103 protein-coding genes and 1 pseudogene (2 of these 104 only partly in view) are annotated in these 113488 nt (G+C 71.8%); 62 read left to right on the top strand and 42 right to left on the bottom strand.

Features of this window, described 5'->3' with window-relative positions; all coding sequences use genetic code 11:
- The 19 genes from ACVMYR_RS02400 to ACVMYR_RS02310 all read left to right on the top strand — a co-directional run.
- A protein-coding gene (locus tag ACVMYR_RS02400; protein WP_396727478.1) for a demethylmenaquinone methyltransferase crosses the window boundary here: on the top strand, positions 1-666 show its 3' portion. It extends 48 nt beyond the left edge of the window; 666 of the gene's 714 nt are visible here — the last part of the coding sequence; its start codon lies beyond the left edge, outside the window; its stop codon occupies positions 664-666.
- A gap of 65 nt (positions 667-731) precedes the next feature.
- Positions 732-983: a hypothetical protein gene (locus ACVMYR_RS02395; protein ID WP_077935667.1), complete on the top strand. Its 252-nt coding sequence runs from the start codon at positions 732-734 to the stop codon at positions 981-983.
- A 133-nt stretch (positions 984-1116) separates the two neighbouring features.
- Positions 1117-2391, top strand: a complete 1275-nt coding sequence (locus ACVMYR_RS02390; protein ID WP_077935668.1) for a geranylgeranyl reductase family protein — start codon at positions 1117-1119, stop codon at positions 2389-2391.
- Positions 2392-2526: 135 nt separating this feature from the next.
- Complete coding sequence (locus ACVMYR_RS02385) at positions 2527-2892, top strand: NADH-quinone oxidoreductase subunit A (RefSeq protein ID WP_043961418.1); 366 nt, start codon at positions 2527-2529, stop codon at positions 2890-2892.
- Between the two features lie 14 nt (positions 2893-2906).
- Positions 2907-3584, top strand: a complete 678-nt coding sequence (locus ACVMYR_RS02380) for a NuoB/complex I 20 kDa subunit family protein (protein ID WP_007074124.1) — start codon at positions 2907-2909, stop codon at positions 3582-3584.
- Positions 3581-4318: an NADH-quinone oxidoreductase subunit C gene (locus tag ACVMYR_RS02375; RefSeq protein ID WP_077935669.1), complete on the top strand. Its 738-nt coding sequence runs from the start codon at positions 3581-3583 to the stop codon at positions 4316-4318. The genes ACVMYR_RS02380 and ACVMYR_RS02375 overlap by 4 nt, the downstream gene beginning before the upstream one ends.
- Positions 4315-5640, top strand: a complete 1326-nt coding sequence (locus tag ACVMYR_RS02370) for an NADH-quinone oxidoreductase subunit D (RefSeq protein WP_091279494.1) — start codon at positions 4315-4317, stop codon at positions 5638-5640. The genes ACVMYR_RS02375 and ACVMYR_RS02370 overlap by 4 nt, the downstream gene beginning before the upstream one ends.
- Positions 5637-6635, top strand: coding sequence for an NADH-quinone oxidoreductase subunit NuoE (nuoE, locus tag ACVMYR_RS02365; protein ID WP_353899861.1), 999 nt, complete (start codon positions 5637-5639; stop codon positions 6633-6635). The genes ACVMYR_RS02370 and nuoE overlap by 4 nt, the downstream gene beginning before the upstream one ends.
- A complete protein-coding gene (gene nuoF / locus ACVMYR_RS02360; protein WP_043961427.1) occupies positions 6632-7948 on the top strand; it encodes an NADH-quinone oxidoreductase subunit NuoF in 1317 nt (438 codons plus the stop codon). The genes nuoE and nuoF overlap by 4 nt, the downstream gene beginning before the upstream one ends.
- Positions 7948-10464: an NADH-quinone oxidoreductase subunit G gene (locus ACVMYR_RS02355; RefSeq protein WP_457121006.1), complete on the top strand. Its 2517-nt coding sequence runs from the start codon at positions 7948-7950 to the stop codon at positions 10462-10464. Before nuoF ends, ACVMYR_RS02355 begins: the two co-directional genes overlap by 1 nt.
- Positions 10461-11813: an NADH-quinone oxidoreductase subunit NuoH gene (gene nuoH, locus ACVMYR_RS02350; protein WP_077935673.1), complete on the top strand. Its 1353-nt coding sequence runs from the start codon at positions 10461-10463 to the stop codon at positions 11811-11813. The genes ACVMYR_RS02355 and nuoH overlap by 4 nt, the downstream gene beginning before the upstream one ends.
- A gap of 1 nt (position 11814) precedes the next feature.
- Positions 11815-12456 carry an NADH-quinone oxidoreductase subunit NuoI gene (gene nuoI / locus ACVMYR_RS02345; RefSeq protein ID WP_074475428.1) on the top strand — a complete coding sequence of 214 codons (642 nt, stop codon included), beginning with the start codon at positions 11815-11817 and terminating at the stop codon, positions 12454-12456.
- Positions 12453-13223, top strand: a complete 771-nt coding sequence (locus ACVMYR_RS02340; RefSeq protein WP_077935674.1) for an NADH-quinone oxidoreductase subunit J — start codon at positions 12453-12455, stop codon at positions 13221-13223. Before nuoI ends, ACVMYR_RS02340 begins: the two co-directional genes overlap by 4 nt.
- Entirely contained in the window at positions 13220-13519 is a 300-nt protein-coding gene (nuoK, locus tag ACVMYR_RS02335; RefSeq protein ID WP_007074133.1) for an NADH-quinone oxidoreductase subunit NuoK, read from the top strand. Before ACVMYR_RS02340 ends, nuoK begins: the two co-directional genes overlap by 4 nt.
- Positions 13520-13545: 26 nt before the next feature.
- Positions 13546-15489, top strand: coding sequence for an NADH-quinone oxidoreductase subunit L (gene nuoL, locus ACVMYR_RS02330; protein WP_077935675.1), 1944 nt, complete (start codon positions 13546-13548; stop codon positions 15487-15489).
- 64 nt (positions 15490-15553) lie between these two features.
- Positions 15554-17089 carry an NADH-quinone oxidoreductase subunit M gene (locus tag ACVMYR_RS02325; protein ID WP_043961437.1) on the top strand — a complete coding sequence of 512 codons (1536 nt, stop codon included), beginning with the start codon at positions 15554-15556 and terminating at the stop codon, positions 17087-17089.
- Positions 17086-18639, top strand: a complete 1554-nt coding sequence (nuoN, locus tag ACVMYR_RS02320) for an NADH-quinone oxidoreductase subunit NuoN (RefSeq protein ID WP_457121005.1) — start codon at positions 17086-17088, stop codon at positions 18637-18639. The genes ACVMYR_RS02325 and nuoN overlap by 4 nt, the downstream gene beginning before the upstream one ends.
- A gap of 90 nt (positions 18640-18729) precedes the next feature.
- Entirely contained in the window at positions 18730-19812 is a 1083-nt protein-coding gene (locus ACVMYR_RS02315) for a polyprenyl synthetase family protein (RefSeq protein ID WP_457121004.1), read from the top strand.
- Between the two features lie 176 nt (positions 19813-19988).
- Complete coding sequence (locus tag ACVMYR_RS02310) at positions 19989-20771, top strand: IclR family transcriptional regulator (protein ID WP_074475423.1); 783 nt, start codon at positions 19989-19991, stop codon at positions 20769-20771.
- Between the two features lie 132 nt (positions 20772-20903).
- On the opposite strand, the gene ACVMYR_RS02305 is transcribed toward ACVMYR_RS02310, so the two are convergent.
- The gene (locus ACVMYR_RS02305; RefSeq protein WP_431891589.1) at positions 20904-23030 is read right to left on the bottom strand and encodes a PhoX family protein; all 2127 of its coding nucleotides are present in this window, start codon (positions 23028-23030) and stop codon (positions 20904-20906) included.
- A 151-nt stretch (positions 23031-23181) separates the two neighbouring features.
- Between ACVMYR_RS02305 and ACVMYR_RS02300 the strand changes: the two genes are divergently transcribed.
- Both ACVMYR_RS02300 and ACVMYR_RS02295 read left to right on the top strand, forming a co-directional pair.
- Positions 23182-23799: a sigma-70 family RNA polymerase sigma factor gene (locus ACVMYR_RS02300; protein WP_255700226.1), complete on the top strand. Its 618-nt coding sequence runs from the start codon at positions 23182-23184 to the stop codon at positions 23797-23799.
- The gene (locus tag ACVMYR_RS02295; protein WP_077935679.1) at positions 23796-24494 is read left to right on the top strand and encodes an anti-sigma factor family protein; all 699 of its coding nucleotides are present in this window, start codon (positions 23796-23798) and stop codon (positions 24492-24494) included. The genes ACVMYR_RS02300 and ACVMYR_RS02295 overlap by 4 nt, the downstream gene beginning before the upstream one ends.
- Positions 24495-24869: 375 nt before the next feature.
- Here the strand turns inward: ACVMYR_RS02295 and rarD are convergent, their stop codons facing one another.
- The 4 genes from rarD to eccE all read right to left on the bottom strand — a co-directional run bounded on the left by rarD (position 24870) and on the right by eccE (position 28638).
- Positions 24870-25820 (bottom strand): EamA family transporter RarD, encoded by a 951-nt coding sequence (gene rarD / locus ACVMYR_RS02290; protein ID WP_077935680.1) that lies wholly within the window; start codon positions 25818-25820, stop codon positions 24870-24872.
- Positions 25817-26257, bottom strand: a complete 441-nt coding sequence (locus tag ACVMYR_RS02285; protein ID WP_077935681.1) for a GNAT family N-acetyltransferase — start codon at positions 26255-26257, stop codon at positions 25817-25819. The genes rarD and ACVMYR_RS02285 overlap by 4 nt, the downstream gene beginning before the upstream one ends.
- An 82-nt stretch (positions 26258-26339) precedes the next feature.
- Positions 26340-26726, bottom strand: coding sequence for a phage holin family protein (locus tag ACVMYR_RS02280; RefSeq protein ID WP_043961446.1), 387 nt, complete (start codon positions 26724-26726; stop codon positions 26340-26342).
- 79 nt (positions 26727-26805) lie between these two features.
- Positions 26806-28638 (bottom strand): type VII secretion protein EccE, encoded by a 1833-nt coding sequence (gene eccE / locus ACVMYR_RS02275; protein WP_457121003.1) that lies wholly within the window; start codon positions 28636-28638, stop codon positions 26806-26808.
- 282 nt (positions 28639-28920) lie between these two features.
- On the opposite strand from eccE, the gene ACVMYR_RS02270 reads away from it, so the two are divergent.
- Together ACVMYR_RS02270 and ACVMYR_RS02265 are read left to right on the top strand one after the other, a co-directional pair.
- On the top strand, positions 28921-29238 hold the full coding sequence (locus ACVMYR_RS02270; protein ID WP_043963744.1) for a WXG100 family type VII secretion target: 318 nt from the start codon (positions 28921-28923) through the stop codon (positions 29236-29238).
- Between the two features lie 25 nt (positions 29239-29263).
- On the top strand, positions 29264-29557 hold the full coding sequence (locus tag ACVMYR_RS02265) for a WXG100 family type VII secretion target (protein ID WP_043961448.1): 294 nt from the start codon (positions 29264-29266) through the stop codon (positions 29555-29557).
- Between the two features lie 76 nt (positions 29558-29633).
- Here the strand turns inward: ACVMYR_RS02265 and mycP are convergent, their stop codons facing one another.
- A complete protein-coding gene (gene mycP, locus ACVMYR_RS02260) occupies positions 29634-30851 on the bottom strand; it encodes a type VII secretion-associated serine protease mycosin (protein WP_431891597.1) in 1218 nt (405 codons plus the stop codon).
- A 150-nt stretch (positions 30852-31001) separates the two neighbouring features.
- On the opposite strand from mycP, the gene ACVMYR_RS02255 reads away from it, so the two are divergent.
- On the top strand, positions 31002-34265 hold the full coding sequence (locus ACVMYR_RS02255; protein WP_457121002.1) for an SseB family protein: 3264 nt from the start codon (positions 31002-31004) through the stop codon (positions 34263-34265).
- Positions 34262-34627, top strand: coding sequence for a hypothetical protein (locus ACVMYR_RS02250; RefSeq protein ID WP_043961450.1), 366 nt, complete (start codon positions 34262-34264; stop codon positions 34625-34627). Before ACVMYR_RS02255 ends, ACVMYR_RS02250 begins: the two co-directional genes overlap by 4 nt.
- A gap of 34 nt (positions 34628-34661) precedes the next feature.
- On the opposite strand, the gene ACVMYR_RS02245 is transcribed toward ACVMYR_RS02250, so the two are convergent.
- From ACVMYR_RS02245 to acs, 4 genes are all read right to left on the bottom strand, one after another.
- Complete coding sequence (locus ACVMYR_RS02245; RefSeq protein WP_043961451.1) at positions 34662-35594, bottom strand: alpha/beta fold hydrolase; 933 nt, start codon at positions 35592-35594, stop codon at positions 34662-34664.
- A 132-nt stretch (positions 35595-35726) separates the two neighbouring features.
- Complete coding sequence (locus tag ACVMYR_RS02240) at positions 35727-38159, bottom strand: immune inhibitor A domain-containing protein (RefSeq protein WP_077935686.1); 2433 nt, start codon at positions 38157-38159, stop codon at positions 35727-35729.
- A 333-nt stretch (positions 38160-38492) separates the two neighbouring features.
- Positions 38493-41285, bottom strand: coding sequence for an immune inhibitor A domain-containing protein (locus ACVMYR_RS02235; RefSeq protein ID WP_228986485.1), 2793 nt, complete (start codon positions 41283-41285; stop codon positions 38493-38495).
- 254 nt (positions 41286-41539) lie between these two features.
- Positions 41540-43504, bottom strand: a complete 1965-nt coding sequence (acs, locus tag ACVMYR_RS02230; RefSeq protein ID WP_457121001.1) for an acetate--CoA ligase — start codon at positions 43502-43504, stop codon at positions 41540-41542.
- A 213-nt stretch (positions 43505-43717) separates the two neighbouring features.
- Here acs and ACVMYR_RS02225 point away from each other — a divergent pair, with 213 nt between their 5' ends.
- Positions 43718-44464, top strand: a complete 747-nt coding sequence (locus ACVMYR_RS02225) for an oxidoreductase (protein ID WP_457121000.1) — start codon at positions 43718-43720, stop codon at positions 44462-44464.
- 60 nt (positions 44465-44524) lie between these two features.
- Here ACVMYR_RS02225 and ACVMYR_RS02220 read toward each other — a convergent pair whose 3' ends face one another.
- From ACVMYR_RS02220 to ACVMYR_RS02155, 14 genes are all read right to left on the bottom strand, one after another.
- Complete coding sequence (locus ACVMYR_RS02220) at positions 44525-45328, bottom strand: HAD family hydrolase (protein WP_077935689.1); 804 nt, start codon at positions 45326-45328, stop codon at positions 44525-44527.
- 356 nt (positions 45329-45684) lie between these two features.
- Positions 45685-46956: a tyrosine-type recombinase/integrase gene (locus ACVMYR_RS02215; protein ID WP_457120999.1), complete on the bottom strand. Its 1272-nt coding sequence runs from the start codon at positions 46954-46956 to the stop codon at positions 45685-45687.
- Positions 46956-47231, bottom strand: a complete 276-nt coding sequence (locus ACVMYR_RS02210) for a helix-turn-helix domain-containing protein (RefSeq protein WP_457120998.1) — start codon at positions 47229-47231, stop codon at positions 46956-46958. The genes ACVMYR_RS02215 and ACVMYR_RS02210 overlap by 1 nt, the downstream gene beginning before the upstream one ends.
- Positions 47228-49054 carry a replication initiator gene (locus ACVMYR_RS02205; protein WP_457120997.1) on the bottom strand — a complete coding sequence of 609 codons (1827 nt, stop codon included), beginning with the start codon at positions 49052-49054 and terminating at the stop codon, positions 47228-47230. Before ACVMYR_RS02205 ends, ACVMYR_RS02210 begins: the two co-directional genes overlap by 4 nt.
- Positions 49054-49320, bottom strand: a complete 267-nt coding sequence (locus ACVMYR_RS02200; protein WP_457120996.1) for a hypothetical protein — start codon at positions 49318-49320, stop codon at positions 49054-49056. Before ACVMYR_RS02200 ends, ACVMYR_RS02205 begins: the two co-directional genes overlap by 1 nt.
- Positions 49317-50057 carry a hypothetical protein gene (locus ACVMYR_RS02195; protein WP_457120995.1) on the bottom strand — a complete coding sequence of 247 codons (741 nt, stop codon included), beginning with the start codon at positions 50055-50057 and terminating at the stop codon, positions 49317-49319. The genes ACVMYR_RS02200 and ACVMYR_RS02195 overlap by 4 nt, the downstream gene beginning before the upstream one ends.
- Before the next feature lie 2 nt (positions 50058-50059).
- Positions 50060-50404 (bottom strand): RRQRL motif-containing zinc-binding protein, encoded by a 345-nt coding sequence (locus ACVMYR_RS02190; RefSeq protein WP_457120994.1) that lies wholly within the window; start codon positions 50402-50404, stop codon positions 50060-50062.
- Complete coding sequence (locus ACVMYR_RS02185) at positions 50404-50700, bottom strand: hypothetical protein (RefSeq protein WP_457120993.1); 297 nt, start codon at positions 50698-50700, stop codon at positions 50404-50406. The genes ACVMYR_RS02190 and ACVMYR_RS02185 overlap by 1 nt, the downstream gene beginning before the upstream one ends.
- Positions 50697-51143, bottom strand: coding sequence for a DUF6197 family protein (locus ACVMYR_RS02180; protein ID WP_457120992.1), 447 nt, complete (start codon positions 51141-51143; stop codon positions 50697-50699). Before ACVMYR_RS02180 ends, ACVMYR_RS02185 begins: the two co-directional genes overlap by 4 nt.
- An 82-nt stretch (positions 51144-51225) precedes the next feature.
- On the bottom strand, positions 51226-51438 hold the full coding sequence (locus tag ACVMYR_RS02175; RefSeq protein ID WP_457120991.1) for a hypothetical protein: 213 nt from the start codon (positions 51436-51438) through the stop codon (positions 51226-51228).
- Positions 51435-52301, bottom strand: a complete 867-nt coding sequence (locus ACVMYR_RS02170) for an FtsK/SpoIIIE domain-containing protein (RefSeq protein ID WP_457120990.1) — start codon at positions 52299-52301, stop codon at positions 51435-51437. Before ACVMYR_RS02170 ends, ACVMYR_RS02175 begins: the two co-directional genes overlap by 4 nt.
- Positions 52302-52385: 84 nt before the next feature.
- Entirely contained in the window at positions 52386-53321 is a 936-nt protein-coding gene (locus tag ACVMYR_RS02165) for a hypothetical protein (RefSeq protein WP_457120989.1), read from the bottom strand.
- 117 nt (positions 53322-53438) lie between these two features.
- Complete coding sequence (locus tag ACVMYR_RS02160; RefSeq protein ID WP_457120988.1) at positions 53439-53873, bottom strand: DUF3307 domain-containing protein; 435 nt, start codon at positions 53871-53873, stop codon at positions 53439-53441.
- Positions 53874-54104: 231 nt separating this feature from the next.
- Complete coding sequence (locus ACVMYR_RS02155; RefSeq protein WP_088998260.1) at positions 54105-54422, bottom strand: hypothetical protein; 318 nt, start codon at positions 54420-54422, stop codon at positions 54105-54107.
- 179 nt (positions 54423-54601) lie between these two features.
- Between ACVMYR_RS02155 and ACVMYR_RS02150 the strand changes: the two genes are divergently transcribed.
- Together ACVMYR_RS02150 and ACVMYR_RS02145 are read left to right on the top strand one after the other, a co-directional pair.
- A complete protein-coding gene (locus ACVMYR_RS02150; protein WP_457120987.1) occupies positions 54602-55360 on the top strand; it encodes an XRE family transcriptional regulator in 759 nt (252 codons plus the stop codon).
- A gap of 4 nt (positions 55361-55364) precedes the next feature.
- Positions 55365-55835 carry an NUDIX hydrolase gene (locus tag ACVMYR_RS02145; protein WP_457120986.1) on the top strand — a complete coding sequence of 157 codons (471 nt, stop codon included), beginning with the start codon at positions 55365-55367 and terminating at the stop codon, positions 55833-55835.
- Here the strand turns inward: ACVMYR_RS02145 and ACVMYR_RS02140 are convergent.
- The 3 genes from ACVMYR_RS02140 to ACVMYR_RS02130 form a co-directional block, all read right to left on the bottom strand.
- Positions 55823-56389: an HD domain-containing protein gene (locus ACVMYR_RS02140; RefSeq protein WP_457120985.1), complete on the bottom strand. Its 567-nt coding sequence runs from the start codon at positions 56387-56389 to the stop codon at positions 55823-55825. The two genes, ACVMYR_RS02145 and ACVMYR_RS02140, sit on opposite strands and share 13 nt — an antisense overlap.
- A 1354-nt stretch (positions 56390-57743) precedes the next feature.
- Complete coding sequence (locus ACVMYR_RS02135) at positions 57744-58787, bottom strand: helix-turn-helix domain-containing protein (protein ID WP_457120984.1); 1044 nt, start codon at positions 58785-58787, stop codon at positions 57744-57746.
- Complete coding sequence (locus tag ACVMYR_RS02130; protein WP_457120983.1) at positions 58787-59419, bottom strand: hypothetical protein; 633 nt, start codon at positions 59417-59419, stop codon at positions 58787-58789. The genes ACVMYR_RS02135 and ACVMYR_RS02130 overlap by 1 nt, the downstream gene beginning before the upstream one ends.
- 598 nt (positions 59420-60017) lie before the next feature.
- On the opposite strand from ACVMYR_RS02130, the gene ACVMYR_RS02125 reads away from it, so the two are divergent.
- Complete coding sequence (locus ACVMYR_RS02125) at positions 60018-60671, top strand: hypothetical protein (protein ID WP_457120982.1); 654 nt, start codon at positions 60018-60020, stop codon at positions 60669-60671.
- 248 nt (positions 60672-60919) lie between these two features.
- Here the strand turns inward: ACVMYR_RS02125 and ACVMYR_RS02120 are convergent, their stop codons facing one another.
- From ACVMYR_RS02120 to ACVMYR_RS02110, 3 genes are all read right to left on the bottom strand, one after another.
- Positions 60920-61591: a hypothetical protein gene (locus ACVMYR_RS02120; protein ID WP_457120981.1), complete on the bottom strand. Its 672-nt coding sequence runs from the start codon at positions 61589-61591 to the stop codon at positions 60920-60922.
- Between the two features lie 492 nt (positions 61592-62083).
- Entirely contained in the window at positions 62084-62350 is a 267-nt protein-coding gene (locus ACVMYR_RS02115; RefSeq protein WP_457120980.1) for a hypothetical protein, read from the bottom strand.
- Positions 62343-62624 (bottom strand): hypothetical protein, encoded by a 282-nt coding sequence (locus ACVMYR_RS02110; protein WP_457120979.1) that lies wholly within the window; start codon positions 62622-62624, stop codon positions 62343-62345. The genes ACVMYR_RS02115 and ACVMYR_RS02110 overlap by 8 nt, the downstream gene beginning before the upstream one ends.
- A gap of 307 nt (positions 62625-62931) precedes the next feature.
- Between ACVMYR_RS02110 and ACVMYR_RS02105 the strand changes: the two genes are divergently transcribed.
- Both ACVMYR_RS02105 and ACVMYR_RS02100 read left to right on the top strand, forming a co-directional pair.
- A complete protein-coding gene (locus tag ACVMYR_RS02105; RefSeq protein ID WP_457120978.1) occupies positions 62932-64155 on the top strand; it encodes a helix-turn-helix domain-containing protein in 1224 nt (407 codons plus the stop codon).
- A gap of 24 nt (positions 64156-64179) precedes the next feature.
- Positions 64180-64677, top strand: coding sequence for an NUDIX domain-containing protein (locus ACVMYR_RS02100; protein ID WP_457120977.1), 498 nt, complete (start codon positions 64180-64182; stop codon positions 64675-64677).
- 471 nt (positions 64678-65148) lie between these two features.
- Here ACVMYR_RS02100 and ACVMYR_RS02095 read toward each other — a convergent pair whose 3' ends face one another.
- The 5 genes from ACVMYR_RS02095 to ACVMYR_RS02075 form a co-directional block, all read right to left on the bottom strand.
- Positions 65149-66525, bottom strand: a complete 1377-nt coding sequence (locus tag ACVMYR_RS02095) for a DUF6414 family protein (protein ID WP_457120976.1) — start codon at positions 66523-66525, stop codon at positions 65149-65151.
- Positions 66522-67754, bottom strand: a complete 1233-nt coding sequence (locus ACVMYR_RS02090; RefSeq protein ID WP_457120975.1) for an ATP-binding protein — start codon at positions 67752-67754, stop codon at positions 66522-66524. The genes ACVMYR_RS02095 and ACVMYR_RS02090 overlap by 4 nt, the downstream gene beginning before the upstream one ends.
- Before the next feature lie 261 nt (positions 67755-68015).
- On the bottom strand, positions 68016-68828 hold the full coding sequence (locus tag ACVMYR_RS02085) for an ETEC_3214 domain-containing protein (RefSeq protein WP_457121284.1): 813 nt from the start codon (positions 68826-68828) through the stop codon (positions 68016-68018).
- A gap of 1019 nt (positions 68829-69847) precedes the next feature.
- Positions 69848-70048: a hypothetical protein gene (locus ACVMYR_RS02080; RefSeq protein ID WP_457120974.1), complete on the bottom strand. Its 201-nt coding sequence runs from the start codon at positions 70046-70048 to the stop codon at positions 69848-69850.
- A 110-nt stretch (positions 70049-70158) separates the two neighbouring features.
- Positions 70159-70686, bottom strand: a complete 528-nt coding sequence (locus ACVMYR_RS02075; protein WP_457120973.1) for a winged helix-turn-helix transcriptional regulator — start codon at positions 70684-70686, stop codon at positions 70159-70161.
- Between the two features lie 73 nt (positions 70687-70759).
- Between ACVMYR_RS02075 and ACVMYR_RS02070 the strand changes: the two genes are divergently transcribed.
- From ACVMYR_RS02070 to ACVMYR_RS02030, 9 genes are all read left to right on the top strand, one after another.
- A complete protein-coding gene (locus ACVMYR_RS02070; RefSeq protein WP_457120972.1) occupies positions 70760-71404 on the top strand; it encodes a dihydrofolate reductase family protein in 645 nt (214 codons plus the stop codon).
- A 250-nt stretch (positions 71405-71654) separates the two neighbouring features.
- Positions 71655-72350, top strand: coding sequence for an HAD family hydrolase (locus ACVMYR_RS02065; protein ID WP_457120971.1), 696 nt, complete (start codon positions 71655-71657; stop codon positions 72348-72350).
- 227 nt (positions 72351-72577) lie between these two features.
- Positions 72578-73684, top strand: coding sequence for an endonuclease domain-containing protein (locus ACVMYR_RS02060; RefSeq protein ID WP_457120970.1), 1107 nt, complete (start codon positions 72578-72580; stop codon positions 73682-73684).
- Complete coding sequence (locus ACVMYR_RS02055; RefSeq protein ID WP_457120969.1) at positions 73671-74324, top strand: hypothetical protein; 654 nt, start codon at positions 73671-73673, stop codon at positions 74322-74324. The genes ACVMYR_RS02060 and ACVMYR_RS02055 overlap by 14 nt, the downstream gene beginning before the upstream one ends.
- A complete protein-coding gene (locus ACVMYR_RS02050) occupies positions 74324-77548 on the top strand; it encodes a helicase HerA domain-containing protein (RefSeq protein ID WP_457120968.1) in 3225 nt (1074 codons plus the stop codon). Before ACVMYR_RS02055 ends, ACVMYR_RS02050 begins: the two co-directional genes overlap by 1 nt.
- 205 nt (positions 77549-77753) lie before the next feature.
- Positions 77754-78047, top strand: a complete 294-nt coding sequence (locus ACVMYR_RS02045; RefSeq protein ID WP_396788730.1) for a hypothetical protein — start codon at positions 77754-77756, stop codon at positions 78045-78047.
- Entirely contained in the window at positions 78044-78667 is a 624-nt protein-coding gene (locus tag ACVMYR_RS02040) for an RNA polymerase sigma factor (protein WP_353899826.1), read from the top strand. Before ACVMYR_RS02045 ends, ACVMYR_RS02040 begins: the two co-directional genes overlap by 4 nt.
- Entirely contained in the window at positions 78654-80555 is a 1902-nt protein-coding gene (locus ACVMYR_RS02035) for an EAL domain-containing protein (RefSeq protein WP_457120967.1), read from the top strand. Before ACVMYR_RS02040 ends, ACVMYR_RS02035 begins: the two co-directional genes overlap by 14 nt.
- Positions 80556-80884: 329 nt before the next feature.
- On the top strand, positions 80885-82342 hold the full coding sequence (locus ACVMYR_RS02030) for an endo-1,4-beta-xylanase (protein WP_198956419.1): 1458 nt from the start codon (positions 80885-80887) through the stop codon (positions 82340-82342).
- Between the two features lie 56 nt (positions 82343-82398).
- Here ACVMYR_RS02030 and ACVMYR_RS02025 read toward each other — a convergent pair whose 3' ends face one another.
- A complete protein-coding gene (locus tag ACVMYR_RS02025; protein WP_077935698.1) occupies positions 82399-83283 on the bottom strand; it encodes a VHL beta domain-containing protein in 885 nt (294 codons plus the stop codon).
- Positions 83284-83687: 404 nt separating this feature from the next.
- Here ACVMYR_RS02025 and ssd point away from each other — a divergent pair, with 404 nt between their 5' ends.
- The 8 genes and pseudogenes from ssd to ACVMYR_RS01985 all read left to right on the top strand — a co-directional run bounded on the left by ssd (position 83688) and on the right by ACVMYR_RS01985 (position 90545).
- Positions 83688-84743, top strand: a complete 1056-nt coding sequence (gene ssd / locus ACVMYR_RS02020; protein WP_198956422.1) for a septum site-determining protein Ssd — start codon at positions 83688-83690, stop codon at positions 84741-84743.
- A complete protein-coding gene (locus ACVMYR_RS02015; RefSeq protein ID WP_077935700.1) occupies positions 84740-85990 on the top strand; it encodes a TadA family conjugal transfer-associated ATPase in 1251 nt (416 codons plus the stop codon). The genes ssd and ACVMYR_RS02015 overlap by 4 nt, the downstream gene beginning before the upstream one ends.
- 235 nt (positions 85991-86225) lie before the next feature.
- Positions 86226-87135, top strand: a pseudogene (locus ACVMYR_RS02010) (type II secretion system F family protein); the annotation flags it as partial.
- Complete coding sequence (locus ACVMYR_RS02005) at positions 87135-87872, top strand: type II secretion system F family protein (RefSeq protein WP_077935701.1); 738 nt, start codon at positions 87135-87137, stop codon at positions 87870-87872. The pseudogene ACVMYR_RS02010 and the gene ACVMYR_RS02005, both read left to right, overlap by 1 nt.
- 50 nt (positions 87873-87922) lie before the next feature.
- Positions 87923-88090, top strand: a complete 168-nt coding sequence (locus ACVMYR_RS02000; protein WP_077935702.1) for a DUF4244 domain-containing protein — start codon at positions 87923-87925, stop codon at positions 88088-88090.
- Positions 88091-88218: 128 nt separating this feature from the next.
- Positions 88219-88536: a TadE family type IV pilus minor pilin gene (locus ACVMYR_RS01995; RefSeq protein ID WP_077935703.1), complete on the top strand. Its 318-nt coding sequence runs from the start codon at positions 88219-88221 to the stop codon at positions 88534-88536.
- Positions 88537-88628: 92 nt separating this feature from the next.
- Positions 88629-88988, top strand: coding sequence for an Rv3654c family TadE-like protein (locus tag ACVMYR_RS01990; RefSeq protein ID WP_228986490.1), 360 nt, complete (start codon positions 88629-88631; stop codon positions 88986-88988).
- 186 nt (positions 88989-89174) lie between these two features.
- On the top strand, positions 89175-90545 hold the full coding sequence (locus ACVMYR_RS01985; RefSeq protein ID WP_077935704.1) for an eCIS core domain-containing protein: 1371 nt from the start codon (positions 89175-89177) through the stop codon (positions 90543-90545).
- A 398-nt stretch (positions 90546-90943) separates the two neighbouring features.
- Here the strand turns inward: ACVMYR_RS01985 and ACVMYR_RS01980 are convergent, their stop codons facing one another.
- The 3 genes from ACVMYR_RS01980 to ACVMYR_RS01970 form a co-directional block, all read right to left on the bottom strand.
- Entirely contained in the window at positions 90944-91522 is a 579-nt protein-coding gene (locus ACVMYR_RS01980) for an LURP-one-related/scramblase family protein (protein WP_077935705.1), read from the bottom strand.
- Positions 91523-91665: 143 nt separating this feature from the next.
- Positions 91666-91872, bottom strand: a complete 207-nt coding sequence (locus tag ACVMYR_RS01975; protein ID WP_043961488.1) for a hypothetical protein — start codon at positions 91870-91872, stop codon at positions 91666-91668.
- A gap of 140 nt (positions 91873-92012) precedes the next feature.
- A complete protein-coding gene (locus ACVMYR_RS01970; protein ID WP_077935706.1) occupies positions 92013-94430 on the bottom strand; it encodes a DEAD/DEAH box helicase in 2418 nt (805 codons plus the stop codon).
- A gap of 141 nt (positions 94431-94571) precedes the next feature.
- On the opposite strand from ACVMYR_RS01970, the gene ACVMYR_RS01965 reads away from it, so the two are divergent.
- The 7 genes from ACVMYR_RS01965 (at position 94572) to ACVMYR_RS01935 (ending at position 103677) form a co-directional block, all read left to right on the top strand.
- Complete coding sequence (locus ACVMYR_RS01965) at positions 94572-94928, top strand: STAS domain-containing protein (protein WP_043961490.1); 357 nt, start codon at positions 94572-94574, stop codon at positions 94926-94928.
- Entirely contained in the window at positions 94928-95362 is a 435-nt protein-coding gene (locus ACVMYR_RS01960; protein WP_043961491.1) for an ATP-binding protein, read from the top strand. Before ACVMYR_RS01965 ends, ACVMYR_RS01960 begins: the two co-directional genes overlap by 1 nt.
- Positions 95363-95738: 376 nt before the next feature.
- The gene (locus ACVMYR_RS01955; protein WP_077935707.1) at positions 95739-98123 is read left to right on the top strand and encodes a sodium-translocating pyrophosphatase; all 2385 of its coding nucleotides are present in this window, start codon (positions 95739-95741) and stop codon (positions 98121-98123) included.
- 125 nt (positions 98124-98248) lie between these two features.
- On the top strand, positions 98249-98791 hold the full coding sequence (locus ACVMYR_RS01950; protein WP_077935708.1) for a hypothetical protein: 543 nt from the start codon (positions 98249-98251) through the stop codon (positions 98789-98791).
- Complete coding sequence (locus tag ACVMYR_RS01945) at positions 98782-99405, top strand: hypothetical protein (protein WP_077935709.1); 624 nt, start codon at positions 98782-98784, stop codon at positions 99403-99405. The genes ACVMYR_RS01950 and ACVMYR_RS01945 overlap by 10 nt, the downstream gene beginning before the upstream one ends.
- Before the next feature lie 362 nt (positions 99406-99767).
- On the top strand, positions 99768-102614 hold the full coding sequence (gene topA, locus ACVMYR_RS01940) for a type I DNA topoisomerase (protein ID WP_457120966.1): 2847 nt from the start codon (positions 99768-99770) through the stop codon (positions 102612-102614).
- Between the two features lie 649 nt (positions 102615-103263).
- Entirely contained in the window at positions 103264-103677 is a 414-nt protein-coding gene (locus tag ACVMYR_RS01935) for an endonuclease domain-containing protein (protein ID WP_457120965.1), read from the top strand.
- Between the two features lie 86 nt (positions 103678-103763).
- Here ACVMYR_RS01935 and ACVMYR_RS01930 read toward each other — a convergent pair whose 3' ends face one another.
- Positions 103764-105080, bottom strand: a complete 1317-nt coding sequence (locus ACVMYR_RS01930) for a D-arabinono-1,4-lactone oxidase (protein ID WP_457120964.1) — start codon at positions 105078-105080, stop codon at positions 103764-103766.
- Positions 105081-105227: 147 nt separating this feature from the next.
- Between ACVMYR_RS01930 and ACVMYR_RS01925 the strand changes: the two genes are divergently transcribed.
- Complete coding sequence (locus ACVMYR_RS01925; protein ID WP_386969731.1) at positions 105228-105902, top strand: TetR family transcriptional regulator; 675 nt, start codon at positions 105228-105230, stop codon at positions 105900-105902.
- A 16-nt stretch (positions 105903-105918) separates the two neighbouring features.
- Here ACVMYR_RS01925 and ACVMYR_RS01920 read toward each other — a convergent pair whose 3' ends face one another.
- Entirely contained in the window at positions 105919-107127 is a 1209-nt protein-coding gene (locus ACVMYR_RS01920; protein ID WP_457120963.1) for an amino acid deaminase/aldolase, read from the bottom strand.
- A gap of 179 nt (positions 107128-107306) precedes the next feature.
- Here ACVMYR_RS01920 and tmk point away from each other — a divergent pair, with 179 nt between their 5' ends.
- The 6 genes from tmk to ACVMYR_RS01890 all read left to right on the top strand — a co-directional run bounded on the left by tmk (position 107307) and on the right by ACVMYR_RS01890 (position 113198).
- Positions 107307-109592: a dTMP kinase gene (gene tmk, locus ACVMYR_RS01915; protein ID WP_255378716.1), complete on the top strand. Its 2286-nt coding sequence runs from the start codon at positions 107307-107309 to the stop codon at positions 109590-109592.
- The gene (locus ACVMYR_RS01910; protein ID WP_457120962.1) at positions 109592-110866 is read left to right on the top strand and encodes a DNA polymerase III subunit delta'; all 1275 of its coding nucleotides are present in this window, start codon (positions 109592-109594) and stop codon (positions 110864-110866) included. Before tmk ends, ACVMYR_RS01910 begins: the two co-directional genes overlap by 1 nt.
- A 123-nt stretch (positions 110867-110989) precedes the next feature.
- Complete coding sequence (locus ACVMYR_RS01905; protein ID WP_043961499.1) at positions 110990-111319, top strand: YbaB/EbfC family nucleoid-associated protein; 330 nt, start codon at positions 110990-110992, stop codon at positions 111317-111319.
- A gap of 1 nt (position 111320) precedes the next feature.
- On the top strand, positions 111321-111626 hold the full coding sequence (locus ACVMYR_RS01900; protein ID WP_043961500.1) for a hypothetical protein: 306 nt from the start codon (positions 111321-111323) through the stop codon (positions 111624-111626).
- Positions 111626-112303: a hypothetical protein gene (locus ACVMYR_RS01895; RefSeq protein WP_043961501.1), complete on the top strand. Its 678-nt coding sequence runs from the start codon at positions 111626-111628 to the stop codon at positions 112301-112303. Before ACVMYR_RS01900 ends, ACVMYR_RS01895 begins: the two co-directional genes overlap by 1 nt.
- Positions 112304-112358: 55 nt before the next feature.
- The gene (locus ACVMYR_RS01890; RefSeq protein WP_077935724.1) at positions 112359-113198 is read left to right on the top strand and encodes a PSP1 domain-containing protein; all 840 of its coding nucleotides are present in this window, start codon (positions 112359-112361) and stop codon (positions 113196-113198) included.
- A gap of 6 nt (positions 113199-113204) precedes the next feature.
- Here ACVMYR_RS01890 and ACVMYR_RS01885 read toward each other — a convergent pair whose 3' ends face one another.
- A protein-coding gene (locus tag ACVMYR_RS01885; RefSeq protein ID WP_457120961.1) for a metallophosphoesterase family protein crosses the window boundary here: on the bottom strand, positions 113205-113488 show its end. 1471 nt of this gene lie beyond the right edge of the window; 284 of the gene's 1755 nt are visible here — the last part of the coding sequence; the start codon falls outside the window, past its right edge; its stop codon occupies positions 113205-113207.

Here is a 113488-nt window from a genome sequence, read left to right as displayed (position 1 = left end):
CACGAGGTCGCCGCGATGTTCGACGGGGTGGCGGCCCGCTACGACCTGACCAACACGGTCCTCTCCTTCGGGCAGGACCGCTCGTGGCGGCGGGCCACCCGGGCGGCCCTGGGGCTCGGCCCCGGCGACCGGGTGCTGGACGTGGGCGCGGGCACCGGCGTCTCCACGGAGGAGCTGTCCCAGTCCGGCGCGTACGCGGTCGGCGCCGACCTCTCCCTCGGCATGCTGCACGCCGGCAAGCGGTCCCGCCCGACGGTGCCGCTGCTGGCCGGGGACGCGCTGCGGCTGCCCTTCGCCGACGCCAGCTTCGACGCGGTGACCATCTCCTTCGCGCTGCGCAACGTGTCGGACACCGACGCAGCCCTGCGGGAGCTGGCCCGGGTCACCCGCCCCGGCGGCCGGCTGGTGGTCTGCGAGTTCAGCACCCCGGTCAACCCCGCGTTCCGGACGGTCTACCTGTCGTACCTGATGCGGTCGCTGCCGGCGGTGGCCCGCACGGTGTCGAGCAACCCGGAGGCGTACGTCTACCTGGCCGAGTCGATCCGGGCGTGGCCGGACCAGCCGGCCCTGGCCGGGCGGATCGGCGCGACCGGCTGGGAGCGGGTGGCGTGGCGCAACCTCACGGGCGGCGTCGTGGCGCTGCACCGCGCGACCCGCCGCGCCTGACCCGAGTCGCCCACACCTTTCCCAATTGTGGGGAAATAGTCCACTTTGCCGCTTAGGCTCGCGGCATGACCGGAGCGGATCAGGCGGGCGACGCGCCGCCGGACGACGACGCGGCGGAGTTGGTCGCCCAGCTCCGGGACCTGGCCGGTGCCGATCCCGCCGACGTGCGCCGCGTGGTGGCCGAGGTGCTGGCCGCGCTCGACCGGGTGGCCGGCGGCGCGCTGCGCGACCACCTGCCCGAGTCGATCCGGGCCGACGCCGGACTGGACGACGCGGCCGACACCCGGCTGGACGACACGGTCCCCGCCCCGCGCTGACGACCGAAGTGGACCTTTGTGGCCCTCACCTCGGCAAGTTAGGGCCACCTAACCGGGCGCGCGTGTTACGCCGGTCATAGACTCCACCCGACTGGCTTGTGAAGCATTTCACGAGCATGGGGAGGAGGCGCAGATGACCGCGGTGGAGAACGACGCCGACGTGATCGTCGTGGGCGCCGGTCCCGGCGGCTCGGCGACGGCATATCACCTGGCGCGGCACGGCGTGCGGGTGCTGCTGCTGGAGAAGACCGAGTTCCCCCGGGAGAAGGTCTGCGGCGACGGGCTGACCCCGCGCGCGGTCCGGCAGCTCATCCGGATGGGCGTGGACACCTCGACCGAGGCGGGCTGGCTGCACAACCGGGGCCTGCGCGTGATCGGCGGCGGCGTCCGACTGGAGCTGGACTGGCCCGACCTGGCCAGCTTCCCCAACTACGGCCTGGTCCGCACCCGGCTCGACTTCGACGACCTGCTCGCCCAGCGCGCCGTCTCGGCCGGGGCGAAGCTGCGCACCAGCGTGAACGTGACCGGCCCGGTGCTCGACGCCGACGACCGGGTGATCGGCGTGGTGGCCGAGGTCGGCCCGGAGAAGGAGCCCGCCACCTTCCGCGCGCCGCTGGTGGTCGCCGCCGACGGCGTCTCCGGCCGCTTCCCGCTCGCCCTCGGGCTGGCCAAGCGCGAGGACCGGCCGATCGGCGTGGCCGTCCGGCGCTACTACCGCTCGCCCGCCAAGCACGACGACGACTATCTGGAGTCGTGGCTGGAGCTGCGGGGCAAGGGCAACGGCGAGCTGCTGCCCGGCTACGGCTGGATCTTCGGCCTCGGCGACGGGCGGGTCAACGCCGGCCTGGGCATCCTCAACTCCTCCACCGCCTTCGGCAAGACCAACTACCGGCGGCTGCTGACCGACTGGCTGGCCAACACCCCCGAGGAGTGGGGGCTGACCGACGAGACGAACGCCGAGGGGCCGATCCTCGGCGCGGCGCTGCCGATGGGCTTCAACCGGGTGCCGCACTACACCCGGGGCGTCCTGCTGGTCGGTGACTCCGGCGGCATGGTCAACCCGTTCAACGGCGAGGGCATCGCGTACGCGATGGAGTCCGGCGAACTGGCCGCCGAGGTCGCGGTGCAGGCCCTCGCCCGGCCGGCCGGCGCCGAGCGGGAGCGGGCCCTGCTGGCGTACCCGCAGGAGCTGAAGGCCCGCTTCGGCGGCTACTACCGGCTCGGCGGCATCTTCGTGAAGCTGATCGGCCGCCCGGAGATCATGCGGGTCGCCACGAAGCACGGCATGCCGCACCCCGCCCTCATGCGCTTCGTGCTCAAGCTGCTGGCCAACCTGACCGACCCGCGCGGCGGGGACGCGATGGACCGGGTCATCAACGCGATGACGAAGGCGGCACCCGCCGTGTGAGCCGTCGGGCCGAGGTCGACGAGGACACCGGCCAGGCAGAGATCGACCCCCGCCGACAGCCGTCGTGAGGGACGTGAATAGTGTGATTTTGGCCCACCACCGCCGAGGGCAGGGAAGGACGAGCAGGAGACCACGATGACGCTCTCGCCTTACGCACCCATTATCGGGCTGTTCGCCCTCGCCGCGGCGTTCTCGCTGTTCTCCGTGGCCGCCGCCCGCTTCGCCGGCCCGCGCCGGTACAACAAGGCCAAGCTCGAGGCGTACGAGTGCGGCATCGAGCCCAGCCCGCAGCCCGTCGGGGGCGGCCGGTTCCCGATCAAGTTCTACCTGACGGCGATGCTCTTCATCGTCTTCGACATCGAGATCATCTTCCTCTACCCCTGGGCGGTCTCGTTCGACGCCCTGCCGATCTTCGGCTTCGTGGAGATGGTCCTGTTCATCGTCGCGGTCTTCGTCGCGTACGCCTATGTGTGGCGGCGCGGCGGCCTGGACTGGGACTGAGGGAGGTACGTCAGATGGGTATCGAGGAGAAGCTTCCCGCCGGCGTCCTGCTCACCTCCGTGGAGAAGCTGGTCAACTGGTCGCGGAAGTCGTCCGTCTGGGGCGCCACCTTCGGCCTGGCCTGCTGCGCCATCGAGATGATGGCCGCCGGTGGCCCGCACTACGACATGGGCCGCTGGGGCATGGAGGTGTTCCGCGCCTCGCCCCGCCAGGCGGACCTGATGATCGTCGCCGGCCGGGTGAGCCAGAAGATGGCCCCGGTCCTGCGCCAGATCTACGACCAGATGGCCGAGCCCCGCTGGGTGCTCTCGATGGGCGTCTGCGCCAGCAGCGGCGGCATGTTCAACAACTACGCCATCGTGCAGGGCGTCGACCACATCGTCCCGGTCGACATGTACCTCCCGGGCTGCCCGCCCCGGCCGGAGATGCTCATCGACGCGATCCTCAAGCTCCGCGAGAAGATCATGTATGAGCCGCTGGGCCCGAACGGCCGCAAGATGCTCCAGGCCCGCCAGGAGCGCGGCGACGTCCCCGTCGTGCCGTACGGCTCGATGCCCTCGTCGTACCGCAACGACAAGGCCCGGCGCGCCGAGTGGACCCGGGCGGTCCGCGAGGGGCGCGAGGAGCAGCTGCGGATCGAGAACTGGATGAACGCGCAGAACCACCTCCACCCGCACGGGGGCCCGAAGTGACCGCACCGAACGACAGGAACAGCACCGGCGGCGTGCCCGTGCCGGTGACGCCGGCCGGGGCTAGCAGCGGCGCGCCGGCCGAGCACCCGCCGTCCAGCCCGGCCGGGCGCGGCATGTTCGGCAACCAGGGCAGCGGCGACGTCTCCGGCTTCGGCGGCCTGGTCCGCCAGCAGCGGCCGATCGAGGAGACCCCCCGGCCGTACGGAGGCTACTTCGACGAGGTCCGCGACGCGCTGGAGGAGGCGTACCCGCACTTCGGCGACGCGATCGAGAAGGTCGTGGTCGACCGGGGCGAGCTGACCCTGCACGTGCGCCCGGAGCGCATCGCCGAGGTCTGCCAGGTGCTGCGCGACGACCTCGCGCTCCGCTTCGAGCTGTGCTCCTCGGTGTCCGGGGTGGACTACCTGGGCGCGGACGAGCGCCGACTGCACGTGGTCTACCAGCTCACCTCGATGACCTACCGCCGCCGGCTGCGGCTGGAGGCCGCGGTCTCCGTCGAGGCCCCGCACCTGCCGAGCGTCACCGCCGTCTACCCGACCGCCGACTGGCAGGAGCGGGAGGCGTACGACATGTTCGGCATCGTCTTCGACGGCCACCCCAACCTGACCCGGATCCTCATGCCGGACGACTGGGAGGGGCACCCGCAGCGCAAGGACTACCCGCTCGGCGGCGTGCCCGTCGAGTACAAGGGCGCGGAGATCCCGCCGCCGGACCGACGGAGGTCGTACCAGTGACGACGTCGAACTACGCCACCGAGCGCGAGACGACCGAGGGCAAGGTCTTCACCGTCACCGGTGGGGACTGGGACCAGGTGGTCTCCGGCACGGACCCGATCAACGACGAGCGGATCGTCGTCAACATGGGTCCGCAGCACCCGTCGACCCACGGCGTGCTCCGGCTGATTCTGGAGCTGGAGGGCGAGACCGTCCGCGAGGCCCGGTCGGTCGTCGGCTACCTGCACACGGGCATCGAGAAGAACCTCGAATACCGCAACTGGGTGCAGGGTTCGACGTTCGTGACCCGGATGGACTACCTCTCCCCGATCTTCAACGAGACGGCGTACAGCCTCGCGGTGGAGAAGCTGCTCGGCATCACCGACGACGTGACCGAGCGGGCCACCACGATCCGGGTCCTGATGATGGAGCTCAACCGGATCTCGTCGCACCTGGTCTGGCTGGCCACCACCGGCATGGAGCTGGGCGCGATCTCGATCATGCTGTACGGCTTCCGCGAGCGGGAGTACATCCTCGACATCTTCGAGACCATCACCGGCCTGCGGATGAACCACGCGTACGTCCGGCCGGGCGGCGTGGCGCAGGACGTCCCGGACGACGCGATCCGCAAGATCCGCGACTTCCTGAAGATGATGCCGAAGAAGCTCAAGGAGTACGAGGACCTCCTCTCCGGCCAGCCGATCTGGACCGAGCGCACCAAGCACGTGGCGGTGCTCGACGTGACCGCCTGCCTGGCGCTGGGCGTCACCGGCCCCGTGCTGCGCTCCGCCGGCCTCGCCTGGGACCTGCGCAAGACGATGCCGTACTGCGGCTACGAGTCCTACGAATTCGACGTGCCCACCCACCCGGACGGCGACGTCTGGGGCCGCTACCTGGTGCGGCTGGCCGAGATCCGGGAGTCGCTGAAGCTCGTCGAGCAGGCGCTGGACCGGCTCAAGCCGGGCCCGGTGATGGTGGCCGACCGCAAGATCGCCTGGCCGGCGCAGCTCGCCATCGGCGTGGACGGCATGGGCAACTCGCTGGAGCACGTCGCCAAGATCATGGGCCAGTCGATGGAGTCCCTGATCCACCACTTCAAGCTCGTCACCGAGGGCTTCCGGGTCCCGCCGGGCCAGGTGTACGTCGGCATCGAGTCGCCCCGGGGCGAGCTGGGCGTGCACGCGGTCTCCGACGGCGGCACCCGGCCCTACCGGGTGCACTACCGGGAGCCGAGCTTCGTCAACCTCCAGGCCCTCCCGGCGATGGCCGAGGGCGGCCTGATCGCCGACGTGATCGCCGGCGGCGCCTCGCTGGACCCCGTGATGGGTGGTTGTGACCGATGACGACGACTTTCACTGAGCAGACGCGGGAGCGGGCGCGCGAGATCATCGCCCGCTATCCGGCCGACCGGTCCCGGTCGGCGCTGCTGCCGCTGCTGCACCTGGTGCAGTCGGAGGAGGGGTACGTCTCCCCGGCCGGCGTCGAGTTCTGCGCCGAGGTGCTCGGCCTGAACAAGGCCCAGGTCGGCGCGGTCGCCACCTTCTACACGATGTACAAGCGCCGGCCGACCGGTGACTACCTGGTCAGCGTCTGCACCAACACGATGTGCAACGTGCTGGGCGGGCAGGAGGTCTACGACACCCTCGCCGAGCACCTGGGCGTCGGGCACGACGAGACCACCGCCGACGGCAAGGTCACCCTGGAGCACGCCGAGTGCCTCGCGGCCTGCGACTACGGCCCCGTCATGACGGTCAACTACGACTTCTTCGACGGCGTCGACCCGCAGACCGCGGTCGGGGTGGTCGAGGAGCTGCGGGCCGGCGGCCGGCCGATGCCGACCCGGGGCGCGCGGCTCTGCACGCTGAAGGAGATGTCGGTGCAGCTCGCCGGCTTCGCCGACGAGCGCGAGGGCGCGGTCGCCGACGGCGGCCCGGGCGAGCCCACCCTGCGGGGCCTGCGGCTGGCCGAGCAGCACGGCATCTCGGTGCCGGGCTACGACCCGAACACCCCGATCCGGAGCAAGGCCGAGGCCGACCGGGCCGCCGCCGAGGCGAAGGCCAAGGCGGACGCCGAGAAGGCGAAGGCCGAGGCCGAGAAGGCCGCCGCCGAGGCGAAGGCCCAGGCCGCGAAGCCGGCTCCGGCAGCCGAGCCCGAGCCCGCGCCGGCCGCGCCCGGGGTGGCGGTGCCGGTCGACGGGGCGCCCCCGGTCCCGCGCGACGCCCAGCAGGCCCAGGCCGCGGGCGCCGCCGCGAACCCGCCGGCCGGCGACCGCAAGCCCGCCGGCGACGACGCCGAAGCCCAGGAGCGCTCCCTCAAGGAAGCGGAGGCCCAGCAGTGACGACTCCCCGGCCGGAGACCCTGGCCAAGCTCACCCCCGTGCTCACCAAGCGTTGGCTGTCGCCGGACGCCTGGCGGATCGGCACCTACGAGAAGCTCGACGGCTACGCCGCCCTGCGCAAGGCGCTCAAGGCGCACCCGGACGACCTGATCCAGCTCATCAAGGACTCCGGGCTGCGCGGTCGCGGCGGCGCGGGCTTCCCGACCGGCCTGAAGTGGGGCTTCATCCCGCAGGGCGACGGCAAGCCGCACTACCTGGTGGTCAACGCCGACGAGGGCGAGCCGGGCACCTGCAAGGACCTGCCGCTGATGACCCACGACCCGCACTCGCTGGTCGAGGGCGTGATCATCGGGTCGTACGCGATCCGGGCCAGCCGGGCGTACATCTACATCCGGGGCGAGGCGGTGCACGCCGCGCGCCGGCTGCGCAGCGCCGTCCAGGAGGCGTACGCCAAGGGCTACCTCGGGCGCAACATCCTCGGCTCCGGGTTCGACCTGGACCTGGTGGTGCACTCGGGCGCGGGGGCGTACATCTGCGGTGAGGAGACCGCGCTGCTGGACTCGCTGGAGGGCTTCCGGGGCCAGCCCCGGCTGCGCCCGCCGTTCCCGGCGACCCACGGCCTGTACGCCAGCCCCACCGTGGTCAACAACGTCGGCACCATCGCCAGCGTGCCGTACATCGTGCTCGGCGGGGCCGACTGGTGGAAGACCATGGGCACGGAGAAGTCGTCCGGGCCGATGATCTACTCGCTCTCCGGCCGGGTCGCCAACCCCGGCCAGTACGAGTGCACGATGGGCGTCACGCTGCGCGAGTTGCTGGAGCTGGCCGGCGGGATGCAGCCGGGCCACAACCTGCGGTTCTGGACCCCGGGCGGCTCGTCCACCCCGCTGCTCACTGCCGAGCACCTGGACGTGCCGCTGGACTTCGAGGGGGTGGCGGCGGCCGGCTCGATCCTGGGCACCACGGCCACCCAGCTCTTCTCCGACCAGGACTGCCCGGTCTACGCGACCTACCGGTGGCTGGAGTTCTACCACCACGAGTCGTGCGGCAAGTGCACCCCGTGCCGCGAGGGCAACTACTGGATGGTCCGGGTCTACCGGCGGATCCTCGCCGGCCAGGGCACCCACGAGGACCTGGACACCCTGCTCGACACCTGCGACAACATCCTCGGCCGCTCGTTCTGCGGCCTGGGTGACGGTGCGACCAGCTCGGTGACCTCGTCGCTGAAGTACTTCAAGCAGGACTACCTCGACTACATCGAGGGACGTACCGCGCCGAAGCTGTCGGACAAGCAGCTGGTGGGAGCGCACTAATGACCGACGTAGCGAAGCAGACCGAGACCGTCACCCTCACGATCGACGGCGTCGAGGTCACCGCACCCAAGGGTGCGCTGCTGATCCGGGTCGCCGAGCAGCTGGGCACCGAGATCCCGCGCTTCTGCGACCACCCGCTGCTGGCCCCGGCCGGCGCGTGCCGGCAGTGCCTGGTCGAGGTGGAGGGCCAGCGCAAGCCGGTGGCCTCCTGCACCCAGACCGTCGCCGAGGGCATGGTGGTGCGCACCCAGCTCACCTCGCCGGTCGCCAAGAAGGCGCAGGAGGGGGTCATGGAGCTGCTGCTCATGAACCACCCCCTCGACTGCCCGATGTGTGACAAGGGCGGCGAGTGCCCGCTGCAGAACCAGGCGATGTCCACCGGCCGCACGGACTCCCGGTTCCACGAGCACAAGCGGGAGTACCCCAAGCCGCTGCCGATCAGCACCCAGGTGCTGCTCGACCGCGAGCGCTGCGTGCTCTGCCAGCGCTGCACCCGGTTCTCCGAGGAGATCGCGGGCGACAAGTTCATCGACCTAATGGGCCGGTCGTCCGCCGAGGAGATCAACATCTACCGGGACGAGGAGTACGGCGCGGAGGCCGGCGAGGACAGCGGCGACGTCCCGTTCAACTCCTACTTCTCCGGCAACACCGTGCAGATCTGCCCGGTGGGCGCGCTGACCGGCGCGCAGTACCGGTTCCGGGCCCGCCCGTTCGACCTGGTCTCCAGCCCCAGCGTCTGCGAGCACTGCTCGGCCGGCTGCGCCCAGCGCACCGACTGGCGGCGCGGCAAGGTGCTGCGCCGGCTGGCCGGCGACGACCCGCAGGTCAACGAGGAGTGGAACTGCGACAAGGGCCGCTGGGGCTTCCAGTACACCCGCGCGTTCGACCGGATCACCAACCCGCTCGTGCGCGACGCCGAGACCGGTGAGCTGCGCGAGGCGTCGTGGAGCGAGGCGCTGACCGTCGCCGCCGAGGGGCTGGCCGCAGCCCGGGACTCCGCCCGGGGCACGGCGGTGCTGACCGGCGGCCGGCTCACCGTCGAGGACGCCTACGCGTACGCGAAGTTCGCCCGGGTCGCCCTGCGCACCAACGACATCGACTTCCGGGCCCGGCCGGTCTCCCGCGAGGAGTCCGACTTCCTGGCCAGCTCCGTCGCCGGGCGCACCGACGTCACCTACGCGGACGTGGAGAACGCCCCCGCCGTGGTGCTCGTCGGCCTGGAGCCGGAGGAGGAGTGCCCGATCCTCTTCCTGCGGCTGCGCAAGGCGTACCTGAAGAAGAAGCTGACGGTGTACGCGATCGCGCCGTTCGCCACCCGCGGCCTGGAGAAGCTCGGGGCCAAGCTGGCCCGGGTGGTGCCGGGCGAGGAGGCGAGCGTGCTCGCCGAGCACGCCACGGTGGCCGAGGCACTGAGCACCCCCGGCGCGATCCTGATCGTCGGCGAGCGGCTGGGCGAGGTGCCCGGCGGCCTGTCGGCGGCGGCGGACGTGGCCCGGCGTACGGGCGCGAAGCTGGCCTGGGTGCCGCGGCGCGCGGGCGACCGGGGCGCGGTCGACGCGGGCTGCCTGCCTAACCTGCTCCCCGGCGGCCGTCCGGTCACCGAGCCGGCCGCGCGGGCCGAGCTGGGCGAGGCGTGGGACATCCCGGCCGGCGTGATCCCGAGCCAGGCCGGCCGGGACACCGACGCCATCCTCGCGGCGGCGGCGGGCGACCAGCTCGGCGCGCTGGTGGTCGCCGGCGTCGACCCGGCCGACCTGGCCGACCCCCGGCTGGCCGAGCAGGCCCTGGACACGGTGCCGTTCCTGGTCAGCCTGGAGCTGCGGATGAGCGCGGTGGCCCGCCGGGCCGACGTGGTCCTCCCGGTCGCCCCGGTGGTCGAGAAGGCCGGCAGTTTCCTGGACTGGGAGGGTCGCCTGCGGCCCTTCGAGGCGGTCCTGCACACCGCCGCGATGACCGACGGCCGGGTGCTCGACGCCCTCGCCGCGCTGCTCGACGTGCAGCTCGGCACCGGCGACGTGCTCAGCGTCCGCCGCGAGCTGGGCAGCCTGCCGCCGACCCGGGCCGACCGGCCGTCCACGCCGTCGGTGCAGCCGGCCACGGTGCCGCAGCCCGACGCCGGGGAGGCCGTGCTGGCCACCTGGCACCAGCTCGTCGACCTGGGCAGCCTGACCGACGGCGACGAGCACCTCGGCGGCACCGCCCGCCCGCCGGTGGCCCGGCTGGGCAAGGGCACCGCGGAGGCCCTCGGCGTCGCCGACGGCGACCCGGTGACGGTGGGCACCGACCGGGGGGCCATCACCCTGCCGGCGGCGATCACCGAGATGCCCGACGGCGTCGTCTGGCTGCCGACCAACTCACCCGGCTCCACCGTCCGGCGCGGCCTCGGCGCGACGTCCGGCACGGTGGTGCGGATCTCCGCCGCCACGGCGACCGGACCGGCCCCGGCCGGCGAGGTCGCCGCCGACGCGGCCGGCCGCCCGGGTCCCCTCCTCAACTCCGGGGGTGTTTCCCAGTGAACGCGGTCTACCTCGCGCAGGACCCGACGCTGGCCGACTTCGGCAAGGACCCGTGGTGGCTGGTCCTGATCAAGGTCCTGTTCGCCTTCGTCTTCGGCCTGCTGGCCACGCTGCTCGGCGTCTGGTTCGAGCGGCGGGTCGTCGGCTACATGCAGGTGCGGCCCGGCCCCAACCAGGTCGGCCCGTTCGGCCTGCTGCAGACCCTCGCCGACGGCCTGAAGATGGCCTTCAAGGAGGACATCCTCCCGAAGGCGGCGGACAAGGTCGTCTACTTCTTCGCCCCGGTCATCTCGGTGGTCTGCGCGGTCACCGCGCTGTCGGTGATCCCGTTCGGCCCGATGGTGAGCATCTTCGGCCACCGGACGCCGCTGCAGGTCACCGACGTGCCGGTGGCGGTGCTGGTGCTGCTGGCCTGCTCGTCGCTGGCCGTCTACGGCATCGTGCTCGGCGGCTGGGCGTCCGGTTCGACGTACCCGCTGCTCGGCGGCCTGCGCTCCAGCGCCCAGATGATCTCGTACGAGGTCGCGATGGGGCTGAGCATCGTGGCGGTGTTCATGACCGCGGGGACGATGTCGACCAGCGGGATCGTCGCCGCCCAGGGCGACGCCACCCGGTTCACCATCGCCGGCGTCGAGGTGCCGGCCCCCGGCTGGTACGCGATCCTGCTGCTGCCGAGCTTCATCATCTTCTTCATCGCCACCGTCGGTGAGACCAACCGGGCGCCGTTCGACCTCCCCGAGGCCGAGTCGGAGCTGGTCGCCGGCTTCATGACGGAATACAGCTCGCTGAAGTTCGCGCTCTTCATGCTCAGCGAGTACGTGGCGATGGTGACCATGTCCGCGGTCACCACGACGCTGTTCCTCGGCGGCTGGCGGGCCCCCTGGCCGATCACGCTGTGGGCGGACGCCAACACCGGCTGGTGGCCGATGCTCTGGTTCTTCGGCAAGGTCCTGGCGCTGGTCTTCGTCTTCGTCTGGCTGCGGGGCACCCTGCCCCGGCTCCGCTACGACCAGTTCATGCGGTTCGGCTGGAAGGTGCTGCTGCCGATCAACCTGGTCTGGATCCTGGTCCTGGCCGGCCTGCGCTCGATCGAGGGCTGGCAGACCCGGGACCGGCTGCTCGCCACGGGCCTCGGCGCAGGTGTGCTGCTGCTGGTGACGCTGCTGTGGCCGAGCCGCAAGAAGGAGCCGCGGCCGACGCTGCAGGAGCAGGTCAACAGCCGCCCGCACGGCAGCTTCCCGCTGCCACCGATGGACCTGCAAGTGCCACCGAGCCCGCGCACCAAGCGCGTGGTCGCCGAGCGGGAGCCGGCCAACATCGCCGCCGGCTCGGACTCCAGGGAGGTGTGACGTGGGCGCGATCACCGGAACGTTCAAGGGCTTCGGGGTCACCTTCTCGCACATGTTCAGGAAGGTCGTCACGACCGACTACCCGTTCAAGCCGCCGGTCTCGGCGCCGCGCTACCACGGGCGGCACATCCTCAACCGGCACCCGGACGGCCTGGAGAAGTGCATCGGCTGCGAGCTGTGCGCCTGGGCCTGCCCGGCCGACGCGATCTACGTCGAGGGTGGGGACAACACCGAAGAGAACCGGCTGTCCCCGGGTGAGCGGCACGCGTCGATCTACCAGATCAACTACGCCCGCTGCATCTTCTGCGGGCTCTGCATCGAGGCCTGCCCGACCCGGTCGCTCACCATGAGCAACGAGTACGAGCTGGCCCGGGACAACCGGCAGGACCTGATCTTCACGAAGGAGCAGCTGCTCGCGCCGCTGCTGCCGGGCATGGAGCAGCCGCCGCACCCGATGCGGCTCGGCGACAGCGAGAAGGACTACTACGTCGGCGCGCTGAGCAACCCGGGCACGTCGGCCGGTGCCGAGCACGCGGCGAACAGCCCGGGTCGCTACCAGGTCGAGGAGCACCCCGGGGTGACCTTCCCCGGCGCCGAGCAGCAGGCCCAGCGGGCGGCGGCGGGCAAGGGGGACGAGGCATGACCACGCAGACGGTGCTCGCCGCGGCGGGCGGGGTCTCCGGCGGCGAGGAGGTCACCTTCTGGATCCTCGCCCCGCTGGCGCTGCTCGGCGCGATCGGCATGATCGCGGCCCGCAACGCCGTGCACTCGGCGCTCTGGCTGGTGCTGACGATGCTCTGCCTGGGCGTCTTCTACGTCCTGCAGGCCGGGCCGTTCATCGGCATGGTGCAGATCATCGTCTACACCGGCGCGATCATGATGCTCTTCCTGTTCGTGCTGATGCTGGTCGGCCGGGACGCCTCGGACTCACTGATCGAGACCCTGCGCGGCCAGCGGGTCGCCGCCGTGGTGCTCGGGCTCGGCTTCGCCGGCCTGGTCGGCGGCGGCCTCTACCGGGGCCTCGGTGGCGTCTCGGCGGTCGGCCTGGAGCAGGCCAACGCCGAGGGCAACGTGCAGGGCATCGCCCGGCTGCTGTTCACCAAGTACGTCTTCGCCTTCGAGCTGACGTCGGCGCTGCTGATCACCGCGGCGGTCGGCGCGATGGTGCTGGCGCACATCGAGCGGCGGCGGGAGGACAAGATGGACCAGATCGCCACCATGAAGGCCCGCTTCGCCCCGGGCAACTACCCCGGCCCGAAGCCCGGCCCGGGTGTCTTCGCCACCTCGTCCTCGGTGGCCACGCCGGCCCGCCTGCCCGACGGCCGGCTGACCGAGCGCAGCATCCCGGAGATCCTGCCGGCCCGGGAGCTGACCGCCGAGGAGACCACGCTGAAGGGGACGGACCGATGACCCCGGACTACTACCTGGTGCTCGCCGCGGTGCTGTTCACCATCGGTGCGGTGGGGGTGCTCGTCCGCCGGAACGCGATCGTGCTGTTCATGTGCGTCGAGCTGATGCTGAACGCGGCCAACCTGACCCTGGTCACCTTCAGCCGGATCAACGGTGACCTGAACGGCCAGATCATGTCGTTCTTCGTGATGGTGGTGGCCGCGGCGGAGGTCGTGGTCGGCCTCGCGATCATCATGTCCATCTTCCGGACCCGGCGCTCGGCCAGCGTCGACGACGCCAACCTGCTGAAGTACTAAGGGGCCCTGCGGTGGGAACGATTCTGATGAACGCCCCGGCTGAGCCGGCAGGTGACGTCGCCTACGCTGCGGCGAGCGGCCTGCTGGGCAGCTTCTGGCTGCTGGTGGCGATTCCGCTGGCCAGCGCGGCGGTCCTGCTGCTGCTGGGCCGGCGGGCCGACCGGTGGGGGCACTGGCTCGGGGTGGCCGCGATCGGGGCCTCCTTCGTGCTCGGCCTGACCTACTTCTTCCAGCTCCGTGGCCTGGAGAACAAGTCGGCGGAGCTGAGCCTGTGGGACTTCATCGCCGTCGGTGACCTGCACGTGGACTTCGGCCTGCTGTTCGACCCGCTGGCCGCGGTCTTCGTCCTGCTGATCACCGGGGTGGGTTTCCTGATCCACCTGTACGCGGTCGAGTACATGGCGCACGACGAGGGTCGGCGGCGGTTCTTCGCCTACTTCAACCTCTTCGTCGCCGCGATGCTCCTGCTGGTGCTCGGCAACAACTACGTGATGCTCTACTTCGGCTGGGAGGGCGTCGGCCTGGCGTCGTACCTGCTGATCTCCTTCTGGTACGGCCGGCCGAGCGCGGCCACCGCCGGCAAGAAGGCGTTCCTGATGAACCGGGTCGGCGACGCCGGCCTGGCCATCGGCATCTTCATCATGTTCGCCACCCTCGGCACCACCCAGTACGACGAGGTGTTCAACGGGGTCGGCTCGCTGACCGGCACCACGGTGCTGGTGCTCGGCCTGCTGCTGCTGCTCGGCGCGGCCGGCAAGTCCGGCCAGTTCCCGCTGCAGGCGTGGCTGCCGGACGCGATGGAGGGCCCGACCCCGGTGTCGGCGCTCATCCACGCCGCCACCATGGTCACCGCCGGCGTCTACCTGATCGCCCGGTCCAACCCGGTCTTCTCGGCCAACTCGACGCTCCAGCTCGTGGTGGTCAGCGTCGGCGCGCTGACCCTGCTGCTCGGCTGCATCATCGGCGCGGCCAAGGACGACATCAAGCGGGTGCTGGCCTGGTCGACGGTCAGCCAGATCGGCTACATGTTCCTCGGCGTCGGCCTCGGCGGCGGGGCGTACGCCCTGGCGATCATCCACCTGCTGGCGCACGGCTTCTTCAAGGCCAACATGTTCCTCGGCGCCGGCTCGGTCATGCACGGCATGAACGACCAGGTGGACATCCGCCGCTTCGGCGGGCTGTCGAAGTACATGAAGGTCACCTGGATCACGTTCATGATGGGCTGGCTGGCCATCATCGGCCTGCCGCCGCTGTCCGGCTACTTCTCCAAGGAGCCGATCATCGTCGCCGCCTTCACGCGCGACGACTGGACGGCGTGGCTGTTCGGCGGCGCGGCGCTGCTCGGCGCGGGGCTCACCGCGTTCTACATGACCCGGCTGTTCGTCCTCACCTTCCACGGCCCGAAGCGGTGGACCGAGGACATCGAGCACCCGCACGAGTCGCCGAAGCTGATGACGATCCCGCTGATCCTGCTGGCGATCGGCTCGGTGGTCGCCGGTGGCCTGATGGTGTGGAACGACGGCCTGGCCTCCTGGCTGACGCCGGTGCTCGGCGAGGCCGGCGAGGAGCACCACGCCGTGCTGTCGCACACGGTGATCACGATCCTGTCGCTGGTCGTCACGATCGCCGGGGCCGGGCTCGCCTGGTCGCTGTTCCGCAACGGCACGGCCACCGAGCCGCAGCCGGCGGGTGTGCTGGTCACCGCCGCCCGGCGCAACCTCTACACCGACGCCTTCAACGAGGCGGTCTTCGAGAAGCCGGGGATCTTCCTCACCCGGGCGCTGGTCTTCCTCGACAACCGGGGCATCGACGGGCTGGTCAACGGCCTCGCCGCCGCCGTGGGCGGGGGCTCCGGCCGACTCCGGCGGCTGCAGACCGGCTTCGTCCGGTCGTACGCGACGTCCATCCTGACCGGCGCGCTGCTGGTGGTGGCGGCGTTCCTGGCCGTGCAGGCGGGGTGGCTGGCGTGATCGACCTCTCTACGGCCGCCCCCGCCGGCGGACCACGCAGTGACGACGGAGGTAAGGCCGCATAATGTCCAACTTCCCGTTCCTCTCGGTGCTGACCGTGGCGCCGCTGGTCGGCGCGCTGGTCGTGGCCGTCCTGCCGCGCCGCCGGCCGGAGCTGGCCAAGCAGGTGGCCTTCGGGTGGTCGCTGCTGGTGCTCGCGCTGTCCGTGGTCATGTGGCTGGCGTTCAAGACCGGCGGTGAGCGGCTCCAGTTCCGTGAGTCGTACACCTGGATCCCGCAGTGGGACGCCCGGTTCACCTTCGCCGCCGACGGCATCGCCCTGGTGATGCTGATGCTGATCGCGGTGCTGGTGCCGCTGGTGATCCTCGCGTCCTGGCACGACGCCGAGTCGTCGAAGCGCTCGATCCCGGTCTACTTCGCCCTGCTGCTCGTCCTCGAATCCACGATGATCGGCGTCTTCGCCGCCGCCGACGTCTTCCTGTTCTACGTGTTCTTCGAGGTCATGCTGGTGCCGATGTACTTCCTGATCGGCAGCTACGGCGGCCACCAGCGGCAGTACGCGGCCGTGAAGTTCTTCCTCTACTCGCTGGTCGGCGGCCTGTTCATGCTGGCCGCCGTGATCGGCCTGTGGGTCGTCGGCGGGAAGACCTTCGACTGGCAGGCGCTCACCCAGATCGACATCTCCACCGGGACCGAGCGCTGGCTGTTCCTCGGCTTCTTCCTCGCCTTCGCGATCAAGGCGCCGTTCTTCCCGTTCCACACCTGGCTGCCGGACGCCGGTGGGGCCGCCCCCGCCGGGGCCGCCGCGCTGCTCGTCGGCGTGCTGGACAAGGTCGGCACGTTCGGGATCCTGCGCTACTGCCTGCCGCTGTTCCCGGAGGCGTCGAAGTGGTTCGCCCCGTACGCGCTCGCGCTCGGGGTGATCGGCATCATCTACGCCGCGCTGCTGGCGGTCGGCCAGAACGACCTGAAGCGGCTGGTGTCGTACACCTCGATCGCGCACTTCGGGTTCATCGGGGTCGGCATCTTCGCCTTCACCACGCAGGCCGGCACGGGCGCGGTGCTCTACATGCTCAACCACGGCCTCGCCACCGGCCTGCTCTTCCTGGTGGTGGGCATGCTGGTGGCCCGGCGCGGCTCGGCCCTGATCAGTGACTTCGGCGGCGCGGGCAAGCTGGTGCCGCTGCTGGCCGGGGTGCTCTTCTTCGCCGGCCTCGCCTCGCTGGCCCTGCCCGGCACCGCGCCGTTCGTCTCCGAGTTCCTGGTGCTGATCGGCACCTTCACGGTGAACAAGCCGGTCGCGGTGATCGCCACGCTCGGCATCATCCTGGCCGCCGCGTACGTGCTGTGGATGGTGCAGCGGACGACCCAGGGCACCCTCAACCCGGCCCTGACCGAGGTCGAGCCGATGCGCCGCGACCTCAACCTGCGCGAGAAGGTCGTGGTCGCACCGCTGATCGCGCTGATCGTGCTGCTCGGCTTCTATCCCAAGCCGGTCACCGATGTCATCAACCCCGCCGTCCGGGCCACCATGGAGGACGTCGGCAGGACCGATCCGGCCCCTGAGGTCGGCGGCGTCGTGCAGGAGGCCGCGAAGTGACCGAGCTCAAGTTGCCGTCGATCGACTACGCGGCGCTCGCTCCGATCCTGATCATGTTGACGGCCGCCCTGCTGGGCGTGCTGGTCGAGGCCTTCGTGCCCCGCAGGCACCGCCACCTCGTGCAGCTCTCGCTGGGGCTGCTCGCGGTGCTCGCCGCGCTGGTGATGGTGATCTTCAACGCCGACGACCGGCTGATCACCGCCGGCGGGGCGCTCGCCGTGGACGGGCCGACCCTGTTCCTGCAGGGCGCGATCCTGGTCCTCGCCGCGATGTCGCTGCTGCTCATCGGCGAGCGTTCGGTGGAGCGGGGCGGGGCGTTCGTCGCCCAGGCCGCCGTCACCGCCGAGTCGGTGGAGGACCGGCGGCAGGCCGAGGGCAGCAACGGGGCGACCGAGGTCTACCCGCTGGCCAGCTTCGCCATCGGCGGCATGCTGATCTTCGTGGCGGCGAACGACCTGCTGACCATGTTCATCGCCCTGGAGGTCTTCTCCCTGCCGCTCTACCTGCTCTGCGCGCTGGCCCGTCGCCGGCGGCTGCTGAGCCAGGAGGCGGCGATGAAGTACTTCCTGCTCGGCGCGTACGCCTCGGCGTTCTTCCTGTTCGGCGTGGCCCTGGTGTACGGCTTCACCTCCGGCATCCCGGGCCGCCCGGCCGGCGTCGACTTCGCCACCATCCACGCGGCGGTCGGCGAGTCCCCGGCCAGCCAGGTGCTGCTCTTCGCCGGCATGGCGCTGCTCTCCATCGGCCTGCTGTTCAAGGCCGCCGCCGCCCCGTTCCACGTGTGGACCCCCGACGTCTACCAGGGCGCCCCGACGCCGGTCACCGGCTTCATGGCGGCCTGCACGAAGGTCGCCGCGTTCGGTGCCCTGCTGCGGGTCTTCCACGTGGCGTTCGCCGGCGCGGCGTGGGACTTCACCCCGGTCCTCGGCGCGGTGGCGGTGCTCACCATGCTGGTCGGCGCGGTGCTGGCGGTCACCCAGACCGACATCAAGCGGCTGCTGGCCTACTCGTCGATCGCCAACGCGGGCTACCTCCTGGTCGGGGTGCTCGCGCCGAGCCGGGACGGGCTCGCCGGCACGATGTTCTACCTCGCCGCGTACGGCTTCTCGGTGCTGGCCGCGTTCGCGGTGGTGACCCTGGTCCGCGACGCCGACGGGGAGGCCACCCACCTGTCCCGCTGGGCGGGGCTGGGGAAGCGCTCGCCGTTCTTCGCGGCGGTCTTCACCTTCATCCTGCTGGCCTTCGCCGGTATCCCGCTCACCAGCGGGTTCATGAGCAAGTTCGCCGTCTTCGCCCCGGCCCTGGACGCCGACCAGGCGTGGCTGGTGGTGGCCGGCGTGCTGACCAGCATGGTGCTCGCGTTCCCGTACCTGCGGGTCGTGGTCATGATGTGGCTGTCCGAGCCGGGGGAGTCCACCCCGACGGTGACGGTGCCGGGCGGCCTGACCTCGGCGGCGCTCATGATCGGCGTGCTGGCCACGCTGGTGCTGGGCGTCGTGCCGGGCCCGCTGCTCGACCTCGCCAACGGCGCCGCCGAATTCGTGCGATGACCGACGTTTCCCCGCGACGGGGCCGGTACGCGACAGCGTGCCGGCCCCGTCGCCGCATCCCCGCCCCGGAGCAGGTCGAACGGGTGTGGCATGGTGGATAGCGTGGTGAATCCGGCTGGCGAGCGTTCAGGTGCCACCGGCTCCGCTCGGCGGGGTCGGGAGAGCATGGGTCAGTTCGGCGCGCTCGGCCTGCACCTGGCCGATGCCCGCGTCGAGGCGTCCGTGTTGGGCCTGCTGGAGTCCGTCGAGGCGGAGCTGCGGGCCACCGTGACGAGCGCCGACCCGCTGGTGACCGAGGCCGCCCGGCACCTCGTGGACGCCGGCGGGAAGCGGTTCCGCCCGCTGCTGGTCTCGCTGGGCGCCCAGTTCGGCGATCCGGCCGACCCGCGGGTCGTCTCCGCCGCCGTGGTGATGGAGCTCACCCACCTGGCGACGCTCTACCACGACGACGTCATGGACGAGGCCGCCGTGCGGCGGGGCGCCCCGAGCGCCAACTCCCGCTGGACGAACTCGGTGGCGATCCTGGTCGGCGACTACCTCTTCGCCCGCGCCGCGGACCTCTCGGCCGATCTGGGCCCGGAGGCGGTGCGGCTGCAGGCGCGCACGTTCGCCCGCCTGGTGCACGGCCAGATCGCCGAGACGGTCGGCCCCCGGGACGGGCAGGACCCGGTGGCCCACTACCTCGGCGTGATCGCCGAGAAGACCGGCTCGCTGATCGCCACCTCGGCCCGCTTCGGCGGCCTGTTCTCCGGGGCGTCCGCGGCACACACTGAGGCCCTGGCGGGGTACGGCGAGACGATCGGCGTCGCCTTCCAGCTCTCCGACGACCTGCTCGACATCGCCAGCGAGTCGGTGCAGTCGGGCAAGACCCCCGGCACGGACCTGCGCGAGGGCGTGCCGACCCTGCCGGTGCTCTACGCGCTCGCCTCCGACGACTCCGACGCCGCCTCGGTGCGGCTGCGGGAGATCCTGGCCACGGGCCCGCTCGTCGACGACGCCCTGCACGCCGAGGCCCTCGGCCTGCTCCGCGAGTCCCCGGCGCTCAAGCGCGCCCGGGAGACCGTCCGCAGCTACGCCGAGGAGGCCCGGGAGCAGCTCTCGCTGCTGCCGGAGACGTCGTCGCGCCGCGCGCTGGAGTCCCTCTGCGACTACATCGCCGACCGCACCGGCTGACCCTTCCCGGGTCCCGGTGCGGGTTCCGCGAACCCTTCGCGAGTCCGACTCGGACAACTCACCGTGTCGCTCGACGCACTGACCGTTTAGGATGATCTGGCAGCGTCGACCCGAACAGGCATTTCGCCGGACGCCTGGATTTCATATGGTGTAAGTCCCCGGCGGCGGAGGTGGTTGTGCGCGACCCCTTGGCGGAACCTTCGGACCTCATCCGGAGTGTCTCCCGCGCGCTACGCGTGCTCGAATCGGTCGGTCGCGCCCCGAAGGGGCTGACCGTCAAGCAGATCGCGCGGCGCTGCGAGCTGACCGTGGCCACCACCTACCACCTGGTCCGCACGCTGGCCTACGAGGGCTACGTGATCCGCCGGGAGGACGGCACGTACATCGTGGGGCTGGAGATCGCCGACCGCTACCGCGAGCTGGTGACCGCGTTCCGCGGGCCTGCGGCGGTCGGCGAGTGCCTGCGCCGCGCCGCCCTGGACACCGGCTACAGCCACTACCTGGGGCGCTTCGTCGGCGGCCAGGTCGCCGTGACCGCCGTGGCCGAGGGGCACCGCTCCCCGCACCTGGAGGACCTGGTCCCCGGGTTCGACGAGGGCGCGCACGCGACCGCGCTCGGCAAGGCGCTGCTGGCCACCCTCACCGCCGAGCAGCGCTTCCGCTACCTGCGGGAATACGGCATGCGCCCGTTCACCAACGCCACCCTCACCACCCCCGAGGCGTTCGAGGCGGACGTGGCGGCCGGCGACCGCCGGGGCATGCAGCTGGAGCTGGGGCAGTTCCGCCAGGGCGTCGCGTGCGCCGCCGTGCTCGTCGTCCCCGACAAGGACATGGAACGCCGGATGGTGCTGGCCTGCTCGCTGCCGGCCAGCGAGATGATGACCTCCGCCCGGGTGGTGCGGGCCAAGCTGCTCACCGCCGCCCGCGCCATCGCCGACGCCGTCGCCGCCGAAAACTGAGCCGGCACCGCCGAGAACTGAGCCGGCACCGCCGAGAACTGAGCCGTCGTCGAGGACCGACGCCGTCGAGAGCCGAAACGGGACGGGCCCCCTCCCTGGTGGGGAGGGGGCCCGCCGCGACGCCCAGCGGGGTCAGCTGCCGATCGGGCCGCCGTCCAGCCGCCAGGTGACCACCACGCCGGGCTTGGCGTAGTCGCCGTCGGGCCACGTCGACGCCGGGTTCTCCACGGTCGCCCCGGTGATCTCACCCGGGTGCTGCACCGCCACGAACACCGAGCGGTTGTCGCCGGTGATGAACGGGCCGCAGGTCTCCGCGCCCAGCGGCACCGTGAGGAACTGCTTCAGGTGCCCCCGCTCCGGGCCCTCGACGGCGGTGGCGAACAGGCCGTCGTTGCTGCCCAGCGCGTTGCCGTCGGTCGAGATCCAGAGGTTGCCGGTGGCGTCGAAGGCGACGTTGTCCGGGCAGGAGATCGGGGAGACCTTCGCCTTGTCGTACCCGGCGAAGTGGGTCGACGGGTCGGTCGGGTCGCCGCAGACGATCGGCAGCGACCAGGCGAACGTCTCGGCGGCGTTGTTGTTGCCGTCCTCGACCAGCTCCAGGATCTGACCGTGCTTGTTGAGGTTGCGCGGGTTGGCCTCGTCGGCCGGGGCCTTGCCCGCCTTGCCGCGGTCGGTGTTGTTGGTCAGCGCCACGTACACCTTGCCGGTCAGCAGGCTCGGCTCGACGTCCTCCGGGCGGTCCATCTTGGTCGCGCCGACCTTGTCGCCGGCCAGCCGGGTGAAGGTGAGCACGTCCGCGGCGGTCATCCCGTCGACGTACGAGCGGTTGCCGCTGACCAGCTTGATCCAGCGGCCCCGGCCGTTGAACGCCCCGTCGGCGGGGAGCTTGCCGGAGCCGTCGATCTCGGCGGCCGAGTTGCCTTCGAGCTGCGCCACGTACAGGGTGCCCGACTCCAGCAGGGTCAGGTTGTGCTTGCGGGCCACCCACGAGTCGCCGGCCATGAACTTCTTGTCGGAGACGAACTTGTAGAGGTAGTCGAACCGCTCGTCGTCGCCCATGTAGGCCACCACGTGGCCGGTGCGGGCGACGATGACGTTCGCGCCCTCGTGCTTGAACCGGCCGAGCGCAGTGTGCTTGCGCGGCCGGCTCTCCGGGTCGAACGGGTCGATCTCGACGACCCAGCCGAAGCGGTGCGCCTCGTACGGGTTCTTCGCCAGGTCGAAGCGCTCGTCGGCGCGGTCCCACTTGCGGTTGCCGCTCGGGTACCGCTCGGTGGTGTTGATGCCGTAGCGGGCCAGCTTCGGCTTCAGCTCCTCCGGCGCGGCGTCCCCGCCGACGAAGTACTGGTTGAAGTTCTCCTCGCCGGAGAGCACCGTGCCCCACGGGGTGACGCCGCCCGCGCAGTTGTTCAGCGTGCCGACCACCGTCCGGCCCTTCGGGTCGGCGGCGGTACGCAGCCACGCCGAGCCGGCGGCCGGGCCGGTCAGCTCGAACTTCGTGGCCAGTGCGGTGACCCGCCGGTTGTACGGCCGCCGGCCGCTTTCGACCGGCCGCCACTGCCCGGTGCCGTCGACCCGCTCCAGCTCGACCACGGACATGCCGTGCGCCGCCATGGCGACCTTCACCTGCTCGACGGTGAGCGCGTCGAGGCTGGTGAAGCCGGGGAACATCAGGTCCTCGTTGGTGTACTCGTGGTTGACCACGAGCAGCGCCCGGCGGCCCCGCTTGTCCAGCGGCAGCACGCCGACGAAGTCGTTGTTGTAGCCGAACTGCTTGGCCTGCTTCGCGGCGGTCTGCGCGTGCACGTCGAATCCGGGCGCGCCCGGCACCACCGGGTCGCCCCAGCGGATCACGACACTGTGGTCGTACCCGTTGGGCACGACCAGGGTGTCGAGCTTGTTCGGCGGGATCGGCCGGAAGGTCAGCGCGCCGCTGCCCACCCCGCCGGCCGGGCGGCCGAACCCGGCGGCCTCCGGCACGACCGGGTCGGCCGGCGCGGCGGACGCGGCGCCGGCACCGGCCAGCGCCCCGGCGGCCGCGCCGCCGAAGCCCAGGACGAGCGCACCGACCGCGCCGGCCCGGACCACGCCGCGCCGGGACACCTCGGCGTCCACGATGTCGCCGAGGTACGGGTTGTCGGACGTGTTGGGCACCGGGTGGTCACAGGCGTTGCCGCACCGGTAGAGACAGGTCATGGCGTCACGGCTGCCGTGGCGGGTGGCGCCCAGCAGGGGGAGCAGCCGGGGTCGGTCGCTCATCGGGAGGTGCCTCCAAGGAAGTCGGTGCACGCCGGGGTCAGCCCTCCGACGTGCGTACCCGGCGGACGCTAGGAGGGCGCGGTGAGCGCGGGTCGGCCCGAACATGAACCGGATGTGAACACCTGCGCCTGACCTCCCCGTCGACCTGCGGATGAACCGATCGGCGGCACCGTACGTACTGTCCGGCGAACGCACCGCTGGACGCGTTCGACAGCGGGAGCCGCTGGACTCCGGCGACAGCGAGGAGGTCGTCATCAGCGACCACGACGCCCAACTGCTGCGCGCGCTGCACGACGAGCATGCGGACGCGCTCTACGCGCACGCCCTGCGGCTGGTCAACGGCGACCGGACCCGGGCCGAGGACCTGGTGCAGGAGACGCTGCTGCGGGCCTGGCGGCACCCGGAGTCGCTCGACCCGACGCGCGGGTCGGTGCGGGCGTGGCTGTTCACCACGGCCCGCAACCTGGCCATCGACGCGTGGCGGCGGCGCTCGACCCGGGTAGGCGAGATCTACACCGACGAGTTGCCCGAACCCCCGGAGACGATCGACGAGGCGGAGCGCGCAGTGGAGGCGTGGACGGTCGCCGAGGCGTTGAACCGGCTCAGCCCGACCCACCGCGAGGTGCTGATCGAGTGCTTCTACCAGGGGCGTTCGGTGTCCGAGGCGGCGGTCCGGCTGGGCGTGCCGCCGGGGACGGTCAAGTCCCGTACCCACTACGCGCTGCGCTCACTGCGGTTGGCGCTGGCCGAGATGGGGGTGACGGGATGACCCGCTGCGAGTTCGCGCACGACGACGGCGCGTACGTGCTGGGCGCGCTCGCCCCCGCCGACCGGGCCGCCTACGAGCGGCACCTCGGCGGCTGCGCCTCCTGCCGGGACGCGGTGGCCGAGATCGCCGTGCTCCCCGGGCTGCTCGGCCGGCTCGACCCGGCCGGGCTGGAGCAGTTTCTGGAGCCGCCCGCCGAGATCTCCCGGGTGCCCGCGCTGCTCGACGCCGCCCGTCGCCGCCGACGCCGCGAGCGGTCGGCCGCCCGCCGCCGGTACGCCCTGACCGCGCTGGCCGCCGCCGTCCTGGCGGTGCTCGCCGGGCTCGGCGCGGCCACCCTCCGGCCGCCCGTCGAGGTCGCGCCGAAGCCCACCCCGCAGATCGCGCTGGCGTCCATGCGGCCGATCGCCGGCACGGTGCCGGTGCGCGCCGAGGTGGCGCTGACCGGCACGCCGTGGGGCACCGAGGTCACCATGCGCTGCGGGTACGACCGGCGGGCCGGGCACCGCGAGGCGTACACCTTCCGGCTGATGGCGCACGGCCCGGACGGCGCGACGGAGCAGATCGGCTCCTGGCTGGCCGCCCCCGGCGACGAGCTGAGCCTCACCGCCACCACCCACTTCACCGACGGTGAGCTGGTCCGCCTGGAACTCCTGCGCGCCGACGGCACCCCGGTCCTCGCCTACGACGTCCGCTGAGCCCCGTCGGGGCTCCGCCGGGGGACTGTGCTCCCGCGCGGGGGCGGTGATCGTGCGCGTTGCTGGCCTCGGCGATGTTGCGGCGCGTAGTTGTCCTACCCGGCCGGGTCACCCCCGGATGCACCCATTTGCTCTGCACCCATATACGCAACGGTCACGCGGCGCAACCGGCCGGCGGGGTCGCCGCGAGCGCGTGATCCTCATGTTCCCAGCTCGCGGGTGGTGCTGCGTGGATGGGTGCAGAGCAAAGGGGGCGCGAGGTCCGTGGCGAGGTCGAGCGGTGGTGACTGACGGTCAGCCCGGTGGGGCGCCGCGATCGGCACCGCATCCCATCACGGAAAGCGACGGAAAGCGACGAGGTGCGGCGGCGGGCGCTCAGGGGGCCGTCGTCCCCTGCCCCACCGGCGACGGCGCGAGCGGCCGGGCGGCACCGGGGCGGCGGGCGCGGCGTGCGCGGCGGGAATGGCGCAGGGCGTCAGCGGTGAAGGTCAGCAGGGCCAGCCAGACCAGGGCGAAGCCGGCGAGCCGGGCCGGGGGCATCGGCTCGTGGAAGATCAGCACCCCGCAGCCGAGCTGGAGGATCGGGGCGAGGTACTGGAGCATGCCCAGCGCCGTCAGCGACAGCCGGTTCGCGGCACCGGCGAAGAGCAGCAGCGGGGTCGCGGTGGCCGCGCCGGCCAGCACCAGCAGCGCGGTGTGCCCGGCCGAGACGTGACCGAAGGCCAGGCCACCGGCGGCGGCGAGCCAGCCGAGATAGCCGAGGGCGGGCAGGGCGAGCACCGCCGACTCCACGAACAGCCCCTCCGCCGCCGGCAGCCCGAGGCGCTTCTTGACCAGCCCGTACGCGGCGAAGCTGACGGCCAGGACGAGCGCGAGCCAGGGCAGGTGGCCGTAGTCGACGGTGAGCACGGCCACCGCCGCCGTGCCGATGCCCAGCGCCAGCCACTGCCCGGGGCGCAGGCGCTCCCGCAGCACGGTCACCCCGAGCAGCACCGACACCAGCGGGGTGATGAAGTAGCCGAGGGCCGTCTCCACCACCCGCGCCGAGTTCACGCCGTAGATGTAGGTGCCCCAGTTGACCGCGATGAGCGCGGCGGCCACGGCGATGCCGGCCAGCGCCCGGGGCCGGCGCGCCAGCCGGCGCAGGAAGCCCACGTTGCGCAGCGCGGCGAGCAGCAGCGCGACGAAGAGCACCGACCAGACGATCCGGTGCGCCAGGATCTCCAGCGGGCCGGCCGGCTTGAGCGCCCTGAGGTAGAGCGGGAAGAACCCCCAGAGCAGGTACGCGCCGATGCCGTAGAGGTAGCCGAGGCGGAGCGGGCTCACGCCTGCCCCCGCCCGTCGTACTCCATCCAGCGCCCCGGGTCGACGGGGGTGAAGCCGATCTTCGCGTAGACCCCGTGCGCGTCGGAGGTGGCCAGCACGATCCGGCGTACGCCGAGCGTGGCCAGGTGGTCGCGGACCCCGCCGGCCAGCCAGGTGCCCAGCCCGCGACCCCGGGCCGACCGGTCCACGTAGACGTCGCAGAGCCAGGCGAACGTCGCGCCGTCGGTCACCACCCGGGCCACCGCCACCTGCCGACCGTCACCGGGGCGGTAGACCCCGTAGGGCAGCGAGCCGGCGAACGCCCGGCCGACGGTCTCCCGGTCCCGCCCCAGCGCCCAGTACGCGTCGGTGGAGAGCCAGTGGTGCACGAGGTCGAGGTCGAGCCGGGCGGGGTCGGTGCTGAGCTGGTGGCCGTCGTCGCGGGTCAGGGTGAACACCCTGCGACGCTAGCGTGCCCGCCCGGCCCCGCGCGCCGTGAATCCGCCCACCCCGACCCGGCCGGGACCGCCCCCGCCCGCCTCAGTCGCGGTCGAGGACCGCGCCCAGCAGCCAGGTCACGACGCCGACGAACAGGGCGCCGAGCACCGCCTCCGGCCAGAAGCCGTCCACGTGGAACGGCAGCCCGGCCTCGCCCGCGATCCAACTCGTCAGCAGGAACAGCAGGCCGTTGACGACCAGGGCGATCAGGCCCAGCGTCAGCAGGTAGAAGCCGCAGCCCACGGTCTTGACGATCGGCTGGAGCACGGCGTTGACGACCCCGAAGATGACCGCCACGAGCAGCAGCGTGACGATCGCCTCGGTGGCCGAACCCGTGTCGAGCGTGATGCCCGGAATGAGCAGAGTGGCCAGCCAGAAGGCCACCGCCGTGCTGCCCAACCGGATCAGAAGACCCTTCAGGAAACCCATGGCCACGGATGGTGCCACGGACCCGCCACCGGCGGAACCCGCCGACCGCCCGGTGCCGTCGGACCCCGCCCCGGCCGCGTCAACCCCGATCGGGTCGGCCGATCAGTTGCGACTCGATGGGGGTCGGCGACAGCAGCGCCCAGCGCAGCGCCCGGCGGTTCACCACCGCCACCATGTCCTCCCGGATGCGGGTCAGCCACTCGGCCGAGCCGCCGAGGCCGAGCGCGGCACCGGCCAACGCGGCCTCGGCGGGACGCAGCGGTTGCAGCACGACCAGGTCGGCGCGGCCCAGCTGGTCGACGTCGGACGTGGTCAGGCCGTCCCGGACCACCAGCGTGGAGCGCCAGGCCGACCCGGGATCGGCGTCGGCGGGCAGCGGGCCCGCGTCCACCACGAGCAGCATCGGACGCAGCGCCGAACCGGCCGCCGAACCCACCGCGCGGCCCGGCGGCAGCACCGGGATCGGCCCGTCGGGCGTGGCGACGCCCCGGACGAAGGGCTCCCACGCCCGAGGCCGGGTCGTCTGGACCGCCACCCGGGCGCCCAGCGCCAGCGCCCGCAGGGCCAGCAGTTGCGCGACGCGCACCCCGCCGACCAGCACCAACCGGGTGCCCTCCGGCCGGAACAGCCGGATCGTCACCGCCGCCCCGCGCCGGTTCGCGCCGACCATCAGCCCCGCGTCGCCGACCGGCAGTTCCAGCTCGTCGAGGACCGCCGGGTCGACCGCCGCGCCCGGAACGGCGAGGGCGAGGGGCAGTGTGCCCGCCAACGCGGGGAGTTGCTGGCCGTCGAGCCGGTCGACCTCCGCGCCCGCGCCGTCGGCCAGCCGCCGCAACGCCTGCGTCGCCGCCGCCAGCTCGGCCGGGGTCCAGGCGGCCAGGCGTACGGTCAGCTCGGCCGGCACGGTCACGCCGCCGGCACCGGCGCGCGGCCCCACGCACAGCGACACCGTGGTCGCGGCGGCCGGCAGGGTGAGCAGCCGGGGCACCAGCCGCCGCCCCGCGTCGGTGGACGGGTCCGGCCCGCGCCGCACCCGGAGGGTGGTCTGGCACAGCGCCCCCGTCCGCACGGCCGGCCAGGTCTCCACCATCGGTCCGCCGCCGTCGTGATGGGCCAGCTCGGCGAGTACGCGGGGAGCGGCGTGCTCGCCGAGCGGACGGGCGGTCACCGGCCCCAGCCGGCGCACGATCCGCCGGACCACCCCGGACAGGGCGGCCCGTAGGTCCTCGTCGGTCCACCCGTCCACCCGCAGCACCCGTACCGCCAGCAGCGCCGAGTCGCGCCCGGCCAGCAGCCCGTCGGTGAGCTGCCGGTACGACGTCGCCACCGTGCTCCCCCCGACCGCGACGGCGGGTGCCGGAGAGCCGCTGAGCAGGAGCTGGAGCCGGACCGGGGGCAGCTCCGGGGAGACCGGCGGCAGCAGCGTCGACGGCGGGGGCAGCGCCCGGGGCCCGTCGCCGAGCAGGTCACCCGGGTCGCCGACCTCCAGCACGGCGGTCAGGCCCTCGGCGTCGTCGACCACGGCGGCCGGGCCGCCGGCCAGCTCCGCCGCGCGGACCACCGCGCCGGGGTCGAGCAGCCCCAGCAGCGCCCCCGGGCCGGTGGTCGCCGCCAGGGCCCGCCGGCGGGACAGGTGGCCGGCGGCGACGCCGAGCCAGGAGAACAGCCAGCGCCCCCGCACCCGCACCCAGGCGCCGGCCAGCAGCGGCGCGGCCACCGCGACGGCGGCCACGGTCGCGGCCGCGCCCCGGCCGACCCCGGCGGCGACCAGCGCCACCGCCGCCTGCGTGGCGACCACCTGACCGACCCGTACCCCGGCCGGGCCCCGCCGGGTGGTGGCCGGGATCCACTGTGGGGGCAGCGGCTGCCGGTGCGCCGGCTGGACCGGGGCCGTGGTCGTGCTGGCCGTCACCGCGCCTCCTCAACGCCCGCCCGGAACGCCGCCGTGGCCCGGGGCGTGACCGCGGGCGGTTCCGCAGCGTCATCGTATGGTTCCACCCCGAGATCACGGGAGCCGAGGTTGTCCACAGGGGAGCGGGGCGGGGTAGCACAACCGCCACCGGGCCGCTACCGTCAGCGACGAATCGGCTGACCCTGTCCCGCCCCGGCGCGCCGCCGGGACAGGCGAGCGGCGCGTCCGCCGCGGGCGCGTCCGACGGCCAGCCACGATCGAGGAGACGAGGTGACGTCCGGGGTGTCCCAGACCCAGGCAGAAGCCGCGGTGATGCAGCAGACCGCCGCGAAGTTCGAGCAGGTTGACCAGTCCCTGCAGGCCATGCTGACCGGCCTGCTGGCCGAGCTGGAGGTGTTGCAGCAGGCCTGGCGGGGTGCCGGCGGGCGCTCGTTCGAGCAGGTGAAGCGGCAGTGGTCGCAGGACCAGGCGGCGTTGCAGCGGGCCCTGCGGGAGACCGCCACCGCCATCCGCACCGCCGGCCAGCAGTACGACGTGTCCGACAACGAAGCCGCCAGCCGGGTCGCCGGCACCAACCGCGGCATCCAGCTGCCGCTGTAGCACCTCCCGGAAAGGGGATCATCCGATGGACCATGGGGTTCTGGTCGTCAACTTCGCCGCGCTGCAGCAGGCGGGCGCCGACATCCAGCGGGCGTTGAACACGCTGGACAGCCAGCTCGGCCAGCTCGAACGCGACGCCGCCCCGCTGGTGGCGAGCTGGGACGGCGAGGCCCGCCAGGCGTACGAGCAGCGGCAGGCCCGGTGGCGCTCCGCCTCGCAGGATCTCCAGGCGATGCTGCGCGACATCAAGCTCGCGGTCGACGACTCCGCGCACGACTACCTCGACACCGAGAAGCGGAACGTCAACCTGTTCCAGTGAGCGCGGCGGCCCGCTCCGGTGAGCGGCGGCGACGGCGGCGTTCGGCGGCAACGCCGGGCGCCGCCACCGCAGCCGGTCAGGCCGCCGGCCGCCAGCGGCGGCGACCGCCCCGGGGCAGCACCACCGCCAGCAGCACCGCGCTCGCCACGGCCGACCCGGCGACGGCCGCGACGGCCACCGCCCGGTCCCGGGCCGCCGCCCGCCGGGCCTGACGGGCGACCAGCGCCGGGTCGACCTCGCCCGCCGGCAGGGCCACGGCCTGTCTACCCGGCCCCTGCGGGCCCGTCCACGTCTCGGTGACCGCCCGGTACGGGTTGAGCACCCCCGCGCCGTACCCGCCGCCGGTGCCGTTGCCGGGTGCCGGGTCGACCGTGGCGAGGATCTGCCGCGTCACCTGCCCAGCCGTCAACTCCGGCCGGTACTGGCGGACGAGGGCGGCGGTGGCCGCCACGAACGGGGCGGCGTAGCTGGTGCCCTCGGCCCGGCGGTGACCCTGCCCCGGGGCGGCCATCAGCACCTCGCCGCCCGGGGCGACCAGGTCGACGTACGGGCCGGTCTGCGAGAAGTCGGCCCGCCGGCCGTCGGCGCCGATCGCACCCACCCCCAGCACCCCGTCGTACGCCGCCGGGTACGGTCGCGGGTCGCCGCTGTCGTGCAGGTTGCCGGCGGCGGCCACCACGACCACGTCCCGTGCGACGGCATAGCCGACCGCCGACCGGACGGCCGGGTTGTCGGTGTAGAGCACGACGGAGAGGTTCACCACGTCGGCCCCGTGGTCGACCGCCCAGCGGATCGCCCGGGCGAAGTCGGCGGCGCTGACCGTGCGCCCCGACTCGCGCCCCTCGACCACCTGCTGCTCGCTGACGCGTACGGGCAGGATGCGGGCGCCCGGCGCGAGGCCCTGGAACGCGACGCCGGCGCGGGGCTCGGCCGCGATGATGCTCGCCACACCGGTGCCGTGCCCGGCGCAGTCGCCGCTGCCGTCGCCGCCCGGGTCGAGGAAGTCGGCCCCGGCGGTGACCCGCCCGGCCAGTTGCGGGTGCCGGCGGTCCACCCCCGAGTCGATCACCCCGACGGTGACGCCGGCCCCGCTGGCCAGCGCGGCGAGCCGCTGCGGGGCGTACCGTTGCTGCGGCCACGGGGTGGCCGCGACCGGCCGTGCCGGGGCCGGCGGGGTGGCGCAGCCGGGGGCCGCGCGATGCGCGCCGGCCGCCTGCGCCGGGGCGACGGGGAGGGCGGCCAACAGGGCCGCGGCCGCTGCGGCGAGGGCCGGACGCGCGGTGGGCCGGGGCATCACGCCTCCGTATCGTGTCGGCTTCGAAACCGGATGTTATCCGCATCCGGATTGTCCGGCGGGGCGTCCCCGGCCAGCCATTGTGATCTTGTTACCACCTTGTAGGTTGTACGCGATGGCTATGGCCTGATGGCGGGAGGAGAGGTGGCCGTGACCGACTGGGAGCCGGCTACCGAGGCCGAAGCGGCGATGCGGGACGCCCTCCGCGCCAACGACCAGGAGCTCTACTTCCGGATCCTGGCCCGCACCGACCTGCTGCTGCCGGTCTCCGCGGAGGCCCTGGCCGGGCAGGTCCCGATGGGGTGGGGCACCTGGACCACCGGCGGCCGGACGCACGTGCTGGCCTTCACGTCGCCCGCCGCGCTGCGGGCCTGCCTCGGCGGCAACCCCGCGCCCACCCGGCGCAGCGCGTACGCCGACCTCGCCGCCGAATGGCCCAACCACGAGTGGTGGCTGGCGGTCAACCCGGGGCTGCCCATCGAGGGCTACCTGCCCGCCTGGTTCGTCTCCCAGCTCTCCAGGGGCGACGTGCGGCTGCCGGGCCGCACCCTCGGTGCCCGCGCCCGCCTCGACCGCGTGGAGTCCGCCGCGAAGGCCCGGGCCACCGCGGTGGTCCCCGGCCGGGACGCGCCGGTGTCGCCCGCGCCCGGCGCGGCGGCCGTGGGCCCGCTGCCGGGCACACCGAACACCGGGCCCGCCGACGTCGCCGGCACGCCCACCACCCGGCTCACCGTGTCGCCGGCGGCCCCGCCCCGTCCACAGGGGGCCGACCTGCCCCCGGCCCCGCCGCGCCCGGACGGGCCGGGGGGCGGCCGGCCCCGCGACGCCGGCCCCGCTCCCGCCTCCGCCGCCCCCGCCGGTACGCCCGGCGGCGAGCCTGCGCCGGGCGGCTCGGCGTGGTTGAACGTCCCCCGGCGGCGGCCGCCCGTGGAGGTCCCGCCGGGCGAGGCGACGCCGACCGGCAACCCCCCACCCGCCGCCGCGCCGGGGCCACCCCACCAGCCCAGCTCCTTCTTCGAACCGGCGTCCGGCCGCAGCCGCGCGGCCCGGGTGCTCGGCGAACCCCGCCGTCCCGCCGAGCGGCCCGCGCCGCAGTCCCGGGGATTCGGCGGCGGTGGCCAGCCGTTCCCCCGGCGGCGTCCCGCGTCGGACCCGCTCGCCGAGCAACCGACCCAGCCCTTCCGTCCGGCCCCGGCTCCGGCTCCCGCCCCGGAGCCGCCGACGGTGCCGATCTCCCGGGCCGGGGCGGCACCGGCGGCGTCGCCGACAGACGCGCCCGGCTCCGCTGCGGCCCACGACGAGCCGACCCGCCTCCTGCGTCCCGGCGGCGCCGTGCCGCCCGGGGTGCCGCCCCGGCCGTCGCCGGCGGAGGAGCCGACCAGGGCCTTCCGGGCCGTGCCGCCCGGCGACGAGCCGACCCGTTCCTTCGCGGCGGCGGCCGGCGGCGCGGCGGCCGGACTCTTCGGCCCGGCGGGTGGCGCGGGCGCGGACGAGCCGACCCGCGCCTTCGGCACGACCGGTGCCGGGGTGGCGGAGGACCTGCCGCGTCGCGGCCCCGCGCCGGCGGCCGAGCCGGCGTTCGTGCGCCCCCGCCCCGGTGCGGCCGACGAGGAGCCGACCCGGCCCCTGCGGGAGCGTCCCGGCCCCGCTCCGGTCGAGGAAGTGGTCGAGGAGGTGACCGCCTCGATCGCCGAGCCGGTCTCCGCGCCGCCCGCGCCCCGCCAGTCCTTCTCGCCGATCGTCATCGAGGGCACGATCATCGAGGCGCGCGACCTGCCCGCCGCGGAGCCGGCAGCCCTGCCGGACCCGGTGGCCCCGCCGGACGCGACGGTCTCCCTCGACGCGACGGTCTCGCTGGGCACCACGACTCCGCCGGACCTGACCGTGCCGTTGGGCACCACGGCTTCGCCGGATCTGACCGTTCCGTTGGGCACCACGGCTTCGCCCGACGCGACCGTCGCGTTGGGCGTGACGGTCCCGCCGGAGCCGACCGTTGCGCTGGGCACGACGGTGCCGACCGAGCCGGTCCCCGACCCGGTCGGGGTCGACCCGTCCGTCGCCGGGTCCGCCGACGGAGCGACCGCGCCCATCACCCTGGCCGGCTCCGCAGCCACCGCCCCGCCCGTCGGCACCGCCGACGCGGAGGCGACGGTGTCCCTGTTCACCCCGTCGAGGCGGCCCACGCCGGACCCGTCGGCCGGGTCCCTCTTCCAGCCGGGCGCCCCCACCGATCCGATCCCGGCCGCGCCTGACCTGCCGACGTCGACCGACGTGTCCGACGGTCCCGCTGCGGCCGACGGGCCCGCACCCACCGACGGGCCCCCGCCGGCCGACAGCGCCGCACCGGCCGGCGAGGCCACGACACCGAGCGGAGTCGTCGCCGATCCGGAGCAGGTGACTGAGCAGGATCCGGGCCCGGAGCCCGTCGCGTCGCCCGCCCCCGAGTTCCAGCCGGCGAACGAGGTCGAGGAGGACCTGCTCGCCGCCGCCGGCACCGGCAGCACCGACACCTTCCTCTCCACCCTGCTGCTGGCCCGGGTGCTGCTCCCGGTGGCACCGGACTCGGCCGACGGCAGCCGCCCCGGCGAGCCGGGCTTCGTCTGGCGGACCGAGCGGCTGGACGGCGAACGCTACGTCGTGGTCTACACCTCCGCCGAGCGGCTGGCCGACCACGCCGACGGTCCGGTGGAGACCGTGTCGGTCAAGTTCGCCCAGCTCATCCGCCGCTGGCCGGACGACGCCTGGTCGTTCGCGGTGAACCCCAACACCCCGGTGGGCGCGAAGCTGCCCGGGGAGCAGATCGTCGCGCTGGCGAACTGGGCCGCCGACGTGGGGCTCGGCGACGACGTCGAGAGCGAGCCGGAGCCGCAGCCGGCAGCCGCGCCGTCGGCCGGCGCGTCCCGGCAGGCGCCGCCGCCTGTCGACCCGAACCGGCCGGTGGTGATGCAGAAGGCCGTCGCCCCGAGCCAGCTCTCCTACTACCTGGAGCGCGGCTACGACCGGGTCTCCGGCTTCGTGCACCGGGCCAGCGAGCTGGCCCACCTGAACACCCCGGCTAAGCTGCACGACGCGCTCGGCCTGAGCCACCCGGGCTCGCCGTTCTCGCGGGACGCGGAGGAGATCTACGTCCTGCGCTGGCCCGCCCACCGGCCGAGCCTCTACCGCATCCCGTACGGCGGCCAGAACGAGGGCGCCATGCGGGCCATGGAGGGGTGGGTCATCGAGCGTCCACCGTTCCGGGGCAACGGTTTCGCACCGGGAGACAGCAGCGACGTGGTGGCCGAGTTCAAGGTGGACAGCGCCCGGCTGCCGCACGGTGCGCAGCTCTGGCGGATCGGGGCGGACGGCACCGAACGGGTGGTCGCGACCCTGGACACGGACGCGCTGCTGTGGCGTCGGGCCGGTGAGGACTGATGCGCGACGGCTACGTGGCCCGCTGGCGGGGCCGGGAATACCAGGCCAGCCCCGACGGCGACGACGTGCGGCTCTACCAGCCCGAGCCCGGCGAGGGGTTCGAGGAGATCCGCCCCGGCCGGTACGTCCGGGTGCTGCCCGCGTCCGAGGTGGAGGAGTTGGCGTACGTGCGGACCACCTGCACGTGGCAGGGCCAGCCGTTCATCGTCCTCGCCGAGCACGACGGCTGGCTGCGGGTCGAGTACACGGGTGGCCGGTGGCCGGTGGCGCAGGCGATGGGGCTGGAGGTCTTCGACTTCGGGGTCTATCAGGGCTGGGCCCCGGCCGGCGCGGTCGCCGACCTGCGCGAGCAGCGGCTCTGACCCGACGGGCGGCCAGGGTCGGGGCGGGAGCCGCTCAGGACTTCGCCCAGCGCAGGATCTCGCCGAGCACCACGTCCCGCGCCTCGACGTGCGGGAAGTGGCCCACGTCGTCGAGCAGCCGCCACTCGTAGGGGGCCGTCACGTAGCGGCCGGAGCCCTGGGCGGTGCGCGGCAGGGACGCGACGTCCAACGCGCCGTGCAGTTGCAGCGTCGGGGTGACCAGGGGCTTCTGCATCAGCCGCACGAACCGGTAGCCGTGCAGCCGCAGCACCGAGCGGAACGCCCAGCGGTAGCCCTCCAGCGCGCAGAACGCGGCCTGCGGGATCCGCATCGCCTCCCGGCAGCGCCGGGCGTACGCGTCGAAGTCGGGGCCGTCGACCCACCGGGGGCCGCCCCAGCGGCGCAGCATCTCCTCGACGGCCGCCGCGTCGTCGCGGGTGAGCACGTGCTCATAGCGGGGAAGCTGGAACTTCAGGGCCGGGGTGGCGGCGGCGAACTGGCCGCGCGGATCGGCGAAGATCGCGGCCCGCAGCCGCAGGGGGTGGGGCGCGCCGAGCACGACGAGCCGGCGGACCAGCGACGGGTGGAACGAGGCGGCGGTCCAGCCGATCAGGCCGCCGGCACCGGTGCCGACGACGGTGGCGGAGCGTTCGCCGAGGCCCCGGATCAGGCCGGCGACGTCGGCGGCGAGGGTGTAGCCGTCGTACCCCCGGGGCGGCTTGTCGCTGGCCCCGTAGCCGCGCAGGTCGACCGCGACGGCCCGGAAACCGGCGTCGGCGACGGCCGGCAGCACGTCGTGCCAGGCCCACCAGTGCTCGGGGAAGCCGTGCAGGAGGAGCACCATCGGGCCGGTGCCGGCCTCGACGACGTGGAAGCGGCTGCCGTTGGCCCCGACGAACCGGTGCGTCCACGGCCCCTCGGTCAGGACGCAGGACTCGTCGACGGCCCCGCCGCGCTGCTCGGTCATGACCCCAGCCTAGGACCCCGGAGCACCGGGGCGGAAAGGGCGATGCCCGGGCAGGTGGCCTGCCCGGGCATCGCGGTGGAGCGGTCGATCAGCGCATGCCGATCAATGGATCAGCGCGTACTGGTCAGCGGATCAGGAGAAGCGGACCTTGATCGAGGTGCCGTTCTGCTCCAGCACCTTGATCTTGGTGCCGGTGGCCGGGACCTTGACGCCGTGGTTCGGCAGCTCCGGGAACCAGTACTGCTTGGTGTCGTCGAACAGCGGCTGCGCGGCCTGACCCCGGATGTACTGGGCCTGCCCGTTGATGTGCAGCGTGAACGAGTCCGCCTTCTTCGTGCTGAACGGCGCGTCGTACACCTGGACGCGGGCCCGCCACGGGTTGCCGGTCAGGTTGTAGATCGGCTGCGGACGCGAGTCGATGATCATGTTACGACCCTCGCCCGGGTGCTCGAACGTGTCGTTGTCCGCGAACCGGAGGTTCCAGTACGAGATCAGCAGGCCCTCCTGGTACGCGTAGTGGTCCACGTAGTCCGGGCGGGTGTTGCCGTAGCCGAAGTAGTACGGGCCGGTCTTGAGGTACTGGTCGTACGAGACGTAGGACCGGTGGCCGGCGATGTAGTAGTTGTCGAAGAGCCGGGTGTAGGTCTCGTCGACGATGCTCCAGCCCTTGGCGGCCCAGTCGCCGGTGCCGCTCTCGGCGCCGTCGCTGGACAGCGTCTGGCCGTCGGCGGTCACGGTGATGTTGTCACCGAAGAAGCCGCCCTCGGCCACGCCACCGTCGGTGATGTAGTGGAACCGGAACTGGATGCTCTTGCCGGTCAGGGCGTTGAGCGGGATGTTGATGTCGGTCCACGCGCCGTTGCTGCTGCCGCTGAGGCCCGGCGTCGGGTCGCTGCTGGACACCGGCGGGATCGGCTTGCCGTTCACGGTGCCGGGCAGCGCGTTCCAGGTGGAGCCGCCGTCGGTCGACGCCTCGAAGAAGAGGTAGTCGTAGCCGGACTCGATGTCGAACCGGCCCTTGAGCGACAGGGCCGCCGAGGTCTTCCCGGTCAGGTCGATCGTCCTGGTCAGGGTGTTGTCCAGGTCGTCGTCGTTGCCGGAGAAGAACTGCTTGCTGCCCTCGAACGGCGCGCCGTAGTCGAAGGTGTACTCCCGCTGCGGCAGGACCACCACGGCGGCCTGCGGCTTGGCCGTGTTGTATTCCTGCGGGCCGAGCTCCAGGGTCTTCTTCTGGCCGGCCTTGACCACCTCGTAGTCGAGCCAGCCGAGCTGGAGCTTGTTCCAGGCGCCGAGGTCGCCGCCGCGCTCGCCGATGCCGGCGTCGTTCTTGGCGGAGAGCCGGCTCTGGGCCATCAGGGTCCAGTGCTCGTTGTTGTTGTCGCCGCCGTTGAGGTTGTTGTAGTCGTCCGGCAGGCCCAGGTCGTGAGCGTACTCGTGGTAGAAGACGCTCCGGCCGCCGTTCTCCGGCTGGATGGTGTAGTCGCGGATCCAGACGCCGGTGTTGCCGATCTGGGTGCCACCGATCGGGAAGTTCGCCGGGCCGGTGCGCGAGGTGTTGTAAGCCGACCAGCGGTGGCTCCAGATGGCGTCCTCACCCTGGTGCGGGTCGCCGTCGGCCTGGTCGCCGCCGGAGTGGACGATCTGGAAGTGGTCGATGTAGCCGTCCGGCTCGTTGAAGTCGCCGTCGCCGTCGTAGTCGAACCGGTCCCACTGGTCGTAGGACTGCATGTCGGCCTTGATCTGGGCGTCGGTGCGGCCCTTGGCCTTCTGGTCGGCGACCCACTGGTTGGCGGCGTCGCGAACCAGGTCCCAGGTGTTCTGGCAGATGTTGTCCGCGCAGACCGCCGGGTCGTTGGCCGGGTTGTCGGTGTCGTCGTCCGCGATCGGGTCGTCCGAGCGGCCGTAGCGGGCCGCGTTGTACTTGACCTTCACCCAGTCGGTGACCATGCCGTCGACGGTGTAGCGCCCGGACGACTGGGCCTCGTAGTACTGCTTGAGCGACTCGTCGCCCTGCCCGGTGCCGAAGTACAGCTGGCGGAAGTAGTCCGCGCTGTAGTCGGCCTGCCAGACGGTCGAGTTGTCCACCGCCCGGTTGGGCTGGGGGATCTCGTTGTGCAGCGGCCCGTCGAAGGTGGTCGGCCCGGCGATGTTCGGGTTGGTGTCCTTGTCCGGGTACGCGGGGTCCCGCTCGTCGCCGAACTCGGCGAGGATGACGAAGATCTTGTCGGTGCGCTCCCGGGCCAGCTCGACGTACTGGTCCTTCTGGCCCTTCTTGGCGCTGCGCGCGCCGGCCGCGGAGGCCGCGCCGCCGGCGGTCTTGCCGACCTTGACGACGGTGCTGCCGTTGATCTTCTGGGCCTTGGCCCGGCCGGAGAGGACCTCGCTGAGGCCCTCCTGGCGGAGCGCGCGGCGCTTGTCCTCGAGCTTGTCCGGCAGATCGTGATCCGCTGGGGCCTTCTCGGCGGCCGACGGGGCGGCCGTCGGGAGCTTCGCGGTCGGCGCCGCGTTGGCGGTCGTGGCGACCACCAGACCCGTCGCCGTCAACGAAAGCCCGAGCAGACCCACTGCGACTTTCCGCACGTGGTACCTCCGGTGTGAGGGAACCGGCCCAACGGGGGTAGGAGCCGGTGAGTCGTCCCGACTGTGGGACCAATGGTGAACATAGAGTCTCGCGGGACGGGTGGGAAGACGCGTGCGTCGATTTGTTGCAAACTTTTGTTGAGAACGCTTTTCACCGTCACACCGATCGCCTTCGGCGGCAGGCTGAGCAGCGCGGACGCCCGACGGCGAATTGCAGCGACGAATCTCGATGGGTGTGGTCGGATAAATGCGGAAGGGGCCGGTGGCGTCGCCGCCACCGGCCCCTTCGTTGATCTTCCGATCAGTTGCCGCCCGTCGTCACGGGGTCGCCGCGGTCACCTTCACCGTGGCGACGGCGTTGTTCCACGCGGTCTTCTTCACCGTCAGCGAAACCCCGTACGCGGCGTTCGCGTCACCGGGGTTGCCGGTGCCCAGGACGATCGCCCCGCCACCCAGGGTGACCCCGTAGAACGAGGGCGCCGGGGTGCCGTCCGGGTTGACCACCCGGGTGGTGTACGGCACGTTGCCGCGCGACGGCAGCACCACGGAGGCGTCGCTGTCCCGCGCGTACGGCGAGCCGTCCCGGATCTCGATGCCCGGGTACCAGCCCTTGGAGTCGGTGAACTGCGGCACCGCCGGCTGCGCCGGGAAGCTCGTGCAGTACTCGCTGTACGGCTCGTCCGCCGCCTCCAGGCACTCCTTGAAGGAGTACGTCTTCTTCAGGCCGAACGCCGCGTTCGACGACTGGGGCCGGCTGGGCAGGTTGTCCAGCACCGACGGGTCCTTCTCGGCCGCCGTGCCCTGCCGCCGCAGCGGGTCGAAGTGCGAGTCGACGATCAGCAGGCCACCCTTGGCGCCGTAGCTCGGCAGGGCGGTCAGCTGCCCGGTGACGTGGTTGACGTCGCCGAGCGCCGTGTCGCGGTACCAGACCAGCATGCCCGGGGCGTTGTAGGAGATCCGGTCGACCTTCCACGCCTCGTGCGAGTACACCGTGTCGTACGCGTACTTCAGGCCCTTGTCGAAGCCGTCGAAGTTACGCCACTCGGCCAGGTAGTAGTGCGCCCGGACCTCGGTGCCCGAGTTGGTCTTCCAACCCGCGCCGGTGGTGTCGGTGAAGCTGCCGCCGGTGGGGGTCCAGCCGTTCGCCCCGCCCTCGACATCGTCGCTCCAGGTGGTGGCGCCGCCGCCGGTGACCGAGAAGTCGTCGGCGAACCAGCCGCGCTCCACGAACGCCTCGTCGGTGGCCTGCCGCAGCCGCAGCTGCACGGTCTGCCCCGCGTACGCCGACAGGTCGACGTAGTCGTGCCGCCAGCCGCCGGACGAGCCGGTCAGGCCGTACTTCTTGCCGCCGAAGTCGGCCATCCGGCCGTTCGGGTCGGCGTAATTGTCCGGCGTGGTGACGACGGTGCCGTCCGCGTCGTAGACCTTCTGCTCGGACCAGGTCGCCCCGCCGTCGGTGGAGAGCTCGACGAAGCCGTAGTCCCAGTCCTCCTCGATGATGTAGTTGTTCCACATCCAGAACTTGGCGTCGGCGGCCGAGGGGACGCTCACCGAACGGCTCAGCTTGACGTCCGCCCAGTTCTGGTCGGCGCCGCTGTGCCACATGTTCGACCCGCTGTGCGGGGTGGCCAGGGTGATCACCTTGTCCGGCAGGTCCACCTTGATGCCGTCGGCCGTGCCGACCGGCGTGCGGGAGGTCTGCCCGAGCTTGATGGTGCGCGGGGCGGAGCCGGGGGCGACCGTCACCGGGTCGGCCCAGCCGAGCACCCACTTGTCCCAGATGCCCATGTGGGTGGGGAGCGCCTGGAAGATCTCGCCGCTGTGCGACCCGGAGGCCATCAGGTCCCAGAAGTCCACGTCGGAGTCGGCGTTGCCGGACGTGTCGTAGAGGTCCGGCAGGCCCAGGTCGTGCCCGTACTCGTGGGCGAAGACGCCGACGCCGGCGTCCTCCGGCTGCACGATGTAGTTCGACACCTTCAGCTGCGTGCCGGGGATGGTGTAGCCGCCCGGAACGGTCGAGGAGTGCGCCCACACCGCGTACGTGCCCTCGGCGCCGCCGCCGCGGGACTTGCCCTGGCCGGCGTGCACCAGCACCAGGTGGTCGATCACGCCGTCCGGCTCGAAGAGGTTGCCGTCGCCGTCGCGGTCGCTCTGGTCCTCGATGTCGTAGTCGGCCCACGGGAAGCTCGGGTCCATGGCGGCCAGCGCGTCGATCGCGTCGGTGGCCAGCCGGCCCGCCCCGGCCGGGTTGTCCGGGTGGCCGTTCATGGCCTGCTCACGCCCGGCGACCCAGTCGCCGTTCTCGTCCTGGAAGCAGCGCGACGCCGCGTACCAGCCCTCCGAGTGCGGCACGGTGATCCACGGGCTGGCCTGCCCGTCCACCGTGTACGCGCCCTTGGACATCTCCAGGTACATGTTGTGCATGGTCCGGCCGGCGAGGCTGATGCCCTTCTTGCCGTCCGGGCCCTTCAGGTCCTTGCGGACCCGCTCGGTGATGCCCGTCTTCGTGTAGAGCATCTTGTCGAAGTGGGCCGGGGAGAAGTCCGGCACCCAGAACGAGTTGTTGTCCTTGTGCGGCAGGCTCGCCGGGTTCGGGATGTTGTTGTGCTTCGGCCCGTTCTGCACCGTGCCGGGGACGCACGTCCGGTCCTCGAAGACCGTCTTCGGCACCATCGTGCCGGTGAAGTCGTCGTTGGCCTGGTCGTTGAACTCCACCAGCAGGGTGAGCAGCTTCGCCTTCTGGGTGCTCGGGGCCTTCTTGATCCACCGGGGGCTCTTGCCGGAGCGGATCGACTGGGCCTCCAGCTTCGCCAGCTGCTTGGCGGTCGTCGGGTTGCCCGCGGCGTACTTGCGGTCGTAGGCCCGGGCCTCGTCCGCCGCCGTGGTGTACACGCCGTCGGCGCCCTTGACCTCCTTGCCGGCGGTGTCCGGCTGCACCTCGGGCTCGGCGTAGTTGATGTAGTGCTCGTCCGCCCCGATCGTGGCAGGAGCCGGGCCGGACGTCTGGGCCGACGCAGTCCCCGTCACGGTCAGTGACGTGGCCGCGAGGGCGATGGCGGGCAGCGCGACGAGTAGGCGTCGGCGTGACCGTCGTTGCGGAATCATGTGCATGCCGCTCCGTTTCTCGGGCATGGGCGTGGAGCCGGCCGGCGCGCACGGCAGAGACATCCGTCGAACCGACCGATGCGGCTGAACCTAAAGGAGAAAGAACCCTTCCGACAGGGGGTGGCGTCCCCTGTGTCCGTTCAGCCGGTGCCCCTCAACCGACCGACCGACACCCCTTCGTCACGCACCGTTCACAAAGACAGACACGGAGGGTGGCGGCCCGCGCGGGGCCCGCCACCCTCCGAAAGGTACGTCCTACGTCAGTCCTCGTCGGACTTGCCGCCACCCATCCCCGAGGAGATCAGCTCCATCACCGAGGAGTCCTGCAGGGTCGTCACGTCGCCCAGCGACCGGTTCTCCGCGACGTCCCGCAGCAACCGGCGCATGATCTTGCCGGAGCGGGTCTTCGGCAGCTCCGGCACCAGCATGATCTGCCGCGGCTTGGCGATCGGGCCGAGCGTGCGCGCCACGTGGTTGCGCAGGTCCGCGATCAGCTGCTCGCCCGCCTCGCCGGCCGCGTCGACCGAGCCGCGCGGGATGGCGAACGCCACGATCGCCTGCCCCGTCGTCGGGTCGGTCGCGCCCACCACCGCCGCCTCCGCCACCGACGGGTGCGACACCAGCGCCGACTCGACCTCCGTGGTGGAGATGTTGTGGCCCGACACCAGCATCACGTCGTCCACCCGGCCCAGCAGCCAGATGTGCCCGTCGTCGTCCTTCTTCGCCCCGTCCCCGGCGAAGTACATGCCCTCGAACCGCGACCAGTACGTCTCGACGAACCGGTTGTCGTCGCCCCAGATCGTGCGCAGCATCGACGGCCACGGCTCGCGCAGCACCAGGTAACCGCCGCCGCCGTTCGGCACCGACTGGCCCTGGTCGTCCACCACGTCGGCCACGATGCCCGGCAGCGGGGTCATCGCCGAACCCGGCTTGGTCTCCGTGACCCCGGGCAGCGGCGAGATCATGATCGCGCCCGTCTCGGTCTGCCACCACGTGTCCACGATCGGCAGCTCACCCCGGCCCACGTGCTGCCTGTACCACATCCACGCCTCGGGGTTGATCGGCTCGCCGACGCTGCCCAGCAGCCGCAGCGAGGACAGGTCGTGCCCGGCGGGGATGTCGTCGCCCCACTTCATCATCGTGCGGATCAGCGTCGGCGCGGTGTACAGGATGCTCACCTGGTACCGGTCGACGATCTCCCAGAACCGGCCCTTGTGCGGGGTGTCCGGGGTGCCCTCGTACATGACCTGGGTGACGCCGTTGGCCAGCGGCCCGTACACGATGTAGGAGTGCCCCGTCACCCAGCCGATGTCGGCGGTGCACCAGTAGACGTCCGTCTCCGGCTTCAGGTCGAACACCGCGTGCGCCGTGTACGCCGCCTGCGTCAGGTAGCCGCCCGTGGTGTGCAGGATGCCCTTCGGCCGGGCCGTCGTGCCCGAGGTGTAGAGGATGAACAGCGGGTGCTCGGCGTCGAACGGCTGCGCGGTGTGCTCCGCCGACGCGGTCTCCACCGTCTCGTGCCACCAGTGGTCCTTCGCCGACCAGGCGACCTCCTCACCGGTGCGGCGGACCACCAGCACGTGCTCCACCGACGGGCACTTCGCCACCGCCTCGTCCACGGTCGGCTTCAACGCCGACGGCTTCCCCCGGCGGTACCCGCCGTCGGCGGTGATCACCACCTTGGCGGTGGCGTCCTGGATGCGGTTGCTCAGCGAGTCGGCGGAGAAGCCGCCGAAGACCACGCTGTGCGTCGCGCCGATCCGGGCGCACGCCAGCATCGCCACCGCCGCCTCCGGCACCATCGGCAGGTAGATCGCCACCCGGTCACCGGCCACCACGCCCAGGTCGGTCAGCGCATTCGCCGCCTGGCAGGTCATCCGGTGCAGGTCGGCGTACGTGATGGTGCGGGTGTCGCCCGGCTCGCCCTCCCAGTGGATGGCCACCCGGTCGCCGTTGCCCGCCTCCACGTGCCGGTCCAGGCAGTTGTACGCCACGTTCAGCCGGCCGCCGACGAACCACTTCGCGAACGGCGGGTTCGACCAGTCGAGCACCTGCTCCCACTGCTGCGCCCAGGCCAGCCGCCCGGCCTGCCGCTCCCAGAACGCCAGCCGGTCGGCGGCGGCCTCGGCGTACGCGTCGGCGGTCACGTTGGCGTTCGCGGCGAGTGCGGCCGGCGGCGGGAACTGCCGCGTCTCGTTCAGCAAGTTGGCCAGTGCCTCGCTCATGCCGTGACTCCCTCGTCGCTCGCGTGACCTGCGTCTCCTACCCCCGCAGAGGTTAGTCGGGGCGGCCGGAGGCCGCGACAGCTCCCCGAACCCACGCGCGCCGAGCGGCCCCCGCCACGCGCCGAGCTGTAAGGAAGGGCCCCCTGTTAACGCATACGGTAGAGAAGGGTCCCCTTCTTACCCGCCGTCCTCGCAGATGGCTAGCGTGGCAGCGTGACCGCTGATCCGCTCGCGCCCCTGCTCGCGCTCGCCGACATCGCCCCCGCCGTCGAGCGGGCCCGCGAGCGCGTCGACCAGGCGATGCGGCACCGCGCGCTGCGCCGGCACGGTGGCCAGGTCGCCGCCGAGGTCAGCCTCCGCTCCGCCGTGGCCAGCGCCGCCCTGGAGGGGTACGCCCACGACCGCGAGTCCGTCCGGGCCGGCACGGTCACCGACCCGGTGAGCCAGGGCGCGCTGCGGGTCGCCGGGGCGCTGCCCGGCCTGACCGAGCGCTGGCCGACGTCGCCCCGGCAGGTCCTCGCCCGGCTGCACGTGCTCGCCGCCCGGGACGTCGTACCCGAAAATGAGCTGGGGCGGCCGGTGGCCGACCCGGTCGTCGCCGCCCGGCTCGACGGCCTGGCCGGGCTCGTCGCCGGCGGCACCGCCGTGCCCCCGCTCGTGCTCGCCGCCGTCGTGCACGGCGAGCTGCTCAACCTGCGCCCGTTCGCCGGGCCGTCCGGCCTGGTGGCCCGGGGAGCCGCCCGGCTCGTCCTGATGTCCACCGGTTTCGACCCCCGCGGGCTCGTCGGCGTCGACGTCGGCCACCGCGAGCGCGAACCCGAATACGTCGGCGCGGCCGGGGCGTTCGCCACCGGCACCCCCGACGGGCTGCGCTCCTGGCTGCGGCACTACATGGCCGCCGTCGAGCTCGGCGCCGACCAGCTCACCGCCGTCGGCGACGAGATCCTCGCCGCCGCCTGACCCGGCTGGCTGACCCGGCTGGCCTGGCCGGGCCGCCCTGACCGCTCGTGGGGCTGCCGGTCAGGCCACGGGGGTGGTGCGCGTGCGGCGGTGCCGGCCGTACCAGGCGATGCCGATCGCCACCCCGACCCCGACGCCCAGCGCCGCCGCGGCGACCGGCACCGCCGGGCGCTCCCGCAGCCGGCGGCCCAGCGGGATCGGGTGCCGGAACTCCAGCACCGGCCAGGCGTTCTCGGTGGCCAGCCTGCGCAGCGCCCGGTCCGGGTTGACCACCGACGGATGCCCCACGCACTCCAGCAGCGGCCGGTCGCTCATCGAATCGGAGTACGCGTACGAGTCGGCCAGGTCGTAGCCGCGCTGCCGGGCCAGCTCGCTGACCGCCTCGACCTTGCTCGGACCGGCCGCGTAGAACTCCACCTCACCGCTGTACCGGCCGTTCGCCACCGCCATCCGCGTGGCGATCACGTCAGTGATCCCGAGCAGCTCGCCGATCGGCCGGACCATCTCCTCCCCGGAGGCGGAGACCAGCACGACGTCCCGCCCGGCGGCCTGGTGCTGCTCGATCAGGGCCGCCGCCTCGGCGTACACGTAGGGGTTGATCAGCTCGTGCAGTGTCTCCGCGACGATCTGGCGGACCTGCTCCACCTGCCAGCCCTTGCACAGCGCGGCCAGGTAGTCCCGGGTCTTGGCCATGGTCTGCTCGTCGGTGCCGCCCAGCCGGAACATCAGCTGCGCGTACGCCGACTTCACCACGTCCCGCCGGGTGATCAGCCCATCCCGGTAGAACGGCCGACCAAACGCCAAGGCGCTCGACTTGGCGATGACGGTCTTGTCCAGATCGAAAAAAGCGGCACTTCGGCCCACGGCGCGAAAGTCTAGCCGGATGGTCTATGGTCGGCGGGTGCCTGGGGTACGGACTCCGGCCCGGCCCCTACGGCGACCTCCTCCACCCCCTGCCGTCAGTGACGGCAGTCACATTCTCCGGCGATGATTTCGCAGGGAGTGGAGGCGACACCACTCGACGTATACCGGTTTGCTCAGGCATGCTTGTTCTTGCGACGCACATTCGCGTTGTCGTACGACAGCAGGCCCTCGGCGATCGCACCCCCCGTGACCGCCGAGCCGGTTCGGCTCAACCCCCCCGGAGCCGAACCTCCCGACGACCCCCGTCTCCCCCCGACGGGGGTCGTCCCTTTCCCGGGGGTAGGCGCGACCGCAGGTCACAGGTCGTCTTCCTCCCCGTCGAGGTGGTCCGCAGGCGGCGTTTCCCCGGCCGGAGGCAGCAGGAAGGCAGCGGAGCCGTCGAACGCCTCCAGGACGCGCGCCGCGTAGTCGTCCGGGGTGTGGGTGTAACGGTTGAGCGTCGTCGACGCCTGCTCGTGGCCCATGACCCGCTGCACCAGGTTGATCGGGACACCGTCGGTGACCAGCCAGGTCGCGTAGGCGTGCCGCAGGTCGTGGAAGCGCATCCCGCCGGCGGACCTGGCCGCCACACAGGCGACGGCTTCCCGCTCGGTGGTGAACTCGGCTGACCACTCGACGCCTTCCTGATCGGTCCAGACCGCGTGGTACCGGTGCGGGCCGGTGGCGACGACCTGGCCGAGCAGGCCGGCGCGGACCAGCGAAGGCAGCCAGACCCGACGCCGGAAGTTCGACCGTCGCAGCGGGCGACCCACCCGGTCGCGGAAGACCAGGGTGCGCGGGTCCGGGTCGTCGGCGACGGCCCGCAGGTCATGAAGCGCGGCGAGCAGGAAGCTCGGTAGCGGAATCTTCCGGACCCCGGCGCGGCTCTTCGGGTACGGGCGCAGCACGATCCCGCCGTGGGTCTCCTCGGCCACCTGGACCACGCGCAGCGATGCCCGGTCGAGGTCGACCGACGACCAGGTCAGCCCGGCGCACTCACCCCAGCGCAGACCGGCCCCGGCGGCGGCGCAGACGATCGCCCGGTGTCGGGGCGGCACGGCGGGCAGCAGCCGGCTGAGGAAGTCTTCCCGGCTGATCGTGACCGGCTTGACGTCGCGGGACCGGTCGCGCGGCAGTTTCACCCCCTCGGCCGGGTTGGTGGCGATCAGCCGAGCCTGAACGGCCGTCCGGAGGATCATCGAGAGGAGCTGGTAGCACTTGGCCACTGTGGAGGGCGCGAGGACCCGACCGAGGCCCGTCACCCACTCCTGCACCGACATGAAGTCGACCTTCCCGAGCGGCCAGTCACCCCACTTTGGCAGGAGGTGCGTGCGGAGCATGGAGACGGTGCGCTCGGTGGTGCGTGCCTCGACGGTCCGGGTGGCGAGCCACTGCTGAGCGAAGTCGCCGAAGCGGAGACGGCCGGCGTGCGGGTTGACGTAGGTGCCCCGGTTGAGGCTCCCCTCGACCTCGGTCAGGTAGGCGCTGGCCTCTCGCTTCGTGCGGAAGCTCTTGGACTTCTGGCCGCCGGCAGGATCACGCCAGCAGGCGCGGTAGGTGCCGGCCGGAGTCTTACGGACGAAGCCCATCAGCGCCTCCGACCGTGCTCGGTGCCGGTCGCGGCGGCCGGTTCCTCGGTGACGCCGTCGAGCCAGGCGTGAAAGCGGGCGCGGGGAATCAGCCAGCGGCCACCCAGGCGGGTCGCCGGAATCGTGCCGTCCCGGACAAGGGCGTACGTGCTGCCCAGTGAGATGCCCAGCAGCTTGGCGACCTCCCGGACGGTGTAGGTGACCGGCCCGAGGACGGCGGCCCCGGTGCGCGGGACGAGGCGTACGACGGGACTCGGGCGGGCGGTGATGCTCATGACGGATGACCTCCCCAGGTCTGTTCGGATCGGGCGGCAGCCGGCGCGGTGCCGGCCGTGGTGGTGCCGAGTTCGTGGGCGAGTTCTTCGCGGCCGGTGGTTCGTCGTTCCCGGGCCATGGCGGCGGCGGAGTTGGCGAGCAGCGCGTCGCCGGTGGTGTGCCAGCCGACCCCGGCGAAGGCGAGGGTGCCGACGATCAGGGTGGTGTCGTCGTGGTCGTCGACGAGCTGGCCGCCGGTTGCCGGGTGCGCGTGGTCCTGGTCCTCGCGTTGCCGGTGGTCGCGGCGGGCGTCGCGCAGGGCTTGGAAGGTGACGGAGTAGCGCCGGGCCTTGGTGAGGAAGTGACCGCCGAAGCCGAGCATGTGCGCCCAGCGGCGCAGTCGGGCGTACGGGTTGGGGTTGGCCGGTCGCGTCGGTTCGGTGTCAAGGGCGGCTTGACGGTGGGCGACGCAGACGGGGCAGGCGGCGTAGCGGGTGTGGGTGCCGCAGTCGGGGCACTCCCAGCGGTCGACGAAGCCCGGTCGGGGCCGGGGGTCGCGGGGCCGCTGCGAGAGGGGGACCGGGGTGCCGGTGGGGTGGCCGAGTCGCCAGCAGGCGTCGATGAGGCGGGCGGTGTGGTCGCCGTCGGGGTCGGCGTGGTCGCCGATGGTGTCGGCGGTGAGCCTGACGGAGCGGTGCCCGGTTACCTCGGTGCTCTTGGTGGCGTACTTGGCAAGGTAGCCGGCGACCATGCTGTCGGTGACCTCACCGTGCCCGGTCAGCGTGATGGGTCGGATGTCGAGCTGCTCGCCCCAGGCGATGGGCCAGCCGTCGGGCCGGTCGGGGTGGCCGGGGGTGGCGAACGCGACCTGTGCGGCGGCGTGGCGGAGCGCGTCGACGAGGTCGGCGACGGTGAACGCGGGCGGTGGTGGGACGACGGCGGCGGGGTCGTCGGGGTTGACGCCGTCGAGGCGTACGAGGGCGTGGAAGTGGACCGCGCCGCGTGCCTGGAACTCGGCGGCCTTGCCGTGGGAGAGCCGGACGGGTGGGACGGTGCGGGTGTTGCCGGAGGCGGTGACGACCTGGACGCGGGGGATGCCGCGGCGGCGGGCGAGCTTGGCGAGGTGCCGTTCCGCGGCCTGCTTGGTGCGGTGCCACAGTTCGCCGGAGTAGAGGTTCCAGACGACCTGGTGGTCGTGGTCGTAGCAGTCGAGGCACAGCGGTTGGCCGAGGACGGCGTCTGCGGGTTCGTGGCGGGCCCAGCAGGCGGCGGGGCGGCCGTGGGGGCAGCGGCCGGCGGCGGGGTCGGTGGCGCGTCGGGCGTGGCAGGGGTCGGGTCGGCAGTCGCAGCGCTTGCGGTCGGCGCAGGTGTGCTTCCGGACGGCCCGGACGTGGACCGGCCCGAAGGAGGGTGCGGTGAAGGTGGGAAACACGGCGGGGTGCCGGGTGACGGTATCGGGGACGCCCTTGCCGCCGACGAGGCCGGCGCGCAGGAGCTGATAGGCGTCGCGCTGGTAGGTGTGGGCGCAGGCGGGGCAGACGGTGGCCCGGCGGTTGCCGCAGGGGGTGTAGATGACCGCGTCGGGCATGCCGTCGGTGTGCCGCTGCTCGACGATGCGGCCGGTGGCGGAGTCGACGGTGAGGAGCTGCCCGGCGAGGCGGATCGGGCGGGTGCAGCCGGCGGCGGCGCGGACGTGTTCGATCCAGCCGAAGTAGTCGGGGCGGGTGGCGCGGATGAACGCGGCCCCGGCGGCGGTGTAGTCGTGGACGGGCGGGATGGTGTCGGCGTTCGAGCCCACCCCCCGGGCCGAAGCGCGGGGGGTGAGGTCCAGCGTCGAGGCCATCAAGCCGCAGCCCCGTTCGGGGTGCGGGTGGTGATGGAGCGTTCGGTGACGATGACCCGGCAGGCACCACACTGGCGCTTGGCCGGCTCGTGCCGGTGGCAGGGGATCTGGACGGTCTGCCCGCCGCAGCGGACGGTGACCGGGGCCCGGCAGGGACCGCCGGGGATGACGTCGACGACGGTGCGCCGGATGTCGTACGGGTGCCCGTCCGGGTGGACGGGGCAGGTGTGGACGACGTGTTCGATGTCGACGATGACGAAGGTCATCGGGCACCACCGGTCAGGGTGGTGAGGAGCTGCCCGGCGACGGCCGGGGTGACGTCGAGCCGGTCGGCGAGTTCGGCCGGGGTGATCGGTGACCCGGTGTTCTGCTCGTGCTGCACGGCCGCGAAGCGGGCCATGGGCAGCAGGTGGGTGGGGACGTCGACCGGCTCCGGTGCCGGCGCGGTGACGGGTTCCGGCGTGGCGGCCGGGGTCGGCTCGGGAACCGGGGCGGGAGCCGGGGCGATGGCGGCCGGCGGGGCCGGTTCGGTGGTGACCGGCTCGGCCACCTGGAGGTGGATGGGTTCGGCCGGCTTGGGGACTGGCGGGGTGTGGTTGTCGCCTGCGGCGGGGGCGAGGACGAGTTTCACCAGGGCCATGAACGCCAGCGCGGGCACGGCGGACAGGAGCCACCCGGAGATGCCGGGCTTGGCGACCGCGAGTTGCGCGGCGAGGGAGAGCCCGGCGGCGGCGATGAGCAGGAACAGCGGGTAGCCGATGGGAGCGCCGACCCGGCGACGTCGGCGGATGGTGAGCAGGCAGGCGATGGGGACGAGTTCGGAGATGACGGCGTTGGCCCAGCCGAACCACTGCCCCGTGCCGGTCGGGGAGTTGGCGAGGGTCCAGTCTTTGACGTGGGTGAACGAGGCGGCCCCGGCGAAGCCGGCGACGGCGATGAGGATGAGGACCAGGACGACGCCCTCCAGTCGAGGGCCGGCGCTGGCCGGAGTCTTGATAGTCATGGTCAGTGGCCTCCGTGGCAGTCGAGGCAGCAGCCGTAGCGGCGGGGGATGTAGTAGGGCTGGAGCAGCCCGCAGACGGCGCAGGTACGCCGGGCACGCAGCGCCTTGCCGATGGCCTCCCGCTGAGCGGGGGTGGCGACCCGCTTGGGCTTGGCGCAGTCGAGGCGGTAGAGGTAGGCGACGCGCTTACCGCGACGCCAGATGATCTGGGCGACGGGGTCGTGTCCGCCGGGGCGCAGGCCGGCGGCCCGCAGTTGGCGGCGGGTGGCCAGGCCGTCGGGTGCCATCCGGTACGGGAAGGTGGGGAACCCGAAGCGGGTGCCGTTCGGGTCGTAGTAGGTGGTCATCACCGGTCTCCCCAGCGCTGCTGGGCGGCCTGGCGGGAGATGCCGAGGCGGGAGCCGATCTCAGCCCAGGAGTAGCCGAAGGCCCGCAGGCCGATGACGGCTTCGGCGACGGCCTGATCGATGGCGTCGGACAGGGCGAGCAGGTCGCGGAGGGCTTCGACGTCTCCGGTGGCGACGCGGCGGCCGTGGGCGCGGATGATGCGTCGGGCGAAGGCGGCGAACTCGTCGTTTTCGACGATCTCCCGGCGCTTTGGCCGGGGGAGGTGGGGCGTCAAGGACTTCTTGACGGTGCTCATCGGTTCTCGCCTCCGGTGGTGTGGAGGGAGTCCCATTTGTCGGCGGCGGCCTCCAGGGCGGTGACGACCTGCTCGGCGGTGCGGGCCGGGTCGTCGTTCCACGAGAAGGGCCAGCCGTGCTCGTCGACGAGGAAGCCGTCTTCGTCGACGTAGAAGATCGGCTCGTGAGTGTCGAGGTAGTCGACGAAAGCGGCGAGGGCGGCCAGAGTGTCGGCGTGGTGGTCGTCATCGAGCTGGTCGAGCTGCAAGAAGTTCTCGACCTGGTGCCCGGTGCTGGCCATGCCGATCGCCCCGGCGGCGCAGGCCGGCGGGGTCAGGTGGTCGGGGTCGGCGTAGTAGGCGCCCTGGTGCCAGCCGTGCCGGCGCAGGTAGAGGGCAGCCATCCGGAGCAGGTCAGCGGGAGTGACCATTCCGGCGATGGGTGGGATTTGGGTAGCCTTCATGGCAACCACGTCCTTTCGCGGGCGTTGGGGAAGGTCGGCAGGACCGGCGTTGCTGCCAGGCGTGGTCCGGTCCTGTCGACTGCTACTGGTTGCGAAGCCGCACGTAGCGGCGGAAACGGGTGTCGTCGCCGCCCATCGGGATGGGCGCGGAGACGAAGGCGAGCCGCCCGGTGCGGTTGGCGGCCTCGAACATCAGGGCCAGGTCCTGCGGGGTGCCGATGACCCACATTTCGGTGTACTGGGCGGCCCGCTGGTTGTTGATGCGAATGACGGCGCGCTCTCGGGTGGTGGTCATGCCGCGATCCCCCAGTCAGAAGAAGAGCCGGTCGGGGTGCTGATGCCGCTGGGACGCCGGACCCAGGCCGCGTAGTCGGCGATGCCGGCGATCTGGGCGTCGGAGAGGTAGGCGACCTTGATGCGGCGGGGGACGCCGCCCTCGGCGATGAGGTAGGCCGCGCCCTGGTTGGTGGGGGCGATGTCGGTGGCGGAGTAGCCCTGCTCGGCCCAGCCGTGGCCGAGGACGATGTTGGAGCTGTTCGGGGTGGTGCAGCGAAACGCGGCGCGGTAGCCGAACAGGTCTCGCAGGCTGGTGGGGATGATGTCGAAGGACGGCCGCTGGGTGGCGGCGACGACGGGGATGCCGGCGGCCCGGCCCCGGGCGACCAGGTCCCGCAGCAGAGCGACGAACTCTTCCTGTTCCTGCTTGCCGCCGATCGTGGCGGAGTAGAAGGCGATCTCGTCGACGAGGACGGTGATGACGGATAGGCCGTCGGCGGCGGTGACCTTGCGCCGCCCGTGGGCACGCAGCCAGGCGTACCGGTTGTTCATCACCTGCTGAAGGCGTCGCAGGACGTCGAGAGCGGCGGTGATGTCGGGGCCGATGAAGGCGTCGGCGCAGTCTTCCCACTGGCCCAGCTCGACGAGCTTGCCGTCCAGCAGCACGAGCCGGGAGTCCGCCGACAGCGCCGCGTGGGCGGCAATGGCGTTGAGCAGGCCGGACTTACCTCCGCCGGGCTCACCGCCGGCGAGGAGGTTGCGGTAGGCGAGGGTGATGTAGACGGGCTGGCCGAACTCGTCGATGCCGAGAAAGATCGGGTCGAACATTGACAGGCCGGGCCCCACCGGAATGCCGGCGGTCGGGGCGGTTGCCGTGGTCATGGGTGCCCTCCTTGGGCGTTGGTGGGCGCGGGAAGCCACACGAAGGAGCCCGTCGGGCTCCCCGCGTCCTGGGGTTGGGTGGGGTCAGATCCAGTCGGAGAGGTCGTCGCCGCCCTCGGGCGACGGCGTAGCGGCCGGCTTGCTGCCGTTGGCCGACGTGGCGGCCGGCTTCCTGGGCTGCTGGACGGGCAGCGCGATGGTGGGGGCCTGGACGTCGGACAGGTCCAGGGCGGTGGGGACGACCGGCGTCGGCCGGTCGGTGGCCGGGGCGTCGGAGGTGATGACGTCGGCCAGCGGTGACGTGACGGTTGCCGTGAGCACCTCACGGCGCTTGATGTCGAACCGCAGATAGGCGGCGTTGCCGTCGGCGGCCCGCTCGACCAGGACGGACGAGGCGTGGCAGGTGACGGCGATCTTGTCGAGGCGGCCTTCCAGGTCCGCCAGGGACAGGCCGGGCCGCAGGTAGACCCAGACCCGCTCGCCGACCGGCGTCGGTCGGGCCCACAGGATCAGCGGGAGGGACCCGGACTGGTTGGCGACGATGAACTGTGCGAAGCACACCCGCAGCCGGTGGCGCACGATCAGGCACCACACCCAGGCGACGACCTGGCGGCGGGATACGGGGACGGCGGCCGGAACGCCGAGGACGACGGCGACGACGGCCAGGGTGACCAGGGTCGAGGTGTGGGTGGCGAGCTGCACCCAGCCCGCGAGCAGCAGAGTGGACAGGACGATCTCGGGGGTCCACCACCACAGCAGCCGCAGCACCGGCCAGACACGGACCAGGAGCCAGGCGAGGAAGCCGCACGGGACGCCGACGGCCACGCCGACGAACAGCCCGATGATCGGGTGTACGTAGGAAGCGGCCACCACGGCCGTCAGGATGCCGATGATGACCGCAGCGAGGATGAACGCCATCCGGGCGTTCCGGGCCGAGGACCGGTGGACCTTGGCCTCGATGACTGTCACGGTTCCGGTTGACTTCCGCCCGAACGAGCGGCGAGAGCTAGACTTGGACATGACACGTCCTCCCAAGCGATTGGGCTGGATGGGTTGGAGAGCCCGGGGCCGGCAGGTGTAGGAGCCAGTACCGGCCCCGCGCTCGAAATCACTCAGGCCGCGCAGCGACCTTCACGCCTACAAGCAGGCGACCAGCAGCGCGGACACCCACAGGCAGGCCGCGTGCAGGGACTGATCCGCCAGGTACATGCCGCAGATCGGGGCCTGACGGTCGGCGAAGTCCGGGCTGCCGGTGTGGATGAGCAGCCACCGAACCGGCCAGCGCCGGTCGAGGATGGCGTGGGAGACGGCGGAGAAGCCGAGTCCGGCGACGAGCCCGACGACGGTGACGGGCAGGCCGAGCGCGACGATGGCGATGGCGATGGCCAGCATGACCGCCACGACGAGGTGATAGGCCACGACGTGGCCCAGCAGGTGACGCCAGCCGTCCCAGCCGGGAGCGGCCTTGTGGGCGGCTTGCTTGTCGGACTGGCCGAAGACGTGGTCGGCCACCTGGTGGCCGGCGGAGAAGGTCGCCGCGACGACGGCGAATACGATGGCAGAAACGAGCATGACAACCACTCCCAACGACAGTGGGCGAACGGGTTGGAAAGGGCAGACGGGGCCGGCAGGTGTAGGAGCCAGTACCGACCCCGCGCCACAATTGATGAGGGCAACCACGGGTTGCCGAGGCCGGGAGAGTAGGAGCCAGTAACGCTCCCGGACTCAAGGTGGATCAGGAGAGCGGACCGTAGGCCGCTTCAGGAGACACCGCAGGCTTCACACAGCACGATGTGCGAAGGACTACTTTGCCGCCGAACCAGCCTTCGGCTTCAGCGAGATCGCACGGAACGCGACGCCGTTACGCCCGTTGGTCGCCCACGGGATGGCCTCCAGCTGCTCGACGTCGATGAGCTGTCCCACCATCACGCTCGGCTTCTCACCCGCCGTGGTAATGGAGATGACCTCACCGCCGGTCTCGTCGAGAACGAAGACCTGGGTGGACCACATGAGCCGGCCCGTTCCCTTCTCGGATCGCTGGTTGCCGTTCTGGTCGTTCTTCGGCTCGGGGTCCCTCGACACCGTCACCTGCTTCGCCTTGGTGTCCACGTACAGCTTCACTTTCGAACCTCCTGTGTCTCGGGCCAGATGGTGAGCTTGTCCCCGGTGGACTTCTTGCTCGTGGCCTCTGCGGATAAGACTCCCGGAAAGCCGAGGACACCCCATCCGGTGAGCTGGACGACTAGGGGACGTCTAGGTTATCTTCTACTCGTCCCTAGTCGTCCCTTGAGGAGGGTCGAATGGCGAACGACCGGCTACGCGATGCCATCCTGCGCAACGGCCTCACCCCCGGCGCAGTGGCCGAAAAGATCGGCGTCGACCCGAAGACGGTGGAACGGTGGATCACGCAGGACCGGATTCCGTATCCCCGGCACCGGCACGCAATCGCCGCGATCGTGCGCGAAGACGAGCCGTATCTGTGGCCGGATGCGGTGACGCCGGAGAAGGCGTCGAAGATCGGGCAGAGTGAATTGATACGGCTCTACTCCCGGCGTTCCTCTGTTCCGTACGACCTGTGGGGCCGACTGATCGAGCGGGCGCAGAAGCGAATCGACGTACTGGCCTACGCCGGCCTCTTCCTCGTGGAGCAGAATCCGAGGATTGTCGACGTCCTGCGTCAAAAGGCCGTTGACGGCGTCAAGGTGACGATCCTTCTCGGCGACCCGACCAGCGAGGCGATTGAGCGTAAGAGCGTCGAGGAAGGTGCGCCCGGCGTGATGGCCGCAGAGATTCGTCAGGTCCAGCACTACTACAGCCGGCTTGAGGGTGCACCCGGGGTGACGGTGCTCTACCACGACACGACGCTGTACAACTCGATCTATCGGTTCGATGACGAGATGTTGGTCAACATGCACGTGCTCGGGTTCCCGGCACCACACGCACCTGTGATGCACCTGCGCAGGCTCAACGGCGGCGACTTGTTCGGCACCTACTCCGACAGTTTCGACCGGGTCCTGATGGCCGCGAAGCCGCAGCCGAGCGGCGAGGTGGCAACCTAGGACCATGGCGAGAACCGAGCACTACCACGACCCGAACGCGCCGAAGGCCAACAGCATCGTCGTGGCCGTCTCCGTCTTCGTCCGAGACGAGGGCGGCCGGGTGCTGCTCATTCAGCGCACTGACAACGGCCTGTGGTCGTTGCCTGGCGGTGGCCAGGAGATCGGCGAGTCGGTCGCGGGGACGGCCGTCCGGGAGACCCGGGAGGAGACCGGCGTACGGGTCGAGGTTACCGGGATGGTCGGCGTCTACTCCGACCCCGATCACGTCATCGCATACTCGGACGGCGAGGTGCGGCAGCAATTCTCGCTCTGCCTGCGAGCCGTACCCGTCGGCGGCACTCTGACCCCGAGCGACGAATCAAGCGACGTCCGATGGGTCGCCCGCGACGAGCTGGGCGCGCTCGACATCCACCCGTCGACCCTGCTCCGCATCACCCACGGCTACGAGGACCGCCCCGAGCCCTACATCGGCTGAGCGACACTGCCGGAGAGCCGGCGCTGAGTCCGCTGCACGGCGGCGACCATCTCCGGCTCCGCCCGGCAGATGAACCGGGTCACCAGGTGCTCCGGCCCGTACCGCGACCGGATCTCCGCCAGCCGGTCCAGCACCTCGAAGTCCTGGCCGTCGGGTCCGGTCGTCATGTCCGAGAAGCAGAGCGCGTCGGTTACCGGCGTCTCTTCCCGAGGGAACTCGGCGGCCAGGACGTCACCGAGCCCGCGTTCTTCCGCTTCCAGCCACGCGCAGGAGTGGTGCGCCACGAGAGCGGCAATCCGCTCGTTGAACCGCTCGCGGCGAAGCCAGCGGCCACCGTCGAGGGAGTGGAAGCCGGTGTCGACGAGGTCGGGGCTGTAGCCCACGTCATGCAGCCACGCGGAGGCTACGAGCACCTCCCGATCCTCGGCGGGGACTGCCTCGCTGATCCGGTCCGCTTTGGCGGCGACCGCCTGGACGTGACTCCACCGCCGAGGCAATGGCGTCTCCAGCAGGTGTCGCGCAACTTCCCGGGCGGTATCGACGAGGGCGGCCATGCCGTCAGGGTACGGAGCGCACTCGGCCCACGCCATCCCGTGTCCGGACGGCGGCGAGGCGGGGCCGGCCCGGCTGCCGGCGAAGTGGTTCAAAGTTTCTGTACGTCTTCAAGGCGGCCCTTGACGGGCCGCACGCGCCGCCGCCAAGGCGCGTGTCCGTCGCTGCGCTGGCGCTCCGACTCCGGCCACGCAACACGCCCGGCGGCTGGCGCGGAGGGCGGGTAGCCCGGTGGGCCGCCGGATGACGACAGGCCGTTTCCCGGTGGGGTGGTGGGGCCGGCAGCCGGCCGGGCCGCGCGGCCAGCAGCCCGCGCGGCGTGGGGGAGCGCACGCCGGGTCCGTCGGCGGCTGCCGGGTGGGTGGCGGGGTTGCGGTTACTGCGCCTCCGGCGGGGGCGCTCCGGCTCCAGGATGGCCGGGGGTCCGTCGGCGGCATGCGGTCCGTGGGTGGTTGCGGTGGGAGCCATCCCGCCCACCGTCGACCCGGGCGAGCCGAGCAGACCACCGCCCGACCCGCCAGCGTCCGTACAGGCGTCAAGGCCGTCTTGACGTGGCGGGCCGGGCGGCGGCCCGCTCCCCAGGAGGGCGGGTCGACGGCAGACGGGATGGCACGAGGGCCGACTAGGGGCGTGAGGGGTAGGTTTCGCAGAGTGGCTCGCAACAGCCGTAACCGGCGCTGTGGGCGTCATCGGTATTGCTGGAACGTTCGCTGCCAGTTGGCAGCAGCAGCGCATGCATCTGCGCTTGGCCAAAGATGCCCGTGCCCAGCAATTATGGGACATGGCGCGGAGCGAGAGGAAGAAAGCGTGCAGCGAATACCTCACGTCTTCCGCCGTACTCGTCAGCAAATATCTAGAGCTGTTGATGGCCCCTCAAGGTCACTCTATCCGACCTGCCCTCCTGGAGGAGTCCCGGCAGCTGTCATCCCTGCTTGAGTTGGCCGAGACGGAAGCAAGTATTGTCGGTAATCATGAACTGGACCAATCAAGCATTCAAGGCGTCGCTTCTACGGCTGCAATTGCTTGCAATGAAGGTCGATTTCTCAGACGACTCTCCATCGATGGAAGAAGTCACAACTCTAGTGGAGACTCTGACTGGGTCACGGCTCAGACTCTTGGAAGCGGTTAGAGCGGACCTCGCAGTAGGCGCGAGCGGGGAAGACAGTAGATGTCGGTGGTGATAGTGGGCTGGGAGTGCGGGTGAGTTTTTCTCAGCCTTTTGGTGGTTCTACTGCTCGTTCAAATCGCTGACGCCAGAGACCTGCGCGGATGATGCCGCATGATGTGCAGAACAACCAAGAAGGACAGACCCGCTTGACCCCCCGCCTAATAGACGAGGGGTCAAGTCGGCCCGACTTAGCGAACGGCACGAAGAGGCCGTCGCAATGGTTCGAAAGGATGAACTACGTCTTCTTCAAATCCAGCAATAATTGCGATCTCGGCAGGACTTAAACCCTTGGCCAGTAGTGCATCACCGATACTCTGCGGGAGCGTTGGGTGCTCCTCAGGAAGCTCATCACTTACTGGTTCCCGGGTTCGCCATCCCCGCGCGCTCAACGTCTTATAAAGATTGGTCCGCTGACCCGCCCCCAGCACACCCAGTTCAGAAGCGCGCTCAATGATGGCCTGCATTGAAACGCCCCACTCGCGCTTCAGGTCAACCAATCGACCAAGGCTAAGGTTGCGCAACTGTGGCTTGATAAACTCGGCAGGCATAAGGAACTCCGCCCCGAACTTGCTGGCCTCCTGCTCGATTGTTTCGGAGACATACGAGGAGTGAAGGCACAGGTGGCCAAGTTCATGGGCCAACGTAAGTCGCTTGCGATCAACTGGAACTCGGGAGTTCAGCAGAATAATAGGATGTTCGCCGATCCACTGCGACAAGCCATCTACACGAGGAGTGCCGAAATCCTCCTCGATAATTAGGCACCCGGCAGCTTCCATCCATTTTGTAAGTGATCGCACAGGCCCTACCGGCATGCGCCACTGCATCCGCACAAGCCTCGCCGCATTTGGCGGATCTATGTCTATAGGATCGAAGGTTGGAATCCTCTGATCCGCCCTTATCGAGACATCCTCAAAAAGATGCCGAGCGTGCATTCGATACATATTTAGCTTAGCTTCAAGTTGTCTCCAAATAGTTGGCTTCGCTGTTGCTTGTCGCCGCATGTGCACGTCAATCGCCATAGCGCCGCGTAGCCTTCCTGCGGTTTGCAGGAAGGCTACGGTTACGCCAAGAGCTTTGGCCAACTTTTCCAGAACTGCCGCATCCGGTTCTCGCTGGTCGTTCTCGTAGCGAGACAGGGCGGCCTGCGTAACGCCGGCCGCCTGCGCCAATTCACCCTGGGTCAGTCCGCGTGCTCGGCGTGCGGTCACCAACGCTTCGCCGAGGTAGCTCATTACTCCTCCTGATTCTGATTGCCATCCGCGACACCGGGGAGGCGCCGGTTGAAGTCGATCAGAGGGGCCTTCGGCTCCGCCGTCGGAGTGACCGGGAAGGGTCGGACCTCGCCGCCGGTGCGCGCCTCGCCCGCAAACGGCAGAGGGCGGCACCAGATCACCTTGTCGCGGCTGGCGCGCAGCGAGAGCACCGCTTCTCCCATGTCCCGCTCTTCCTTCTCCCAGATGTACCCGGCGCAGAGCCGGATGACCTCCAAGCCCTCGAAGGCCTCCTGGCCCTGAGTGAAGAAGGACATGGCCGCCAGCGTCGGATATGTACTAATTTCCCCGGATTGCCCGTGGCGCTTGATGCGCAGCCTATACCGGACGCCGACCCACAGCTCCCGGCTGGGTTCCTTGTCATGCACGTACACCTCACTGAGGTGATCCAACTCTCCAACGAGGTGGGTCCAGAGGCGGTCGTGGATCCAGTTCGCCAGCCCCCGTTCCGTAGAGTCCGCCACCCACAGCGGGTTCTCCCGTCGGTACTTCAGCAAGTCGCCGCGCGCCGCCTGCGCCGCGCGACCCATCCCGGTGATGACCTTGTCGCCCAAGTCTTCGAGAACCTGCTCGAACGTGGGGTGCGAAATCATGCCGGAAAATATACCAGCCTCGTCGCACGGGTGTGCGACTGCAGCAGGGGCATCAAGTTACCCAGCCGTGCCGACAGCCCTCGAAGCGCGGCACTCAGACGACGAGCAGTGTGCTGCAAGATCGTCTGGCACAAGGTGGGCACAGCTCGCCCAGGCCAAGGGGCGGTCTACGTTCGAGTTGGTCAGGATCGGCCAGATGGGTTCAGGGTTAGAGTCTCGGCGTAGCGAGCCGGCTCGGTGAAGCCTCGATGTGCAGCAGCTCGGTGAGGACCGTCATCCACTGGGTGTGGTCAGCTGGCAATGCCAGCTCGGCCCTACCGCCGATCGACAGGAGCGGTGACAGCAACAGGCCTGGACAAGGACGCGTGCTGGCGGGTGAGTGCGGACAAGCGACCGAGGTCACGAACGCCGGCAGACGACGCTGGACGGCCTGCAGAGAGCTTGTAAGCGAGCTATCACAATCCGGGAGGGTTGTCCGGGCAAGCCGGTCCCGCTGCCTCGCCTCAAGGCGGGGCTGCCTCACGGCCTGCGCACTGCACGCCCGGGCGCCGGTGGGGCTGCCCATGCCATCCTTGGCGTTGCGATCAGAAAAGGAAAGGTGCTCGTCGCTGTGGGTAGCCCCGTGATGTCTATGAGCCAGTACGTTGACGAGATTCGGCACGCTGTTACAACTCTGCTCCCGCTCATATGGGGTGAGTACGAGACGCTCCAGAACCTCGAAGCGCGACTTGATGGGCTCCGCAAGCAGATGGAGGCCGAGTATGGGAGGGCGGCGTGGCTCGCGTTGAACGCTGAGGACGCTGAGGACGTGGGGCTAGCAACCGGTATGCAGTGGGACGCGTACTGGGGTCCGGACAAGGAGCATCACGACCAGAGTGCCGCGCTGCCCGACCTTCAAGCCGCAGTTGACGTTCACCGGTTCTCGACCGACGCCCTAGCAGCTGCCCTGATTCAGTACGGCAAGCAGGGAATTTCTGCCGTCCACGGCGGACTTGATCCTTCACCGGACGGTCGGCAGATCGGCAACTCTCAGCGTCTCAAGAACGTCGTCTGGCAGGCGCGGAACCAGGCGCTCCACTGGGAGGACCGGAGCTTCCGCAAGTCGGTCACGGCCTGCTTCGACGCGCTTGCTGCCGAGGTCGACCCGGTTTTCCGTGACTACCCCCAGCGCAACATGAGCTTCGAGGTCGTCAAGTTGCTCGGGTGGCGCTCATCGAGTGCGTTTGAGGCTGATCTGCTCAGCCTCGCTTGAGCTAGGCGGCCGGCTACTGGCCTTCTTAGCGGTGGATCGGTGAGGCCTATCCTCGGGCACAAGCCGGGCACAGCTGACGCTGACAAGGGCTGTTGAGCGGTGTAATGCAACGAGAGACCTCGCCCGGGTCAGGACGCCGATCCGTCAAATCTAAGGCGATCCACAGACCGTCGGAGAAGTCCAGGGCTCAAGCCCTCGGCCACGGACAACGCCACGCCCGCCGACCATGCCAAAGGCCTGACTGCGACCTAGCTGGCCGCAGGCGTTGAGTCGTCGTCATTCGCGTCGCGGATCGGTATTCGCCCCGGCCATCTTTCCGGCTCCAAGTTGTTCTCTCTCCGCCAGCGGGAGCCCGATGAGTCGCGGAAGTACACGGCGAACGTCGGAATGAGGAGTATGCCGCGCTCCCACTCAGGTCCTGCGAGCTTCTTCACCAATTCCCTCTGGCCAGATGGTCCGATGACATCGACCTCAGGCAGCAGGATCTCCGGCTGGTGCCGGAGGGGTGTAAGCAGGATGGAGATGGCCCGGATCGGCGTCACGCCATAGTTGTGGACCGTCACTGTCACGCGAATTGAACCACCACCACGGCGCTCGACCATGGGGTCCGAAACCACCACGGAGCGCGGACCCGCGAGCATCGCCTCTGCCCTCTCCGCAGCCAGTTCGGCACGTGCCTGACGCGTCTGCTCGCGCTCGTGGATTAGTAGCCATGCGGCGGCCCCGGCAGCGGCCAGGCCGGCGAAGACGCCGAAGATGCTGCCCCAAGCCTGCATCCAATCGGTGATCTTTGGCTGTTCCTCGCCCGTCGGTGCTCGATAGCCCATCGAGATGGCGAACATACTGAGGACCAGACCGACGCTGCTCAGCACGACGCAGCCGACGAGCAGGCGTCGGGTATTCAGAGAGGGCTTCTTCACGCGTGCATCTTGCCGGGTTCCGCCGCCGGCGCTGTCGGATGGGCGACATCAGGCCGGGCTTCGCGGGCGGCCACACGGGTTTCGGGGGAGGACATCCGTAGGTTCACTTCCGCGTAAGGTCGCAGAGACTCAGCCCGACGACGTCGGACGAGACGCGCTGGAGTTGTAAGCCAGACGTCAGGCAGCGAGGCAGCCAGAAAGCAGCGAGAGCTTCGATGCGAGTCGACCCTAAACGTCAATCGACGAGGCACCGAGCCTGCTCGTCGACGCCGGACGTCACCCGCTGGCAAGGGCTGACAGCTTGCGACCGCATCCCCCCGACGGGGGTCGTCCCTTTCCCCGTCCCGTTTCGCGCCAGGTGGAGGCGCATTTCCCGGTTCGGCCGGGCCAGGCGACAGGCGGAAAGTCAGCGAATCGTCAGCGAACGGCAGCCGAACACGGTCGGCGTAGTCGTCGGGCGTGCGCTGATCCACTCGTGCTGATCGAAGCCGATCATGCGTCGTGTTCAGGTAGGTGGTCACCAGCCGGCCCGCTCGGCGGGAGCTTGCTGGCACGTACCAGGATCTGCGTTTGCGCACCTCGACGGCCCGATCGGGAGAGCTTGACCCCTTCGACCCAGATCCACTCATCGTGGGGCGGGCGGTTGACCACCAGCCGGACCCCCGTCACCCACAACCGCACCGGCCCGTCAGACGGAAGAAGGCGGTCGTCCGCGTCGATGTCCAGCACCGCGCCGAGTCGTACCCGAATGTCAAACACCACGTCTCCTCACCGCCGGGCCCGCGTTGGTGCGGGGCGGCGTGCTGTCGGGTTTGCGTCGTTGGATGTGGAGGCCGGCGATCTGTGCGTAGATCTCGCGCTTGGCCAGGGCGTTGCGGGTGGCCGGGTCGATGACGTAGCCGGTGAGCCACACCCAGCCGTGGTACGTGGGCCGTTCGTCCACCGACGTGACCCGCAGCCACAGCGCCCGGTCGCCGTTGAACTGCACCGACGCCCGGCCGTCGATCAGGACCAGGTCGCCCGGTGTCGGCACGCCCAGTCGACTCGGCGCGGGTGCAGGCGTGCGGGGCACCGAGGCGGGAGGGCCATTCACGGGCCGTCGTTCGGGTCGCGGCCCCACGCAGCACCCACCCCGGGCCAGCCTCAGCACGCCGCCGAACGACCGGAACCCGCGCAGTCCAGGCAGGACCGTCGAGCAGGTGCGTCCTTCCAGCCCTCACCGAATCGGCAGGCGGTCGTTACGTTCAGTCTTGTCATGGACGCAGGTTGTGACGCGATCTGCCTGGTCACCCGGAAAATCCTTCCGGGGTCACGGTCGGTCGAGGGGAGATGGTGAACCGGTGCGCGGGAGAACCCACAACCTGACCATCGGCGAACGCGTCGCCTGGTACCGCTACCGACGCGGCCTGTCCCAGGAAGTCCTAGCCGGACTCATCGGCCGTACCGCCGACTGGTTGGGCAAGGTCGAGAACAACCGGATCGAACTGGACCGGCTCTCCGTCATCAAGTCCCTCGCCGAAGTCCTGGACGTGACGCTCGGCGACCTGCTCGGCGAACCTTCCCTGCTCGACTGGACCGGCGACAGCGGCACCGCCACCGTCCCCGCCCTACGCGCCGCCCTGATGAACTACCGCGCCCTCGGCCCCTTCAGCGGCGACCTGGGTGCGGAACCACCGACCATCGCTGCGCTCAAGAAACAGGTTGGCGCCCTCTGGGACGCCTACCAGGAGTCTCGATTCGGGTACGTCACCGGTCGCCTACCTGACCTACTCGATCGCGCCCAGGCCGCCGTTGACCACCACGACGGCGACGACCAGGACCACGCCCGCCGACTACTCGGTTTGGCATACCAGCTTGCCGCGACCCAGCTCACCAAGCTGGGAGAGAGTGACCTCGCGTGGATCGCCGCCGACCGGGGCTTGGCCGCCGTCCGTCCCACCGGCGACCCGCTCGTCACTGGTTCCCTGTTCCGCTCCGTCGGCCACGCCCTGCACGCCACCGGCCGCTACGCCGAAGCCGTGCGCCTCACCGAGGACGCCGCCGGCTACCTTGAGCCCCACCTGAAGAACGCCACGCCAGCGCTGCTCTCCGTCTACGGCACCTTGTTCCTGTCCGGCTCGATGGCCGCCGCCCGCGCCAACGACGCCGGCACCACCCGCACCTTCCTCGCCGCCGCCGACCAGGCCGCCGGTCAACTCGGAGCCGACGCCAACCACCTCTGGACCGCGTTCGGTCCGACCAACGTCGCCATCCACCGCGTCGCCACCGCCGCCGAACTGGGAGACCTGCAAGTCGCCATCGACCTCGGCCCGCGCGTCGACACCACCGGCCTACCGATGGAGCGCCGGGTACGGCACGCCCTCGAAGTAGCCCGCGCATACAGCTCGTGGAACCGCATCGACGACGCCCAGGCCGCCCTGCTGGATGCCGAGCAGATGGCACCCGAGCAGGTCCGCCACCACTTCCTCAGCCGCCAACTCGCCCTGACCTGGATCCGCCGACAGCGCGGCAAGCCCTCCGCCGAACTGGTCGGACTGGCCCAGCGGCTCAAGGTGCTCGACTGAACCCAGCCCATCTAGGCTGCCCTGGTGACGGCCAATGACATGCCACCCGTGGCAACCCCACGCGTCGCCGCCGGCGCCCTCTTCTTCGATGACGAAGGCCGTGTGCTCCTCGTACGCCCCAGCTACAAGGACCACTGGGACATCCCCGGCGGCTACGTCGAACCCGGCGAGTCACCCCGGGCCGCATGTGTACGGGAGATCGGGGAAGAACTCGGCCTCACCACCGCTGTCGGCCGCATGATTGTGGTCGACTGGGCACCCGCCGAGGGCGAAGGAGACAAGCTCCTCTTCATCTTCGACGCCGGATCTCTCACCACGAAGCAGGAACAGGCCATCCGTTTCGTCGACGGAGAGCTCACCGAGTGGCGCTACGTGACACCGGAGGACCTGGACCGGCACGGGCCGCCGCGCCTGGCTCGCAGGCTCCGTACGGCGATCGCAGCGCGCAACGGCAGCAACGCCACCTATGCGGAGCACGGCATTGCACCGTCGGGCACCATGTCGCCGAAACAATCTCAGTAGGGATCAAGGCGCTCCGCGTGGCGCGGGTCGGGGCGCGGCAACCGGCTCCTACAGAGCCGCCGCCCCGGCCTCCTACTGTGCCGGGGCGGAAAGTCAGCCGGCCCGCAACCCACACCCCGCCCCGCGCGTCAACCCTGGGTCCGTGAAGGGAGCCGGTGACGAGTCCCGGAGATGACCGGGACCATGCGACAGCTCTTCCTTCTGTCTCTCCCAGCCTTGGTGACGGCTCACCGCAGACCGGTCGACGGTCGGCCGGTCGAGCTGCCGAACGGAATCCGTCAGGCCGCTCGCGGGTTCGAGGTGGGGAAACGGGTGGAGGTAGGAGGAGGGGCGGAGGGTTGGGTGTGGGGTGGGGGTTAGGCCGCCTCCGGCGGGGGCGCAACGACTCCAGGATGGAGGGCCCGCTCCACCGTGGTGTGGGTCGGCGGCAGACAGCGAGGACATGAGCTCATGTCGCGGCCGCGACTCCACTTACCAATAGATCGCCACGATTTCGGTCTCTACAAACTTTTCATCTTCCCTTGCAGAAAACGCTACCGGAGGCGTATCGCCCATTACAGACGATCCTCCGGGCAGTAGTCCCTGCTCTCGGCACGCCCTAACCCGGAGTTCAGCAACTTTCGCTGCACCGACTTCCCGTCCACCCAAGGTGGCGATATGAGCGGCAACAGAAGAAAACGCTTTGCGGCTCTCCGCTACACCCACCACCAAATCAGCCGTTTCGCTAGCAATCTGCTCAACCTGCTGGCGATCGCTTTCAGTCATCTCCACGCCCGCATGGCCCGCAAGCATATCCGCAAACGCGCACAGCGCCCGAACTCTCGGCTCCATGAAACGCTGCTGACGCTTCGCGCCTGCCGCAAATGCCTCCAACATGCCGGACCCGAGTACGTTTACCTCATCCATCAATTCGGGAACAACCTCGGCGAGTACATCCGCCAGCTTGACAGCAGTCCATTCAGAATGTAGGCCATCGTGACCGAATCTGCAGAGGATCCTAAACCTAGACCTCGAAAATAGGACGCGCCTGATATCTTTCCAAAACAACGACTCCTCGGCCACGCCGACAAGATAGAGTTTTTGGGTCGGAGGGCGGTCGTGGGGAGCAAGCTCGGCAAGAAGGCGTCGATGTACGAGGTAATCCTCTCCCTCTGCCGACAATACCTCGTAGTCGACGACCCGACACCTTAGTGGCACCAGGCCAGCCATTAGCTTGCCGAGAAGTCCGTTAATCTCGATAGCCTTATCCAGGGCACTTCTGTCCGCATCGGCAAACAGCTGTTTGCCTTCCTTCACAATGTCAGCAAAAGTGGAGATGATGACGCTAACTCGGAAAGCGGGGTCTGCCTGTACCTCAACCTCTATATCCGCTAGGCGTCCGCGCCGCAGTCTATTGCTAGAGATAACCCAAACATCGTCAACTGGTCGCGCGATTGCGATCTCGGCCAGCTTTCGGGCCGCGCCCTCACTCTTGGGCGGCTCCTCTAATAGGATGGGCCGCAAGACCAACGAGCCTTCTTCTTCTTGGTAGAGCCGCTTAAAAGTAGCCTGCACCGTCGCCTTGCTGACCACCTTGGTGTCTTCGGTCCAGGTTGTTTCTCTTTGAGCCCCAACGCGAGCCTTTAAAGCCATCCAGGTGCCTTCGATGCGACTGTTGAACTGCTCCTTACTGGCCTTAGTCAAGGTGTCGGTGAATTCATTTGGGAGCTTTCCAAGGCGAGATGAAAGAAGGCTTGTAACGCTGACCTCGTCGAGGTAGACAAACTCGCGTAGCTCCATCTCCCGCAGAAGCGCAAGCGCCTCACGGCGCCGCCTGCGCCGACGCTGCAACCAATCCCAGACAATCATTTAGTTTCCTCCGCAGGCTTCTCACGGATGTCAGCAATGACCCGTGTTCGCTGGGCGGTGACACGCTCAAACCCGCCAAAGTAGTCTTCATCTAGAATCACATCGCGGCCATCCTTGACAGCCAAGAGAGCGGCCTCACTCCAAATTGCGGCAAGTTCCGCAGGCGACCACGATTCAGTCTTGTCCGCAATAATCGAGTGGGGCATCTCGCCTTGTATGTTTAGTTTCCGTGCCGAAGTTCGCAGGATTTTTTCTCGATCCTCGCGAGAAGGGAGCGAAAAGTGAATCTCCCAGTCGAATCGCCCAGGTCTGCGTAAAGCAAGATCGATATCTTGCGGCCGGTTCGTTGTCGCGATGACTACAACATTCGTATCGATCGTAAACCCATCCATAGAGGCAAGTAGCTGACCGACGATCCGGCGGGATGCCTCGTGTGAGCTGTCATTCCTCTGGGAAGCTAGGCTGTCCATCTCATCAAAGAAGACAATGGCCCTGTCTTGATCGGCGGCATCATCGAAGATCGTACGGATAAGCTCCTCGCTCTGGCCGTACCACTTACTCAGTACTTGCGGCCCACTGATCTCGTAGAAGGCGGCACCTGCGCGGTTCGCGATGATCCGGGCAAGCATGGTCTTGCCAGTTCCAGGTGGGCCCGTAAAGAGCACTCCCTTAATCGGTTTAGCGCCGATTTTCGCAAGGTCCTTGTGCTTCTTAAGCGGAAGCTCAATCAGCTCCTGCGCCCTCTCTACGATTTCCGAGAAGCCGCCGAAGTCGTCGAACGACGGGGAGTCGCTGGGCCGCGTCTTAAACTCCTTGACCGAAACGGCGTCTTCCCGGATGTCGAGATACTTGATGGGATCGGTCGAGAGAACTCGTTGGATCCCATCCGAATCGAGTCCTTCGACCGTGTTGCCCTTTTCTACCTTGAAGCCTTTCGGTAGCGGGAGAGCTCGTATCCTCCCACTGACATCTACGACCGCCTCGTTTTCGAGGACGAGGCGTACCACACCGATCCACCGCTCCTCCGGCCAGAGTTTCGGTGCAGTCCGCCGCACCTTCTTGAGATCTGCACTGACCAGTAAAACGTCTCCTTGAACGAAGTCGTCGTCTTCCAGTATTTCATACGGGATCACAAAGCCATTGGGGAGTTCAACAATGAACTCTTCGCCCTCAGGGTCAAGGTGCCGAATTCGACCAACGATATGCTTAGGGTCACGCTCGGATGCCATAGGCTACTGGTACTCACCATTCTTATTGCGGCGGAAGTCATGCCACTGATCTGGCCTGTCCGGTGATGTAGCCGCCGGATGGATCTGCCCAGTCTCACTCACGGCATCACCTTGCCACAGTGCCACCACACAACGCGACCCGTGCCTACACAGGCGGCATCGGCTGGACGTGGCAGGCGGGACAGCGCAGCCACGAAGTGCAGCAACCGTCCCGTCTGCACGCTGGGATGCCGGTCTATCCCAAGGCTGACGTCTGAGAAGTCAGGCGGCTCGTGAACGTCTCCTCAGCAGCGACCGGTGTGACCAGCGGCGTAGCCGTTCGGCCGTGGTCGGCCGAGAGGCCAGCCGAACAAGGTCAAGATCCGGGCCGATGTCCTGGAAGTCGATATCAGAGCCGAGCGTAACCAGGATGCTGTTGACGGATGTAGCTCGTCGGAACTCTTGGATCCTCTCCTCTGTTGCATCAGGCTCGCTCGTATCCACCGGCACGCCAGAACGGCGCGAGTAACCGCAGTCGGTGTAGCCGATGTACCACGTCAGATACAGGCCCGGGTTACCCCAGTAGTAACGCTCCCAGTAGCTAGATCTCCTAGCCCCTAGCCATCCAAAGCGGTCCCGACCCTCTGGAACTCGATCGTCTAGGGCTCCGTCAAAGACCGTTCGGCCTAGCTTCACCCATCTATCCTGCGGGGTCACCAAGCGGATTTGGGGGGAGAACCAGCGGTTCGCGGTAGTTAGCGAGTACGCCACCACCACATCCCCGACATCGCCGCAGGTAGTCCAGGTGACCAAGTAGCCATCTCGATCGAGCACCCAGGTTCGTACCGTCAGGTCTGCCTCGGCCCACGTTCCCGCGGAGGGAACCCTGCCCTTGGCTCGGCCCTCGAAGGTTGGATGCCCGAACAACTCCTTCACCAGGTCCGCGTGCATCCCGGGCACGAGTCGGTCATAGCTCTTCGTCCAGCCTCGGCGCCGACCAAGAGTCCTTCTCCACCAAGCGCGCAGGAGCGTGAACAAGGTAATCGACGCGACAACAGGGGGTACGGTTTTCAGCGCGTCTACGAGCCAGGTCATCCAGTTCACGGCAGGATCATCCGACATCCAGCCCGGCCGCGCACGCCCTGACCACGGAGCTCCGGATCAGCAGGGCCATTAGTCGTGGTCCTGCCACCTACGATGTTGGTTGTGCGCCTTGCTGATGTGACACGCTCCGATGTCGTCGCCGCAGTTCAGGAGTTCGACAAGCTTGGCCGGGAGGCGCTTCTGGACAAATGCGGCTTCGGGGTCGCCCGGACGTACTTTCTTGAGGTCAACGGGCGTCAGTTATGGCTCAAAGGCGATCATGGGCTACGCGCACGGAGTCAGCCAGGGCGAGTTCCTGCGCTCGGGTGGCCGTAGGAGCAGGCGTTCCTGGTGCCTACCGTCGACGCGAGCTGTGCGAACACATTGACAGGCAGGGAGGATTGAAACCGAGCTGGCTACTTCGGCGGCGGCAGCGCCGGGCGGCCAGCAGCGCCCGTCACGGCTGATCGCTGGCGGGTTGACAGGTGCGGCGCGAAGCACAGGAGTCAGCGGATCGTCAGCGAACGCCGCACCGCGTGGCGACTCTCGATCATGCTCCATGGCACGACCGATACGTCTGACCACGCGGTACGGCACTCGATCACACTCGCTGCTACGTCAGGTCATTCCCCCCGACGGGGGTCGTCCCTTTCCCGGTGCCGTTGAGGGCCGGGTCAAGGCGCGCGTTTCCCGGGTCGGCCGGGTCCGAAGGCCGGCCCGACGTGGGAGCTTGCTGGCGCGTATGAGGAGCCGCGTCTGCGGGCCCCGGCGGTCGTCCGCGTTGGTGGAAGCTAGGAGACGTCGAAGAGGCGAAGGCCGTCGAAGTCGGCCGTTGAACGTCGCCAACGGCAGCGCCGGTCGAGCAGGCAGTACGCCGCAATCCAGGAGTCATTCGTCGGCCGGGGCCGCCCGCGATGCTGCGCCCGAGCCTGGAGTTGCCCCCAGACTGTCGCCACCGCCTCGTCGAAGCGGTCATGCAGCCGCCCCCCGGAGGATCGCCGACGCGACGTCGGTGTCCAGGACGACCAGACTCACGCGGCGCCAGCTCGCCGGGAGGTGTAAAGGTCGGCGAGGAAGTCGTCCAACTCCTCGTCCGACTCGAACAGGCCGGGCCGCGCCAGGTCGTCGACGGAGGCGACAGGCCGAATCCCCTGGCGACGCGCCAGCTCCTCAGCCGGTACGTGCTCAGCGGTCGGCCACTCGGGCATCTGCTCAACGCTGCTCGACGTCACAGCTCACCTCCTGCGTCTCGAACCATCGTCAATTCTCGCACCTCCTACGCCGAGGCGGCGCACGTTCGGCTTCGCTTCGCTCGTGGCATCGAACGGCGACCGAAGCCCCGTCATGTCGATGCGCGTGCCCGGGCGCGTTCGTAGGCCAGAGTCAGTTCGGCGAGAACTCCGTCGGCTGGTTGCGGGCGGCCTTCGAGGTGCGTGCTGCGGAGTTCGTCCATGAACCTCTGCCACATTTCGGGGCCGCCGTCGGCGAGTAGCTGGGCGCGGATCGACAGCTCGGGTGATGTCGGGAGCCATCGGGAGCCCCAGGCGCCGAGATGCGCCATGAGCGGCACGAGTTCGATTGCCGCCTCGGTGAGGCGGTAGTCGATCTTCTGTCGGTGGGTCGGGTCCTCGTGCCTGCTGAGCAGGCCCGCGTCCACGAGCTTGGACAGGCGGCTGGCGAGGATGTTCGAGGCGATGCCTTCGATCGAGTTCGTGAGCAGCTCGCGGAAGTGCCGGTGGCCGCCGAACATCAGATCACGCAGCACGACCAGGCTCCATCGGTCGCCCAGGAGCTCGACGGTCAGGTTGATCGGGCATCCGGACCTTCCATCGGGTACGGGCAGGCGACCGGCCCCTACTGATGGCGACATGCAACCAGTTTAGTACGGTGGCACCGGTTGCAAGTTGCAACCGGAAGTTCTCCGCAGCTACCAAGGAGGATCCGTGCCGCAGTTGTTGAGGGTGCAGAGCTTCAACGTGTCGCGTGACGGGTTCGGCACCGGCGAGGGGCAGAGCCTGGAGCGACCCTTCGGCCATGCCGACCCCACCCAGCTGTTCTCCTGGCGTGCCGCCACCGCCAGCTTCATGTACCGCACCGAACCCGGCGGCACCCGTGGCCTGGACGACTACCTGACCCGCGACTACGACCACAACATCGGCGCGGAGATCATGGGGCGGAACAAGTTCGGCCCCCAGCGCGGGCCCTGGGAGAACCACGACTGGCAGGGCTGGTGGGGGGACAACCCGCCGTTCCACACGCCGGTCTTCGTGCTCACCCACTACGAACGTCCGTCGTTCACCCTGTCCGACACCACCTTCCACTTCCTCGATGCGAGCCCGGCCGAGGCGCTGGAGCGCGCCAGGCAGGCCGCCGACGGTCGGGACGTGCGCCTCGGTGGTGGAGTCGCGACCATTCGCGAGTTCATCGAGGCCGACCTGGTCGACACGATGCACATCGCCGTCGCGCCCGTCGACCTCGGCCGAGGTGAGCGGCTGTGGGACAGCCCCGACGACCTGCTCGACCGCTTCCACCTCGAGTCGGTGCCGAGCCCCAGCGGGGTCACCCACCTGCTGTTCTGGAGGCGATGACCGCCGACCCCGATCGCAGGGACATGCGGCGTTCTGCACGCCGGCTGCCGGCGAATTGGTGCAACCTTTCTTTACGTCTGACAAGGCTACTCTTGACAGGCCGCACGCGCCGCCGTCAGGACGCGTGTCAGTCGCTGCGTCCTTGCTCCGACTCCGGCAACGCGACATGCCCGGCTCATCGCCATATTGAGCAGCGCCGGAGAGCAACGGCTTGCAGCAACGGTGGGCCATGCCGGCGTTCGGACGAAGAGTGCTCGGCTTCACCCGCTCGGTACGGTTGCTGACCATGCAGCGGATGGCGCTCTTCGATCTCGATAACACGCTTGTGGACCGTTCGGGCGCATTCCGACGCTGGGCAGTCGAGTTCTGCGCCGATCACGGGCTGCCAGACGACGCGCTGGCCTGGCTGATCGCGACTGATCAGGACGGTGCCGTACCCCGCGACTGGTTCTTTGGCGAGGTGACGGCCCGTTTCGGTCTGGCATCGGTGGACACCACGTGGGGGCAGTTCCGACGCCGGATGCCGGAACTGGTGAGTTGCCCCGACGAAGTGTTGGGGTCGCTGAGGCTGCTGCGCGACGCTGGCTGGAGCGTCGCGATCGTGACCAACGGCCAGGCGGACAACCAGTTGGGCAAGATCAGGCGTACCGGGCTGGACCGGTGCGTCGACGCCTGGGCGGTGTCCGCAGAGGTGGGCGTCCGGAAGCCAGCACGCGAGATCTTCGAGGCGGCGGCCCGTGGGTGTGGTCTTGATCTGCGGGGTGGCGGCTGGGCGATCGGTGACAGCCCGGTGCTTGATGTCGAGGGTGGCCGCGCGGCAGGGCTTGCCACCCTATGGGTCAGCCGGGGGAAGGAGTGGCCGACGGAACTAGCCCCTCCTGATCGCACCGTCACGGATGTCGTGGCCGCTGTCGAGGTGCTGCTGAACGAGGACGCCGGGCGGTAGTTGTACCAGCTGTCCGCGCGGTCAAGCCGGCCGTCGGGCTCCGCGCAACGGCTTCGGCCGGGACGTCCACCCTCCCACGGTCCGAAAGCCGACTCTGCGGCGGCACCTGAGCATTCCGCCGCTGGTGGGAGGGCCTTTCCGCCCTCCGACGCCCTACGTAGCGGTCGCGCGACGGTGTGGCGTCACCCGAGGCGCGTTCGTACTCTGTCCGGGACGTCCCGTCGACCGTGGGGGAGGGCCGGACGCTGCTGGTTAACCGGAGCCTCGCCGACGTCCCCTCCGACCGGGTCGTCGCGTTGCCCGACGCGGACACCGACGCGCTGGCCATGCTGATCGCGCGGGACCACGCGGAGTTGGCCGCCGTGGTGCACCGCCCGGCCGCCCGGATCACGCTGCCGGTGGACTTCGTGTATGCCGCGTTGGGCCAGCTCGAACAGGTCGCCGTCGAGTTGCTGCCCGCCTGGCTGCCCGAGGCTGCGGACGGCGTACGCCCGGACACGTCCGGCCTGGCGGCGGTCCGGGCCGCCGCTGCGGCGCGGTCCCGCCGCGATCGTTATCCCGGTTCCTTCCTGCCCGACCTGGCCGTCTTCGCGGTGACGGCCCGGCGGCCGTCCGGCGCGCAGTTGCCGTTGCGCACCCGGGCGGCGGCGCTGGCGCGGCTCGTCGCGGGGGCGTTCGGCCGGCGTCGGGTGGTGCTGCTCGTCGAGCCGGCCGCCGGCACCGGCGCGGTTTCCGCTGCGGGGGCCGCCTGGCTGGTGCAGCACGGCGGCCCGGTCACCTGGCTGCTCGGTGCCGGCGCGGCCGGTCTGGAGGCGGTGCCGGAGTTCTCGGTCGCGCTGCCGTCCGCGCCGCGCGCCGCGTCGCTCGCGCCGCCACACACCGTGCCACCCGCGCTGCCACGCACAGCGCGCGCCGTGCCGCCCGCGCCGCGCGGGCTGTCGCCCGACGCGGGGGCGGTGGTGGGTCGGCCGCATCCGGCGAGCGAGGCCGAGAAGAGGCTGGAGGCGGCGCTGGTCGCCGAGAGCTGGGCCGTCGGGCGGCGGTGGAACCAGAGCTACCGGTCGCACGATCTGGCCATGCCGATCCGGCTGGATCTAGTGTGGCCCGACGAACGGTGCGTGGTGGAGATCGACGGGCCGGAGCACTGCCGTCCGGTCCACTTCGAGGCCGACCGGCAGCGCGACGTCCAGTTGCAACTGGATGGTTACGCCGTCCTGCGCTTCACCAACGCCCGGGTGACCCACGACGTCGGTGCCGTGGTCCGGCAGATCGGCACGTATCTGCGGGAACGTCGGCGGGACATGGCGGAAGGACGGCAGCATGGCCGGCGATGATCTGACGGCATCGGAGAGCGCGATCCTCGTCGTGCTCATGGCCGAGGCGCGCGAGGTGCTGAACACCGAGCTCCGCGAGCGCTACCACCTCGACGTACGCAAGCCGCAGCGCGACAAGCTCACCCGCCTGCACTACGTCGCCAGCCGCAAGAGCGGATCGACGTACGCCCTCCAGCTCGACGACAAGGGCTGGGTGCGGATGCAGAGCGACCTCGACTTCGCGCTGCGCGGCGCGTCGGCGCTCGGCGCCGCGTTGACCGCCCTCCAGGCCAACCTGCGCGACCGCGTCCTGGCGCGCAGCGGGTGCGCCACGCTGGCCGAGCTGTTCGCCGTGACCGACGTACGCGCGTCGGCTCCTACGGCCGCCGCCGACCCGGCGGGTGCGCTGACGGCGCGCGTGGTCAGTGCGTACCGGGCGCTCGCCGACGCACCGGGGGCCTGGGTGAGCCTGCGCCGCCTCCGCCCGTTCTTCGCCGACGTGCCGCGCGAGGACCTGGACGAGGCGCTGCGTCGGCTCAGCCGCTCCGAGGGCGTCGCCATCGCGCCGGAGTCGAACCAGAAGACGCTCACCGAGGTGGACATCGCGGCCGCGCTGCGCCTCGGCGGGCAGGACAACCATCTGCTGGCGATCGGCGTGTGATGGACGAGGCGGAGCGGAGCGCGCTGGCGGCCCTGCGGTTCGACTGGGCGCCGGTCCCCGACGACGTGTGGCGTCCGCTGCCCTTCCACGTCGAGGGCCTGCACGTCCCGGTCGTCCGGGAGGTGCTCGCGGGGGTGGACGAGGCCGCGTCGAACCCGCACGGCAGCCCGCTCGGCCTCGTCGTGCAGGGGCAGCGGGGGTCCGGCAAGACCCACCTGCTGGGCGTGGTCCGCCAGCGGGTGCAGGAGGCGGGCGGCTACTTCTTCCTGGTCGGCCTGCTCGACGCGGGCAGCTTCTGGGACAACGTCCTCGCCGCCCTGCTGGACGGCCTGGCCCGGCCGGTGCCCGGCAGCCCCGAGACGCAGCTCAAGCTGCTGCTGCGGCGGCTGTCGGCGCTGGTGGGCGCGCCCCGGACGGCCCGCCGGGCCGTGATGGGCGACACCGAGCTGACCCGGCCGGCGCTCGACGCCTTCCTCACGGGGCTCGGCGACTACGACCGGCACGCGGCCCGCACCTGCCAGGAGACCGCCCGCGCCCTCGCGCTGTCCGCCTCGGAGGACATCTCCCACCGCGACCTGGCGGAGAACTACTTCCTCTCCGGCGAGGAGGTGGTGGCCGGCGAACGCGCGGCCTGGGGGATGCGGCGCGCGCCCCGACCGGCCCAGCAGATCGTGCAGGACCTGTCCTGGCTGCTGGCGCTGACCGGCCCCTCGGTGGTGGCGATCGACCAGGTCGACACGCTGATCGCCCAGTTGGCGATCCAGAGCGACCCCGCCGTGGTGGGCGCCGCCGCGATGAGCCCGGACCAGTCGCTCATGCTGGCCCGGATGGCGGACGGCCTGATGTCGCTGCGGCAGGCGACGCGGCGCACGTTGACCGTCCTCGCCTGCATCCCAAACTCGTGGACGATCATCCGGTCCACGGCCGCCGACACCGTCGCCGACCGGTTCCGGGAGACTCCGGTCCTGCGCCGGATCGACGATGCCGACCTCGCGCGGGCGATCATCGAGAAGCGGTTCTCCGTCCGCTACGGCGAGGTCGGGTACGCGCCGCCGTACCCGTCGTGGCCGGTGTCCCCGCGCGCCTTCTCGGAGGCCGGGGCCTTCACCCCGCGCCAGCTGCTGATCGAGATTGACCGGCACATCCGTGGCTGCCTCGCCGCCGACGAGGTGCGGGAGATGACCACGCTGGGCGAGCCGGCCGCCGCCGAGCCCCGGGCACCCCGGCCCGCTGCCCCGGTCACGGCCACCGCCGAGGAGATGGACCGCTACGACGCCCGCTTCGCCGAGTTGCGGGACGCCGCCGACGTCGCCGCCCCGCTCGGCCGGGCCTCGGAGGACGAGGCGATGCCGCCGCTGCTCGCCGCCGGGCTCACCGCCTGGATCCTGGAACGCGGCGACGCGGGTGCGGCGTTCAGCGTCGACCCGCCCCCGAGCACCGATCCGCCGCTGCACGCCCGGCTGCGCCTGACGCTCGACGAGCGCACCGAGGACCAGGCGCACTGGTGTTTCCGGGCGATCAGCGACGACCACCACGGCAACGCGGCGCTGGCCCGGCTCCGCAAGGCGAGTGTGGCGGCCGCCCTCGACACCGGCTCGGCCAAGCGCACGCTGTTCCTGCTGCGCAACCGCGGCTGGTCGACCAGCGCCGCCACCCGGAAGGCCGTCTCCGCGTTCACTGCGGCGGGCGGGCAGACCATCGGCGTCGACGAGGAGGACCTGCGGATCCTCTCGGCGCTGCGGGTCATGCTCGCCGAGGCCACGATGGACTTCCAGGGCTGGCTGGTCGACCGCCGCCCGACCCGGGACCTGAAGTTCCTCCAGCACGCGCTGGCCGACGTCGACCGTTGGACGACGGACGCCGCGCCGCCGCCGGTCACCCCGACCCCGGTCACTCCGGCCCCGGCCGCCAGCGAGCCGGCCCAGTCGGGTGAGCCGGCCCAGTCGGCCCCGGCTGCCGCCGTCCCGGCCGAGCCGGCGTTCGTCGTCGGGTACGGGTACGACGACAACGCGCCCGTGCCGCTGGCCCTGGAGGCGCTCCGGAAGCACACCACGATCTTCGCCGGCTCGGGCTCGGGCAAGACGGTGCTCATCCGCCGCATCGTCGAGGAGTGCGCCCTCGCCGGTGTCTCCGCCATCGTGCTCGACCCGAACAACGACCTCGCCCGCCTCGGGGAGGAGTGGCCCGAGCCGCCCACGGGGTGGCGGCCGGGCGACGCGGCCCGGGCGGAGGACTATCTGACGTACACCGACGTGGTGGTCTGGACGCCGCGCCGCAACTCGGGCCGCCCGCTGAGCTTCCAGCCGCTGCCCGACTTCACCGGCGTGCGCGACGACCCGGACGAGTTCGGTGAGGCCGTCGAGGCGGCCGTGGCGGCCCTCGCGCCGCGCGCGATGGTCACCGGCCGGGCCACCAGGGCGCACCTGGGGCTGGCGGTGCTGCGCAAGGCCGTCGAGCACTACGGCCGGCGCGGCGGTTCCCGGCTGAGGGGCCTCGTCGACACGCTGGCCGACCTGCCGGACGGGATCATCGACCTCGACGACGCCGACAAGATCGGCCTCAGCCTGGCCCAGAACCTGACGGCGGCCATGGTCAACGATCCGCTCTTCGGGGGCGAGGGCACCCCGATGGATCCCGGCGTGCTGCTTACGCCCGCACCCGGCAAACGGGCCCGGGTGTCGGTGGTCAGCCTCGTGGGCCTGCCCTCCGACGACGTACGCCAGAGCTTCGTCAACCAGCTCCAGATGGCGCTGTTCGCCTGGATCAAGAGGAACCCGGCCGGCGACCGGCCGCTGCTGGGGCTGCTCGTCATGGACGAGGCGCAGACGTTCGCCCCGTCGGGGGCGATGACGGCCTGCACCCAGAGCACGCTGGCGCTGGCCGCCCAGGCGCGCAAGTACGGGCTCGGGCTGGTCTTCGCCACGCAGGCGCCGAAGGGGCTGCACAACCGCATCCCGGGGAACGCGGCGACGCAGTTGTACGGCCTGATGAACAGCCCGATCCAGATCGAGGCGGCCCGCGAGATGGCCCGCGCCAAGGGCGGGGACGTGCCGGACATCTCCCGGCTGACGGTGGGCGAGTTCTATCTCGCCGCCGAGGGCGCGGCACCGCGGAAGATCCGGACCCCGCTCTCGCTGACGCATCATCCCCGCAGCCCGCTCACCGTCGAGGAGGTGCTGGATCGGGCGCGCGGGACGGGCCGGTCCGGAGTGGCGGGACAGTAGCTGAGAGTGATCTGGGGCGGTGTGCAAATTGCCCCGATGGGATTGTCACGCACCCTTCGCGCAGCGTCCCGTCGCCACTACTTTGTGCCGTACTGCCAGGTAAAAGGCTTGATCATTGATCTTCCCGAACATTGTGGACGCTGGGGCGTCTACAACCGCTGCCCGCCACGGATAGTAATTGTCGACCGAGAGGGGCAGGGGAACGATGAACGAAGCGCTGGCGGAACCGCTCACCGGATTCCAGGTGATGGCCGTGGCCGTCACCGTCGCTGGGGTACTGGCCGGCCTGGTGCGCGCCTGCGTCGCGTACCGGGCCCGGATACAGCAGGAACGGGAGCTGACGACACGTACGACAGCCCGGGTCACGTGGCTGACCAGGCTCGCGGAGGCCGACCACGACGTGGTGCGGATCGTGGAGCGCGACCGCGACGGGCACCGCGAGGTGGAGCTGGGCGGCCGTGGCGGGCCGAACTCCGAGGCCGCCAGGGAGGCGGCGTGATCGAGTTCGAGGGCACCGCCGCCCTGACACCGGAGCAGGCCGACTGCGAGGCGACGCGCGAGGCGGAGGCCGCACGCATGAAGGCCGCGCACGACCAGGAGTTCGCCGCGTTCACCGAGGCCTCCTACCACCAGGTGGAGCGGATCCTCAGGTCGGCGTGCCGGGACCGCGAGGTGGTCGAGGACGCGCTCAACGAGGCGTACCTGCACGGGCGCGTCCAGTGGTCCAAGCTGCGCGTCCACGACCGGCCGATCGGCTGGATCATCGTCACGGCGCGCCACAAGATCCGCAAGGACCACCAGCGGCACCTGCGGGAGGCCGCGATGGCACCGGAGGACCTGCCGACGGCGCCGCACTCGAACATCGCCGACGTGTGGGAGGCGCAGGAACTGCTGCGGGGCTGGTTGCACCGGCTCCCGGCACGGCACGCCGAGGTGTTCCAGATGGCGCAGGAGGGCTTCTCCAACCAGGAGATCGCCCGCATTCTCGGGCTGACCGAGAACAGCGTCCGCTCCTACAAGGTCGCCGCGAGGCGAGGGCTGCGCGAGCTGGCCGAGGAGGCCGGCTACGTCGCCCCGGACGGCCACCGGCGGCAGGGAGCCAGTCGTGGACCTCGATGACATCCTGGCGCTGGCCGAGACCAGGCCGAGCCCGCTGGAACTCGCCCGCGCGCGCCGCGTCGCGCGTGCGGCGCAGAGCCGGTACGACCTCTCGCTCGCCGAGGGCTACAAGATCATGGTCGACACCGCCCTCGTCGACCCGCTGACCTGGGACGTCGACGAGGCGACCAGGGTCGCGCGTGCCGCCCAGTCGGCGAAGTTGGGCACCATCACCTGGGTGGCCGGCGGGCGGGACGGCCTCGGCCGGCTCCACTGGTCGGACGAGATGGCGATGATCTTCGGGCAGGCGCCGGGGACGCTGCGCCTCACGCCCGAGACGCTGTTCGGGCTCGTCCATCCCGCCGACGCCGAGCGGGTCCGCAGGGCCGTCCGGACGGCATGGACGCGGTGCCGGCCGGGCGAGGTCGGCTTCCGGGTGGTCCAGCCCGGCGGCAGCATCCGCCACGTGCACTGCCACCTGGAGATCACCACCCGCGAGGGCGAACCGTCGGGGATCATCGTGACCGGCGAGGACGTCACCGCGCTCGAACTCGCCCGGCAGGAACGCCGCCGGCTCGCCATTCGGAGCCAGATGCTCGGTGCCGACCTGGCCGTGCTGGACGGCCTCACCGGGCTGCCGAACCGCGGGTACGTCATCGACGAGGTCGACCGGGCCCGCCGTACCACCGGCGGAGCCCTGGTCGTGGTCGCGACCGAACCCGCCACCCGGCTGCCGGACGCGCTCACCGACGCCGACCGCGACCGCCTGACGGCGTCGGTCGCCCGGCTGCTGCGCACGGCCGTCGGCAACGACGTGACCGCAGGTCTGGTCGGCTCCGGATTGTGGGGGGTGCTTCTCGCGCCGGCCGACGGGCGCGCGGAGGCCGCCGAGAGCCTGGCGGCCCGGATCGTGGAGACGTTCCGGAACCACCTGTTCGGCATCCGGCAGAACACCCTGCGGCTCAACACCTCGGCGGGCGTGGTGCGCTTCGGCAGCGGCGTGCTCGCCACCGGCTTCGACCTGCTCGTCGACGGCGAGCACGCGGCCCGGGACGCGCGCCGCGACACCGCCTCCGTCGTCGTGCTCGACCAGCCGGTCGCGGACGGCGAGCGGACGGCCCGGTGCCGCTCCCGTGTCCGGCACGCGGTCTCGGCCAGCAGGTTCGCCCTCTACGCCCAGCCCATCGTCGACCTCAACCTGAACCAGGTCACCCGCCACGAGATCCTCCTGCGGGTGCGCAGCGACACCGGGGAGCCGGTCGCGCCGGTGGCCTTCCTCGACATGGCCGAACGCGTCGGCGAGATCCTCGCGGTCGACAAGTGGGTCGTCGACCACGCCCTGGAGTTCATCGGCCGGGGCGCACAGACCTCCCACTACCAGGTCAACATCTCGGGGAAGTCCCTCGCCGACCCGGGACTGCTGACCTTCGTGACGGAGGCGATCGACCGGTACGGGGTCAAGCCGGAACGCCTGACGTTCGAGATCACCGAAACGGCGCTCATCGAGAACCGGAACGAGGCGCTGGCCTTCGCCCGGGGGATCAGGGCGGCGGGCTGCCACCTGGCGCTCGACGACTTCGGCACCGGATACGGCGCGCTCGCGCACCTGAAGTACCTCCCGGTGGACCTCGTCAAGATCGACGGAACGTTCATCGTCGACCTCTGCCGGTCGCCGGCGGACCAGGCCGTGGTGTCGAAGCTCGTGGAGCTGTGCCAGACGCTCGGCATCCGCGTCGCGGCCGAGTACGTGCAGGACGACGCGACCGTCGAGCACCTGAAGAGCTACGGCGTCGACTTCGCCCAGGGCTACTGGACCGGCCGACCCGAGCCGATCACGGTGAGCCAGGACGCGGTGCAGACGGTCGAACTCGAACTGCGGTTCCCGCCGCAACACACCGCCCTCGGCTGAACCGAGGCGCGCGGCCCCGCGCCTTGCGCCGCGCCTCGCGGCCTCGCCCTTACCCCGCGCCGCGCGCCGAAAGTTTCGGCTTCTGGCGGCGGGATCGCCGTGCCCGGCAGGGGTCGTGCCGCCTGGCGGGCTTCCGGCGTGCCGTGAGCACGATGGAGCGGTGGTACCGCCCTGGCCTCGCGCCGGTTGGCCATCGACGTTGACCGATCACGCGGTTGCGGGTATGTTGCAGTCCAGTTACGGCAGTTTCCGAAAGTTTCGGAAACGGGCCGTGAATCCGCGCTTCCTTCCAACTTTGCGCATCGTCGATGGATATGCAAAGGAGTGTCATGAAACGTCTACTGAGCAACGGCCGCCGCCGCGCGGTGGTGGCCACCGCCGCCAGCGCGCTGGTGCTGGCCGGTGCGGCGCTGGTGGTGCCCAGCCTGGCCCAGGCCGCCACCACGCTGGGGGCCGCGGCGGCGCAGTCGGGCCGCTACTTCGGCACCGCCATCGCCGGGGGTCGGTTGAACGACTCCACGTACAGCACCATCGCGGCGCGTGAGTTCAACATGATCACGGCCGAGAACGAGATGAAGCCGGACGCGACGGAGCCCAACCAGGGCCAGTTCAACTTCTCGGCCGGCGACCAGATCTACAACTGGGCCACCCAACGTGGCCTGAAGGTCCGGGGGCACACCCTGGCCTGGCACGCCCAGCAGCCGGGCTGGATGCAGCGCCTGAGCGGCAGCGCGCTGCGCACCGCCATGATCAACCACATCAACGGCGTGATGGCCCACTACAAGGGCAAGCTCGCCGCGTGGGACGTGGTCAACGAGGCGTTCAACGAGGACGGCAGCCGCCGCAGCTCCAACCTCCAGGGCACCGGCAACGACTGGATCGAGGTGGCGTTCCGCACCGCCCGGGCCGCCGACCCGTCGGTCAAGCTCTGCTACAACGACTACAACATCGAGAACTGGAGCTACGGCAAGACGCAGGGCGTCTACCGGATGATCCAGGACTTCAAGTCCCGTGGCGTGCCGATCGACTGCGTCGGCCTGCAGACCCACTTCACCGGCGGCAGCTCCCTGCCGAGCAACTTCCAGACCACGCTGTCCAGCTTCGCCGCGCTCGGCGTCGACGTGGCGCTGACCGAGGTCGACGTCACCAACGCCTCCACCACCCAGTACGCCGGCCTCACCCAGGCCTGCCTGAACGTGCCCCGCTGCATCGGCATCACCGTCTGGGGCGTCCGCGACAGCGACTCCTGGCGCTCAGGCGAGAACCCGCTGCTGTTCGACGGCGGGGGCAACAAGAAGGCCGCGTACACCTCGGTCCTCAACGCCCTCAACGCCGCCGGCCCCGGACCGACCGGCGGCCCGACGTCCACGCCGACCGCCACGCCGACCACGCCGCCGCCGTCCGGCGGCGCCAACCGGATCGTCGGCAGCCAGTCGGGCCGGTGCATCGACGTGCCCAACGTGTCGCAGAGCGACGGCACCCGCGTGCAGCTCTACGACTGCCACGGCCAGAGCAACCAGCAGTGGACGTACACCGCGAGCAAGCAACTGACCGTGTACGGCAGCAAGTGCCTGGACGCCAACGGCTCCGGCAACGGCGCGGCGGTCCAGATCTACAGCTGCAACGGCCAGGCCAACCAGCAGTGGAACGTCAACTCCAACGGCACCATCTCGGGTGTCCAGTCCGGCCGCTGCCTCGACGTGTGGGGCACCGGCAACGGGCAGCAGGTCCAGCTCTACGACTGCCACGGGCAGGCCAACCAGCAGTTCCGCCTCGTCGCCAACTAGCGAGGTGCGGTGGCTCACCGCCGTGGCTGATGCCGCGACGGTGAGCCACCGTCGTTTCAGCGCACCACGGCCCGACGCGTCTCGGGCTCCGGCTGGAAGCAGGCCAGCGCCCACCCCCGGTCGTTCGTGACCACCCACGGGTGCCCGACATAGGTCTGCTGCCGGTACGACTCGCCCGGCCCCAGCGTCCGGTACTGCCGGCGGCGGCCGTCCCAGTCGAGCCAGTACACGACGACCCGCTCGCGCCGGGCGTTGACGAAGTCGACGTACGTCGAGCGACCGCCGCTGGTCGACCGCAGGCGCGACTCCGCAGACGGCGGAAGCGCCTGCAGCTCCGCCGTACCCGCCTGGGTGGGCTGCGGCCGCGGCCCGGTCGTCGCCGGGGCGGGCCGGCTCGTGGTCGCGCGGGTGGTCGGGGTCGGGCCGGTGTCGCGGGGCCGCCCGGTCGACGGGCGGCTCGACGCGGAAGCCCGGGCCGACGACGAGGCCCGGTTCGACAGCGACCCCAACGCCGGCGAGAGGGTGGGGGTGGGCGTCGCGCTGTCGGTGGGCAGGCCCACCCGGATCGGCTCCTGGGCGATCGGCCCCGGCTGGTACGGCTGGTAGGCGTTGAACAACGGAAGCAGCGTGATGACCAGCGTGGCCACCAGCCCGACCGCCACGGAGGTCAGCACGAGGGCCAGCTGCGGCCCCTCGCTGCCGTAGGCGCGTCTCGACGGCGCGGACGCCGGCTGGGCGGCCGGTGCCGCCCCCGGCCCCGCCCCGGTCCAGCCGTCCCCGACGGAAAACGCCTGGTACGGCGCGGACGGCAGAGCCGCGCGCTCCACCGACGGCGGCACCCAGCCGCCGATGCGCAGGCGCGCCGCCGTCCCGGCGCCTTCCCCGGTGCCCCTGGAGATGTCGAGCCTGCGCCGATCGTCGAAATCGTTTGAGTGGGTCATGGCCCCGATCCGCGCACGGTGCCGCTCGAAACAGCGGCACGGAGGACCGAATTATGCGAAATGGGTTCCCCAAGGTCAATGGTTGCCGGGGGGAATTCTGCCCCGGCCGTCCATCGGGCACCCGGGCCGGCGGCATATTCGGGCGCGGGGCGCGCGACGGAACCCACGCGCCTGCCGCGGCCGACCCCTCCGACCTGCGCCGCTCCGGCCCGCCATAGCAGATCCACTGGGCTTTCGGGCGTTGTCCACAGTGCCCCCGGTTGTCCACAGGGAAGCCATCGTGGGCGGCCGGTCCGGGCCCCACCCGGCACGCTCTCCGGCAGCACCCCCGAGCCCAACTGCTGGAGGCCGCGATGCCACCACCCCGTACCCCGCTCCCACCGCGCCGCCGACTGCCCCTGGTGGTGACCTCGGACGACGGCCTGCTCGACGACCTGCTCCGGCTCGCCGCCGCAGGCGGCACCGAGGTCGAGGTGGCCGCGGACCCGGCCGCCGCCCGGTCCCGGTGGTCACCGGCGCCGCTGGTGCTGGTGGGCGACGACCAGGCCCAGCCCTGCCTGCGGGCGCGACTGCCGCGCCGGTCGCGCATGGTCCTGGTGGGCCGGACGGGGCAACTGGACCCCGGCTGGGAGATCGCCGAGCTGATCGGTGCCGAACACGTCGCCACGCTGCCGGCCGCCGAGCCGTGGCTGGTGGACCGGTTCGCCGAGTGCGCGCCGGACCGCGCCGGAGACGGCGTGGCCCGGGTCGTCGCGGTGCTCGGCGGCCGGGGCGGCGCCGGAGCCAGCATCCTCGCCGGCGGGTTGGCCGTCACCGCCGCCCGGGCCCGGCTGCGCACCCTCCTCGTCGACGCCGACCCGCTCGGCGGCGGACTCGACCTGGTGCTCGGCTGGGAACAACTGGACGGGCTGCGCTGGCCGGCGCTGACCGACGCCGACGGCCGGGTCGACCCGCCGGCACTGGTGCGGGCCCTGCCCAGCCGCGGCGACCTGGTGGTGCTCTCCTGGGACCGGGGAGACCCCCTGCCGCTGCCCGCCCCGGCCATGGCGGCCACCCTCGACGCGGCCCGACGCGGGCGCGACTTCGTCGTGGTCGACGTGCCCCGGCACCTCGACGACCCGGCCGTGCTCGCGTTGCAGGCCGCCGACCAGGCGTTCCTCGTCGTGCCGGCCGAGCTGCGGGCCACCGCTGCGGCGGCCCGGGTGGCGGCGGCCGCCGCCCCGCACTGCGCCCAACTGTCCGTCGTCGTGCGGGGCCCGGCGCCGGGCCGGCTCAAGGCCGTCGAAGTCGCCCGCGCGCTGGGCCTGCCGCTGGCCGGCACGCTCCGCCCCGAGCCGGGGCTGTGCCGGGGACTGGAGCGCGGGGAGGCCCCCGCCGCCGACGGGCGCGGCCCCCTCGCCGCGCTCTGCCAGCGGATCGTCGGCGAGCTGACCGGCGTCCCGATGCCGGGTGCGGCGTGAACGGCCACGCCGACGGTGAGGAGATCGCCAGCCGGGTGCGGCAGCGCTTCGCCGCCACGGCCGCCCCGGTCACGCCGGCGGCGGTGGTCTCCGCCGTCCGCGCCGAGCCGGCGGCGGCGGTCCTCGGCGACACCGCCGTGCTGCGCATCGCCGGCCGGGTGCACGACGACCTGGTCGGCGCGGGCCCGCTGGCACCCCTGCTCGCCGACCCGGAGGTGACCGACGTTCTCGTCAACGGCAACCGGGTGTGGGTCGACCGGGGCCAGGGCCTGCACCAGGTCGCGGTGCCGGTGGGCACCGTCGACGACGTACGCCGCCTGGCGCAGCGCCTCGCCGCCGGAGCCGGCCGTCGCCTCGACGACGGCTCCCCGTACGCCGACGCCCGGCTGCCGGACGGCACGAGGTTGCACGCCGTGCTGCCCCCGGTGGCCACCGACGGGCCCTACCTGTCCCTGCGCACCTTCCGGCAGCGCCCGTTCACCCTGGACGACCTCGTGCGGCAGGGCACCGTGCCCCGGCCGGTCGCCCCGGTGCTCGCCGCCGTGGTGGCCGCCCGGCTCGCGTACCTGGTGGTGGGCGGCACCGGCTCCGGCAAGACGACCCTGCTCAACACCCTGCTCGGGCTGGTCCCCGGCAACGAGCGGATCGTGCTGGTCGAGGACGCCGCCGAGCTGCGCCCCCTGCATCCGCACGTGGTCGGACTGCAGGCCCGCACCTCCAACGTGGAGGGTGCCGGCGCGGTCGGGCTCAGCGACCTGGTGCGGCAGGCGCTCCGGATGCGCCCCGACCGGCTCGTCGTCGGGGAATGCCGGGGCGGGGAGGTCGTCGACCTGCTCGCCGCGCTGAACACCGGCCACGACGGCGGCGCGGGGACGCTGCACGCCAACGCGCCCTCGGACGTACCGGCCCGGCTGGAGGCGCTCGGCATGCTGGGCGGGCTGCCCCGGGCCGCGCTGCACGCCCAGGTCGCCGCCGCGCTCCAGGTGCTGCTCCAGGTCCGCCGGGGCGCGCGGGGCCGCGTCCTGGAGTCGGTCTGCCTGCTGCTTCCGGACGGCCCGGACCGCCTCGTCACGGTCGTCCCCGCCTGGGTACGCGGCCACGGCCCCGGTCCCGCCGCGCAGGCCCTCGGCGTGTTGCTGCGGGAGCGGGACGTGCCCGTCCCGTCGGTCCTGGGTGAGGCGTGGCGGGGCGGCACCGAACGGGACGGCCGGGCCGGGGCCCCTGCCCGCCACGGGGAGCCCGGGTGAGCACGACCGAGTGGCTGGTGGCCGCCCTCCTCGTCGCCGCCGCTGCGGCCGTGGTGTGGCCGATGCGCAGCAGCCGGGCCAGGAGACGCGCGCTGCTCGGGCAACCGCCCCCGCACCCGGCGGGGGGAGCCGGCGCGCCGGACGCCGGTCGGCCGGTGCGGGACCCCGCGCCGTCCGGTGCCCGACCGGCCTGGGCCACCGTCGGCCCCTGCACCCCGGGCCCGCCCTCCAGCCGGTCCGGCCCGACGGGTCACCGTCCCTCGTCCGGCCCGGCGGGTCACCGTCCCTCGCCCGGTCCGACCGGTCACCGTCCCTCGGTCGGCCCCGCTGGCGCTTACGGTCCGGCGGAGCCCGGCGGACGGTCCGGCCCGCCCGGTCGGCGTGATCCGCGCAGGCCGGCAGGCGCCCTGCTCCGATCCGAGACGCCGCCCCACCCGGGCCCGTCCACGGTTCCGCCGCGCGACGGGGCGGGCGGCGGTGGGCGTGCCCGGCTGTCGGTGGCCGGTCTCCGGTCGCTGCACGTCCCGGCCTGGCTGTCGGCCTCGCCTCGGCGGACCCCGCTGGTCGGGGGCGTGGCGGGTGCGGCGTCCGGTGCCGTACTGGCCGGGCCGGTGGCCGCCGTGGTGGTCGGCGCGTACGGGGCGCTGGCCGTACGTGGTCTGCTCCGCAGGCGGCTGGTCCGGCAGGCGCAGCTCGCGCGGCGGCGCAGCCTGGACCAGCTCTGCGCCCTCGCCGCGGACCTGCGTGCCGGCGTTCCGGTGCTGACGGCCGCCGCCTCGCTGCCCGTCGACCCCGCAGCCGCCGACCGGCTCGGGCGGCTGGCCCGCGCGGCGGTTCAGCTCGCCGACCGGACCGGGGCACCCCTCGCCGACCTGCTGGAACGCATCGAGGCCGACGCGCGGGCCACCGATCGGGGACTCGCGGCCGCCGCAGCGCAGGCGGCCGGGAGCCGGGCCACCGCCTGGCTCCTCGCCGCGTTGCCCCTCGGCGGCATCGGGCTGGGGTACGGGGTCGGCGTCGACCCCGTCGCGGTCCTGCTGCACACCCCCGTCGGTGGTGGCTGCGCGGTGGCGGCCGTCGTTCTCCAGCTCGCGGGCCTGTTCTGGGCCGAACGGCTCGGCGCGGCACCGGACGGGAGCCGCTGATGTCCCGCCATGCGCTGGCCGCCGGCTGTCTCGCCGTGGCGGCCGTGCTCGCCCTGTCCGTCCGTACGCGGGCCGACCCCGCCCGGCGGCTGCGCGGCCTGAGCCGGCGGAACGAGCCTGCCGGGCGGTCGCGCCCGGCGTGGTGGCCCGACCCGGTACGCCTCGGGGCAGGGCTGGCCGGGGCGGCGGTCCTGATCGTGCTGGGCGGCTGGTCGGGACTGCTCGGCGGCGCCCTCGCCGCCGTCGTGGCGGACCGGGGACTGCGCCGGATCGAGCCGCGCGTCGCCCGGGAGCGGCGGCTGCGGGAGGCCGCCGACCTGCCCCTCGCCGCGGACCTTCTCGCGTCCGCGATGCGGGCCGGGGCACCCGTCGACCGTTCGGTGCTCGCGGTGGCCGAAGCGCTCGGCGGACCGTTTGGGGACCGCCTCGGCCGGGTCGGCCGGACCCTGCTCCTCGGCGGCGGCTCCGAGGAGGCGTGGGCGCATCTCGCTGCGGTACCGGGGGCCGAGCGGCTGGCCGCGGCGGCGCTGCGCTCGTCGAGCAGCGGTGCCGCCCTCGCCGGCGCGCTGACCCGCCTGGCCGACGACCTGCGCGCCGACCGCTCGACCGCCGCCGAGGCGTCCGCCCGCCGGGCCGGTGTCCTCATCGTGCTGCCGCTGGGGCTCTGCTTCCTGCCGGCCTTCATTCTCGCCGGCCTGGTGCCGGTGATCGTCGCCGTCCTCGGCGACGTGCTCTGAGCGCCGTCGGCCGACCGGCCGCGCGGCGACAAGTCGAGAAAGGAACACACATGCGAAAGCTGCTCGTCCGCCTGCGCGGCGACGCCGGCATGAACACCGCCGAGTACGCCGTCGGCACCCTCGCCGCCGTCGCGTTCGCCGGCATCCTGCTCAAGGTGCTGACCTCGGGCAACGTCCAGTCCGCGCTGACCGCCGTGATCGACCGGGCACTGAAGTGACGCCCCGCCGGCAGGCCGTGCGCGATCGGGGTACGCCGGAGCGGCAGCCAGCATCCGGTCGACGTGGTCGTCGGGCGCGGCGGCGTCGACTCCGGCGGCCCCGGGAGCGTGGGTCGTTCACGGCCGAAATGGCCGCCGGCCTGCCGGCGTTGCTGCTGCTCCTGCTCGCCGGTCTCACCGCCGTCAACGCGGTGGCGACGCAGGCCGGCTGCCTCGGGGCGGCCCGGGAGGCGGCGCTCGCCGCCTCCCGGGGCCAGCCCGGCGTCGCGGCGGGCGAGGCGGCGGCACCCGCCGGAGCCGACGTCTCGGTCTCGGTGGGCGGCGAAAGGGTCACCGCGTCGGTACGGGCACCCGTGCGCGCCCTCGGCGCTCGGCTGCCCCTCATCACCGTGACCGCTACGGCGGTGGCCGCCGTCGAGCCCGGCGCCCCGGGCCCGCAGTCGTGAGGACCCGCTCAGTCACCCTGGGCGCACCGGCCCGCGCAGCGAGCGCTCCGGGCAACGGGCGGTCCGGCGGGGCCGAGACGAGCGGGACGACCGTGGGTCGGCGGTGCGGCGGCGATCGGGGCGGGGCGACCGTGTGTCTGCTCGCCGTCGGGCTGGTGTTCGTGATCGTCGGCGTCTTCGGCGCGGCCGTCGAGGCTGCCCGGGTCGCGCGCCAGCGGGCCGCGGTGGCGGCGGACTTCGCCGCGCTCGCCGCAGCGGCGCAGGCGCTCACCGGCGGCGAGGTGGCCTGCGCGTCCGCCGATGCCGTCGCGCGGGCCAACGGGGCGCGGCTGACCGGCTGCCGGCTCGACGGGCTGGACGCCGTGGTGGCGACGGAGGTGACCGTCACGCCGGTGCCCGGCCTCACCCGGGTCGCCATGGCGACCGCCCGCGCCGGCCCGGTCAGGGCATGACGCATCGACAGCGCGGCGCGCGCCCTCAGGGGCAACGGGTGTGCCCCGGCGGCTCTCGCGGAGCGGTCTTCCGCGCGCTTAGGTGGGATGACGAAGATCGCCCGGCTCGTCCCGGCCGGCTCGTCGCCCGAGCCAGGCCCCACCCGTCCGAACCGGTCCCGCGGAGCCCGTCGAACGGAGACGATCATGCACGCACGGCAGGACCCGGATCGGCAGCGCCGGCTGGGCTCAGCGTCCCTGACGGGACCCGTCCGGGACGCGGAACCGGCGGCAGCCCACCCGGCCTACGCCGACCTGGGGCCGGACGCCCTCACGCCGGCCGCGCTGCCGGCGCTCCAGCGCGCCATCGGCAACGCCGAGGTCGGCCGCCTGCTGGCCGGAGGGCAGCCGGTCCAACGGTCGACGGTGCCGGAGGTGCTGCGTTCCGCGGGGACACCGCTCGACGAGACGACCAGGGCCGACATGGAGGCCAGGCTCGGCGCCGACTTCTCCGACGTCCGGCTGCACACCGGCACGGCGGCGGAGCAGTCGGCCGGCGAGATCGGGGCACGGGCCTACACCTCGGGCAACCACGTGGTGATCGGCCAGGGCGGTGCCGACCGGCACACCCTCGCCCACGAGCTGACCCACGTCGTCCAGCAGCGCCTGGGCGCGGTGGACGGCACGGATCACGGCGACGGGCTGCGGATCAGCGACCCGTCCGACCGGTTCGAGCGGGAGGCCGAGGAGACCGCGGCCAGGGCGCTGTCAGCGGCACCTCCGTCCCCCGCCGCCGAATCGGAGCAGCACGACGCGGACACCGGCGGGCACGAGGTCGGAGCGCCGGCGGTCCAGCGGATGATCGCTGCGGGGGACCCGGCGGACCCCACCCTGCTGGAGTCGAACGATGTCCCCACCTATCCGGCGTTCGCGGGCCTTCCCCAGACGATGATCGCCCAGTTGCAGACGCTGGCCGACGACGACGAGTGGTACCACGTCGAGGAGGCGCTGGCGGTGGTGCGGAACACGTTGACCGGTGGGATCAACGTGGTCAGCCGGGGAGAGGCCAACTTCCTGCGTGACCTCGCGAGCCAGCGCGGCCAGGTGTCGGCCTACGACCCGGACATGACGCCGACGGCGCAATCCACGCTTGCGAGCGTCGGCGTGCCCGCCAACGCGGTGATGCTTCACCAGGCGTCCATCACCGCGTTCGGCAACCACGTGCCGCACACCGACATCTTCGTGCCGCACCCAGGGCCGTGGACGAAGCTGGCGCCGCCGAACGACCTCGCTTCCTGCCTCGACGAGGTGATGGGGGCCGCAAGCCATGCCTATGTGCTGACCGACAACGAGCCCGGCCAGGGGTTTGCGCAGGGCGTCATCGACGGCATCAACAGGGTCAACAGCGGCAACGCCAGCCTGCCCGGCTACGTGCCCCTGACCTTCACCGTCAGGGAGTTCAACGTGCCGGAGGGCACCGAGGTCGAGCTCGGAAACCCGGACTTCGACCGGACCCGAGTGCCGCTCCAGACCCGGCACAGCCCCAACTACCGGCTGATCCACATCTCCCGCGCCTGAGCGCCGGCCTGCCGGTGCTCGTCTTGCCGGAGTCGGCCCACCGATCTGCATGAGCGCCCGCTGACCTCCTCCTGGCACCTGTGCCAAAGTCGCTCACCCGGCCTCGGCGTAGGTGTGAGCGGGCGGGCAGGCAACAAGATCGTGCTCGATCAGGGAAGGAGTGGCCTCCCACCCCGCCGGCGGAGCGTCGCGTTCCCGCCTGCTGCCGTGGCCCTGGACCCGGCCCGGCCGACGTCCTGCGCCTGGCCGAGCAGATGGGAGTGGTGGTGTGGGCCGTCCCGGCCCGGCCCCGGCCGCTCAGCGGAGCCGGGACCGAAGGCCGGCGGCGGGGCCGAAAGCCAGCGGCGGGGCCGAAGGCCGTCGGACCGGGATGACGTCGGGCCAGCAGCGTCCCCGGGTCAGCGGCCCTGGAGAGCGTCCAGGCCGATCGCCATGGCGATCACGAGCCGCCGGTCGATCTGCGGGTTGTGCACCTCGACGACGTACCGGTCGCGCAGGCCCCACTTCTTGATGACCGAGAACACCGGCTGGCCGCCGGCGGTGAAGTCGAAGTGGTACGGCAGCCAGGACAGCGAGTCGACGAACCGGCGCAGCAGCGCCACCGGCATGCTGCGTTCCTGGCCGGTGATCTGCGGCAGGCCGGCCTGCTCGACGTGCCACGTGGACCGCAGCAGCGACTGGGCGAAGTCCTTGCGGAACAGCCCGATCGGGGTGCCGGCGTGGTCGGTCACGTCGTACGTGGCGCCGAGGTCCAGCCGCTGCCGGGCCTTGAAGCCGAGCAGCGGCTGCTGCTTGCTGTCGTCGGTGTAGATGGTGACCTGTTCCTTGAACGCCAGCCGCTTCTGCTGGGCGAACGCCAGCAGTCCGCCTTCCGAGCCGTCGGGGGCGACGGAGTGGACCTCGTACTGGTTGACCATCATCCGGATTCGCTGCCGGACGTGGAACTGCTGCTGGTGCTGCAAGGTGTCGAGCTGCATGAGATTTCCTCCAAAGGGTCGCCGGAGTCTCGCACAGCCCGCCGACAACCGCCCGGCGGCCGACAACCGCCCGCGAACCGACACTCGCACAGCCCGCCGGCACCCGCCCCGCCGGCTGACGGCCGCCGGCCCGCTGGCAGCCGTCAGCGCCCGCCGTCGACGGTGGCCTTGAGCGCCCACGCGTTGAGCACCTGGTGGATGCCGCGCAGCCGCTCGTTGATCTGTTCCAGCCGCTCCGCCTGGGCGAGCGTGGCCATGGCGGCACCGAGGGCGATCTGCTGGTCGGGGGTGAGGTGTTCCTGGTCGATGGTGTAGAGCAGGTCGACGGTCTCGGCGATGGTGTCGGCCACGACTCCTCCTCCGGCGGCTGGAAACGGCGATCTCAGGGTAGTGGGGCGGGTGCCTGACATGGAAGCGCTCCCATGCATCAATGCCCACTAGGCCTTTCGGTCATGCACGCCTTCCGATACCGGCCCGTCCGGCACGCCGGCTATTCGGAGCGTCGGTCACCCTGCCGGGGCAGCGCGGCCCCCGGCGCGGGCAGGTTGGCCAGCACCACGTCGAGCACCCGGAGGGCGCCCGGCTTGGACAGCGGGTTGTTGCCGTTGCCGCACTTCGGGGACTGGACGCAGGACGGGCACCCCGCCTCGCAGCCGCACTCGGCGATCGCGTCGCGGGTGGCCCGCAGCCACTGTGCGGCCGTGCCGTACGCCCGCTCGGCGAAACCCGCCCCGCCGGGGTGCCCGTCGTAGACGAAGACGGTGGGGGCCTCGGTGTCCGGGTGCAGCGCCGTCGACAGCCCGCCGATGTCCCACCGGTCGCAGGTGGCCATCAGCGGCAGCAGCCCGATGGCGGCGTGCTCGGCGGCGTGCAGCGCCCCGGGCACGTCCGCCGGCTCGACCCCGGCCGCCGCCAGCGACTCCGGGGAGAGGGTGAACCAGACGGCGACGGTGCGCAGCTCGCGGGCCGGCAGGTCCAGCGGGCGGGTGTCGATGACCTCGCCGGAGGAGATCCGGCGTCGCTGGTACGACACGACCTGGCTGGTCACGTCCACCTCGCCGAGGAAGAGCCCGACGGGCCCGGCGTCGACGTACGAGCGGATTGACGCCACGGTGAGGGAGGTGACGTCCCTGGCGTGGGTGGACCAGTCGGGCTCCTCCGGGTGCACCAGCGCGCACCCGTCGTCGAGGTCCAGCGAGTCGACCACGTAGGACACGCCCTGGTGCAGGTGGACCGCGCCGGCGTGGACGAGGAAGTGGGCCGATCCGCCGTCGACGGTGCCGAGCAGCCGCCCGGTGGCCGCCTCGACCACGCAGACCGGGGCGCCGCCCTCGCCGCGCAGGTCCACGTCGGGGCGTTCGCGGTGCCGCCAGTACCAGCCGGTCGGCCGCTGCCGCAGCGCGCCCGCCGCGACGAGCGAGTCGACGGCCTCCTTCGCGCCGTCGCCGAAGAGGTCCAGGTCGGCGGGGGTGAGCGGGGCCTCGGCCGCCGCGCAGGCGAGCTGCGGGGCGAGCACGTACGGGTTGGCCGGGTCGAGCACGGTGGCCTCGACGGGGCGGCCGAACAGGGCCTCCGGGTGGTGCACGAGGTAGGTGTCCAGCGGGTCGTCCCGGGCGACGAGCACGGCGAGCGCCTCGTCGCCGGAGCGCCCCGCCCGCCCGGCCTGCTGCCACAGCGACGCCCGGGTGCCCGGCCAGCCGCAGATCAGCACGGCGTCGAGGCCGACCAGGTCGACGCCGAGTTCCAGGGCGTTGGTCGAGGCGAGGCCGAGCAGGTCGCCGTGCAGCAGGGCGCGTTCCAGCTCGCGCCGCTCCTCGCGCAGGTAGCCGGCCCGGTAGGCGGCCACCCGGTCGCCGAGCCCGGGGACGGCCTCGTCGAGGGCGCGGCGCGCGGTGGCGGCCACCACCTCGGCGCCCTTGCGGGACCGGACGAAGGCGAGGGTGCGCACGCCGGAGGCGACCGCGTCGGCGAGCAGGTCGGCGGTCTCCCGCAGCGCCGACCGGCGCACCGGCGCGAGGTCGCCGGCCCCGCCCGCCTGGCCGCCGGCCCCGGGAGCCTGGTCGCCGGGCAGCAGCGGCGGCTCCCACAGGGCGAAGGTCACCCCGCCGCGCGGCGAGGCGTCGTCGGTGACGGCCGCGACGGGCAGGCCGGTGAGCCGCCCGGCCGCCGTCGCCGGGTCACCCGACGTGGCCGAGGCCAGCAGGAACACGGGGGTACGCCCGAAGCGCGCGCACTGGCGGCGCAGCCGGCGCAACACGTGCGCGACGTGGGAGCCGAACACGCCCCGGTAGGTGTGGCACTCGTCGACGATCACGTACGCAAGCCGGCGCAGGAACCCCGACCAGTGGGCGTGCCCGGGGAGGACGCCGTGGTGCAGCATGTCGGGGTTGGTCAGCACGAACCGGGAGTGCCGGCGGATCCACTCCCGCTCGGCGCGCGGGGTGTCCCCGTCGTAGGTGGCGGGGCGTACCCCGTCGAGTTCCAGGCCGGCGACGGCGCGCAGCTGGTCGGCGGCGAGCGCCTTGGTCGGCGCGAGGTAGAGCACGGTGGCCCGGGGGTCGGCGAGCAGGGTGGCCAGCGCGGGAAGCTGGTAGGCCAGGGACTTGCCGGACGCCGTGCCGGTGGCGACGACGACGTGCGTGCCCGCGTACGCCAGGTCGGCGGCCTCGGCCTGGTGCCGCCACGGCGCGACGACGCCGCGGCGGGCGAACGCCGCGCGCAGTTCCTCGGGGGTCCACTGCGGCCACGGTGCCTGTTCGCCGGGCCGGGCCGGCACCCGCTCGACGTGGGTGACCGGGTCGGTGTCGCCGCCGGTGCGCGCGCGCAGCCGACGCAGCAGCTCGGCCGGGGCCGCACCGGGTGGGCGGTCGGGGCCGTGGCCTGCGGCTACGGTGGCTGCGGGGGGCATGTCTGCACTCTCGCACAAGTGTTCGGAGTTGACCGGCGGGGGTGTGGGTATGGGGGAGCCCTTCGCCGGTGACCTCGCGGACGGCCCCGGCGGGGATGGTTAGATGCCCAGGAGAGTTTACGACTCTTGCGAGGAGGACCGATGGAGCTGTCGCTGGCGACCCGTGCCGTGGGGGAGCACACGGTGCTCGAGGTCGGCGGTGAGGTCGACGTCTACACGGCCCCTCGGCTGCGGGAACGGCTGCTGGAGCTGATCGACGGCGGGGACCGGCACGTCGTGGTGGACCTGGGCCGGGTCGACTTCCTGGACTCCACGGGGCTGGGCGTGCTGGTGGGCGCGCTGAAGCGGCTGCGCGCGGCCGGCGGCAGCTTCGCGCTGGTCTGTGGCAAGGAACCCCTGCTCAAGATCTTCCGGATCACCGCCCTGGATCAGGTCTTCCCGCTGTACCCGACCGTCGACGCGGCGATCGGGGCCGATCCGACCGGCTCCGGCGCCTGATGGCGACGGTCCGGCTCTCCTTCTCGCCGGCCCCGGTGCACGTGCGCACCGCCCGGCTGGTCGGTGTCGCGGTGGCTCGCCGCGCCGGCGTCCGCGAGGACCTGCTCGACGAGGTGCGGCTGGCCATCGGTGAGGCGTGCACCCGGGCGGTGGCGCTGCACCGGCAGTACAACGTGCCGGATCCGGTGCTCGTGGAGATGTCCGACAGCGGTGCGTACGCGGTGCGGGTGGTGGACCGGGCGCCGATCGAGGCGAGCATCGGCCTGGCCGCGCTGGACGCCGACCAGCTCGCCAACGAGTCGCTCAACGAGGACGACCTGACCACCGGCGTGGGCTTCGCGCTGCTGGCCGGTTTCGTCGAGGATCTTCAGGTGCGCCCCGTCGAGGAGGGCGTCGGCACGGAGGTCCGCATGGTGTGGCCGGTGGGTCGCTGACTCCCGGATCAACCCCCGCTGATCGCATGGTCAGTCGTCCCGACTGACTCGGCGCTCAACCCATTGATTGGCTGCTCAGGGCCGCACTCCCGACCGGGAGGGCGGCCCGTTCGTCGTGGTCGGGGCTTATATCAGAATTCTTCTCGTAACACAGCGACGAAGATCATCCGAACACGGTGCCCCTCAATGTGACCTCTGGCACTACAGAGGGCTACAGTACGCGGGTTGTCAGCAAGTGATCCTTCCCGCAGCCAGCGGGTATGGGTGTTCATCGCTGGTCCGCTGGAGTGGGTTGGCGCGCTTGCGAGTCCGCATCCAGGCGTCGGTCCGTGCGTCTCCACCGGCCGGCGCGAGTGTTCGGTACAGGAGGACACAGATGTCCGGGACCATGGCCGCCGACGGCGGCGCACTGTCCCTTACCGGAGCCAACCTGACGTACGTCGTCATCGCCGCGGTCATCGCGCTGGTGGCACTCGTCTTCGCCGCCGCCTTGACCAAGGCCGTGCTGGCAGCCGGTAAGGGCACCACCAACATGCAGGAGATCTCCGGAGCGGTGCAGGAGGGGGCCTCGGCCTACCTGCTCCGGCAGTTCAGGACCCTCGCGATCTTCGTGGTGATCGCCGTGGTGCTGCTCTTCCTGCTGCCGGTGCACGACACCGACGGCAGCGAGATGGCGGTGAAGATCGGCCGGTCCGCCTTCTTCGTGGTGGGCGCCCTGTTCAGCGCGTTCATCGGCGGCGCCGGCATGTGGCTGGCCACCCGCGCGAACCTGCGGGTCGCCGCCGCGGCCCGGGAGGCGACCGGCGGCCGGGAGGGCGCCATGAAGATCGCCTTCCGCACCGGCGGCGTGGTCGGCTTCCTCACCGTCGGTCTCGGCCTGTTCGGCGCGGCGCTGGTCGTCCTGCTGTTCAAGGGCGACGCGCCGACCGTGCTGGAGGGCTTCGGCTTCGGCGCGGCCCTGCTCGCCATGTTCATGCGGGTCGGCGGCGGCATCTTCACCAAGGCCGCCGACGTCGGCGCCGACCTGGTCGGCAAGGTCGAGCAGGGCATCCCCGAGGACGACCCGCGCAACGCCGCCACCATCGCCGACAACGTGGGCGACAACGTCGGCGACTGCGCCGGCATGGCCGCCGACCTCTTCGAGTCGTACGCCGTCACCCTCGTTGCCGCGCTGATCCTCGGCCGCGCCGCGTTCGGCAACGACGGTCTCGTCCTCCCGCTGATCATCTCCACGATCGGCGTGCTGGTGGCGATCGTCGGCGTCTTCATCACCCGGCTGCGCGCCTCCGACCGCAACGGTCTCACCGCGATCAACCGGGCGTTCTACCTCTCCGCCCTGTTCTCCGCGGTGCTGGTGGCGATCGCCTCCTTCGTCTACCTCAAGCCGACCTGGGCCGACCTGCTCGGGCCGGAGTGGCGGGCCAGCCTCGGCGTCGACGGCGGCGACCCGCCGCTGGGCCCGCGCGGCGTGACCATCGCCGCCGTGATCATCGGCATCGTGCTGGCCGCCGCGATCCAGGCGCTCACCGGCTACTTCACCGAGACCAACCGCCGCCCGGTGCAGGACATCGGCAAGAGCTCGCAGACCGGCCCGGCGACCGTCATCCTCGCCGGCATCAGCGTCGGCCTGGAGTCGGCCGTCTACTCGGCGCTGCTGATCGGCGCGGGCGTCTTCGGCGCGTTCCTGCTGGGCGGCGGCTCCATCACGCTGTCGCTGTTCGCGGTGGCGCTGGCCGGCACCGGCCTGCTCACCACCGTCGGCGTGATCGTCGCGATGGACACCTTCGGCCCGATCTCCGACAACGCGCAGGGCGTGGCCGAGATGTCCGGCGACATCGACGAGAACGGCGCCCGGATCCTCACCGAGCTGGACGCGGTCGGCAACACCACCAAGGCGATCACCAAGGGCATCGCGATCGCCACCGCCGTCCTCGCGGCGACGGCGCTGTTCGGCTCGTACACCGACACGCTGCGCACGGCGTACTCGGACGCGGGCGTCGGCGACGTCGGCGCGGAGATCCTCAACTCGCTGAACGTGGCGAACCCGCGCAACCTCGTCGGCCTGATCATCGGCGCGGCCGTGGTGTTCCTCTTCTCCGGGCTGGCCATCAACGCGGTGTCCCGCTCGGCGGGCGCGGTGGTGATGGAGGTGCGCCGGCAGTTCCGCGAGCTGCCCGGGATCATGGACCGCACCCAGCGCCCCGAGTACGGCAAGGTCGTCGACATCTGCACCCGGGACGCGCAGCGCGAGCTGATGACCCCCGGCCTGCTCGCCATCCTCGCCCCGATCGCCGTCGGCTTCGGCCTCGGGCCGGGCGCGCTGGCGGCGTACCTGGCCGGGGCGATCGGCGCCGGCACCCTGATGGCGGTCTTCCTGTCCAACTCCGGCGGCGCGTGGGACAACGCCAAGAAGCTCGTCGAGGACGGCGCGTTCGGCGGCAAGGGCTCCGACTCGCACGCCGCCACGGTCATCGGCGACACCGTCGGCGACCCGTTCAAGGACACCGCCGGCCCGGCGATCAACCCGCTGATCAAGGTGATGAACCTGGTCTCGCTGCTGATCGCGCCGGCCGTCGTGGCGTGGAGCGTCGGCGACGACCGCAACGTCGGCCTCCGCGTCGGCATCGCGGTGGTGGCCACGCTGATCGTCGTGGCGGCGGTGGTGTTCAGCAAGCGCAAGGGCATCGCGATGGGCGACTCCGACGACAGCGGCACCGGCGCCGGCAGCGCCGACCAGCGGCCGGAGACGGTCAACGCCTGAGCGGTGACACAGCGGGTTCCCGGCCGGTCCACCACCGCCGGCCGGGAACCCGCACACCCCGTGGCGGGCCCGGGGCGGCAAACCGACCCGTGGCACAACGGCGCTGAGGCCGTACGCTGCAACGCATGCGCACGTGCCGGGCGGCGACCGCCGGAAAGCTGACGGCGGTCCTCGCCACGCTGGTCCTGGCGCTGGCCGCGTGCGGCGGCGGCCCCAGCCCCCGGGCGTGGGCGGCGTCGGTCTGCGAGGCGCTCACCCCGTGGCGGGCCGAGATCAACAAGCTGACCAGCAGCACCCAGCAGCAGATGACCGCGCAGACCACCCCGGCGCAGGCGAAGGAGAACCTGGTGCGGCTCTTTGCCGGCGCGGAGGACGCCAGCGAGACCGCCCGCCGCAAGATCGACCAGGCCGGCGTCCCCGAGACCGAGAACGGCGAGGAGGTCTCGGCCCGCTTCCAGGCGTCCCTGGGCAAGGTGCGCGACGCGTACGGCCGGGCCCGGGACACCATCGACGGGCTCGGCACCGGCGAGGCCACCGCCTTCTACGACGGGGTGCGCACGGCCGTGGAGACCCTCAACAAGGAGTACGACGCCAGCGCGCTGGACACCAGCCGGCTCGACTCCGAAGAACTCAGGCAGGCCTTCGACGAGGTCCCGGAGTGCCGCTGACGTCCCCCGACCGACCACCCGACCCGGTGCGGCAGCTCTCCCTGTTCGGCGCCGAGGCGGCGGACCCGTCCGTCGCCGACCTGGCCGGGCTGCTCGCCGGTCCCGGTGAGGTGTCCCGGATGGGCGGCACCGCCCGGCTGTCGATCGTGCTGGACGCCGCCTGGCGGGTGCACGTGCTCGTCGCCGAGCTGTCCCGGCGCGGCGTCGCCGCGACCTGGGAGGCGACCGCCGACGGGCGGCACCTCGTGCGCACCTCGTACGCGAGCACCCTCGCGCCGCTCGCGCTGGCCTGGCTGCGCGGCCCGCCGACAGCGGGTGAGGTGAAACGGCCGCCCGCTGGGTTCCACCTCAACGGCCGCCGGCTGCGGCTCTGGGTCGCCGCCGCCGGGGCGGCCGACCCGCCCGGGTTCCTGCTCCGCCTCGGCGCGGCGGACGAGCACTGCCGGGAACCGGTCGGCGCGGCCCTGGCCGCCGTCGGCCTGCCGGCGGTGCTGCTCGACGCGCAGGCGGGCGGGCCGGCGTACCGGATCACGGGCCGCCGCCGGCTGGCCCGCCTCGCCGACCTCATCGGCGACCGCCCGCCCGCCGCCGCCGACTGGCCCGCCGCGCCCTGAGCCGGGTGCCGCGGCACGTCCTGGGCCGGGCGGGGCGTCGCCGGTCGGCCTCCTCCGGGTGTCCGATCAAGGACACTCCGGCCGTCCGACGGCGGCGGCGGAGCGGCTGGTCGGACCTCCACCGAGAGGCGGCGTCGTCACAGTGGCCCGCCCGAGGGCCTACCCACGGTGTACGGTGGCGCCGTCCGGCAAGACCGTCGCCGGTGCCCGGGGAAGCGGCGTGGGCGGTTTGCCGCCCGCGAAACCCGGAACGCGGACGGCGCGTTACGTTGGACATCCGGACCGCCGGCGGTTCCGGCGGACCGCGGGTGGTCCGCGCCCCGGATCGGCCGGCCACGAGCAGGAGTGAGGTCGCAGGAGACGTGCCGAGCAACGCCAGGACCACCCGTCTGGTCATCGTCGAGTCACCGGCGAAGGCCAAGACGATCTCGGGCTATCTCGGCCCGGGGTACGTCGTGGAGGCCAGCTTCGGTCACGTCCGCGACCTGCCGCGCAACGCCGCCGACGTGCCCGCCAAGTACAAGGGCGAGCCGTGGGCCCGGCTCGGGGTGGACGTCGACAACGGCTTCCACGCCCTCTACGTGGTTTCGCCCGACCGCCGCCAGCAGATCAGCAAGCTGGTCAAGCTGGCCAAGGAGGTCGACGAGATCTTCCTGGCCACCGACGAGGACCGCGAGGGCGAGGCGATCGCCTGGCACCTGGTGGAGACGCTGAAGCCCAAGGTGCCGGTCAAGCGGATGGTCTTCCACGAGATCACCAAGCCGGCGATCCAGGCGGCGGTGGCCAACCCCCGCGAGATCGACCGGGACCTGGTCGACGCCCAGGAGGCCCGGCGCATCCTCGACCGGCTCTACGGCTACGAGGTCTCCCCGGTGCTGTGGAAGAAGGTCATGCCGAAGCTCTCGGCGGGCCGGGTGCAGTCCGTGGCGACCCGGATCGTGGTCGAGCGGGAGCGGCAGCGGATGGCCTTCCGCACCGCCGAATACTGGGACATCCTGGCCACCCTCGCCGTGGCGAAGCCGGGCGAGGGGCCGCGCACCTTCAACGCCACCCTCGTCGCGCTGAACGGCGACCGGATCGCCACCGGCAAGGACTTCGAGCCGACCACCGGCCGGGTGCGGCCGGGCGCGGGCGTCGTGCACCTCGACGAGGGCGGGGCGCGCGGCCTGGCGGCCCGCCTGCAGGGGCGGCCGTTCACGGTCACCCGGGTCGAGGAGAAGCCCTACCGCCGCCGCCCGTACGCGCCGTTCATCACCTCCACCCTCCAGCAGGAGGCGGCCCGCAAGCTGCGGTTCTCGTCGCAGCAGACGATGCGCACCGCGCAGCGGCTCTACGAGAACGGCTACATCACCTACATGCGTACCGACTCGGTGAACCTGTCGGAGACCGCCATCGCGGCGGCCCGCCGGCAGATCGTCGAGCTGTACGGCGAGCGCAGCGTGCCGCCGGAGCCGCGCCGCTACACCGGCAAGGTGAAGAACGCGCAGGAGGCGCACGAGGCGATCCGCCCGGCGGGCGACAACTTCCGCACCCCGGGCGAGGTGGCCAAGGAACTGTCCGGCGAGGAGTTCAAGCTCTACGAGCTGATCTGGCGGCGCACCATCGCCTCCCAGATGACCGACGCGGTCGGCTCCAGCGTCTCGGTGCGGATCCGGGCCGTCTCCTCCGCCAGCGAGGAGGCCGACTTCGGCGCGACCGGCAAGACGATCACCGACCCGGGCTTCCTGCGCGCGTACGTCGAGTCGTCCGACGACGAGAACGCCGAGGCCGAGGACGCCGAGCGCCGGCTGCCCAACCTGGTCAAGGACCAGCCGCTGACCGCCGACGCGCTGGCCGCCCAGGGCCACCACACCCAGCCGCCGTCGCGCTACACGGAGGCGTCGCTGGTCAAGGCCCTCGAGGAGCTGGGCATCGGCCGCCCCTCCACCTACGCGTCGATCATGCAGACGATCCAGGACCGGGGGTACGTCAGCAAGCGCGGCCAGGCGCTCATCCCGTCGTTCCTGGCGTTCGCGGTGATCGGCCTGCTGGAGCGGCACTACCCCCGCCTGGTCGACTACAACTTCACCGCCAGCATGGAGAACGAGCTGGACGAGATCGCCGGTGGCGACCACGCCGCCGTCGACTTCCTCACCGCGTTCTACTTCGGCAGCGCCAACGGGGCCGGCGACCAGACCATCGCCCACGCCGGCGGGCTGAAGAAGCTGGTGACGGAGAACCTCAGCGAGATCGACGCGCGCAGCGTCAACTCGATCCCCCTGCACACCGACGACGAGGGCCGCGAGGTCGTCGTCCGGGTGGGACGCTACGGGCCGTACCTCCAGCGGGGCGTGCCCGGCGAGGAGCCGGCGGCCCACGGTGAGGGCGAGGAGGGCGGTGCCCAGGGCGACCGGGCGCCGATCCCCGAGGGGCTGGCCCCCGACGAGCTGACCCCGGAGAAGGTGCACGAGCTGTTCCTCGGCGGGGGTGGCGAGCGCAAGCTCGGCGACGACCCGTCGACCGGCGAGCCGATCCTGCTCAAGTCCGGCCGGTTCGGCCCGTACGTGGCCAGCGGCGAGCGCAAGTCGTCGCTGCTGCGCACGCAGTCGCCGGACTCGCTCACCCTCGACGAGGCGCTGAAGCTGCTCAGCCTGCCCCGGCTGGTCGGGGTGGCCCCCGACGGCGTGGAGGTCTTCGCCAACAACGGCCGCTACGGCCCGTACGTCAAGCAGGGCGACGAGTTCCGCTCGCTGGACTCGGAAGACAAGATGTTCACCGTCACGCTGGACGAGGCGCTGGCCCTGCTGGCCGCCCCGAAGACCCGCCAGCGTCGGGCCGCCGCGCCGCCGCTGCGGGAGATGGGCAACGACCCGCTCACCGAGAAGCCGCTGGTGATCAAGGACGGCCGGTTCGGCCCGTACGTGACGGACGGCGAGTTCAACGCGTCCCTGCGGCGGGGGCAGACGCCGGAGGCGCTGACCGTCGAGGAAGCCTCCGAGATGCTCGCCGAGAAGCGCGCGAAGGGCCCGGCCCCGAAGAAGAAGGCGGCGGCGAAGAAGGCCCCGGCCGCGAAGAAGACGACGGCGAAGAAGACGACGACCGCGAAGAAGACCACCGCCGCCACGAAGACGACGGCGGCTGCGAAGTCCACGACGGCTGCGAAGTCCACGGCGACCAAGAAGGCGACCCCGGCCAAGAAGGCGACACCCCCCAAGAAGGCCACCACCTGAGATCTTGGAAGATTCAGGCCCCCGGAGGGGCCACATTCTTCCAAGATCTCGCCGTTGTCCACAGGGGCTGCGGGGGTGGCGGGCCGTGCGGCAGGGTTCTGTCGTGGGCTTTCGTGGCGGCAGGGCTGGGCGGGGTGGCGGCGGGCGCTGCCGGGCGACGACGCCGACGAGTTGACCTGGCTGCTCTTCCATCAGGAAGAGGTGATCAGCCTCGGCCAGGCGCTGCGGCACCTGTCCCGCAAGGCGATCCGGCACCGGGTCGACAGCCGGCGGTGGCGGCAGGTGCACCGGGCGGTGTTCGTGACCCACAACGGTCCGGTGAGTGCCGATCAGCTCCGGTGGATCGGCGTGCTCGCCGCCGGCCCGACGGCGGTGCTCGGTGGGCTGACCGCCGCGCAGGCGGGCGGCCTGCGTGGTTTTCCCGGTCGCCCCGTCCACCTGCTGCTGCCAGCCGCCTGCCGGCGAGGACCGCTGCCGCCGGGCGTCCTGGCGCATCGGACGACCTGCCTACCGGACGAGGACGTGCTCGCCGTCGGGCAGCCCCGCCGCACGATGCCGGCCCGGTCGATCGTCGACGCCGCGCAATGGGCCAGCAGCGACGACGAGGCCAGGGCGGTGATCGCCGCCGGCTTCCAACAGCGCCTGGTCGGTGGCGACGACCTGCGACGGGTGCTCGACCGGCTGCCCCCGCCGGCGGAGGCTGGTCCTGGGCACCGCCGCAGATGCGGCCGGCGGCGCGCACTCCCTCGCCGAGCTGGGCTTCCTGGGCCTCGTCCGGGGTGCGGGGCTGCCCGAGCCGACCCGGCAGAAGGTCCGGTACGACGCCACGGGTCGGCGTCGCTACCTCGACGCCTACTTCGACGAGTGGGGGGTGCACGTCGAGATCGACGGCGGTCAGCACCTCGACCCCCGTGCGGCGTGGGCCGACATGCGCCGGCAGAACGCGCTCTGGATCGACGGCGACCGAGTGCTCCGCTTTCCGTCCTGGGCCGTCCGCGACCGCCCCGAGGAAGTGGTGGACCAGCTACGCGCCGCCCTGCGTGCCGCCGGCTGGCCCGGCTGACGCCGTCGAGGAGATCTTGGACGATTCCGGCCCCTCCAGGGGCCATTTCCTTCCAAGATTCGCGAGGCCCTTTCGCGCGGGGCGCGTCAGGGGCCCAGGAGGGTGGTCAGGTGGGGGTTTCCGAAGACTCTCTGCGGGTCCAGGTGGTGGCGGAGGGACTGGAAGTCGGCGAACTTCGGGTACGCGGGGGCGAGCGACTCCGCGTCGCGCCAGTGCAGCTTGCCCCAGTGGGGGCGACCGCCCAGCCCGGCGGCGACCTCCTCGACGGCCCGGAAGTAGGGCTCGTAGGGCGCGCCGACGTACTGGTGCACGGCGATGTACGCGGAGTCGCGCCCGTACCCGTGGGAGAGCCAGATGTCGTCGGCGGCGGTGAAGCGCACCTCGACCGGGAACTGCACCTTGAACGGGAGCCTGTCGACGATGCGGCGCACCTCGGCCAGGGCCTCGGGGAGGGCGGCGCGCGGCAGGCCGTACTCCATCTCCATGAAGCGGACCCGGCGCGGCGTGCAGAAGACCGCGTCGGAGCGGCCGGTGTAGGTGCGTTCGCTGAGCGCCCGGGCGGAGGCCGCGTTGATCGCGGGCACCAGGCCCGGCGCGGCGCGGCCGAGCCGGCAGAGGCCGGCGAAGACGGTGTTGGAGAGGAAGTCGTCGTCGAGCCAGGCCCGCCAGCGGGGCAGCGGCCGGTCGTCGGCGGGCACCCGGTCGTTGGTCTTGAGCTGCACCCGGTCGGTGTAGGGGAACCAGAAGAACTCGGCGTGGTCGTGCGCGGCGACCAGCGACGGCAGGTCGGCGAGGACGTCGTCGAGGGCGGCGGGGCGCTCGTGGGCGCGCAGCACGAAGGCGTCCACGACGCGCAGGGTCACCTCGGTCAGCACGCCGAGGGCGCCGAGGGAGACGCGGGCGGCGGCGAAGACGTCCGGGTGCTCGTCGGCGGAGCAGCGCAGCACCTCCCCGGTGCCGGTGACCAGGGTGAGCGCCTCGACGAAGGTCGACAGGCAGCCGTACGCGGCGCCGGTGCCGTGGGTGCCGGTGGAGATCGCCCCGGCGACGGTCTGCGCGTCGATGTCGCCGAGGTTGGGCAGCGCCAGCCCGTGCCCGGCGAGCAGGGCGTTGAGTCGGTGCAACGGCATCCCTGCCGGTACGGTGACCAGGCGTCGGTCGCGGTCGACCCGGATTTCGGTGTCGAGGTCGGTCAGCTCCATCCGGTGGCCGTCGGCGCACGCCACGGCCGTGAAGGAGTGGCCGCTGCCGACGGGCCGGATCCGCTCGCCGGCGTCGGCGGCGGCCTGGACGGCGGCGGTGACGTCGGCGATCGTACGGGGGCGGAGGATGGTGGTGGCGGTGCTGCGCTGGTTGCCGGCCCAGTTGCTCCAGTGGTGGCTCGGCGGGGTCGTGCTGCCCATGCGCGCTCCTCGACGTGAACGTGAGATGTCTTCATATCAGGAACGTTGTGCCTGGTAAATACCGCAATCCAGGTCCGCTCGTTGTACCGGTAGTCACGTACTCGTGACGTGCAGATATGTTCATCCGTCGAAGGGGGGTGGCGCCGAGTGTCCACACCAGCCGCCACGACCGGGCCGTTGCGCCGGGTGCCGGTCCAGGGTCGAAGCGTCGCGCGGGTCCAGCGGATGCTGGACGCCTGCGCCGAACTCGTCGACGAGGTGGGGTACGAGGGACTGACCACGACCCTGCTCGCCGAGCGCGCCGAGGTGGCGATCGGGTCGGTCTACCAGTTTTTCCCGGACAAGCGGGCGATCGTGCAGGCGCTGACCCTGCGCACGATGGAATCCTACCTCCAGCGGCTCGACGAGCGGTTCGCCTCGGACGACCTCACGCACTGGTGGGACGGCGTCGACGCGGGGATCGACGAATACATCACGATGCACCGCACCGTCCCCGGGTTCCGTACCCTGCACTTCGGCGACGTGGTCGACCTGCACCTGCTGGACGAGCAGCGGGACAACAACGGCGTGATCGCCGACCAGCTCGCCCGGGTGCTCACCGAGCGGTTCGGGATGGTCGACGAGCCGCGCCTGCGGTTCTGCCTGGAGATCGCCGTCGAGGCCGCCGACGCCCTGATCAAGCTGGCGTTCCGGCGTAACGCCGAGGGCGACGAGCGGGTGCTCGCCGAGGCGAAGGCGCTCATCCGCGAATACCTGCACCGGCACGTGGAGGCGTCGGCCGCCGCCGCCGGCACCACCCCGGCCCCCGCCCCCGCCTCCTGAACCGGCGGCGGCGAGGCTAGAGGAAGGCGTGGCCCTCCCCCCGGTAGGTGGGGACGGTCTCGACCACCCGGTCGCCGTCGACCAGGTGCAGCTCGTTGACGCGCTCGCACAGCTCGCCGGCCTTGGCGTGCCGGAACCACACCCGGTCGCCGACGCGCAGGCCGGCCGCCGCCGGGCCGGTCAGCGGGGTCTGCACCTCGCCGGCGCCCTCGGCGCCGAGGAGCTTGAGCCCGGTCGGCAGCCAGGGGGTGGGCAGCCGGCTGGCGGCGGGCGGGCCGGAGGCGATCCAGCCGCCGCCGAGCACGGTCGCCAGTTCCGGCGTCGGCCGGCGGACCACCGCGCAGGCGAAGAACGCCGCCGGGGTGGGCCGCCAGGCCCGGTACGCGTCGAACAGCGTCGGCCCGTACAGGCCCGATCCCGCGGTGACCTCGGTGACCGCGGGATCGGCGCTGGTCGCCGACACGCTGCCGGTGCCGCCGCCGTTGACGAACTCCAGGTCGGCGTGCTCGCGTACCGCCGACACCGCCGCGCCCCGGCGGGCCAGCAACTCGCGGTACGACCCGCGCTGGGCGGCCCGGATCGCGGCGGCGAGGGCCGCCCGCCCCGGCGGGGCGTCGCCCAGCCCGGCGATCTGAGCCTCGTACGACATGAGCCCGACCAGCCGGAAGCCCGGCCGGGCGGCGATCGCGGCGGCGAGCGCGCCGGCCGCCCGGGCGCTGTGCACCGGTGAGCGGCGCACCCCGACGTGCACCCGCCTGCCCAGGGGCCGCCAGGACGCGTCGAGGTCGATGCAGACCCGCAGCGCGGGCCGGCGGCCCGGCGGGCACACCGCGTCGACGAGGTCGAGCTGGTCGGTCCCGTCGACCATCAGCGTGACCGCCCCGGCCAGCCCCTCGTCGGCGGCCAGCTCGGCGAGCGCCCCCCGGTCGGCCGTCGGGTACGCCACCAGCGCGTCGTCGGTCACGCCGGCGCGGACGAGCCAGCTCGCCTCGGGCAGGGTGAACGCCATCACCCCCCGCCAGCCGGGGCGGCCCAGCACGCGGCGGAGCAGCTCGCGGGACCGGACGGACTTGCTGGCGACCCGGATCGGCTTGCCGCCGGCCCGGGTGGGCAGCGCCGCCGCGTTGGCGTCGAACGCCGCCAGGTCGACCACCGCGTACGGCGGGTCGAGGTGGGCGGTCGCCCGTTCCAGGCGTACGCGCAGTTTGTCGCCTTCGCTGGTCACGTGTGCACGCTAACTGTCGATCGGTCAATTGTGAAAGAGCCTCGCATCTGCCGGGCCGTCTTCCTCCCGGCGGCCCGGGGACACGGGCGGCGGCGGGTGGCGTCTGCGGCCTAGGCTCGGCGAGCAGGCACTGTCACGGGCGGGAAGTCCCCCGGCCGGGACTAGAGTGTTGCACCGGGATGCCCAACGTTGGGCCGGCACGTGGAGGTACGGCCATCGAAAGCCAGAACAGCGGCGAGTCGCCCGGCGAGTCGCCGTCGGCCGGCCCGCCCGGCGCCGAGGACACCGGCCGCACCGGCACCCAGGCGGGCACGCAGCCGGCGGGGACGCAGCCGGCCGACCGGTCCGGGGCCGCCGCGATCCGTTCCGTGCTGCGCATCCGACCGTTCCGCCGGCTCTGGATCGTGCTCGGCGCCGCGTCCTTCGGCGACTGGCTCGGCCTGCTCGCCACCTCGGTCTTCGCCGCCGCCCAGGTCTCCGGCAGCACCGCCCAGGGCGCCGCGTTCGGCACCCTGATCGCGATCCGGCTGCTGCCCGCGCTGATCCTCGGCCCGGTGGCCGGCGTGCTCGCCGACCGGTTCGACCGGCGCTGGACCATGGTCATCTGTGACGTGCTGCGCTTCCTGCTGTTCGCCTCCATCCCGCTGTTCGCGCTCACCGGGGCCAGCGGCGGGCTGGTGGTCGGCTGGGCGGCGGTCGCCACCTTCCTGATCGAGACGATCACCCTGCTCTGGATCCCGGCCAAGGAGGCCGCGGTCCCCAACCTCATCCCGCGCGCCCGGCTGGAGGCGGCCAACCAGCTCACCCTGATCACCACGTACGGGCTGACCCCGATCGCCGCCGCGCTCGGCCTCGCCCTGCTCGACCGCAGCGTCCGGGCGGCCACCGGCGGCGAGATGCCGTCCTGGGCCGAGCCGGCGCAGCTCGCGCTCTGGTTCAACGCGTTCTCCCGGCTCGCCACCGCCCTGGTCGTCGCCTTCGGGATCAAGGAGATCAGCCAGGCGCAGGCCGGCGAGGCCGCGCGCACCGAACAGGGCGTCATGCGCCAGTTCACCGAGGGCTGGAAATACATCGGCCAGACCCCGCTCGTCCGTGGCCTGGTGCTCGGCATCTTCGGCGCGTTCGCCGGCGGCGGCATCGTGATCGGCACGGCCAAGTTCTTCGCCGCCTCGCTCGGTGCCGGTGACGCCGCCTTCTACCTGCTCTTCGGCGCGATGTTCATCGGCCTCGCCCTGGGCATCGGGCTCGGCCCGATGATCGTCCGGGACATGTCCCGGCGGCGCTGGTTCGGCATGAGCATCGTGCTGGCCAGCGCGTCGGTGCTGGTGCTCGCGTTCGCCGTGCACCTGTCCATGGCGATGCTCGGCGCGATCCTGGTCGGGGCGGGCGCGGGGATGGCCTTCCTCGCCGGCACCACGCTGCTCGGCGGCGAGGTCGCCGACGAGGTGCGCGGCCGGGTCTTCGCGGTGGTGCAGATCGGCACCCGGCTGGTGCTGATCCTCGCCATCGCGCTGAGCAGCCTCCTCGTCGGCGTCGGCGGCTCCCGCAAGCTGACCATCGCCGACCTCGGCATCTCCGTCTCCTCCACCCGGCTGCTGCTGCTCGCCGCCGGTGCCGCCGGCATCTTCGCCGGCATCAGCGCCTTCGGCCAGATGGACGACAAGAAGGGCGTGCCGGTCCTCGCCGACCTGTGGGGGTCGATCCGGGGCCGCCCCCTGATGCCGGCCGAGCACTTCGTCTCCAGCGGGCTCTTCGTGGTCTTCGAGGGCGGCGAGGGGGCCGGCAAGTCCACCCAGCTCGCCGCGCTCGCCGAGCGGCTGCGCGGGCAGGGGCGCGAGGTGGTGGTCACCCGGGAGCCGGGCGCGACCGAGGTCGGCGCGCGGATCCGCGCCCTGCTGCTCGACGCGACCGCCGAGGGCCCGTCCCCGCGCGCGGAGGCCCTGCTCTACGCCGCCGACCGGGCGCACCACGTCGCCACCGTCGTCCGGCCGGCGCTCGTCCGGGGCGCGGTGGTGATCAGCGACCGGTACGTCGACTCGTCCCTGGCCTACCAGGGGGCCGGGCGGACGCTCCCCGTCGACGAGGTCTCCTGGCTCTCCTCCTGGGCCACCGGCGGGCTCAAGCCCGACCTGGTGGTGCTGCTCGACGTGGAGCCGCACACCGGCCTGTCCCGGGTCGCTGCCCGCAACGAGGGCCCCGACCGGCTGGAGGCCGAGTCCGTCGCCTTCCACGAGCGGGTCCGGTACGCCTTCCTCGACCTCGCCGCGAACGACCCGAAGCGCTACCTGGTGCTGGACGCCTCCCGCCCGGTCGAGGAGACCGCCGCGCTGGTCGCCCGCCGGGTGGAGGAGTTCCTGGTCGACCCGGCCGGGATCGTGCACCCCCGGCCCGCCCAGGGACCCGACACCTCGGTGCAGCCCGAGTTATCCGACTCGGAGCTGGTGACGATGGAGCACCGCACCTGATGCCGGACGTCTCCGCAGCCGCCGCGCCGGAAACCGCCGCCCCGTCGGGAGCCCTCGCCAGCCCGCCGGGCGTCTTCGCCGACCTCGTCGGGCAGGACGACGCGGTCGCCACGCTGCGCCGGGCCGCCGCGGCGGCCGCCGCCCAGCTCCGGCAGGCCACCCCCGGCGGTGAGCCCGCCGCCGACCCCGGGGCCGGGATGACCCACGCGTGGATCTTCACCGGGCCGCCCGGCTCGGGCCGCTCGCTGGCCGCCCGCGCCTTCGCCGCCGCCCTCCAGTGCGCGTACGGCACCGGGTGCGGCACCTGCCCCGGCTGCCACACCACGATGGCCGGCACCCACGCCGACGTGCGGCTCGTCGCACCCGAGGGGCTCAGCATCGGCGTCGGCGAGATGCGTGCCCTGGTGCTGCGGGCGGCCAGCACCCCGTCCGGCGGGCGCTGGCAGGTGGTGATCATCTCCGACGCCGACCGGCTCACCGAGGCGGCCGGCAACGCGCTGCTCAAGGCCGTCGAGGAGCCACCGCCGCGCACGGTGTTCCTGCTCTGCGCCCCGTCCACCCACCCCGACGACGTGTCGGTGACCATCCGGTCGCGCTGCCGGGTCGTACCGCTGCGGCAGCCTGCGCCCGAGGCGGTGGCCGAGGTGCTGGTCCGCCGGGACGGGATCGCGCCGGACGTGGCGCGGTGGGCGGCGGCGGCCGCGCAGGGGCACGTGGGCCGGGCCCGGCGGCTCACCGGCGACCCGCAGGCCCGCAGCCGGCGCGACGCCGTGCTCGCCGTGCCCCGCCGGCTCACCGGGGTGGGCGCCGCCTTCGACGCGGCGTCCGCGCTGATCGAGGCCGCCGAGGCGGAGGCCGCCGCGTCCGTCGCCGAACTCGACGAGGCGGAGAAGGCCGCGTTGCAGACGGCGCTCGGCGCGGGCGGCACGGGCCGGGGCGCGGCCGGCGCGATGCGCGGCGCCGCCGGCCAGCTCAAGGACCTGGAGAAGCGGCAGAAGTCGCGGGCCACCCGCGCCCAGCGCGACGCCCTGGACCGGGCCCTGGTCGACCTCGCCGGCTTCTACCGCGACGCCCTCGTCGCGGCGCTGCGCGCGCCGGTCGCCCCCGTGCACACCGACACCGCCGCGCTGGCCGAGGCGGGCGGGCAGAAGTGGCACGCCGAGGGGGCGCTGCGCCGGCTGGAGGCCGTGCTGGAGTGCCGGTCCGCCATCGAGTCCAACGTCAAGCCGCGCATCGCCGTGGAGGCGATGATGCTGGCTCTCTGGAAGGGCTGAACCGCCCACCCCTGCTCCGTCCACAGGGCATCGACAGGCCCGATTGGTGTGCGGTACGGTCCGGTGATGCCGTGGTGACCGTGGCGGCACACTCAGTGAGTGCACTGCCGGGAGGAGTCCGCGATGCCTCGGGGGGAGATCGACGAGGCCTGGATCGAGGAGGCGGTGCGGCGCTACCGCCGCATCGAGGCGTTGCAGGCCGAGTTCGACCAGGCGGTGGCGACCGTGGAGGTCACCGTGCGTTCCCCGGACGGCCTGGTCGAGGTCGCGGTCACCGCCGACGGCCGGATCACCGACGTGCGCTTCCTCGGCCCGCTGCACCAGCGCCACCACCGCGACGTGGCCGCCTCCGTGCGCGCCGCCGTGGCCGCCGCCGCCGACGCGGCCCAGTGGGCCCGGGAGAAGCTGCACAACGAGACGTTCGCCGCCTACCGGCCCCTCGCGGGGGCCTGACGTGGACGAGCTGCGCGCCCTCGCCGCCCGGCTGGACGAGGCCGGCGCCACCCTGGAGGCGCTGGCCCGCGCCGTGACCGCCACCGACCCGCCGCACCCGGCGTTCGGCGCGCACGTCCCCGGGCGACCCGGCGAGATCGGCCGGGCCCTGCACCGGCGGTGGACCGACGCCACCGGCGACCGGGCCCGGGAGGCGACCGTCGCCGCGTCCCGCCTCGCCGCCGCCGCGTCCGCGGTGCGCACCGCCGCCGACCGCTACTCGGGGGTCGACGACGCCGTCCGCCGCCGGCTGGGCCGGGAGTTCTGATGGACGCCCTCGACCGCCTCGCCGAGCCGGGGCTCGACCTGCTCGACCGCGTCGACACGCTGCTCGCCGGCGGGGCACCCGAGGGGCACCGGCTCTGGCCGCTGCTGCGCCGCATGCAGGTGCTTCCCGGTGACGCCGTGCGGGGCTTCCTCGACCTGCACCCGGCCCCGCTGGCCGGCGCCGGCCACGCGGTGCGCGGGCTCGTCCGGGCGTACGACGAGGTCAGCCGCACCCTCACCGACCCCGCCGCCTGGTCCGGGCCGGCCGCCTCGGCGTACGACCAGGCGCGCGCGGTCCTGCTGCGCCACCTCGACGAGGGCCCCGAGAGCCTGGTGGGCCGGCTGGAGGCCACGGCCGGCTACGCCGACGCCCTCGCCGACTGGGTGGAGGGCAGCCGCCTCGCGCTGGCCCGCGCGCTCGCCGACGTGCTCGGCTCCGCCGAGGCGGTCCGGGTGCGCGCCGCCACCGCCACCGCCACCACAGGCGGGGCCGGGCCGGGCGGGGCGGGGCTGCTCGCGGCGGCCGACATCGCCCACCGGGTGCTGGCCGTGCTCGGTGTGGCCTACGACGGGGCGGAGACGCTGCTGCGCCAGTGGTCGCCGAGCCTCGCGGAGACCACCTGGCGCGGGTCGACGGTCGGCGGGCCCTACCACGGCTCCCCGCTGCGGGTCCGGTGACCGGGCGGTGACGCGGGGGTGGGTATCGGGCCGCACCGCGTCGTAGGGTGAAGGCATGGGCATGCTCTGCGCGGTCAGCTTCAACCGGTACGGGCGCCTCTACTACCTCGACCCGGGCGAGTTCCGCCCGCAGGTGGGCGACCGGGTGCTGGTCCCCACCGACGACGGCCCCGAGGTGGCGGAGTGCGTCTGGGCCGCGCAGTGGGTCGGTGAGGACACCGACGGCTTTCCCCGGCTCGCCGGCCTCGCCACCGACGACGACCTGCGCCGCGACGAGCTGCTGCGGCGGCGCAAGGCCGAGGCGAAGGTGGCCGCGAAGCGGCTGATCCGCGAGCACGGCCTGCCGATGAAGGTGGTCGCCGTCGACCACGTGCTCGCCACCGCCGACGGCGGCGGTGACCGCACCACCGTCTACTTCACCGCCCCGCACCGGGTCGACTTCCGGTCCCTCGTGCGCGACCTGGGGGCCACCCTGCACTGCCGGGTCGAGCTGCGCCAGCTCTCCGCCCGCGACTCCGCGCGGGTGCAGGGCGGCATCGGCTCCTGCGGGCGCGACCTGTGCTGCGCCACCTTCCTCACCGACTTCGAGCCGGTGACGATCCGGATGGCGAAAGACCAGGACCTGCCGCTCAACCCGCTGCGCATCTCCGGGGCCTGCGGCCGGCTGATGTGCTGCCTGAAGTACGAGCACCCGCTCTACCAGAAGTTCCAGGAGTCGGCCCCGCCCGTCGGCAGCCGGGTGTCGACCCCCGAGGGCGACGGCCGGGTCGTCGGGCACAGCGTCCCCCGCGATGCGGTCACCGTCCGGCTGGACGCCGACGGCTCGCGCTCCATGTGCTCCCGCGCCGCCGTCTGCGGCTCCCGCCAGGCCCACGACCAGCGCTACAACGCCTGAGCCGGCTCAGGGCTCCAGCACGATCGGCGGCTCGGCCAGGCGCGGGGTCAGTGGCTCCTTCGGGGTCAGCCAGGACGCGGTCGGGGACCCGTCGGGGTTCGGCCGCCAGTCGCGGGCGACCCGGTCCACGGCGACCGGGTAGACGGTGAGCGTGCCGTCCGGGTCGATGCGCATCCGCAGGAACGCCTTCGCGTCGTCGATGCCCTGACCGGCGAACAGCTCGTTGACGTTGACCCCGAACGCTGCCGCCACCAGCAGGTACGCCGCCACCAGTTCGGTGGCGAGGAGGC

It is taken from the genome of Micromonospora sp. PTRAS2 (assembly GCF_054052245.1).
This window is presented reverse-complemented; position numbering and strand designations above follow the sequence as displayed.

What these genes read in the sequence shown, in the direction of transcription:
- ACVMYR_RS02140 (WP_457120985.1), bottom strand. Translation starts at nt 56,389, where the DNA reads ATGGCCGCCCTCGTCGATACCGCCCGGGAAGTTGCGCGACACCTGCTG.
- nuoE (WP_353899861.1), top strand. Translation starts at nt 5,637, where the DNA reads ATGACGACGACTTTCACTGAGCAGACGCGGGAGCGGGCGCGCGAGATC.
- ACVMYR_RS02355 (WP_457121006.1), top strand. Translation starts at nt 7,948, where the DNA reads ATGACCGACGTAGCGAAGCAGACCGAGACCGTCACCCTCACGATCGAC.
- ACVMYR_RS02145 (WP_457120986.1), top strand. Translation starts at nt 55,365, where the DNA reads ATGGCGAGAACCGAGCACTACCACGACCCGAACGCGCCGAAGGCCAAC.
- ACVMYR_RS01895 (WP_043961501.1), top strand. Translation starts at nt 111,626, where the DNA reads ATGGACGCCCTCGACCGCCTCGCCGAGCCGGGGCTCGACCTGCTCGAC.
- ACVMYR_RS02075 (WP_457120973.1), bottom strand. Translation starts at nt 70,686, where the DNA reads ATGTCGCCATCAGTAGGGGCCGGTCGCCTGCCCGTACCCGATGGAAGG.
- ACVMYR_RS02235 (WP_228986485.1), bottom strand. Translation starts at nt 41,285, where the DNA reads ATGCACATGATTCCGCAACGACGGTCACGCCGACGCCTACTCGTCGCG.
- ACVMYR_RS02170 (WP_457120990.1), bottom strand. Translation starts at nt 52,301, where the DNA reads ATGACCACGGCAACCGCCCCGACCGCCGGCATTCCGGTGGGGCCCGGC.
- ACVMYR_RS02185 (WP_457120993.1), bottom strand. Translation starts at nt 50,700, where the DNA reads ATGAGCACCGTCAAGAAGTCCTTGACGCCCCACCTCCCCCGGCCAAAG.
- ACVMYR_RS01985 (WP_077935704.1), top strand. Translation starts at nt 89,175, where the DNA reads ATGCACGCACGGCAGGACCCGGATCGGCAGCGCCGGCTGGGCTCAGCG.
- ACVMYR_RS01890 (WP_077935724.1), top strand. Translation starts at nt 112,359, where the DNA reads ATGGGCATGCTCTGCGCGGTCAGCTTCAACCGGTACGGGCGCCTCTAC.
- ACVMYR_RS01960 (WP_043961491.1), top strand. Translation starts at nt 94,928, where the DNA reads ATGGCGACGGTCCGGCTCTCCTTCTCGCCGGCCCCGGTGCACGTGCGC.
- nuoL (WP_077935675.1), top strand. Translation starts at nt 13,546, where the DNA reads ATGAACGCCCCGGCTGAGCCGGCAGGTGACGTCGCCTACGCTGCGGCG.
- ACVMYR_RS02050 (WP_457120968.1), top strand. Translation starts at nt 74,324, where the DNA reads ATGGACGAGGCGGAGCGGAGCGCGCTGGCGGCCCTGCGGTTCGACTGG.
- ACVMYR_RS02300 (WP_255700226.1), top strand. Translation starts at nt 23,182, where the DNA reads ATGAACCGATCGGCGGCACCGTACGTACTGTCCGGCGAACGCACCGCT.
- ACVMYR_RS02380 (WP_007074124.1), top strand. Translation starts at nt 2,907, where the DNA reads ATGGGTATCGAGGAGAAGCTTCCCGCCGGCGTCCTGCTCACCTCCGTG.
- ACVMYR_RS02205 (WP_457120997.1), bottom strand. Translation starts at nt 49,054, where the DNA reads ATGGCCTCGACGCTGGACCTCACCCCCCGCGCTTCGGCCCGGGGGGTG.
- ACVMYR_RS02130 (WP_457120983.1), bottom strand. Translation starts at nt 59,419, where the DNA reads ATGATTTCGCACCCCACGTTCGAGCAGGTTCTCGAAGACTTGGGCGAC.
- ACVMYR_RS02280 (WP_043961446.1), bottom strand. Translation starts at nt 26,726, where the DNA reads ATGGGTTTCCTGAAGGGTCTTCTGATCCGGTTGGGCAGCACGGCGGTG.
- ACVMYR_RS01965 (WP_043961490.1), top strand. Translation starts at nt 94,572, where the DNA reads ATGGAGCTGTCGCTGGCGACCCGTGCCGTGGGGGAGCACACGGTGCTC.
- ACVMYR_RS02210 (WP_457120998.1), bottom strand. Translation starts at nt 47,231, where the DNA reads ATGAGCATCACCGCCCGCCCGAGTCCCGTCGTACGCCTCGTCCCGCGC.
- ACVMYR_RS02025 (WP_077935698.1), bottom strand. Translation starts at nt 83,283, where the DNA reads ATGACCCACTCAAACGATTTCGACGATCGGCGCAGGCTCGACATCTCC.
- ACVMYR_RS01995 (WP_077935703.1), top strand. Translation starts at nt 88,219, where the DNA reads ATGGCCGCCGGCCTGCCGGCGTTGCTGCTGCTCCTGCTCGCCGGTCTC.
- ACVMYR_RS02085 (WP_457121284.1), bottom strand. Translation starts at nt 68,828, where the DNA reads ATGACCTGGCTCGTAGACGCGCTGAAAACCGTACCCCCTGTTGTCGCG.
- ACVMYR_RS02055 (WP_457120969.1), top strand. Translation starts at nt 73,671, where the DNA reads ATGGCCGGCGATGATCTGACGGCATCGGAGAGCGCGATCCTCGTCGTG.
- ACVMYR_RS01910 (WP_457120962.1), top strand. Translation starts at nt 109,592, where the DNA reads ATGCCGGACGTCTCCGCAGCCGCCGCGCCGGAAACCGCCGCCCCGTCG.
- ACVMYR_RS02315 (WP_457121004.1), top strand. Translation starts at nt 18,730, where the DNA reads ATGGTGGATAGCGTGGTGAATCCGGCTGGCGAGCGTTCAGGTGCCACC.
- acs (WP_457121001.1), bottom strand. Translation starts at nt 43,504, where the DNA reads ATGAGCGAGGCACTGGCCAACTTGCTGAACGAGACGCGGCAGTTCCCG.
- ACVMYR_RS02095 (WP_457120976.1), bottom strand. Translation starts at nt 66,525, where the DNA reads ATGATTGTCTGGGATTGGTTGCAGCGTCGGCGCAGGCGGCGCCGTGAG.
- ACVMYR_RS02175 (WP_457120991.1), bottom strand. Translation starts at nt 51,438, where the DNA reads ATGACCACCACCCGAGAGCGCGCCGTCATTCGCATCAACAACCAGCGG.
- ACVMYR_RS02005 (WP_077935701.1), top strand. Translation starts at nt 87,135, where the DNA reads ATGTCCCGCCATGCGCTGGCCGCCGGCTGTCTCGCCGTGGCGGCCGTG.
- ACVMYR_RS02135 (WP_457120984.1), bottom strand. Translation starts at nt 58,787, where the DNA reads ATGAGCTACCTCGGCGAAGCGTTGGTGACCGCACGCCGAGCACGCGGA.
- tmk (WP_255378716.1), top strand. Translation starts at nt 107,307, where the DNA reads ATGCCCAACGTTGGGCCGGCACGTGGAGGTACGGCCATCGAAAGCCAG.
- ACVMYR_RS02385 (WP_043961418.1), top strand. Translation starts at nt 2,527, where the DNA reads ATGACGCTCTCGCCTTACGCACCCATTATCGGGCTGTTCGCCCTCGCC.
- ACVMYR_RS02195 (WP_457120995.1), bottom strand. Translation starts at nt 50,057, where the DNA reads ATGACTATCAAGACTCCGGCCAGCGCCGGCCCTCGACTGGAGGGCGTC.
- mycP (WP_431891597.1), bottom strand. Translation starts at nt 30,851, where the DNA reads ATGCCCCGGCCCACCGCGCGTCCGGCCCTCGCCGCAGCGGCCGCGGCC.
- ACVMYR_RS01905 (WP_043961499.1), top strand. Translation starts at nt 110,990, where the DNA reads ATGCCTCGGGGGGAGATCGACGAGGCCTGGATCGAGGAGGCGGTGCGG.
- ACVMYR_RS01930 (WP_457120964.1), bottom strand. Translation starts at nt 105,080, where the DNA reads ATGGGCAGCACGACCCCGCCGAGCCACCACTGGAGCAACTGGGCCGGC.
- ACVMYR_RS02395 (WP_077935667.1), top strand. Translation starts at nt 732, where the DNA reads ATGACCGGAGCGGATCAGGCGGGCGACGCGCCGCCGGACGACGACGCG.
- ACVMYR_RS02000 (WP_077935702.1), top strand. Translation starts at nt 87,923, where the DNA reads ATGCGAAAGCTGCTCGTCCGCCTGCGCGGCGACGCCGGCATGAACACC.
- ACVMYR_RS02150 (WP_457120987.1), top strand. Translation starts at nt 54,602, where the DNA reads ATGGCGAACGACCGGCTACGCGATGCCATCCTGCGCAACGGCCTCACC.
- ACVMYR_RS02390 (WP_077935668.1), top strand. Translation starts at nt 1,117, where the DNA reads ATGACCGCGGTGGAGAACGACGCCGACGTGATCGTCGTGGGCGCCGGT.
- ACVMYR_RS01955 (WP_077935707.1), top strand. Translation starts at nt 95,739, where the DNA reads ATGTCCGGGACCATGGCCGCCGACGGCGGCGCACTGTCCCTTACCGGA.
- ACVMYR_RS02340 (WP_077935674.1), top strand. Translation starts at nt 12,453, where the DNA reads ATGACCACGCAGACGGTGCTCGCCGCGGCGGGCGGGGTCTCCGGCGGC.
- ACVMYR_RS02190 (WP_457120994.1), bottom strand. Translation starts at nt 50,404, where the DNA reads ATGACCACCTACTACGACCCGAACGGCACCCGCTTCGGGTTCCCCACC.
- ACVMYR_RS02090 (WP_457120975.1), bottom strand. Translation starts at nt 67,754, where the DNA reads ATGGCATCCGAGCGTGACCCTAAGCATATCGTTGGTCGAATTCGGCAC.
- ACVMYR_RS02200 (WP_457120996.1), bottom strand. Translation starts at nt 49,320, where the DNA reads ATGACCTTCGTCATCGTCGACATCGAACACGTCGTCCACACCTGCCCC.
- ACVMYR_RS02325 (WP_043961437.1), top strand. Translation starts at nt 15,554, where the DNA reads ATGTCCAACTTCCCGTTCCTCTCGGTGCTGACCGTGGCGCCGCTGGTC.
- ACVMYR_RS02045 (WP_396788730.1), top strand. Translation starts at nt 77,754, where the DNA reads ATGAACGAAGCGCTGGCGGAACCGCTCACCGGATTCCAGGTGATGGCC.
- ACVMYR_RS02305 (WP_431891589.1), bottom strand. Translation starts at nt 23,030, where the DNA reads ATGAGCGACCGACCCCGGCTGCTCCCCCTGCTGGGCGCCACCCGCCAC.
- ACVMYR_RS02215 (WP_457120999.1), bottom strand. Translation starts at nt 46,956, where the DNA reads ATGGGCTTCGTCCGTAAGACTCCGGCCGGCACCTACCGCGCCTGCTGG.
- nuoK (WP_007074133.1), top strand. Translation starts at nt 13,220, where the DNA reads ATGACCCCGGACTACTACCTGGTGCTCGCCGCGGTGCTGTTCACCATC.
- ACVMYR_RS01970 (WP_077935706.1), bottom strand. Translation starts at nt 94,430, where the DNA reads ATGCCCCCCGCAGCCACCGTAGCCGCAGGCCACGGCCCCGACCGCCCA.
- ACVMYR_RS02165 (WP_457120989.1), bottom strand. Translation starts at nt 53,321, where the DNA reads ATGTCCAAGTCTAGCTCTCGCCGCTCGTTCGGGCGGAAGTCAACCGGA.
- ACVMYR_RS02180 (WP_457120992.1), bottom strand. Translation starts at nt 51,143, where the DNA reads ATGAAGGCTACCCAAATCCCACCCATCGCCGGAATGGTCACTCCCGCT.
- ACVMYR_RS02295 (WP_077935679.1), top strand. Translation starts at nt 23,796, where the DNA reads ATGACCCGCTGCGAGTTCGCGCACGACGACGGCGCGTACGTGCTGGGC.
- ACVMYR_RS02030 (WP_198956419.1), top strand. Translation starts at nt 80,885, where the DNA reads ATGAAACGTCTACTGAGCAACGGCCGCCGCCGCGCGGTGGTGGCCACC.
- ACVMYR_RS02265 (WP_043961448.1), top strand. Translation starts at nt 29,264, where the DNA reads ATGGACCATGGGGTTCTGGTCGTCAACTTCGCCGCGCTGCAGCAGGCG.
- ACVMYR_RS02245 (WP_043961451.1), bottom strand. Translation starts at nt 35,594, where the DNA reads ATGACCGAGCAGCGCGGCGGGGCCGTCGACGAGTCCTGCGTCCTGACC.
- ACVMYR_RS01980 (WP_077935705.1), bottom strand. Translation starts at nt 91,522, where the DNA reads ATGCAGCTCGACACCTTGCAGCACCAGCAGCAGTTCCACGTCCGGCAG.
- ACVMYR_RS02160 (WP_457120988.1), bottom strand. Translation starts at nt 53,873, where the DNA reads ATGCTCGTTTCTGCCATCGTATTCGCCGTCGTCGCGGCGACCTTCTCC.
- ACVMYR_RS01950 (WP_077935708.1), top strand. Translation starts at nt 98,249, where the DNA reads ATGCGCACGTGCCGGGCGGCGACCGCCGGAAAGCTGACGGCGGTCCTC.